The following is an 87801-nucleotide window of genomic DNA, read 5'->3' as shown; positions in this document are numbered from 1 at the left end:
GGCGAGCTCTACATCGCCGGCTCCGGCCTCGCCCGCGGCTACCTCAACCGCCCCGAACTCACCGCACACCGCTTCATCGCCGACCCGCACGGCACACCTGGCACCCGCATGTACCGCACCGGCGACCTCACCCGCTGGGGCCGAGACGGCCAGCTGGAATTCCTCGGCCGCGTCGATGACCAGATCAAGCTGCGCGGCTTCCGCGTCGAGCCCGCAGAGATCGAAGCCGTATTGGCCGCGCACCCCGCCATCACCCAGGCCGCCGTCATCCTCCGCGAAGACCAGCCCGGCGACAAACGACTCGTCGCCTACACCGTGACCGAGGAACCAGTCAGCCAGGAGGCACTCCGCGCCCACGTGGCACCGCAGCTTCCCGACTACATGGTCCCCGCGGCCTTCGTCGCCTTGGACACTCTCCCGCTGACCCTCAACGGAAAGCTGGACCGCAGGGCTCTACCCGCACCCGACTACGGCGACCGTACGACCGGCCGGTCTCCGCGCACTCCGCGCGAGGAAATCCTCTGCGGTCTCTACGCCGACATCCTCCACCTTCCCCAGGTCACCATCGACGACAACTTCTTCCAGTTGGGTGGCGACAGCATCATGTCCATCCAGCTGGTCGCCAGGGCACGGCGCGCGGGTCTGGAGCTGTCCGTGCGTGATGTGTTCCAGCACAAGACGGTCGCGGCACTCGCGACGGTGGTCACCGAGGCGGCCGAGACCCCGGTGGAGGCGGCCGGGACCGGGGTCGGGCCGATGCCGCTGACTCCGATCATGCGCCAGTTCCTGGAGCGGGGTGGGCCCGTCGACCAGTACAACCAGTCGCGGCTGGTGCAGGTGCCCGCCGGGCTCGACGGTCAGGCGCTCATTTCCGCCGTGCAGACGGTCCTTGACAGGCACGACGCGCTGCGGGCACGGCTGTCCTGGAATGGTCAGGAGCAGTTCCTGGACATCGCTCCTCGTGGTGCCGTGTCCGCGGACGCGTGCGTATCGCGGGTTGACGCGGCGCAGTTGGATGACGCGGCTCGCCGCGCGCTGCTTGCGGACGAGACGCGTGCCGCCCGGCAGCGGCTGGATGCGACGCGCGGCGAGCTGACGCAGTTCGTGTGGTTCGACCAGGGGGCGTCCGCGCCCGGGCTGCTGCTGGTGCTGATCCACCATCTGGCCGTTGACGGGGTGTCGTGGCGCATCCTGGTGCCGGATCTCGCCGAGTCGTACCGGGAGGCTCAGTCGGGCCGGGTGCCGGAGCTGCCGCCGGTCGGTACGTCCATGCGGGGCTGGGCTCTCGGGCTCGCGGAGGCGGCCGGTCAGCCGAAGTGGGCTGGGCAGACCGTCTTCTGGCGGGACATGCTGGGTGGCCCGGCCGCGCCGCTCGGCGGCCGACGGCTGGACGCTGAGCGGGACGTTCGTGACAACGCGGGGCACCTGAGTCTGCGGCTGCCGGTCGCTGTCACCGAGGCGGTGCTGACTCGGGTGCCGCAGGTGTTCCACTCCGAGGTCAACGATGTGCTCCTGGCGGCGTTCGCGCTGGCGTGGGCGCGGTGGCGTCGTAGCGGTAGCGGGGAGAGTGTGCTGCTGGATCTGGAGGGGCACGGCCGGGAGGAGTCGGTCTCGCCCGGTGCCGATCTGTCCCGCACGGTGGGCTGGTTCACCAGCCATCATCCGTTGCGGCTCGACACCGGTCTGGGTGACGAGCGGGAGATCGCGGAGGCCCTGGCCGGTGGTCCGGCGGCTGGGTCCTTGCTCAAGCACGTCAAGGAGCGGCTGCGGGAGGTGCCGGACAAGGGGATGGGCTACGGACTGGTCCGCTACATGAACCCGGAGGCCGCCGCCGAGTTCGCCGGGCTGCCGGTGCCTGAGGTCAGCTTCAACTATCTGGGCAGGTTCACCACAGCTGACGTCGAGGATGCCGGGACCTTCCGGGCTCCTGACTGGACGGAGCTGAACTCGGCCGGTGGGTTCGGTGCTTCCGACCCACGGATGCCGATGGCGTACAAGCTGGACCTGGTCGCCCGTACCCAGGACGGGCCCCGCGGACCGCGGTTGACCGCGTCCTGGAGCTGGCCTCGGGAGCTGCTCGACGAGGCGGATGTCCAGCAGCTGGCCCGGCTCTGGTTCGATGCTCTGGAGGGCCTGACGGAGCATGCGCGGCAGCCCGACGCGGGTGGGATGACACCGTCCGACGTCTCGCTGTCGCTGCTCGACCAGAGCGAGATCGAGCAGTTGGAGAGTGACTGGCGCGAGCTCTCCTAGAGCGTCCCCGGGCCGTCCCCAAGGCCGTCGTCGGGTCGGATATCGATCCGATATGACGTCCTGAAACTCTGCTTACGCTCATTCTCCGTCGTCGGACGCCTGTCAAGGAGGCATCAGTTCATGAGCACCAATCCTTTCGAGGACCCCGAGGGCACCTACCTGGTTCTGGTCAATGACGAAGGACAGTATTCGCTGTGGCCGACGTTCGTCGAGGTTCCGGCCGGGTGGCAGGTCGCGCTTGAGGAGTCCAGCCATGAGGCGGCGCTGAAGTTCGTGGAGGACAACTGGACGGACATGCGCCCGAAGAGTCTGGTCGCGGCGATGGAAGGCGAGGGTTCGGATACACCGGCGAACTGACCGGACGACCGAACGGCTCACGAGGGAGGAAAGGTTGCCCGTCCTATCGGTGAACGGGATTCGGCTCCACTACAAGGACACTGGTTCGGGTGAGCCGGTGGTGATGATCCAGGGCACGGGCGGTAGCCACAGCGTGTGGCACCTCCATCAGGTACCCGCACTGACCGCCGCGGGCTACCGGGTGATCACGTTCGACAACAGGGGTATACCGCCCAGTTCGGAGTGCCCCGAGGGGTTCAGCGTCGCGGACATGGTCGGCGACGTGGCCGGGCTGATCGAACGGCTCGACCTGGCGCCCTGCCGGGTGGTGGGCACGTCGCTCGGCGCTCATGTAGCTCAGGAGCTGGCGCTTTCCAGGCCGGACCTGCTGCGGCAGGTGGTGTTGATGGCCACCCGGGGCCGGGTGGACAGGGCACGCGCCGCGCTGACCCTCGCAGAGATCGAGCTGCACGACGCCGGGGTGGTCCTGCCACCCCGGTACCGGGCCGTGGTGCGTGCGCTGCGTAATCTCTCGCCGCGGACGCTGGAAGACGACCAGGCGATGCTGGACTGGCTGGACGTGTTCGAGTTCACGGCGCCCGGTGGTCCCGGCAACCGTGCGCAGCTCGAACTCAGCAAAATGGAGAACCGGCTGCGGGCGTATGCGGATATCGCGGTGCCCTGCCATGTCGTCGCCTTCTCCGATGACCTGATCACCCCTGCGCATCTGGGCCGCGAAGTCGCCGATGCCATACCCGGAGCGACGTTTGAAGTGGTCGCCGACTGTGGGCACTACGGCTATCTGGAGGATCCCTCCGCGGTGAACAAGTGCGTGATCGAGTTCTTTTCGCTACCCATCGGCCAGTAGTCCCTACTCACAATGGACCAGACAATGGCGGTATCCATGCCAGTGTTCCAGGAAATAACCGAGGCGCAGATGATGCCGCGGGTCGTGCGGCTCGGCAGGAATCTGTACGGTGCGGTCTTCACTCTGATGAAGCTGCTGCCTGCCCGTACGATTCTGCGCAATGCGCTGCAGCGCGGTGAATTGGGGCCCGACACCGTGGTGGTGGAGACGACATCGGGAACGTTCGGTCTCGGGCTGGCCATGCAGGCCGCGCTGCTCAAACGTGATCTCGTCCTGGTCAGCGATCCGGCGATCGACGTCCATCTGCACCGGCGGCTGAGCGATCTGGGCGCGCGGGTCGAGGTCTGCACCAGCCCGGCTCCGGTGGGCGGCTTCCAGGAAGCACGGCTGCGCAGACTCGCGGAGATTCGCGCGGAGCACCCTGACACCTTCTGCCCGGAGCAGTACAGCAATCCCGACAACCCGCGGTCGTATGCCGTCGTGGCCGAGCTGCTCGGCAAGGCGCTGGGACAGGTGGACGCGGTCGTGGGTCCCGTCGGTTCGGGCGGCTCCATGTGCGGAACGGTCGGGACACTGCGGGAGTCCACACCGCACACCCGGGCGATCGGGGTGGATACCCACAACAGTGTGCTGTTCGGCCAGTCCGACGGCCCACGGCCGCTGCGCGGTCTTGGCAACAGCCTGTGGCCGCGGAACCTGGACCACACGGCGTTCGACGAGGTGCACTGGTGCACAGCGGCCGAGGCGTTCCTGGCGACGCGTCAGCTGCACGCGCAGCACGCGCTGTTCCAGGGGCCGACGAGCGGTGCGGCCTATCTGGCCGCCCGGTGGTGGGCCGAGTCCCACCCCGACGAGCTGTGCGTGGTGATGCTGCCCGACGAGGGCTACCGCTATCAGACCACCGTCTACGACGACCGGTGGCTGGCCGACAACGGCTTCGTGCTGTCCGCGCTGCCCTCCGAGCCGCTGGAGGTCGCACGGCCCGGGTCCGCCGGTGACCGGTGGACCCGTATGGCGTGGCGGCGGCGAAGCTATCTGGAGGTCACAGGCTCTGCCCCCGGTGACCGGCTTCCGGTGGCCGAGGCGGTGTCATGACGGGCCCCGGGGCGGCAGCGGGAGACCAGGCGGACACCGGGCGGCTCACCGCCACGCTGGGTGCGCGCACCAGGAGCATGGTGTTCGGCACCGCCGAGCCGGCGGCGATCGACGGCGAGCTGGAGCTGCTGACCACCATCGATCTGGCCCATGTCGTCATGCTGGCCGAGCGGGAGCTGCTGCCGGTGCGGGATGCGGCCGAATTGCTGCGGCACGTCACCCGGCTGCGGGAGAACGGCTTCAAGGAGCTGCACCACCGTCCCATGCCGCGCGGCCTGTACATGATGTACGAGAACCACCTGGTGTCCGTGCTGGGCCCGGAGGCCGGGGGCAGACTGCACACCGGCCGGTCGCGCAACGACATCAAGGCCACCACGGCCGCGATACGGCTGCGGGAGGAGCTGGCGGAGCTGCTCGGCCAGACACTGCGGCTCCATGCCGTGCTGCTGTGCCGGGCGAGGGCGTACCGCGATGTGGTGATGCCCGTCTACACGCACTTCCAGCCCGCCATGCCGGTCACCTACGGCTACTACCTGGTGGGGGTCGCCACGGCGCTGGGGCGGGACATCGGCGCGCTGCGGCACACGCTCGCGGAGCTGGACCGCTGCCCGCTGGGGGCCGGAGCGGTCTCCGGTACGGATCTGCCCATCGACCCGGCTCGTACGGCGGAGTTGCTGGGTTTCGCCGTCCCGGCGGCGCACGCCATGGACGCGGTGGCGAGTCGTGACACGGCGCTGCGGGCGGTCGCGGGTGCGGCGGGCGTGGGGCTGACACTGAGTCGGCTGGCCACGGACCTGCAGTTGTGGAGCACGCAGGAGTTCGGCTTCGTCGAGTTCCCCGAGCGGCTGGTCGGCGGGAGTTCGGCGATGCCGCAGAAGCGGAACGCGTTCCTGCTGGAGCACGTCAAGGGCCGGGCCGGCGCGGCCATCGGCGCCTGGGCGGGCGCGGCCGCCTCGATGAAGTCCACGCCGTTCACCAACTCGATCGAGGTGGGCACGGAGGCGGTCAGCGACGTGTGGGACGCGCTGTCCGGGACCGTCGAGTCGGTGCTGCTCACCCAGGTCCTGGTGAGCGGCGGGCGCCCGGTGCCCGAGCGGATGGCCGCCCGTGCCGAGGAGGGCTTCGTGACAGCCACCGTGGTGGCGAACCGCCTGGTGCGGCAGGGCATGCCGTTCCGTACCGCGCACCACCTGGTGGGCACCGCGGTGCGCCGGGCTGTCGAGTCCGGCTCCACCCGTCTTTCGGATGCGGACCTGTCGGCCGGTGGCGTCCCGTCGCTGGATGAGGTGACGGCCGAGCACCGCTACGGAGGCGGCCCAGGTGTCTTCGACGCCTCCTTCGACGCGGAGCGCCGCACGCTCGTGGACCACGCGGAATGGATGCGCGGGCGGCGGGAGTCCTGGGCTGTGGCACGACGGAAGCTGGACGAGGCCGTGGTGGAGTTGCTGGCCGGGCCGAAAGGAAGCGAGAGACCATGAGCGCGGGTACAGCGAGCGCGGCGGGGACGGCGGGCCGGGCGGGCGAGTCCGGGCCGGTGCTGGTGCTGCTGGAGAGCAACACCACCGGGAGCGGGCGGGAGTTCTGCGCCGCCGCGCGGGCACGCGGGCTGCGCCCGGTCCTGCTGGCCAGGTCTCCGGATCGGTATCCGTACGCGGCGGCGGACGCGGTGGACACCGTCCGGATGGACACCGGCGATCTGGACGCGGTGCTGCGGGCCTGTACGGAGCTGGCGGCGCCGGGTGCCGGGCTGGCGGGGGTCACCAGCAGTTCCGAGTACTTCATAGCGTCGGCCGCGGCGGTGGCCGGGAAGCTGGGGCTGCCGGCGCCGGACGGCGACGCCGTCGCCGGGTGCCGCCGCAAGGACCGGCAGCGCGAACTGCTGGCCGCCGCCGGTGTGCCGGTGCCCGGGTTCCGGGCCGTGACGGAGACCGCTGAGGCGGTACGGGCGGCGGAGCAGCTCGGGTACCCGGTGGTGCTCAAGCCGGTCACCGGCTCGGGGTCGGTGGGGGTGCGGCTCTGTGCGGACCGTGCCGAGGTGGCCCGGTGGGCACGGTCCCTGCTGTCCCGCACCGTGGACGAGCGCGGGGCGCCGGTGCCGCGGGAGATTCTGGTCGAGTGTGCGGTGAGCGGCCCCGAGTTCTCGGTGGAGACGTTCGACCGTGAGGTGCTGGTCGTCGTCGGCAAGCGGCTCGGTGCCGAGCCGTTCTTCGTCGAGACCGGTCATGACGTGCCGGCTCCGGTCGCCTGCGGGGTTCAGGCGGAGCTGGGCCGTACCGCCCAGCGGGCGCTGGACGCGCTGGGGCTCGGCTGGGGTGCGGCCCATGTGGAACTGCGGCTTGGCCCGGCCGGGCCGGTGGTCATCGAGGTCAACCCGCGGCTGGCCGGGGGGATGATCCCGGCTGCGGTGCGGGCGGCCCGCGGCGTCGACCTGATCGACCGGGTGATCGCGCGGGCCAGCGGCCAGCAGGCCCAGGCGGCGGCCGGCGGGCCCGGGCACGCGGCGGTGCGCTTCGTGACGGTGCGGTGTGCGGGCGAGATCACGGCTGTACACGGGCTGGCCGAGGCGGAACGTAGCCCGGGGGTGGTGTACACCCACTGCACGGCTGTGCCCGGCCAGCGGGTGGAGATCACGCACAGCTTCCGGGACCGGCTGGGCTGTGTGGTGGCCACCGGTTCGGGGGCGGACGAGGCGAGCGAGCGTGCCGAGGCGGCCGCCAGGCTGATAAGGATCGAGTTGTCGGCGACCACGGAAAGCGATGCGGCCACGGACGGCGACGCGGCGGTGGACGGTGAGCGCGGGTGAGTTCCGAAGCGTTCACCCAGGCCCCCCGGTGGGGCGCGCCGGGCAGGCAGCGGTCGGGCGCCGGCGAGTGGGTGGCCCGGCTGCCCGCCGGGCCGGTGCGCGAGGTGGCCGACGGGTGCGGCGTGACCGTGGCGGACGCGTGGCTGACTCTTCAGATACGGGTGCTGGCCACGGTCACGGCGGAGCGCGAGCTGCTGCTGGGATACGCACCGGGCGGGGCAGGGGCCGCGGCGCGGGCCCTGCGGGTGAACGTGGAGAACTCCTCCTGGCGGGAGTTGGCCTCCCGGGTGGCGGCGGCACGGGAGGCCGCCACGGAAACGCGCACCCTCGGCGAGATCGTGCTCAACGCCCCGGGTACGGCGGGCGAGGGCGCTGAGCCGCTCCCGGCCGGTACCGTACTGCGGCTGGGCACCGGGGAGGACGAGTCGGGGCCGTTCCTGCGCATCGGGTACGACCGGGGCACCCTGGACGGGGAGTTCGCCGAGCGGCTGGCCGGATACCACCGTGCGGCGCTGCGCGCCCTGGCGACGGACCCCGACGGCCCGCACCACCGGGTGAGCCTGCTGTCCCGGCAGGAGGTGGCGGCGCAGCTGTACGGGCTGTCCGGCCGCCGGGCCGAACGGCCGGACGCCACGGTCACCGAGGTCTTCGAGCGCATCGCCGGGCAGAACCCGGACGTGGTCGCCGTACGCCACCGTGACCGTCTGTGGACCTACGGCGAACTGAACAGCCGTGCCAACGACCTCGCCCACGCACTGATCGACGCGGGCCTCGGCCCCGAGGCCACCGTGGCCGTCGCCGCACAGCGGGGCTTCGGCTGGGCCGCGGCCGTGTTGGGCGTCCTCAAGGCCGGGGGCGTCTACCTCCCGGTCGGCACCAACCTGCCCGACGGCCGGATCACGGCCTGCCTGGAGGCCGGCGGGTGCCGGTTCGTACTCGCCGACGAGCAGAGCGAGACGTGGGCGCGCCGGATCGCGGCCGACCGGACGGTGCTGCCCATCGGGGACGGCACCCCGGTCGGCCCGGCCACCAATCCGCTGGTGCCGGTGCGGCCGGGGCAGGCCGCGTATGTCTACTTCACCTCCGGGTCGACCGGGGAGCCCAAGGGCGCCGTGTGTGAGCACGCCGGGCTGCTCAACCACCTGTACGCCAAGATCGAGGACATGGGCCTGGCCGAGGAGGGCCCAGGGGCGGTGGTCGCACAGTCCGCCTCCCTGGGGTTCGACATCTCCCTGTGGCAGTTGGCGGCGCCGCTGCTGGTCGGCGGCAGCACCCGGATCGTGGACACCGAGGTGCTCCAGGACGTGGATGCCTTCGTGGCCGAGATCGTGGCGGGCCGGGTCACCGCCGCGCAGGTCGTGCCCTCCTATCTGGAGGTGCTGCTGGCCCGTCTTGAACAGGAGCCCCGGGCGCTGGGCGCGCTGCGGGCGCTGTCGGTGACCGGGGAGCCGCTGCGCAGGGAGCTGGTGCGGCGCTGGTTCGCGCTGTACCCGGACATCACGCTGATCAACGCCTACGGTGCCACCGAGGTGTCCGACGACACGATGCACGAGACGCTGACGCGGACCCCGGAGACCGGCTTCGTGCCGGTGGGCCGCCCGCTGCCCAACGTCCACGTCTACGTGCTGGACGAGCATCTGGCGCTTGTGCCGCTGGGCTCGCCCGGTGAGATCATCTTCTCCGGCGTCTGTGTCGGCCGGGGCTATGTCAACGACGAGGAACGCACCCGGCAGGCGTTCGTGCCCGATCCGTTCCGCCCGGGCGCCCGGATGTACCGCACCGGTGACTTCGGGCGGTGGCTGCCGGACGGGCGGCTTGAGTTCCTCGGCCGCCGCGACGAGCAGGTCAAACTGCGTGGTTACCGTGTCGAGCTCGGGGAGATCGAGACCCGGTTGCGGGCCGTCCCTGGCGTACGCGATGCCGCGGTGGTCATCGACCGGGTGGCCGGCGAACATCCCAGACTGGTCGCGTTCCACACCGGCGGGTCGCATGCCACCGTCCCGGAGAACGAGGAGCTGCGCGCGGAGCTGTCGGCCGAGGTGCCCGCCTACATGGTTCCGGCCTTCTTCCACCGGCTGGAGCGGCTGCCGCTCACCGGCAACGGCAAGGTCGACAAACGGCTGCTGACCCGCCTGGCCGGCACCCTGGGCCAGGGCGGGCTGGCCGTCTCTGCCCCCGCCACAACGGCCGAGCAGCGCCTGGCCACGCTGTGGGCGGAGGTACTGCACGTACCGCTGGAGCGGATCGGCCGGGAGGACAACTTCTTCGCGCTCGGCGGCACGTCGCTGGCGGCGGTACGGCTACAGATCCGGCTGAACCGCGCGCTGTCGATGAGCCGGCTCCTGCGCTACCCGGTCCTGCGCACCATGGCGGCGGCCCTGGAGAACGGGGGCGAGGGCCGGCGATCGAGGACCTCCACTCTGATGCAGCCGCTGTCCACGGTGCCCGGCGCCCACCACAGCCTGGTGTGCTTCCCCTACGCGGGCGGCAACGCGGTCAACTTCCGGACCCTGGCCAGAACACTGGAGGCAGACGGCATCGCGGTCCACGGCGTTGAGCTGCCCGGCCACGACCTGGTGCCGGACGGCGAGCCGCTGGCCGGGGTGCCCGCGGTCGCCGAGCGGGTCTGCGCGGAGATCCTCGACCGGATCGACACCCCCGTACTGCTGTGGGGGCACGGTTCGGGCGCGGCCCACGCACTGGAGACCACCCGGCTACTGGAGGCCGCCGGGCAGGCCGCGGAGCAGATCTTCGTCGGCGGGCTGCTGTTGCACGGCACGGGTCTTGGCCGCGACACGGTGGCCGCCCGGGCTGCGGACGACGAGAGCGTACTGGCCCAGCTGCGCGCCGAGAGCGCCTACATCGAGCTGGACGGCTACCAGCGGGAACGGGCCGAGGCGGTCGCGGCCGCCTACCGGCACGATGTGCTGACCTCCGACCGTCATCTGGCCGCGATGCGCCAGAGCAGGTCCGGGCAGCGCATCAGGACCCCGCTCGACGTGGTGGTCGCCGCGGACGATCCCACCACGGCCGGCCCCGGGCAGCGCTGGCGCGACTGGTTCCAGCTCGCCGAGCGCGTACGGTGCCGTCAGCTGCCCGACGGCGGGCACTACTTCGTCGGCACCCGGCCCGAGCCCTGTGCCGCGCTGGTACGGGCCGGATGCAGAGTTCCGCTGAAGGCCGGGGAGGGCCAGGTATGACGACCGGAGCCGAGCGGGACGTCCTGTGCGCGCCGCGGAGACCGCAGACGGGAGCCGTGGGCGTGAGCAGTACCTACGGCACGTTCGGTGAGCTGCTTCAGGGAGCGCTGCCCGACCGTCCCGACCATGCGGAAGGCGACTTCCTGGTGACCCTGCCGATCGCCCGCTGGGCCACGGCCACCTTCCGCACCAGCGACGACCCGGCGACCCTGGAGGTCGTGCCGCGGCACAAGAAGAAGGCGCTGCGGCTGGTGTCGATGATCCTGGCCGACCTGCCCTCGCCGGTCGGCGGCCGCCTGACTATTGACAGCACGCTGCCGGAGGGCAAGGGGCTCGCGAGTTCCTCGGCCGATCTGGTGGCCACCGCGCGGGCCGTGGGCAACGCGCTGGGGGTGGCGATGCCGCCGCGCCGGATCGAGGTCTATCTGTCGCGTATCGAGCCGACTGACGGCGTGCTGTACCCGGGGATCGTGGCCTTTCACCACCGCAGTGTGCGGCTGCTCGCACGTCTGGGTTCGTTGCCGCCGATGGCGGTGGTGGGCGTCGACGAGGGCGGGGCGGTGGACACGGTGGACTTCAACCGGATTCCCAAACCCTTCACCGCGGCCCACAAGCGCGAGTACGCCGACCTGCTGGAGCGGCTGAGCGACGCGGTCGCACGCCATGACCTGGCCGCGGTGGGGGCGGTCGCCACCCGCAGCGCACAGCTCAACCAGATGCTCCGGCACAAGTGGGCGCTGGCGCCGCTGCTCGGCGTCTGCCGTGACGTGGGCGGTCTGGGCATCGTCACCAGCCACAGCGGGACAACCCTGGGGATTCTGCTGGATCCGGCCGACCCTGCCTACCCGCACCGGCTGGCGGCCACCGCCCAGGCCTGCGAGGAGCTGACCGGCAGCGTCACGGTCTACCGCACCCTGAGCTTTCCCGAGATGGGCTGACCGGCGGGGAGATACGCGAAGGTGGGGCACCCCCTGGGGGGCGCCCCACCTTCCCGCCCGGCTCCACGGGCACGCGCCGCGGTGCCGTTACTTCACCAGCAGCTGGTGGGTGGCGAGCTGGTGGTAGAGCGGGCTGGTCTCGGTCAGTTCCTCGTGGCTGCCGGCCGCGACGACCCGGCCGCCTTCCAGAACGATGATCTGGTCACTGTCCACGACGGTGGCCAGCCGGTGTGCCACCACCAGCAGGGTCCGGTCGCTGGAGACGGTGTCGATGGCCGAGCGCATCGCCGCCTCGTTGCGGGCGTCGAGGTTGCTGGTGGCCTCGTCGAGCAGCAGGATCGACGGGGCGGACAGGAACGTACGGGCCAGGGCCAGGCGTTGGCGCTCACCACCGGACAGCAGCACTCCCGCCTCACCGACGGTGGCGTCCAGGCCGAGCGAGCCGCGCTCGACGACGTCGGTGAGGTTGACGCCCGCGAGGACCTTGAGCATGTCCTCCTCTGTGGCGTGCGGCGCCGCCAGCGCGAGGTTGTCGCGCAGAGTGCCGGCGAGCACGGGGGCTTCCTGCTCCACGTAGCCGAGCCTGCGGCGCAGTTCGGAGCGGGGAATGTCGCGCACGTCGTCGCCGTACACCCGCAGGCTTCCGCCGGTGATGTCGTAGAAGCGCTCCACGAGGGACAGCACGGTCGTCTTGCCCGCGCCGGAGGGCCCTACGAGCGCGCTTCTGGTGCCGCGGGGGACAGTGAAGCTGACCTCCCTGAGTACCGGTTCGCCGCCCGGGTAGCCGAAGCTGACCCCGGAGAACTCGATGGCCGGTGGTTCCTCCTCGGCCCCGGCCGCGGCCGGTTCGGCGCGTTCGCGCACGGTGAGCGTGGCGACCGGGTCCGTCCGGTCCGTGCCGCTCTCCTGCGGCAGGACCAGGACCTCCTCGATCCGGTGCAGAGCGGCCAGGCCGCTCTGCAGCCGGGTGTAGGCGCCCAGCGCCCGGCCGAGCGGAAACCAGAGGGTGAACAGGAACAGGATGAAGGCGACCAGGTCGCCGACGGTCATCGCACCGCTCGCGACCCGTGCGCCGCCCAGGCCGAGTACGACCAGGAAGGCGGCCTGGATCGTGGTGGACGTGAGCGGGCTGATCATCGCCTGGAGTCTGGCGATGCGCAGGCCCGCCGCGTAGGCGGACTTGGCGGTGCCGCCGATCGCCTGGGCCTCGCGCTCCTCGGCCCGGCTGGCGCGGATCGTACGCACCGCCGACACGGAGCGTTCCACGGCGGAGGTCATTTCCCCCACCCGGATCTGCACCACGGCGGAGGCGCCACGGACCCGCCGGGCCAGCCCCACTACCGCAGCGACGCCGGCGGCGATGCCCAGGGCGGTGGCGCCGAACAGCACCGGATCCAGCAGCAGCATGGCCACGGCGGAGCCGATCACCAGGACCACGCTGGTCGCGGCCTCGAAGATGCCGGAGGTGACGACGGCACGGAGCAGCGTGGTGTCCGCGCCCACCCGGGAGAGCAGATCACCGGTGCGGCGCTGGTCGAACTCGGCGATGGGCAGCCGCAGCAGCCGCCCGACGAGCCTGCGCCGGGCGGTGAGCACCATGCCCTCCGCCGTACGCTGCAAAAGGTAGTCCCGGAATCCGCCGACGACGGCCACACCCAGCAGGATGACCAGCAGACCGATGATGAGGCGGTTGATGCTGTCGCCATGGTCCATCCTCGCCAGCAGCTCCCGGGTGAGCAGCGGCTGTGCGAGTGTGCCCAGCGTCTCCAGGAGCGAGAGCATCGCCACGACCACCAGGGTGCCCCAGTAGGCCCGCAGGTAGGGCCCGAGCGACCGCAGCCCGACCGGGGCCGGCTCCTTGGCCGGTGGACCACCGGTCCCGCCACCGTCGCCCGGATCCGCTCCTGGCGGCGGGGTCGATACGGGCCGGCGGCCTTCGGACCGAGCGGACATCGACACTGTCACCTTGGTGTTCCTCCGTCGCTCAGACCTGGGTGTGCGTCACGGACGCTAGGCGGCACGGCTATCGGGGCGATATCGGTTCAGCATCCCGAGGGCACAAGGAGCGTTGAGGCCGCGGTCTCTCGTGCGTGCAGGCGCAGCAGTTCCTGGAGTCGGTAACGGCGGCCAAAGACACCGCCGCGGTCCGCGGCGACCTCCAGCAGGTGGGTGTCCAAGAGCCGTTCGATGGTGTCCTCCGCCTCGGCGAGCGGCAGCTCCAGCACGTTGGCGGCTTCCCGTACGTCGAAGTCCACGCTCTGCCCGGCGCCGAGCACCCGGTAGGCGCGCGCCGCCGCGGCGTCCAGGCTGCCGTAGCCGCACTCCAGCCGGGCGCGGACGGAGTACTCGCCGTGGCTGAGTTCGGCCAGCCGCCTGCGTGGGTTCTCCAGTCGGGCCACGAGGTCGGCGACCGTCCAGTGCGGCTTGTTCGCCAGACGGGCGCCGGCCGCGCGGAGGGCGAGCGGGTGGTGGTCGCACAGTTCGGCGAGCCTCGCGGTCGCCGGGTCGCGGTCGATCCGGCGCCCCCGCACAACGCCGCTCAGGAGTCTGACCGAGTCCGTCTGCCGCAACTGGCCAAGGCACAGCCGCAGTGGGCTGCCGCTGTGGATGAGCCCCTGGAGTTCGGTACGGCCGGTGACCAGGGCGCAGGACCTCCCGTTGCCCGGAAGCAGGGGGCGCAGTTGGGGGAAGGAGTGCACGTCGTTGAGGATCACCAGGGTCCGCCTGCCCCGCAGCACGGTGCGATAGAGGGCGGCGCACTCCTCAAGGCCGCCCGGTATGCGCTCGGGCTCCACGCCCAGACCGCGCAGGAAGCGCTGCAGCACCGCCTGGGGGGACAGAGGTTGACCGGCCTCCTGTAGGTCGGCGTAGAGCGTGCCGTCGGGGAAGTGTGCGGCTGCCCGGTGCGCCCAGTGGATCGCCAGGGCCGTCTTGCCGACCCCCGGGGCCCCGGTGACGAAGCCGATCCCCACGGGGTCGTCGTCGGAGCGTTCCGCGAGCAGGTCGTCCAGTTCGATCAGTTCGTCCTCGCGGCCGGCGAACGCCCCGATGTTCGACGGAAGTTGGGCCGGGCTGGGCCAGTTTCCGGACGGCTCGGCCGAGGTGGGCGCGGCGCTCGCCGGTCCGGCTGCCGGGCCCAGCGCGGCGGAGTCGTCGCGCAGGACGGCGTGATGCAGTTCCTGCAACTCCGTGCCCGGTTCCAGGCCGAGCTCCGCCACGAACTCGCGGCGCCCCTCGCGGAACGTACGAAGTGCTTCGACGCGCTGCCCCGAGCGGTACTGGGCCAGCATCAGCTGTGCCAGGAGGCGCTCCCTGAGGGGGTTCTCCCGTACCAGAGTGCTGAGTTCACTCAGCAACGTCTGGTGCTCGCCAGCTTTCAGGCGCAGCGCCATGTACTGCTCGATGGCGAGCAGGCGCTGCTCTTCCAAGCGCATCGCCTCCGTCTCGGCAGCCCGCGAGGAGACGCCATCCAGCGCCGGGCCTCGCCACAGGCGCAGTGCATCCCGTAGCAGGGCGATGGCCTGCTCCCGTCCGCCCTGCTCCGTGGCCCGCTGTGCGGACTCCACCCGGCGCGTGAACTCAACTGTGTCCATGATGTGTTCACCCGTGACCAGCTTGTATCCGGGCGCAGCTGTCACGATGACCTGCTGGTGAACGCCAACGGTACGGAAGACTTTGCGAAGCGCTGCCACGCAGATCGCGATCTGCGCCCGTCCGGTGCTGGGGGGATCGCCGTTCCAGACCTCCTCTATGAGGTAGTCGACGGAAACGACTCGCTCCGGGGCCAACATGAGGGTGGCCAGCACGGCGCGCTGGCGAGGGCCGCCGACAGGTACGGCGTGGCCGTTAAACCTGACTTCGAGTGGTCCCAGGAGCCCTAACTCAAGCCTTCGTTTCCGGGTGGGCAGCGCACTCTGGAGGGAATTGTCACTACATTCAGCAAGGGGAGAAGAGTGTACAGCGGACAACTATCCGGCTCCTCGTATCATATGGGAGGGATTTGACCATGAGTAGTGGAAACACATCGACTGCGGGTCGGTGCGGCGGTGGCGGCGATCGCGGCAGAGCGGCGAACGGCGAACGGCGAGCCGTGCGGTGGAACGGGGCTGCGAGCCGACCGAAGCTGAGCGAGGTCCTGTTCGCGGTGCTGGAGCAGAAGTTAGCCATGGGACCTGTCCCACACGGCGGACCGGACCGGAACGTGACCTGAAGCGGATCAAGACGCTCATCGGTGTCGGTTCCACCAAAGCATCGCCCTGTCCAGTATCGCCAGATGCCGCGGCGGCACGGCTGGAACCACCCGATACCGGCACGCCGCGCGGTAGAACGCAACGAGCAGGCGGTGGCCGGCTGGGTGAAGGAAACCTGGCCGACCGTGGAAAGCCGGTGCGAGTCATACGGAATTTCACGCGGCTACCCCGAGAACGTATGGTGGTGTTGGGGACAGGCTCGGCGGGTCGGGCCTCCGGGGCAACCTGAAGAGTTCCAGGGTGGCGGTCCAGTTCGCACCGGATGAACGGTCTTGCCGACAGGCGTCAGCCACACACCCCAGCACCCTGCGACAGCGTTGAGCAGCGGCAAGGCCGCTGCCGGGGGCTTCCCCCGAAGCGTGGACACCGTCTGCTATGCGGCAGCGGCCAGCGTTTCTTTCCTTGCAGAGTCTCTCTTCTCAAGGTCGCGTTGAAGCTCTCCGCGGCGGCGTTGTCCAGCTGGTACCGACCGCGCCGCGCGAGCGGGTCACGCCGAGTCGGCAGCACACCCTCGCGAACACCTTTGAAGTGTGCGGGCCCTCTCAACGGCGAGGCTTGATCAGGTCGAGTGCGTGAGCGTGGATCCGCCTGGGGAATCAAGTCGAGCAACTCCGAGGCCACCCTGAGCACCGCGTGGGGGATTCAAAGAGCGCCATCATCCACTACGTGGGTGCTCTGCCCACTGGCCTGCTCATCGGGCTCATGGTCGGCCTGGCTCTGGGTCTCGTGGGTGGGCTCGTGACGGAAGAGCCTGACCTGGCCACCGCCACCGGCCCTGCATCGTTGCTGAGATCGGACCGACACACGTTCCGGGTGTCCTCGCTCGCGGGCGGGCTCGCCTTTCGGACTGGGCTTCGGCATGTTGGCCACGCTGGCAACGGGACTCGTGGCCGGCTTTGGCTGGGCCCTGGCCGTCGGACTTGTGGTGGGGCCCGTCATCGGGCTGGCTGGCGGCATTGTGGCCGGGCTTAAGACAGCATGGAGCCACTTCGCAGTGACCAGCATCTATCTGGTGGCGCGTCGAGAAGTGCCGCCAGACCTGATGGCGTTCCTTGCCGATGCGCACGAGCACCGCGGAGTCCTGCGACAGGTCGGAGCGGTGTACCAGTTCCGGCACATCGACCTGCAACGCCACCTGACGACTGGCTCCCGGTGAGCGACGCCCCTCGTCCGGGCAGCCGGCCCCTGGGCCGACTGCCCGAGGGCTTACTCAGCCCCGGGGACGCGGCGGCCGGGGCGGACGGCCGAGCAGCACGGCCAGTGCCTTGAGAGCCGCTTGCCTGCGGCGGGCCGTCGGGGCGCATACGGCAGTCAGCGCGAGCCCTGCGACGGTCAGGGAGTGGGTGGTCAACAGGGCGGTGATGAAGGGGCTGTTGAGTATCTCGGGCAGGTGGTGGGACATGAGCGTGGCCTCCTTGGTTGCGGGGTCCGCCGGTGTGGCGGCCTGCGGTGGCCATTGGCGCCCGTCCGGTGGGTTTCCGGCGATGTCCCGGATGGCAGCGGGGAGGCGTCTACGCTGGTCATAGCCGGTTGAATGGGTTTTCCGGCGCAGAGGTGGGCGGACAGCTGAGGGCAGGGGTGCAGTGGAACAGGGCACGGCGCTGCAAGCCTTCGCGGCCATGCTGAAGAGCCTGTACGAGCGGGCGGGTTCGCCCACCTTGGCAGCGTTGGAGCGTGAGGGGCGGCGGCAGCGGCCGCCCGTCTCGCTGACGAAGTCGTCGTTGAGTGACTGGTTGGCGGGCCAGTCTGTGCCGTCGCGGGAGCGGGCGGTGCGGGCCTTGGTCGGGTACCTCGCCGAGCAGGCTCGTCTGGCGGGCCGTGCGGGTGCGCCCGCGGGGTGGGCGAAGTTGTGGGAGGGGGCTGTCCAGGAGCGGCGGCTGCGGCGTGGCGGGCGTCCCTCCCGGTCTGCCTCGGGTGTCGTACCTGAGGTACAGGTTCCTGTCCGTGGCCGGTTCGTGGCTGAGCTGCGTGATGAGGAGGCGTTCGGCGAGTGGGAGGTGCACCGGCCCGTCGACGTTGCGGGGCCGGTCTCGGGGGTTCTGCCGCTGTATGTGCGGCGCGCCCACGATGAGAGTTTGCGTTCGGCTGTGGAGCAGGCCGCTGGTGGCGCAAGCCGGATGGTGGTGCTGGTCGGTGAGTCGTCTGCGGGTAAGACGAGGGCGTGCTGGGAGGCGGTGGCCGAGCTGCCTGCCGGGTGGCGGCTGTGGCACCCGCTGGAACCGTCGCCGGCCCAGGCGCTGGCGAACGCCTTGCAGGAAGGTTTCGCGCCGTGCACCGCGATCTGGCTCAACGAGTTGCAGCAGTATCTCGGCGAGCAAGCCGGGGGGTGTGCCGAGCAAGTGGCCGCCGGGCTGCGGGAACTGTTGCACAGCGGCACCGGCGGTCCGGTGCTTGTCCTGGGGACCCTTTGGCCGGACCACTGGAGCGCCCTGACCGCTGCCCGTCTGCCGGGCAGAGCTGATCCGCATGCTCAGGCGCGGGCCCTGCTTGAGGGCAAGGCCGTGCATGTGCCGGCCGGATTCGCGGGGCGGGAGCTGGAGGACGCGCGGGTGGTTAGCGGCCACGATCCCCGGTTGGCGGACGCTCTGGCTCATACGGCGGACGGTCGGATCACTCAGTACATGGCCGGAGCTCCGGCCCTCCTGGAGCGCTACCGGGCTGCCTCGCCGGCGGCCCTTGCGGTGATCAGTGCGGCCATGGACGCGAGCCGGCTGGGCGGGGTGAGGCTGGTGGCGCGGGAGTTTCTTCAGGCTGCTGCCGAGGGCTATCTCAGCGATGACGCCTACGACGCGCTGGGCGAGGACTGGCTTGAGGACGCTCTCGCCTACACGCAGCAGCCGAGCAAGGGTGTGCGGGGGCTGCTCAGCCGGGTTCAGGCCCGCCCTGCGGTGGGGAGGCCGGGCGGGTGGCGGCTGGCCGACTACATGGACCACGTCGGCCGCACCGAGCGCCGGTTCGCCGCTCCCCCGGCGTCGTTCTGGCACGCGGCGCGGGAGCATCTTTCGGAGCCGCATCTTGTGCGGGCTCTGGGACAGGCTGCGGAGGCACGCTGGCGTGACGCGGAGGCTGCGGGCCTGTATCAGCGCGCACTGGACCTGGGTGACCTGCGCGCGGGCCAGTATCTGACCTGGCTGTGGCAGGAGCGTCAGCGGGCCGAGGAGGTCCGTCGGGTGCAGGAGCAGGCCGCGCTCGCCGGGGATGGCGAGGTCCTGGAGGAACTGCTGGAGGAGCTCCTGGAGCAGGAGCACGAACAGCAGGCCGAGCAGCTGCTGCGCAAGGCCGCCGACCACGGCAACCGCACGGCTCAACTCCACCTGGCCCGCGCTTTGATGCTGGAGGGAGAAACCGAGGAGGCGGCCCGCTGGTATGGAGAGGTCGCCCGGTGCGGTGATCCGGACATCCTGCGCGGCTACGCGGACGACCTGCGTGAGCAGGGCGACATGGGCGGCGCACGGGCAGCGCTGCGGGCCGCCGGCAATCACCACGCGCTGGGTGAGCTGGCCGCTGTGGTGGCCGCGTCCGGGTCGGCAGCCGAAGCGGAACAGGCCGCCCGGGAGGCCTTCGCCGTGGGCGCGGCCACCCCGCTCAAAGAGCTCGCCGAGCAGGCTGCGGCCGATGGGCGTAGTGCGGACGCTGCCCGTCTGTACCGGGATGCGATCGCCGTATTCGAGCGTCGGCGTCGGCTGCGGGCAGCAGGCGTGGACCTCATCGACTTCGAGACGAGCGCGCGGCCTTTGAGGGCGTTCATCTCCCCCGGGCTGCTCATGCCACCCGGAGAGACATGGGCGGCGCGCCAGCTGATTGCCCTGTTGGACGACACGCAGGGCCCAGCCGCAGGCGACGATGCACTCAGGGAACTCGGGGAGGCCGGGAACCCGTGGGCGCTGGAGCGGTTGCTGCGCCGTCTGCGTGAGCGCGGGCAGGTCCAGGATGCCGAGGCACTGCTGGAGAGCGAGGCGTCCCGGGACAATCCGTGGGCATTGTGGGTACAGGCCTACCGCGCGGTGCACGATGAGCGGGCTCCGGACGAGGTCTGCCACCGTCTGCTGGAGCGCGCCGCGGCCGCCCGTGTGGGCCAGGCCGTGAGGGCGCTGATGAACCGGGCCGAGCAGGCCGGTGTGACCGGCGAGGCCGACCAGTGGGCGCTGCATGCCGCAGCCCGCGGCTACACCACGCCCTTGTGGGACCTGGCCCACGGCCGAGAGCAGGCTGGCCGGCTGGAGGACGCCGAACTGCTGGCCTGGCGGGCACCGGTTGGGCAGCGCTCCTGGCTGCTGCGCCGCCTGGCGCAACGGCGCAGCACCGAGCAGGTCATGCCGTTGCTGCGGCGGGCCTACGACGAGGTCCTGGGGTGGGCGCCGCGTCTGCTCGCCGAGCACCTGGAGGCGGCGGGCGAGTTCGCGCAGGCCGAACGCTTCGCACGGCTCGCCGCCGACGCGGGAGACCGGCAGGCGTTGGAGGAACTGGCCGCAGGGCGCAGGGACGACGATCCCGATCGGCAGTGGCAGGCCATACTGGCGAACGGTCTGAGGGCCGACGGGGCTCCCGCAGTCCCGTGGTGACCGATTCAGGTCCTCCCGGGTCTTGCCGGACACGTCCCGCCAAGCAAGCTCTGCGCACGGCCGCGAATCTGCGGGCACCGGTCCATAGTCCGACTGCGGCGGTCGGGTGTTCTACCGCTTCGGCAGAGCACTCCACGGAACGGCGATCGAACCATCTGGTTGCCATCCGAACCGATACAAGCGGACCCCCTCCTGCGGCCGCCCTGCCTTTCGCAGCATCCAGACCGCCGCCGACAGAGCGCGCGGGGAACCGGCCTCGGCGGCGCGGAAGTACCAGCTCATGGCCTCCTCCACCCGCCCCACCTCCTCCAGCAGCCGAGCTGCCATCCACGGCCAATCGAAGTTGTCGTCGGTATCGGTGAGGGCCTGGTACTTCCTGATCGCCTGCTCCATCCGACCGAGCTTCTTCAACGCCGGGAGGAGGTCGTCCATGAGTTGCGCCGGGGTGGGGATGCGTGTGGCGTCCTGCTCGATCCAGACGAGTTCTTCGCCTGTCAGCTGCGCGCTCTGGATGTCGGGCGCGGAGACAGTAACGGCGTCGAAGCCGGCGGCGGTACGCAGCAGTCCGCGTTCGACGGCTGCGCGCTGGAGGGTGATGCGGTCGGTGGGAGGGGCGTGGTCGATCAAGGCGTGCCACAGGGCGGCCGGTGCGGGAGTGGCATGGCGCGTGGTGTGAGCGTGCTGTTCGAGGTAGTCGGCGAGGCGATATGAGGGCTGGGCAGGATGGGGATGGCCGGGGCGGGGACGGATGCGGGACAGTGGTCCGCGGGTGCCGTGCACGGGCGTGGCGGTGTAGGCAAGGGCCCGGTCGAGCCAGTCGTCCTCGAGAAGGTCGTACTGGGCGTCGGTAAGGTATCCCTCGGCGGCTGCTTCCAGCACCGCGCGGGGCAGGGCCGGACCGTGGCCCAGGCGCCGGGCGTCCATGGCAGCGGTGATCAGAGCCCGGGCGGGAGCGGGGGCGCTGCGGTAGCGGTCCAGCAGTGCGGGAGCGCCGGCCAGATACTGGGTGATCTGACCCTGCTCAGCCCGCGCGGCGGCCTGCTGCAGACGCGGATCGTCCTTGGATGCACGGGCCAGGAGTTGTCGTTCGGTGTCCGTGAACGTCTCGGGGACAGGCACGTCGTGTCCGGTGAGCAGCGCACGGGCCTGGGCATGCGGGTCAACCGCCGCGTCGGCGGGCGGGGTGGTCATGGTGGACCAATGACCGGGCCAGACGGTACCCAGCACCAACACCGGTCCTCGTCCCGGCTCACGCAGCAAGCTGCGCAGCCCCGCGGCGACCCGCTCACCCACCGTGCCGTCCGCCAGGTAGAACTGAGCCTCGTTCAGCCACACCACCGTGTACGGTGCGATGTCCTTCAGTTCGGCGAGGGCGGCCTCGGGCCGGGTGGGGTCGATGGGATGCCACAGCCGCCACGGGTCGTCCCGCTCGCGCAGCAGGTTGAGGGCCTCCCAGCAGGCGCGGGTCTTGCCGGTCGACGACCCGCCCACTAGCACCGCGATCTGGCTGGTACCGGCGGCCGCCCGCGCCACGACTTCGCCCAGCTCCCGGTCATGCGCGCGCCGCACATACGGCGGCAGCACGGGCAGGCCGGCGATCGGGGAGTCGATCGCGCGGTGCACCTCGAATTGCAGCGGGTCGGTCACCTCGCTCAGCGGCCAGCCCGGCCGCATCCGCTCCAGGACGGTCTGTCCCTGCTGGGCCTGCACCGCGACGCGCGTGGCCGACGCACGCCGATCAGCCTCGGCTTGGTAAGCACGCCGCCAGCGTTTAGGGTCCAGCAGCGCAGCCGCCGCCTGGTCATCGGCCAGTCCGGCGAGGTTGGCTTGGCCCCGCAGCGCCCGTAGAACGGCGAGCAGCGGACCGACTTGTTGCGGAAAGCGGTCCGCGCGCAGCCAGTCCCCGATCGTGGTTGGGCTGACTCCGGCAGCCCTGGCCAGGATCCGGTCCGAGGGCCGACGCAGTAGCTGGCCGTTGCGGAATGAGGCCAGTTCGGACATCAGGTCGGCGAAGGCGGGTTCCCGTGCCCCGGTCCCGTGCTCCGTCATCCCCGCTTCCCTCCGTCTCTGTGCACAGCGCTGGGGGTCTGGATCGAATCCTTGAACACGCGCCTTGCTTTCGCTCCGCCCTGTCCTGCACCCCCGGCGGCCAGCGGCCGGTTCACCCAGGACGTGTCCAATCCGCGCCAGACCCCTGCTGGACAGCCCACCTGGACGGCCAGCGTCGGACTTCATCCAGTCCGCACCCATTCACCCGGGGCGCCGGCCTCATCCAGGGGAGTGCACGCAATGAGTCTGCTCCAGATCCTGTCCCTGCTGCTCGCCTTGTCCGTGGCCCTCAACGTCGCGATCAGCGCGGGACTGCTCGCCCACCGATCCGGCGCCGGCATCCCCGACGCAATCCTCACCGGCGCGTTCGCCGCGGCCACCGGCCTCGGCATCTACTTCGCCGCCGTCGCTGCCTACCGCTGACCATGCCCGGACGGCACCATGCCAACCCTGACACCAGCTCCGAAGCCCCTTGGCTCACGCTGGAGACCATCACCACGTCGACGGGAGCGGAACAGAGCGCGCATGCGCGGCCGTCGATCGCCTCACCTCCGCCGTGCTGGCTACTCGCTGAAAGGGGGTTCCTGCAGTTCAATGTGGGTGCTTCGCCTCACGGCGTGCCCGGGAGTTGGCGACTCGTTCGTAGGCGTCGGTCCATGCGACCGGCTGCGTCATGGTGAGCACGGGCGATCGTGAAGTCCACGCTGACCAGTAATAGGTCTGTCTTGCCCGGGCGGGCAGCTTCGGCGATCAGGCACTCCAACAGGGCGGTGATGGCACCGTTTTCTCCAGGCCCGGAAGCATCTAGTACTCGAGTTGCAGTTCGCTATTCCTGCTGGTCAGGGGCGTGTTCGAGAGTGTACTTGACTGATGTGCCGTCAGGTGGCGGGAGTTCGTGACTTCGGGTGCTGCGGCGGTAGTGACAGCGGCGTGCGTTGCGGCCAGTTGCCAGGAGTCGCCGGATTTCCGCCACGGTGAGCGGGGCGAGATCGCCGGAACCGATTCTGCGGCCCCCCTTTCCGCCCCGGCGGCCATGGCGGCGAGGAAGGCGTGGGCGAGCATGGCCAGGGTGATGTGCCGGTACCAGCCCGGATACCGGCGGACCTCGTACTGATCCAGGCCGCACTCGTTCTTCGCGGCCTGGAAAGCCTCCTCGATCGCCCAGCGCGTCCCGGCGATCCGTACCAGTTCGGCGACGGGGGTACCGACCTGCGCATAGGCAAGGTAGTAGGCGATCTCGTCCGGGCGGGCCAGGCTGCGGCGGGCCGGCACCCACCGGTCGTGGGTGGGCGCATCGCCGTCGAAGTCGTCGATCGCGGGTAGCCTCGCTGCCGCCCAGTCGTAGACGCGCGGCCCCTTCGCGCCGGCCCCGCAGGAGTGGCGTTCCCAGGCGTCCTCGGGGGCCTGAGCGATGGCGAAGTCGATGCGGCCGACGGCGTGCACGTGCTGGGACTTCGGCACGGCCAGGACATAACTGACGCCGGTTTCCTCCAGCATGCGGCGCAGCCGCCACTCCTGGCCGTAGGCCGAGTCGGCGGTCACCCAGGCGATCGGCAGCGGCGAGGCCAGGGCCCGCATGATGACGGCCTTCGCAAGATCGCCCTTGGCGAACGCACGCTCGTCGGGAATCTTCGCCCCTGCGCAGCGGTCCGGATCCGAGGTCCAGGACTTGGGCAGATACAGCTCCCGGCGCATCCTGCAGGCCCTCAGCGACCGTAACCGACTCGGTCAAGGAGCGTTGACGTGCCAGGAGATGGCCGTCTGCTTCGGCCTGGACCCCCTACCGGGAAAGGTGGAGGCACTGCGATCGAAGGCCAAGCGGCTGACGGCGCGCGGCTGGCTGATCGAGCCGGCACCTGGCCGATTCACGCTCCCGAAGGACGTGGCCGGGCAACGCGGCGGGTCATGAGCATCGTCATCGACCAGTAGACCATCGCCTCCGCGCTGGCGATGGAACGCTCGAAGTCGCGCACGAGACGGCGACTTCGCATCAAGTGGGCGAAGAACCGCTCGACGATCCACCGCTTGGGCAGCACGAGGAAGCCGCGCATATCGTCGCTGCGTTTGACGATGGAGAGGACCAGGGCGAGGGCCGCGAGGCAGTACTCGACGAGGCTGCCGGTGTATCTGCCGTCGGCCCAGACCAGGGCCAGCAGGTGGTGCGCGGCAGTGACCTGGGTGAGCAGGACCTGGGCCGCGGCGCGGTCGCCCACATCCGCTGCGGTGACCATCACCGAGAGCAGCAGGCCAAGGGTGTCGGCCACGACGTGCCGCTTGCGCCCGTTGATCAGCTTGCCGCCGTCCAAGCCGCGGCTGTCAGAGCCGACGACCGCGTCCGCTTTGACCGACTGCGAGTCGATCACGCCCGCGCCCGGCTCCGAGTCCCGCCCGGCCCGCTCGCGGACCAGGCGGCGGAGCCGGTCGTGGAACTCGCGGACCAGATCGTGGTTGCGCCAGCGCCGGAAGAACGCGTAGACCCGGTCCCACGGTGGGAAGTCGGCAGGCATGGCCCGCCACTTCGTGCCGTTGTCGACCAGGTAGCGGATCGCGTCCAGCATCGCGCGGTGGCAATAAGCCTCCGGTTGCCCGCCCCGGCCCCGCAGCGAGCCCGGCACCGGCAGCAGCGGCCGGACCACCGCCCACTCGGCGTCCGACATGTCGGTGGGATACCGACGCTCGCGCACCCCGTGGTCTCTGGCGTTCCCGAACCTGTGAGCCAGACAGTCACACGCGAGAGTGGCCGAAGTGGACCCCAACTCCCGCGTTGCCGTAGAAATGCGACAACAGGGCCTCCTGGACCGCACGTTGGATTCGACACCCTTCGAGCTACCAAGAGGCCCTGCTCTCATGCACGGCAGCCGCCGCAGTCACCCGATCGACTGACTTCTCGACGAGATCGGGACGACGGCAGTCGCGTCGCTTCTCATGATCGCTGGGACGGACAAACTCGCACTGCCCCCCAGGTAGACGGTCGGCTTGGTGACGCCCCGAGGCCGCCTCGCGGGTTCGAGCCCGGTGCCGCGACTGACGAACCCGGCGAAGAATCGTGTCCTACCGGCTCGAGGCCCGGCCAACCGCCCCCGCTACGTCCTACTTCTCCTCCGGCTCCCAGGCGCGGAGCAGGTCGAGCAGCCCTGCATCTCCGTCAACGTGCAAGGAATCGGCCTGGATCCGGTCGTACAAGTAGAGGACCAACTCACTGGCCGTGCCATGGATGGAGGCGCCGGCTGCGTCCGAGTCCTCGCCGGTCGCGGCAGTGGGCGCGGGGATGCGGGTGGAGCGTGCGCCGTCGCCGTCGACCGTGAGGCGCCAGGAGCGGCCCTCGGCGGCGTGGAAGTCGAAGGCCGTGGGCTTGTGCGGCCAAGCACTCGGCGTTCCGCAGACGGTGAACAGGAACTCCTCCACACCGTCGAGTACCACCTCGACCGGCAGCGGCTGCGGGGCGCCCCAGGCGAGCTGGGCGTCGTACGTGTGCACCGCGGTCTCCTGGACCCGGTGCCGGGCGACACCGCCGGAGGTTGGCGGTGACTGCGACGCAGGCCACCACGTCCAGCAACCGCTCTCCGGTCCGGCCTCGCGCAGGGCGCTCAGCAGAAGCTGCGTCGACGCGGCCAGCCAGGCCAGCAGGGCCTCACGCTCCCGCGGCGCTACCAGAGCGGCACGCGCAGCGGCGGCCTCGGCCGGGGGAGCGTCGGCAGGCCCCGCACCGACGATGGCGGCCCAGAAACGGTCTCCCCCACCCAGGTGCTTCACCAGATCGAACAGCGTCCACCCGGGGCACGTGGGCACCTGTGCGTCAAGACTGGGCGCGGCGGCGACCGCGGCGCGGAATGCGGTCGACCGTTCGTCGATCAGTCGCAGCAGGCCAGGGAACTCAAGATTCTTTTCCACGCCGGATGTCTATCACCGTGCTCCGGTGATCGGACAGCGATTTCACAGTCGCCGCCGGTTGGCTACTGCGGACGTCCTCGCCTCCCACCGCTCGGGTGACAAGCTGCGCACTGCTGCGAGGACGCTGGTGGTGGCGGTACGCCAGGCGTCGTGCCTGTGGGTGCCCTGGCCTCGCCGCGCGGCCGGGCACCTCGGCGACGTGACGTCCACCCGGTGCGCGCGGTCGTACTGCCGCTCGATGTGATGTACCGGAGGTCACGACGGCGGAGGAGGACCGGTCGGGTCGGGAGTTCAGGTGACTCCCGTTCGACCAGCACTCCTCAAGTTCGGAACAACAACAGCCACTTACGGGGACTATGACCTACTGACCGCCGCCGAAGCCGATCTCAAGGTGAATGCAGGAGTCGCGGCCATCGTCCCAAGTTGCGTGACAGCCACCCTGGTCGGGCTATGGCGGCTCTTGTGTGCGGCCAATGACGGTGCTTGTCTATCGCGGCCTCGTGACTGCCCGGCAGGTCAACGACGTGCTAGTGCAAGCGATCGTCACCGAGGTGGTTAGATCTGCGAGAACACGGCCGTGATGTTGCGGGCACCTGCTGCTACGGTGTCGCCGGCTGACGTCAGGCCCGCGCGAACGGCATCACGGGCGGCATGGCACCCACGCATCAGGCCGGCCGCGCACCGTTCGCGGCGAACCCTCCCGCCTCCGCGGCAGAGGGCCTGCCCCTGCCGACCGTGGCCAACGAGGCGGAACCGCACCGGGCGCAGCGAGGACGAGCTGCGCGCACAGACGGAGGCTGCGTCCGCCGGGTGGCGCATCAACGCACGAGCACAGCGGCCGGCACTCCCCCGCCACAGTCCACTCGCTTTATGGGACGCCTCGCCCACAGATGGGCTCATTGGGCCGAAAAAGCCCAAATTTGTTGATGATGATAACGGCCCTGTCCAAATGTTCCGCACTCGAACGGAGAACGCCCCACATGCGCATCCGCAACCTCCTGACCGTAACCGCCATGGCTGCCGCAGCAGTCCTCGGCGCCCTTGGCCCAGCCACCGCCGAGGACGAAGAGAACAGCGGCATCATCGTTCAATCCGCTTCCGGGAACGACCAGCCAGACCAGGTCGGACATGAAATGCCGAGCTCGTCACCCAGGCACGGCGTGAACCGAATCGGAGGCATTCCCGACCGACCCGAGACTCCGGCCGCACAGAGTTCTGACCAAGACGCAGGCGAAGGCCTACTGAGCAGGCTGCTCAGCTGACCGAACGGCACGGAGCTCTGACCTGCGCCCAGCACACCCCTGATGTTTGTGGAGCACCGCCAGGGCCCGCGACGACGCATCGTCAGATGACCACCACGCCCAAGCCGACGCCGTCATCGCACACGGCCTGCGTTCGCCACGCGGGTTGCCGCAGAGCCAGCTTTCCGGCTCCGCTCCAAGCGCGGCAGTGCGTGGTGAGCAGGCGTGCGGCTTCGCGCAGGTCACGGTATGCGATGGCCAGCTGCTCGTAAGGTTCACTGTTGGGGCCAGTGTCGGCGAGATCGTCCAACAAATCCGCGACCAGAGCACTCCGATACTCCCAACCGCAGCGGGTCTTGTGTCGCTACGACCAGAACTCGTCGTACGCCTTCTGATCGGACCACAGGGCCCAACCCTCGGTGATCCTTCCGTCTCGGATGTGGAAGACGATCACGTAGTCCATGTCGAGCTCCTTGCCCTCACGCGAGGCCGTGACGTGGAGCAGGGCGACCGTGTGCTGGTCGTTGGCGAGCACATCATGGAGTTGTGGCCGATACGTACCCCCGGAGAGCTGGAACTCCTTCTGGAACGCAGCGAAGACGGCCTCACGACCGTGGTACTCGCCGGCCAACGAGCTCCGGCCGGGGTTGTGCCACACCACATCAGGGTGGAACACCTCCGCCAACGCTTCCATGTCGCCTGCCGCGAAGGCGGCCATGGCCCGCTGAAACACGGCAATGTTCGGGTGATCAGTCATCGCAGCCTCCTCTGACCTCTGGCCCCGCGAACGTAACCGGAAGCTGGATGGGCATCCGCAGGCACACCGGGCCGGCCGGCCCCGCCTACCCGATCGGGCGCAACCGGAGCCGTGGCGACCTGCGACACCTGCGCGCGGGCTCCCTCTGGACAAAGACGCTCCCGTTCGAGGCGTCGGTGGCGCGTCTCACTCGGGTGACCGCGAAACGCTCGCTGCGATCATCTTCGTGGCTACCTGGGGCTGTACCTGGCGGCAGTTGCCGTCGGTGTTCGGGCCGGACCGGTAAGAAGCCGTGCCACCGATCCTGTTGGCCTGTTCCGTGCCCGGCGGGGCTCGCGGCTCGTTGGCGGGCTCGGTCGTGGGAAGGAAGTCGGCGACCTTGCCGGGCATGTCGAGGGTGACCGGCAGTTCCGGGGCCATCCCAGGGCGAGGATGCGGCGGCGCTCGTTCGGGTCCTCGCGGCGGTGCGCGCCGAAGGACGCGCGGTAGATCTCCCCCGCCCGATAGGCGGGCCCGGACCGCACCTCGCGCAGGTGGGACATCAGCTCGTCGGGGTCGGCGTGCACGAGGAACTCGGCCTCCGTCACGACCACGTCGAGCACCTCGCCCCGTACTGCGTGGGCAGCCAGATACCGCCGGGTGTAGGGGTGGGCGCGGCTCCAGTCACGTCCGCCGTCGAGGGCGCGGGGGACGCGCGCGACGAGGGCGCGGGTGATGCGGGCGTGCGCCTCGGTGGCGTCCACGTCCGCCCTGAGGTGTTCGGCCAGGGCCTCGTGGTAGAGGCGGTAGGCGGAGTGACCGGATTCCGTGGCCTCGACCACGTACGCGCCTGCCGCGTGCCGCAGCCACATGATGTCGTCGTCGGTGTACGTCCGCCCCGACAACGCGCTCGCAAGTGGCGCCCACAGGTCCTCCCAGGGCAGGCCCTGGCCCTCCGCGAAGGCGAGCGGTCTCAGCAGGCCGACGGCGCGGACCGCGTCGGAGCCGAGCCGTTCGGCCATGTCGTGCCGCATGGCCTCGCTGGGCAGCCGGGGCAGAGCCGCGCGCCAGGCCGGGTTGTCAGGGTCGGGCAGCTCGGGCGTGGCAGCCAGGGTGCCCGCGGATATCCGGGCTACAGGAAGGACGCGCCCGCGGCGGCGAACGCAAGATCGCCGAGGCCCGTCTTCCGCAGGGTGCGGTGAACACCAAGCTGATCCGGAGCCTGATCACCGCCCAGTTCCTCGCAGGGGCGGCCACCGCCCGCGACGGGCAGGCCGTCATCCGCGCCGGGTACGACGCCCATCACAGCGGCTACGGCCCCTCGGCTCCGCCCGACCAGCGAGTCCTCGCCGCGCTGGATGACATCCTGACCGCCGCCTACCCCAGCACCGACGGCGCCCACTGAGGCTCGGTCGGCGAGCCGCTGGCGGCAGCCCTGCTCACCGAGGTCGAGACCGACAGCGGGCACGAATTCGTCGAGCAGTTCCTGCAGCACGAAACCCTCAAGCCCGCGCAGCGCACCCAGACCCTCCACGTCGTCGCCCGTGTCAGCACCGAGGATCCCGCGCTAGCCGAGGGCGCCCACCGTGCCGTGGCCGCCGCACCCGACGAGCTGCTGCCCCTTGCCGTCCGGGCCGCCCCCGAACTGGACACCGATGATGCCGCCCACTGGCTGGACGGAACCCGGCACGCGGTCAGCGTCCGCGCAGCCCAGCCCGGAGCGGACACCGCCGTCTATGAGCGGGCGGCCGACCTCGTGCAGCGCGCCCAGGACTGCGTGGCCGCCGGGACCAACCCCACCACACTCCTCGGCAACACCAACACCGGCACGGGGGACGCCGAGCCGTCGGACGGCGGCAGGTCACCGGACCGCCGGGACTACATCCTGGTCAAACCAGTCGTGAAGTGGCAGGTCCGGCGGCTGCTCACCACAGTCAGCATTCTCTACCTGCTGGCCATCACCGCCTCCACGGTCGGCGTCGCCTACTCCAACGGACTGGGCGAAGGGTGGGCCGGCTGGCTCTACATCCCCGCGCACGTCGGCTTCAGCATGATCTTTGCCGCGTACTGGGGCGGCGGCCGACTGGACTGGACAGCCGGGGCGACCCGGATCGGCCCGCCACTCGTCGTACTCATGGACGTGTGCATGGGCGCCCTGTTCCACGACGCCTGGCCCCTACCCAGCTACTTCCCTCCCACGTGGCTGGTGTGGCTCGCATTCTGCGTCCCGGGAATCACGTGCCTCCCCTTCACCTACCGCATCTGGTTCGGCCAGCTCCAACCCCGCACGCCCGCGAAAGGCGAGGCGCCCGTGCTCCGCAACGCCCCCTGGTAATGACCTCTCGCGCGTACCCGGCCGCAGCGCCGACGTGCGCGACGGTCGGGCGTGGAACCGCCCAAGCCACGCGGGCGGACACAGAACATGTCTGCACCTGGCAGATTCGGGAGAACGACCCGCCGTCCGCCCCGGCCTGCGACTTTTCCTCGCCTGTGGGCAGCGACAGGAAAGGATCAGACACTCGAATCTGGCGCAGGTGCCCGAACGCCGCGCCCCCTTCGGGCGGGCCTTGGCGCCCTCAGGTCAGCGCTCGGATCCGGGACGCTCATGACCCGTGCCAAGGGGATCCAGGAGCTCACCCAGCGGAATGCCGAAGGCGTAGGCGAGGGCGTGCCAGGTGCCCAGTGATCCGATGGTGCGCCCCTGCTCGACCTCGATGAGGGGGCGGCGCGAGAGACCGCTGCGGGCGGCGAGCTCGTCGTAGCTCCAGCCTCGCTCGGCACGGTGCCGGGCGAGGGCCTGCCAGAGTGCCGTCGGGTCGGGGTCCGGCGGCGGGAAGATCGTCATCCGACCATCGGACGGTGCAGACCCCTGCCCTGACAGCGCAGACCCCTTCCCTATTTGCGGCGGTACGGAGAGTCCCGCGAGGGCAGAGCGGGCCGACTACGCGCGGCGCCTGGAGGCGTTCGCCGACCGGCACCGCGAGCGACTGAAGAAGACGCTGCGCGCATACGGGCCGGGCAGCGTGCCCGCCTCACACGGCCGGTACGCACTGGTCGGCCAGCCCGAAAGCCTGGTGATCTGCGAGCCGTTCAAGACCTCCCCGCGCCTCCTGGGCGCGGTGTGGGACGACGAACTGGATGCCTGGGGGCAGCGACCGCCGCTACCGGTGAACCCCAGCAGAGAAGCCCCGGGTTCAGTACCCGGGGCTTCGTGCTGCTGTACTGGCCCTGCGGTCAGGCGCTCACCTCAGCGATGGTGTCCGTGATCAGGACGGGCAGGTGGTTGATGGCGCGTTCCAGAAGCCGTTCGATCGCTAGAGGACTCGAGGTACGGTCACAGGACGGGCTGTCGTACGTCTGCCGGCTTCTACCAGGCGGCGTCACCACAGGCCGAACCACCGGTCGTGTAATTCCACAGGCAGACGCGAGAGCCTGCGTTTGTTCCGTTCCAGTGGTATCCGGTCGCCTTCTTGGCGTTCAGGATCCAGTACGCGTTTGAGACGGCCTTCCAGTCGTAACCGCCGGATCCCACCCGCTTGCGCTGCAACACAAAGAGGCACTCATGGTTGTTCCACGACTGTCCGAGGGCCTGGACGTATCCGTCGGACGTCCTCTTGTTCAGCCACCCTTTGCACTGCCCGACCACTACATCCTTGCCAGGAATGTATCCCTGAACGGATATGTCCGACTGGCTGGTCTGTGCAGGGGCGGCCTGAACCGTGCCGCCGACGAACAGTGTTGTCGTCGCGGCAATGGCAACGCCAAGTGCCGCAGAGCGCGTGCGGGTGCGGGTACGCAGGAAAGGCATAATTGATGTTCCCCTCTGATTGTTGCGGCGTTTTGCGATTGGGGCCGTGTGTCCACGGGCTATTTGAACCGTGGCGGTTCAATCACCTGTTTCTCCGTCAGGACGGCCACTGGGGGCGTCCTGGATCGAGTTCACTGGGTTTTGGTTTGTTGCACAGCCGTGTCCCGGGCGTGAAACAAAGCAGGTCACAGACTTGGGTTGGCGAGATGGTGTCTTTCGCGGTGGTGGGGCGCGTGTTGGGATGAGACGCCGCTGCTGGTCACGGGGCGGCACGGGGAGGAAGCGGTATGGGGCGTCCGGAGGCGGACCTCGATCCGGGGCTGGGGCCGGTCCAGCGGTTTGCGTTCGAGTTGCGCAAGCTGCGTCAGGAAGCGGGCGGGATTACCTATCGGCAGATGGCCCGGCAGGTGGAGGTCTCGGTCACCACCCTGTCGAGAGCGGCCGCAGGAGAGCAACTGCCCTCCCTGCCGGTTGCCTTGGCATATGTGCGGGCGTGCGGCGGCGAGGAGCAGGCGTGGGAGCGACGCTGGCGTGAGGCGGTCACGGAGCAGGCACGGGCGGCTGACCTGGTGGCGGCCGAGACCGCCCCTGCTCCCTACCGTGGCCTGGCCCGGTTCGACGTGGGCGATGCGGAGCTCTTCTTCGGCCGGGACGAGGTGACCGACGCGCTGGTCCGCGCGGTGACACGGCATCGCGTGTTTGCGGTCTTCGGGCCATCCGGCAGCGGCAAGTCATCCCTGCTGCGGGCGGGGCTGATTCCCCGCCTGCGCAGCCTCGACGGACCGCACCGGCCGGCGGCGGTGCGGATCCTCACCCCGGGCGAGCACCCGCTGCGCACCCACGACACCGTGTGCGCACCAGCCCCGGGCGAGCAGGACACCTGGCTGATCGTGGACCAGTTCGAGGAGATCTTCACCCTCTGCCGCGACACCGGCGAGCGGGCCGACTTCCTTGCCCGCCTGCTCACCGCCGCCGAGCCCGCAAGCCGACTACGCGTCGTCCTCGGCGTACGCGCCGACTTCTACGGACGCTGCGCCGAGCACCGCGAGCTCGCCGACGCCCTGCGGGAAGCCAACCTGATGGTCGGGCCCATGAGCCCGGCCGAGCTTCGCCAGGCCGTCGTCAGGCCCGCGCAGTCGGCCGGACTGATCGTCGAACGCGAGCTGACCGCCCACCTCGTGACGGAGATCGGCGGCGAGCCGGGCGGCCTGCCGCTGCTCTCCCACGCACTGCGGGAGACCTGGCGACGGCGCCGCGGCCGGGTGCTCACCATGGAGGCATACGAGGCGGCGGGCGGCGTACACGGCGCGATCGCACAGACCGCCGAGGAGATCTACACCCGGCTCTCCCCCGACCACGCGGACCTGGCGCGGCTGATCTTGCTGCGGCTGATCGCCCCCGGCGAGGGCTCCCAGGACACCCGACGCCCAGTCGACCGGAGCGAACTCGACCTCGGCACCGCCTCCCAGGACGACATCGCCTTCGTCCTGGACCGGCTGGCCGGTGCCCGGCTGCTCACCCTCGACGAGGACACCGTCGATCTCGCCCACGAGGCCCTGATCTCCGCCTGGCCCCGGCTGCGCGGCTGGATCGAGGAGGACCGCGAACGCCTGCGCGCTCACCGCCGGCTCACCGAGGCGGCCCACGCCTGGGGCGACCTCGGACGCGACCCCGGCGCACTGTACCGCGGCACCCGTCTGGCCGCCGCCGAGGAGGCGTTCGCCTCGCCCGGACGCAGCGCTGCCCTCACCGTGCTGGAGGCGGACTTCCTCACCGCCAGTGCCGCGGCACGCGATCAGGAGCGGCAGGCGGCGACCCGGGCCGCACGCCGGCTGCGCATGCTTGTCGGCTCACTGTCCGCTGTGGTGGTGCTCGCTCTCCTGGCGGGCGTCATCGCCGGGCAGCAGAACCGCACCAGCGACCGGCGGCGCGTGGAGGCCGAGGCCCGCCGTATCGCCAACGTCGCTAACAGCATGCGTTTTTCCGACCCTGTTGAGGCGATGCGGCTGAGCGTGGCGGCGTGGCGCCTCGCGGACACCACCGAAACACGGTCCGCACTGCTCGCAGGCACGGTCCAGAAGGAACAGAGCGTCTTCACCGTCCCCGACACCGACTCCGAGGCCGCTGAGCGCCAACTCAGCGCGGATGGGAGGACGTTGGTATCTGTCACTGCCGACAAGATCCGGATGTGGGATATGCGGACACGTCGGGTGACGCACACGTACCCAGGCCCAGGCGCGCTGCTGGGGGATGACGCCGTCGTCATCAGCCCGGACGGACAACGGCTCGCTGTGCTCAAGGAGAACGACGTCCAGGTATGGGACATACCCGCCAGGCGCGTTATCGCACGGATTGCGAGTACGCCACTGGCCGCGGCGTTCAGCCTGAGCGGACACACCCTTGTGGTGACGGACGAGAGCGAGGACATGCCCGTCATACAGGTCTGGGATCTGCGCAGCCGTCGACAACTCGTCAGGATGAACCTGCGGTCGGACGAGTTGTTTCGATCCGAGACTGTCAGCCCGGACGACCGGTGGCTGGTGACATGTGTGGACAAGCGTCCGCTGAAGGTCCGGGACCTCGTCTCACGACAACCTTCGGTCATTCCCTGGGCGGACCGGATCGGGAATGTGTCCTGCAGTCAGAGCTGGTTCTCCCCTGATGGTCGGCAGCTTGCGCTTGCCACAGCCTCCGGAATCCGCAGATGGGATCTCCGCTCGGGCCAGGAACTTCCCCAACTGGAGCTGGACACACAGTCCTCGTACACCTTCACGCTCAGTACCGACGGCAGATTCGCCGTCACGACCAGCACCGAGGACGAGTTCCGGCTCTGGCGGCTCTCGGCCCCGGACGCCCCCGTGTTCCGTCATGAGCTGACCAACGAGTCACCCCGAGAGTACGTTCTTGATCTCGCCGGGAACGCCCTGCGCTACCTCAACAACAGCGAAACGGCCGTTCACACCCTGAGCCTTGGCCGAGCGGCCACTTCGCCGTGGAGCCAACGCCCCAACGAACAAGCACTGTTCGCCGCCGACGGGCGGACACTCGCTGTCCTGAACAGCAACACCACCCCGCAGTTCCGTCTGCTGGACACTTTCACCGGCCGAGTCATATCCACTCCGCCAGGCACACCATGCGCCGCCGGCGCGGGAAACTGCGAGGCCCCGATGGCGCTTAGCGCCGACGGCCGGTACTTCGCCTACGTCGAGGCATGGGGCGACGCCGAGCAGGGCTCTCCCCGCCCGCAGCGGATCACGGTGTGGGACGCGGCCGCTCACCGCAAGCACGCAGCCTTCACCGTCCCACGAGCCGAGGCCGACGCCGACGACATCAGCGGCCTCACCCTCACCTCAGACGGCCGCACCTTGCTGATCACCCGGTCCCCGGCACAGTGGACAAGGACTGAACTGTGGGACGTTGACCGGCAGAAGAAGATCGGAACGCTGCCGGGCACGTCCGGGACCGTCGGAGCCCTCCGCCATGACAGCCGCAAGCTGGTGTCCGGGGAGCACGTTGCCGACCTGCCGTCGGGGCCGGTGCGGAACCGGGTGCTCAGCAACGACGACGCCACCACGTGGGCCTTCAGCCCCGACGGGACCTATCTCGCGGTCGGCGACCTCGGAGGCCAGGTCACCCTGTGGGACGGCAACCTGCACAAACGCATCCGCGTTCTCCCAGGGCCCAGCGCCAACTCCGTCGGTGACCTGACCACGCTCGCTTTCTCCTCAGACAGCCGCATCCTCGCGGTCGGTGACAACACCGGCACCATCCAGCTCTGGGACGTGCCCTCCGCCCAACGCCTCGGCACCGCCCTCCTCACGCCGGGCGACGCGGTCCACGCCCTCGCCTTCGGCCCCGATGGAACCACGCTGTATGCCAGCGGACCACACGTCACGCTCCAACGCTATGACCTCGCGCCCGCGCAGCTTGCCCGCCGCCTGTGCGCCCGTGCGGGCTCAGGCCTCTCAAGGGAGGACTGGACGACGTATCTTCCAGATCTGCCCTACCGGCAGACGTGTTGACTGAGCGTTTGGTCCTGGGTTTCGTGTTTGGTCCGGGATTAGGTTTCGCGCCAGTTCGCGCTTTTTGCAGCCTTAGAGGTCGTTAAGTCCGTTTCTGGTAGCGATCTCGCCGGGTTGAGCGAGGAAGCCTTGGCGGGTGAGGCGTCGGAGGCGGCTGCGGGTGACGTTCATGGCGGGGGCGTCGGTGGGCATGCCGAGGAGTTCGTGCAGTTCGCGGACCCGGAACGCCTGGTCGGGGTGCTGGTTGAAGGCGTGCACGATCTGCTGGTAGGCGGTGGACATCTCCCGTACGGGTCCCGCCTCGGCCGGTAGGCGTTCGGCGATGACCTTGAGCGTGGTGGTCAGGTCCGCAACGCGAGCCTCGGTCTCGGCGAGGGCAGCGGTGAGGTGTTCGATCTGATCGCGTAGCTCGCAGGCCCGGGTTGCCGACTGGTCGCGATCCACCTCTTCGGTTGCGGGACGAAGCCCTTGCCGCGATCCTCGCGGTTGCGGCGGACAATCTCGACGGTGATGTCCTGCAGCGCACCGTGGATGACAACCTCGTCCTTGAACTCCTGGTCCACCAGGGCCTTTTCCAGGCGGTTGCCGCACCGCGTCGCCGCCTGGTCGAGCAGCGCGGTGCCGGCGGCGTTGTCGTGAGCCGAGGCGGCCAGCACGACCACGCCGGTGATCAATCCCAGGACGTCGACGGCCAGCCCTCGCTTACGGCCCAGCGTCTTCTTGTTCGCGACCGGTCCCGTCGTGGTCTTCGGTGCCGCGGCGGCCGCGCGCACGGACTGGGTGTCGATCACCACCAGGGACGGGTCCTCTAATCGGCGGGCACTCTCCCGCACCTGACAGCGCAGCAGTTCCTGAATGTGCTGGTGGAGTCTGTCCTCACGCCACAGCGTGAAGTAGTAGAACACCGCCGACCAGGCCGGCAGATCGTTAGGCAGGTAGCGCCACTGACAGCCCATCCGGTTCTGGTAGAAGATCGCGTTCACGACCTCCCGCAGATCACAGGACCTGGTGCTGCCGGTCGCCGACCGCTTCACCCGCTCTTGCTTCCAGGCCGTGATCACCGGCTCGATCAACGCCCACTGCTGGTCCGACAAGTCGCTCGGATACGCGCTCGCCCCATGCCCCGCATCCCAGCATGTCCATGCCTATCGGCGAGCCCACCCGGCGATCAGTACTACGAACGAGCGATCATCAACCGAGAGAGAAGAGGCATAACGACCCATTAGCGGACCGGAATCGGCACGGCCGAGGGCCGCCACTCTCGCCTGATCAACCCGAACACCCACGAGTCGGACACCTCGCCGTTCACGACGCAGTCCTCCCGCAACGTCCCTTCGCGCACGAATCCGATCTTCTCCAGGACCCGGGCAGACGCCACGTTGCGCGTATCGGTCTCGGCCTGAACTCGATTCAGGTCCAGTGTGTCGAATGCCCACTGCAGCAAGGCGTGCGCAGCCTCCGTCGCGTAGCCGTGGCCCCACATCGCATCGCCGAGGACGTAGCCCAACGACGCGCTGCGGTAGTCCGGGTTCCATCCTGTCAGACCGCACCAGCCGACGAAGGCCCCGTCAGAAGCACGGTCGATGGCCACCCGCGCCCCGGTGCCTTCCTCCGCCATCTTCCGGCACGTCGCGATGAAGCGGTCGGCTCGAGCCCGTTCGTTCCACGGCGGGGAGTCCCAGTAGCGCAGCACGTAGGCGCTGCTGTGCAGTGCAAAGAGGGGATCCACGTCGGTGTCGGTGAAGGGTCGCAGTCGCAGGCGAGCGGTGTGCAGTATGGGGGTGGTCAAAGTCATGCGCACCATGTTGCGTCCTCATGGGGCGGGCAGAACACCGAATATTCGATCCCGGTCCGGTCCCTTCAACCAGCACCCCGACCAGGCGTTCCGGGTCCGCGAACTGCACGAACTCCTCGGCATGCCCACCGACGACCCCGCCATGAACGTCAAGACCTTCGACTGCTCACGCTGCGGCTTTGAGGGCAAGCTTCTGGGCGGGCGACTGTGTGAACGCTGCACTCGCTCCGACGGCCTCACGGCGCTCTTGGACGGCGGCACCGGACACATCCACCCTGCGCTGGTTCCGCCGTTCGACCTGCTGGTGGCGATGGACCAGCCCAGGAGCGGGCTGGCCCGGCTGGAGATACGCCGCGGCCAGCCGGGAAACGCCTCGCAGTTGCTGCGCCGGCTCGGCCTCGGCGAGATCCCGCTGACGCACGACGCCTTCCAGGAGCTTCAGCCCTGGCGGGGCCGCCGCTCACCTGGAAGAACTCCGCATGACCTGCGGAGTCCTGCCCGCGGTCGACAAGTACCTGTGTTCCTTCCAACGCTGGCTTCCCGGGCATCTGGCCCGCATTGCCGACCCCGGGCACGACAAGACGATCAAGCTCTTCGCGACCTGGCGTGTCCTTCCTCGGCTGCGGGCCCGCGCCGAGCGAAGCCACATCACACCCAGCGTCCGACGGTTCGCCGCCGAGCAGATCAAGTACGCGACCGCATTCCTGCAATGGCTCGGCAAGCGCAACAGCACCCCCGCGTCCTGCGGGCAGAACGACATCGACGCCTGGTGGGCCGGAACACCGAGCACAGCCGCACCTGCCTGCGAGCCTTCCTCAGCTGGGCAATGCAGAGCCGCCGTTGTCGACGCACCCTCTCTACCAACCCTGCATCCTGCTGGCTCTTCCCCGGGCGCCGGGCGGGCCAGCCGTTTCGCCCCGACCACCTGTCTGCGCTCTTGAACGAGGTTTCGGGGTCCCAGCCGCCGCTGCCTGCGGTGCTGCCATCCGACAGCAACTCCTCGAACTGCCCGGCCCCGTCGTAGCGGACGCCCTCGGCTACCACGACAAGACCACCAGCCGCCTCATCAGAGAGACCGGCGGGACATGGAGCCGATACGCCCCAGGCGATCACACAAGGTCACCAACAGACTGGCTTCCTCGGGGACCGGCCACAGTTGAATAGTCGGTCACACCGGTAGACCGCCGGTTCGTACACTGCGAGGGTGGAAGACCATACGGCCACCAGGATCTATGCACGTCCGGCGCCCGCCTTACGGCGGTACGTCGGCTCGTATGTCGGTTTCGATCTTCGTGGGTTCCCGGCGGGGGTGCACTGCGGTCCGCCGGGCCGCGTGCTCACTGCGGTGATCAGTCTGTCCGGCCCTTTGGATGTGGCGGCAGGCGTCGACGACGGGTCACCGGTCACCCGATTCAGCAGCGTGGCCGGCGGTCTGATGCGCCGGTCCGTCGCGATCCACCACGACGGATGCCAGGAAGGCGTGAAGGTATCGCTGACACCGCTCGGGGCCCGGGCCGTCTACGACATGCCCGCCGCTGATCTCGCCCACCGGCTGGTCCCACTCGACGAGCTTCTCGGAGCGCTCGGCGTCGAGCTGGTCGACCGGCTCCGCGCGGCGACGACCTGGACCGCGCGGTTCGCCGCGCTGGACGAGTTGCTCCTGCGAGCCGTCGGCCGCAGCGCCGGCGGCGACCCCGTGTCCCGGGTGCGCCCCGAGGTGGCCGAGGCCTGGCGCCGCCTCTTGGCCGCGCGGGGCCGCGTCCAGGTTGGGAGGGTCGCCGCAGAGCTGGGCTGGAGCCGTCGGTACCTCACCGACCGGTTTCGCGGTGAGGTGGGCCTGTCGCCGAAGACCTTCGCCCGGGTTTTGCGCTTCGAGCACGCGCACGAACTGGCCACCAGGCACGACCCGCTTCCGTGGGCCGATGTGGCGACCGTCTCCGGTTACGCCGACCAGGCCCATCTCGTCCGGGACTGGAGCGAGTTCACGGGCCGATCGCCGACAGCATGGCGTCGCGGCGAAGTCCTGCTCGGGACCGGGTAGCCGCCGACCGGCCGCCCATCGCGTCGGCTTCCGTTCCCTTTCCTTCAAGACCACCCTATTGCTGTCCTGTGACGATCGTCTGCATGAGACTCGTCAATCACGAACCCAACGCCATCGACCTACGGACCACCCCCGTGCACCTCGGGCTGGGGTCGAGAGCGAAACCCGTCGAGGGCTTCGCCTGGGACCCGGAGGTGCTCCATGCCTACAGCGCCGCGGTCGCGGCGGACGGCGCCGAGGGCCGGATGGTGACGATCTTCGACGGCGACGGCCTCGGCGACCATTGGGAGCGCCACCCCGCCGGCGACGAACTGGTCGTCTGCCTCAGCGGGTCGGTGACGGTCACCCGCGATGTGGACGGAGTGCCCGACCGGGTTGTGCTCGGGCCGGGCGAGGCCACCGTCAACCCGGCCGGGACATGGCACGCGGTCGACATGGCAGGACCGGCGTCCATCCTGACCATCACCGCTGGCCTCGGCACCGACCACCGTCCCCGGACCGAAGCCCGCCCGACCGAGCACGCCGGCACGTCCGGCCCGCGAACACCGTGACGACCCGTGTCGCGTGCCTCGGGGACAGCCTCACCCGCGCGCAACTGAGCGTCGACTACCTGGACCTTCTCGAACGACGCCGCCCTCCCGGCGACGTACGGCTCGCCCGCTTCGGCGTCAACGGCGACTTCGCCCACAACCTCTCACGGCGCCTCGATGCCGTCGTCGCGGACCCACCCGACGTGATCACCGTGCTGATCGGGACCAACGACGCCCGAGCGAGCCTCGCCGGCTACCCCGTCGAGCGGGCCATGAAGCGCAAACAACTCCCCCACCGCCCGTCGGCCGGCTGGTTCCAGCAGTGCCTGGGAGCCGTCGTCGAACGGCTGCGAACGCAGACCGACGCGACGATCGCTCTGCTGTCCCTCCCGGTCCTCGGCCAACAACTCGACGGAGCCGCGGCGCGGGCATCACAGGCGTACAGCCGCATGATCGCCGAGGTCGCCACCACCAACAAGGCGACCTACCTCCCGCTCCACGAACGCCAGACCGAGGAACTACGCCAGGCGGACCCGCCGCCGATCCCCTACCGGGACCCGCCGCCCGCGGCGAGCGTCAGCGTCCTCGTCCGGCGCGCCTTGCTGCGCCGCAGCCTCGACACGATCTCGCAGCGCCGGGGTCTCGTGCTCACGACCGACCACATCCATCAGAACAGCCGCGGCGCCGCCCTTGTCGCCGAGGTCATCGACACCTGGCTGCCGACCCGGAGCGGGTAGCCGGTTCCGGCGGCGGCCAGCTCGATCACCAATCCCGGCGTGCCGCTGGAAAGTATTGGAGGTTTTGGTATTAATCTCCGATCACCATACGTAGTCGATCTCTCACAGATCGCATCCCCCTTCACTCCACCGGAGATGAACATGCACAAGCTTCGCAAGACTGCCGCCCTGGTTGTCATGCTCGGAAGTGCCGGACTCCTGAGCACCGGCACCGCCACCGCCCACGGCGACGACGGTCACGGCGGCAATGGCGGAGGTCACTACAGCGTCCTGCAGAGCTCGAACTGCAAGTCACATGACCTGAACCTCGACATCCTCGGCCAGGTCGGCATCCTCAACGGCCTGCTGGGCAGCGCGCTCAACGGCGAGGGCGACGCGGGTGCGCAGAAGTCCCACCTGGGCTCGACCATGGGCTGCAACAACAGCGCCTTCTAAGGCGTGCTTTGAAAGCTGCTGTGGTATTCGGTTGGCCGTTCAGAATGATCACGGGCGGCCAACCGAATAGTGCGTTCGTAGGCGACGCGTCCAGCACCAGATACGGGTTCGGCGCGGCGTCGAACAGCTCCTCGAAATCGATCTCCGCTGGCGTCACGCGCGCTGCCGATCTCTACAAGCGCGACCAGGGCCTAGCGGCCCGGATCACCGACCAGATGCCCGATGAGCGCCTCGACGAGCGGGCCGGAGCGCATCGTCCACCGGATCCAGTCGAGCCGTATCCACCACCGTGCTTCTCAGAGACAGCGCCCCCGGCAAGCTTCCCGAGGCCTTGTCTGGTCTTCACATCAGCCCCCGGTCTCAGCCGGCTGACACCGCTCTTCCTCGGGCCGTCTTCCTCGGGCCGCATGAGCCGGCTGATGGCACCAAGAACGAGGCACGACCCCTGGACCGCTCGCGGACACGGTCGTGGACGGTCGAAGTACGCGTCAGCTGCCCCGAAGACCGACCGCCAGCGTCAGTTCAAGGACCCGGTGTGGCGATGCGAGATCCGGAAACAGCTCCCGCAGCTGTGACATCCGGTACCGGACTGTCTGGGGATGGACGAACAACGCCGCCGCCACCTCCTCCCGCCTGCCCTGGTGCAGCAGCCATGCCCGCAACGTCTCCTCCAACCGCCGTGCGGTCGCGACAGGCAAGCTCCGCAGCGGTGCGAGGGCTCGGGCACGCAGGTCTGCGAACGCGTCCGCGTCGGCGCTCAGCACCAGCTCGGGCAGGTGGTCCTCGGTGTCGCGAATATCAGCGGAGAGGGAGCGCGCGCGTACCGCTCGTGCGTACGAGGCGGACGCACGAGTCCATGGCCGGGCCGGGCCGACCACGGCGGTGCGGTCGGTCAGCTGCCGCAAGAGATGTGATCGGTCGGCATCGGGGACGAGGAGCACACCGGTGGCGTCCGGCAGATCGTCGAGGACGAGGGTGCTCGGGTCGAGCGCGCGGTAGGCAGGCCGGGCCTGGGCGGCGGGCAGCAGGACCGCGGTCAGCGAAACCGGAGGCTGCCACCCGGCCCGTTGAACAGAGGCCCGCAGCACGTCCGGGCTCGCGCCGGCGAGGAGGTCGCGGGCCAGGTGTTCCAGGTGGCGCTCGTGGGCCCTGCCCTGGGCGGCCAGTTCGTCGGCGTGGCCCGCGGCGCTCGCGGCGGAGAGCTCGTCGATGTAGGCGAAGGTCAGCTCGGCGAACTTGGCGACCTCGGCGGCGGGCAGACCTGCGGGTACGGCACCCGCTGCCAGGCATCGCCAGGCCACGCGGGCGCCGACGCGGTAGGCGCTGAGCAGGGCGTCCATCGAACGGCCGTCGCGCACCTCGCCGCGGCCCAGCTCGTAGGCTGCGTCACCGGCGTCGCCGCCTGTGGCGTTCCCGCTCGCGAGGTCCAGGTAGTGCCCCAGCGCGGTGCGGACGGCTCTGCGGATGGTGCCGCCCATGCGGCCCGAAAGGGCGCCCGCGTAGGGAGGGACCTCGTCGATGATCGCCTGGACGACCTCGTCGGCGGTGGTCTTCAGCGCGGCCCGAAGTGCGGTGACCGTCGTCTCATCCAGGGCCAGTTCGCTGGCCCTCCGGATTGCATGGCTCACGTTTTGTTCCCTGCGAACAATTCTGCCGACCAGATTTACGTCCTGCGGTCAGGACTTTACGCCTTGAGGCGCAGCAAGCTGGAGTCATGACGAGTGCAGCCCTCCGCAGCAGGGCGTGGAAACTGCTGGAGATGGTCACGACGCCGTTGCTGCCGTCGGACTACCTCGACCTGGTCAGCCCGCTGCGTGCGGGCGCTGACCTGCGTGGGCGCATCGAGGCCGTGCACCCCGAGACGGGTGACGCCGCGACCATCGTGATCAGGCCGGGACGGGGCTGGCGCGGCCACACAGCCGGTCAGTACGTGCGGATCGGAGTCGACGTCGACGGGGTGCGCCTGTGGCGTGCCTACTCCATCACCTCACCGACAAACCGCCAGGACGGCCGCGTCACGATCACCGTGAAGGCGATCCCGGACGGCAAGGTCAGCAACCACCTGGTCCGCAGGGCGAAACCGGGCACGCTGATCCAGCTCGACCAGGCGACCGGTGACTTCGTGCTGCCGCAGGCCAAGCCCGCCAAGGTGCTCTACCTCACGGCCGGCAGCGGCATCACGCCCGTCATGGGCATGCTGCGCGACACCGAGTTCGACGACGTCGTCATGGTCCACTGCGCGCCACAGCCGCAGGACGTGATCTTCCGCAACGAACTGCACGACCTGGTCGCGGACAAGAAGCTGCGGCTCACCGAGGTGCACACCGCCACAGACGGCATGCTCGACATAGCCCGTCTCGACGAACTGGTACCCGACTGGGCCGAGCGCGAGACCTGGGCCTGCGGGCCCGCGGGCCTGCTCGACGCCGCCGAAGAGCACTGGAGCGAACACGGCGTCCAAGAGCGCCTGCACACCGAACGCTTCCGCCCCGGCATCCTCGCCGCCGGCGACGGCGGCGAGGTCACGTTCAGCGCCACCGGCAAGAGGGTCGACGCGGACGGCGCCACGCCGTTGCTGGACATCGGCGAGGAAGCCGGCGTGCTCATGCCCTCCGGGTGCCGCATGGGCATCTGCTTCGGCTGCGTCACGCCGCTCAAGGCGGGCGCCGTCCGCGACCTGCGCACCGGCGAGATCACCGAGGCCGAGCCGGGCGTCCTCATCCAGACCTGCGTGTCCGCCGCGGCGGGCCCCTGCGACATCGAACGGTAGGAGCACCTTGACCGCCATCGACCCCACCGCCCACCTGACCGCGGAGCAGATCGAGGAGCTCGGCCGCGAGCTGGACGCGATTCGCGACGAGGTGATCGCCGGCCGCGGCGAGAAGGACGCCGCCTACATCCGTAAGGTCATCTCGGCGCAGCGCAAGCTCGAGCTGGTCAGCAGGGGCGTGCTGCTGTTCTCGATCTTCCCGCCCGCGTGGCTGATCGGCACCGCCGGTCTGTCCGTGGCGAAGATCATGGACAACATGGAGATCGGCCACAACATCCTGCACGGCCAGTGGGACTGGATGCGGGACCCGAAGATCCACTCCACCACCTGGGAATGGGATCACGTCTCGCCGGCCGACCAGTGGAAGCACTCGCACAACGAGCTGCACCACACGTACACCAACGTGATCGGCAAGGACAACGACCTCGGCTACGGCATCATGCGCGTCGACGAGGACCAGAAGTGGCACCCGTTCCACCTCGGCCAGCCGCTGTGGAACTTCATCAACGCCTGCTTCTTCGAGTACGGCATCGCGGCGTACGACCTGGAGCTCGGCAAGAACCTGCACAAGCGCCACCGCAAGGACCCGGAGTTCCGCGCGCGGGCCAAGGCCGTGGGCCGCAAGATCCGCAAGCAGGTGCTCAAGGACTACGTGATCCACCCGCTGCTGTCGGGCCCCTCGTTCCTCACGACGCTCGCCGCCACGTTCACCGCGAACCTGGTCCGCAACATCTGGTCCCACTCGGTGATCATGTGCGGGCACTTCCCCGAGGGCGTACAGGTCTTCGAGCGCCGGTCGATCAAGGGTGAGACGCGCGGCCAGTGGTACCTGCGCCAGATGATGGGCTCGGCGAACATCAGCGGCAGCAGGGCCATGCACTTCATGACCGGCAACCTGTCGCACCAGATCGAGCACCACCTGTTCCCGGACCTGCCGAGCAACCGGTACGCCGAGGTCGCGGTGAAGGTGCGCGCGCTGTTCGAGAAGTACGAGCTGGAGTACGTCACCGGACCGCTGCCCAAGCAGGTGTTCTCCGCGTGGCGCAAGGTCTTCCGGCTCTCGCTGCCGAACAAGAAGCCCAAGGTCAAGACGCCGGACCGCGAGCACGAGCTCATCGCGGCCTGATTCCCGCTATAGGCTCAGATCTTTCGGCCGTACCGTCGGCACCGCCGGCACCGCCGGGTTCGCTGAGATCCGTTGCGGACGGTGGGCGACCGCGACATCAGACCGTCATCGGCCAGATCCGTGACCAGCTCCGCAAGCGCATCCGCCGCGCGATGGGCCGGCCCCCGGCGCGGTCGCCGCCGTCATCGACTCCCAGTCCGTCAAGGCTGCAGAAACCGTCGGCAAGGACTCGCGAAACCAATTCATCCGTGCGGTGGGAGCGGAGGTGGCGTGAGCGCGCGCCACTCGTCTTCCAGGATGCTGAACACTTCGGAGTCTCGCCAACCGTCCCGAATCAACGCGGTATGACGATGGCGCCCTTCCCACGTCATGCCGAGCTTGCTGAGTATCCGGGCTGACCCGAGGTTCCGCGGGTCACAGGTGGCATAGACGCGGTGGAGCCCGAGGTCCTCGAACCCTCGCTCCAGTAGTTCCTTCCCGATTGCCGTTCCGACGCCCTGACCCCAAACCCGAGGATCCACGGCATAGGTGATCTCACCTTGACGTTGTCCTCGGCTCCGAAGGTGGAGCTCACCCATGCCGACTACGTCGCCCTCGACACGCGCTACATAAGCGAACCGCTGCTGAGGTGAGTGTGACCAGGCTTCGACCGCAGCCACCACGAACGCGTGTGTTTCCTCTTCGGTGTTCGGCCCCCAGGTCTGGAAACGGCAGACCTGGGCGAGGGAAGCCCAGGAGTGGACGGCTCGCCAGTCTGCGAGCTCAATTCTCGTCAAGGTCACCGAATGTTGATCCACGGGTTGATCTTGTCAGGTGCAGTCGCGGCGATCTACGGGATCGAGAACAGGCACTCACCCCCGTTCCCGGCGTTCGGGCTGGACGGTACGGGCGCCGGTGTACAGCGGGGACGGCTATCGGCGAACTCCTCCCCTACGGAAGGCGGACCTGGTAGACGGTGGGTCACCGAACCCAGGCTGCCGACCAGGAACCTGCGGACCGTCAACGCCCTGACGGACCCGACGCTCCTCGAGCCGGTGACCGCCGGTGTGACCGCGGGCTCAAAGGGGCGGGCACAGTGTCGCCGGTCGGGGGCCAGGCCTCAAGCCGCTTCGGGGAAGGGGTAGTCGGTGTAGCCCTCGGCGCCCGGCCCGTAGAAAGTTCCGGCCGCAGCTCGTTCTCCGGGTGGCCACCCTGTCAGCGCTCGACCAGGTCGGGGTTGGCGATGAGGGCCCGGCCCACGACCGGAATGACCGCTCCCCTCCGCCTCGACGAGGCACATCGACAGGTCGTCGCATACCTCACCTCCCACCTCAAGGGGTGGCCGGCGAGCAGGCTGCGGAGGCACTGGAACGCGGGAAGATCACAGCACGTAACTGCGTAGGCCTTGCCCACCACTTCCAGCAGCATCAAGATGCCCTGCCGAATCCGGGCCCGACGCCTGCACAGAATCTGGTGAGGCTCGCCCATGCCCTGGCGGTTGCCGGGCACGGCCCGGTCACCCTGCCGACGGCGCCGGCTGCGGAAGGATCTCGCGCGAGCTCACGCATCGCCTCCCGACCGAACACTGCTGTTCGAGCTGCGCCTACCGGGTGCGGTCTCCGAAGACCTGCTCAGGCTGCGGCCGCCAGATAAGGCTCAACGGCAGCGGCCTGAACGGCCCGCTCTGCGGCACCTGGTATGGCAAGCACGTTGCCACCTCATGTGGCCAGTGCGGGCGAGTGTCGGCCACGCCGACCAGTTTCCGTGAACGCGCCGATCGGAAACGGAACTTGATCGGCGCGCCATGCACCACGGGCGGCGGGTATTAACCGAGGTGCCGGGAGAAGAACCTCAGGGTGCTGTCCAGCTCGAATGCCGGGATCTCCCCGTGCTTGCCGGGGTTGGCATGCAGCGTCTTCTCGGCCGAGGCCAAGGCGTCGAACAGCGCCAAGCTCTGGACTCGCGGCACCCGCTCGTCGTCCCACTGAACCAAGAACTCCACCGGGACGGTGATCGCCGCGGCGTCCTCGGCCGAGGCCAGTGCCCCGCCCAACCCCAGTACCGCCGCGCGGATTCGGGGTTCCGCAGCGACGAACGGAACGCCGAGTCCGCACCCCAAGCAGACCCCCCAGTATCCCACCGGACCGGCACCGACGTGTTTGAGTTGCTGAACCGCGTCCAGGACTGCTCGCCATTCCGGCACGGTCTGGCGGGCCACGAGCGCCTGGAAACCGGCGATCAGCGGAGCCAGCTCTTCACCGGCTTCCCAACGAGCCTGGTTCTCGGTCGCGATCCGGTCGTACTCCTCGACCTTCGGCCGGTCGCCGTGGGCGGGCACGTCGACCGCCACGACCGCGAAACCGAGCTCTGTCACGAAGCGGCGTGCACGCGACAGGATGTCGGGGGCCTTCTTGTGCTGACCGCCGCCGTGTCCCATCAGGACGAGTGGACGAGCGTCGACGGCACCTTCCGGCGTCCACAGCACGCCGGGAATCTCACCGATAGTAAAGAGCTGTTCGCGGACGCCGTCGGACGACGTCTCAGAGATGAAGCGCATAGCGTTTCAAGCCTTTCGGGATGCCTCTGCGGGCACTCCCTAGGCCATGCAGGGGAGGGAGGCCCGACCTGTCAAAGCGTTGATGGGTCTCACCTCCTTGGTTCGCAGCAGCGCACGGCGGCAGGAAACGTATCACGAAGGACTTCACCCTGGTCCGGATGGGGATGCCGACAGGGCGAAGCGAACCTTGCCTGATGCGGCACTAGCCATTTCCGATGAGGAGATCACCCCCCAACAGCTCGACGACCTCCCCAACACGCCGACCACTCGCTACCTCCGCGACCTCCTCGTCGTCGCGGCGGTGCTGCCGCCGCGGGACGAACGATTGGAGGCCCTGCCCCGCTGGGCGGACGCCCTCTTGGCCCAGGCGCCACTCCCCCAGCGGCAGCTCGTCCCCCCTTCACTCATTGGTATCCGCTCCAACGCATCCGCCGGGTCCACCGGCACCGCCCGCTACGCGCCAGCACACAGCACACAGCACACAGCACCAGATGCGCTGGCGACTGCGCCGGGCCCTGGAACTGCTCGACTGGCTCGACGAACATGGCACCGCTCTCGGGGAACTCACGCAGCCAGAACTCGAGATGTGGCTGGAGGAAGGGGCTGTAGAACGTCGTGAGGTGCGTGCCTTCGTTCACCTGGGCGCGAGTTCGGGGTCTTGTCGGCGAACTCGTAGTTCCGCGGGCACGCATCGCCGCTCCCAGCGTCTTCATGACGGACGAGGAGCAGGCCCAGCAGCTGCACCGGTGTCTCGGCAACGATTCTCTGCCTCTCGATGTTCGTACGGCTGGTTCCCTGACGCTCCTCTTCGGGCCGCAGCACACCAAACTGCTCGAACTCACCGTGCGCGACGCCATGGACGACAACGCGATGGTGGCGCTCAACCTCGCAGGCCATCATCTTCCGCTGCCGCCCGAAGTCGCCCGACTGGTCCGTGCGCAACGCGACCTGCTGCCACAGACCCCCCGGTTGCCGGAAGCGGTCGGCTTGACCAGCTCCAGGGTTCAGGTCGATGAACTGGAGAGCACCCATGACGAAGGTTTGGTCGTATCCGAGGTCAGGGCGACGGAGGTAGCGCTCAAGGTAGGCAGCGAGTAGATCAGCGTCGCACGCCGTTCCGAAACTGGCCAAAGCCACGCAATAGGCCAGCCCAGCGCAGCAGACCTCGCTGGCCAGCGGGAGTTCCACGTTCCTCGGGAAACCCCCTGAGGGACTTCACGCGGCCGTCCGCCCCGCTCGTCTGCCGTGTTGACCCTGGTAGCCGACCAGGCGCGGCTCCCGGCTTCTTCGATCATCGACCGACCGGCGGATCCGGCGTGTCCTTGATGTGTGTCCCAGCGGCAGGCTTCTCCGTGGAGTTAGTCGAGCCATAGCTCGCCGGTCACTTTGCCCCTCGCGCCCAGCTGGAGTCCTGCGTGCACCGCCCACTGCCCCTGGCCGCCACCGTCACCGGTGCCGTCCAGGTGGTCGTTCGTCTCGTCCTCCGACGAAGGCTCCGAGGATCGGGGAGATCGGCCGCCCATCACGGCGGTAGCCGACAGGGCCGTTATTCGGCAGGGGCCGGACCATGCGAGTCCTCCAGTGCGCGCCCCGCGCTGACGATCATGTAGCCGATCCGGGCGTACGCCGGCATGCGCCACCAGATCCAACAGAGCACTGGGGCCCGATGCCGGAAAGCCGAGTGGCGCCCCCGGCCGAAACCGTGGGGCGCCACAGACCGCTATTCCGTGTTGGCTGCGCTCAGCTGTGCACTGGCTGTCGCGTCGGGTCAGACGACCCGCGCACTCGACGGCGATGCGGACGACGGGCCGCGTACCTCGACCGCACACGCGACGGCGACGCACAGAGCGACGACGATCATGCCCGCCCCGATCACGGTGTCCGGACCGGGTGTCTGGCTGAGGACGTTGAGCAGCGCCTTGACCGCGATGGCGAGCTGGCCCATGGCGACGAGGGCGAGCCACACCGCGCGCACGACGCGGGGGCTGCGCGTGCGTGCCTTCTCCAGCCCCAGCAGCGCGGCTGCGCCCGCCAGAGCCACGATGATGCCGAGGGTGGCGACGGGAACGACTGCCCTTTCGAGCGCCGAGGCGTCCGGATGGTCGAGTTCCGCCGTGTCCGGCGGCAGGACCGTGAAGGCCACCGTCAGCAGGGCCACGTAGGCCACCTGGAGGAGGAGAAGGACCGGTGCACGCGCCGGCTGAGCATGTCGGTCATCGGTTGCTCCTGACGAGGCTGCCGCTCTTCATGATCCACAGGCTGCCATTCTTCTGGGCGTTGCGGCATGCGTCCCTGCTGCGGATGCCGGCGTTCGTCTTGCCCGTGTTCGAGCGTCCGATACCCCGGCCGATGGAGTTGTTGCGCAGGTCCATCTCCTTGTCGTTGCCCCTGGAGACGGACTCGTGACGCGTCCTTTGTGGAGAGGCGGATTTCCATCAGCGCGTTCCAGTAGCAGTGCCGGAAGGAGTCACCGGTGCCCTGGAACAGGGTGCTGTCCGGGTAGAGCTCCTGCGCCTTCTTGAACGCCGTGTCCGCCCTGTCCCAAGCGAGCGAGCAGTCGTACGGATTCCAGAAGCAGTAGTCCCACTCCGCGTCGGTGAGGTTTCCGTAGCCGTAGCCCGGGTCCAGCAGGACCGGGTAGGCGATGGACTGGCCTTCCGTCGGGGCGAGCGAGACGACGATGTCGTTGCCGGACAGCTTCATCGAGACGGGAACCGTGTTCCCCTTGGCGTCCAGAGCCAGCGGGGCGGTGACGAACGTCGTCAGGCCGCCGTCCGAACCCGAGATCATCATGGTGTTGTCCTCACCCACTGTGATGACCTCGCCGGGACGCAGCGTGGGTCGGTAGGTGAAGGAGCTCGGGGCGTTGCCGCTGCGCAGCAGGTGGAAGAGCTCCACCGCGTTGGGGCCCTTACGGACAGCGATGGTGTCGGCGTCCGTCTGTGTGTTGGGGTAGACGACCAGGCCAGTGCTGCTCAGCTCCGCGGGTGAGGCGGTGCCGGTGGGCAGGTTGACGACCGCCTGGGCGGACCCGTCGGAGCTGGTGCCCACAATGTCCTGGTCTGCACGCTCGGGCAGCTGGGCGGCCGGGACGGCCGTGGCGGAGTCCTCGGTCTCCACGACCTCGGGGTCGACCTGCTCGACGAAGTCGGCAGGTGTGTCGTCGACCTCCGGGTAGACCTCGTCCGCTGGGAGTTCCTCGATGGGGACGTCGTCGACCGGCGGGTGCAGCGTCTGCGAGAAGTGCGCCTCGGCGATGTCGTTGATGAACGAGGTGGAGAGGCTCCCCGCGATGACGCCCACGCGGAAGGTGTGGGTGGCCCAGTCGGACCAGACGCCGTTGGGGTTCTTCACGCGAGCAGTCAGGGTGTGGGTGCCGCGGGTCGTGGGGGCCAAGGAGAAGGAAGCCGTGCCGCCGGTGAGCGTGATGGCGGTGGTCGCACCCTCGTCGAGGGCGTACTCGGCGGAGACCGCCTTGCCCGCGGGGTCGGTGACCTTGAATGTGCCGGCCTGACCCGCGTCGCCGTGCCACAGACCGTCGGCGGGGTATGCGGTGGAGGACAGCGCGGGGGCGGCGGGCACCGTGGTGTCGAGGGTCAGGTTGCGCCAGACCGACCACGTGTCGTTCCAGTCGGTGCCGTCGTAACTGGCGGCGCGCCACTTGCAGGAGCCGGGGGCGAGGGCCGGGGCGGCCCAGGATCCGGTGGCTCCCGAGGCGGTGTACGAGGTCTGGCCCGAGGCGATCTTGGTGGTGCCGGCGGTGTTCCAGACCTCGATGGTGAAGCGGACTGTGTTGCCGTCCGCGTCGGTGGCCTTGGCCGACAGCGTCGGGGTGGTGTCGGCGGTGACGGTGCCGTCGGCGGGGCTCACCGGGGAGGCCACACCGGGCTTGGTGTTGTACGTCACCGACAGCGCCGGCTCGGTCGGGCCCTGCGAACCGTCCACGTAGTTGGCGGACCGGAAGCGGCGCCAGGTCGTGGAGTCGGTCTCGTCCACGCCCTTGATCTGTAGACCGTGGTTGGGCTGTCCGTCGGCCCAGGCCTGGGCGATCGAAGAAACGTTCCAGCGCATGAAGTTGGCAGGGCAGGCCGAGCTGTAGCCGTAGGACGCCTTCGACACGGCGGCACCGGTGGCGGTCGTGGCCGGCTGCGCGCCCCAGGTCACGGCGCTCGGGTCCCAGCTTCCGGTGATCCGCCGCGCCTCCACGCCCGCGCCTGTGGTGGAGCAGCTGGAGGACCAGTACGAGTGAAGCCGTAGCTCGGCGCCGAGGATGTGCTTGCCGGTGTACTTGGACACGTCGAACTTGACGTACGAGCGCGCCCTCGTGGTGCCGGCGTCGTACGTGCCTGCCTTCAGCTCGGTCGAACCGCGCTGGGAGTCCGGGTAGTTCGTGGCGACCCAGGTGTCGGTCGAAGCGGCGAGCGTGGTGGTCGGGTCGATGGTGACCGGGTACGTGACGCTCGGGTCGCTGAGGAACTCCTGGCTCGGGCGGAGGACCAGGACGGTGCCCTGTGGGGTCCTCTCCACCGTCGTGGTGATCTCGGCCGACCGGGTCGGCTCCCCGGACTTGGGGTCCGTGCCGCTGCCCCACATCCGGGGCGCCGGGGCACTGGCCACGAGGTCGCCGCTGTCGTTCTCCAGGCGGAGGTGACGCTCCTTCGTCTTCTCCAGGTCCATCCCGTCCAGCGTGACGGGCAGCCGGAGTTCGACCGGCTCGGTGGGACGCTTCTTGAGGATCAGCGACTCGGTGAACCCGTGCGGCAGCGCGGTGACATGCAGGTCACCGTTGGGGACGACCGATGGATTAGACGGCGGTGTCGCCGTCCACCTGAGGCGCCGGAAGGGCTGTTGCCCAGTCCAGCCCGAAGGTGAGCGCGCCCCGGCCGACCGAAGCGAAGTCCTCGGAACCGCCGTCGGACAGCGCCACGTCAGCGACAGCGGTCTTCGGCTCCAGCCGGCTGCCGGTGTCGACGAGTGTGGTGTCGATGCGCTTCCACTGCCCGTCCTCGCGTACCCGTATCGCACCGGACGCGGTCTCAGTGGTCAGGCTGCCGTCCGGGTTCGCCCAGGTTGTGGACTCGGCCGTGCGCTCCGACACGGCCTCCACGCGCTTGCCCCCAGGACTGCGGCGAGCCGGGCGGACTCGACGTCCGGGGCCTCGGTGACGCGCTTGGACGCAATGGCCTCTTCTGCCGTGTCCTGGCCCGCCGCCGCGGGGGCGCCGACCGTGTAGGTCGCGCCTGCCGCGTTGGCGGCGAATGTGAGACACAGGGCCAGTGATGTGGCCACTGTTGTGAACCGTCTGTTCACAAACCCCCCGATCATGCATTTCCTGTTATGACTGTGTGCCATCCGTGAAGATGGCCAGCCGAGTGATCATAGAGGTGACCTGCACGAATGCCATCCATGGCCGGATCACGCCCTGTTGGCCAAAAGTAGGTGAACCGCCCATACTCACTGTGACTTCTCTCACCCGGGCCACCGTGAGGAGCGGCGCACCGAGCAACCGGCTTCAAAGCCGACCCGATCACGACCACTCACGCCCACGCGAGCCAAGTCGACATCGTGCCCGGGCCGCATCCTCAGCGCCTCGACGCAGCACGTGCACAATCCCGCTGCCCGCAGGCACGCGAAGCGGGCTGCCGCCGCTTCAGGCCGACTTCCCCGCGCGAGATCGCCGAATGTGCCGAATGTCCTGCACAAGGGTGTAGACAGCGCCCAGGAGAATCAGAACTCCCGCCACGATCCAGAGAACCGATGCTCCGGCCCGATGCTCATGAATGGCAAGGGCACAAAGACCCGTACTAATGAGGAGCCCAAGGGCCGAGATCAGGGTGCTGACGCGGTTGGCCACCGAGACATCATCCACGAGACGCTCACCTCGCAGACCAGCGCGTGCTGCTGACCAGCGTCGCGCAGACCTGTCCACCGCAGGCCCGCACCGTCTCCCCCCGCCCGGCCGAGGGCGCCCCGCACTGACGGCTCGTCTCTGTCAGATTCTGGGCCGGACCAGGGAGCGGCGTCCCAGTGGGCCCGATTGGCCTTCGTCTGCGCGTACAGAAGCTCATCAACCCGTCGGCACGCGTTCCCTGAAGGGCGGATTCGATCAGGTCGTGCCAGGCCCAGGAGTACTACTCGGGCGTCAGGGCCTCGTGCGACTTGGCGGGACGCCACCGTGCCTGGACAACTTCGGGCTGGCTGCGTGACGTTCGTGACCCACGACGGCCCGGATCTCAGTGCCTCCTGGGAGATGACTCATCGGGTTCAGGACGGCGTGACGGCCAGTACGCGGTTGAGCGGGCCGTCGGGGCGAGCTGTGAGGTCGTCCCAGGTGCCCTGCTCCGCGATGCGGCCGGGTTCGAGGACGGCGATGTGGTCGGCGCGGCGGATGGTCGCGGGCCGGTGGGCGATGACGATGATGGTGCGGTTGCCCTGGGTCAGGGCGGTGGCGAGTTTGACGGCGGGGCGTTCGTGCAGCTCGAAGCCAAGGCCCATCAGCTCGCTCACATGGTGGCAGACCGCGGCATCGTCCGGCCCGGTCAAGACTCGATGGACGGGCAATCCCTCAGGCGGTGCGCTGTGTGCTCATGGACGACTGACTTCACGCAAGCCCCAGCTGGCCATGAGCACCCCCGCTCAATCGCTCCCAAGGTCGTTAGACCCGTGCCTCGGAGTCGGGCGCACGGTCGTAGGTGAGGAAGAAGGCGCCGCTCTCCAGCGTGGTGTGGTCGGTGAGTTGCCAGAGACGCGGGGCGAAGGCAGTTTTGCGGGAAAACAGGGGGATGCCGTCGCCGATGGTGAGGGGACTGAGCTTGACGATCAGCCGGTCGATCTCCGGATAGAGAGCGCCCACCAGTTCCGCTCCGCCGAGCAGCCAGATGTCCTTGCCTTCTTCCCGCTTGAGCTCACGGACCTTCGCCGCGGGGTCGTCGGCGACGAGTTCCACGGCGGGGGCAGGCAGTTCGGTGAGACTCCGCGAGAAGACGAGGTGACGCAGATGCGGCTAGGCGCCCGGGACACCGGCCGACAGGCCGATCTCGTAGCTCTTGCGGCCCTCGAGGACGGTGTCGAAATGGGTGCCCTCGGCTGTGACGCCCAGCGCCTCACGGGCCGCGGCGAGCAGGGTCTCGGGGTATGTGGCGGCCAGGTGCTGGACGTAGTCCGGAGCGATCGGCCAGAAGCCGTCGGGGCCGGTGGGGTCCGTGCCGTCCGGCCCGGCGATAAAGCCGTCGGCAGTGGAGGCGATGTAGTACACGAGCTTGCGTATGAGGGCCCTACGTGGAGTGGTCGTCTTGTCGGCGATGCCGGAGGTCACGCCGCGGAGGAGGCCCACTCCACGAACTGGACGACCACACCGTTGGGGTCGGTGATCTGGAAGAGGCGTTCACCCCACGGCTCTTCACGCAGCGGCATGGTGATTTCGACGCCCGCAGCCCGCAGCCTGTCCTCTTCGTCGGCGATGCCGCTGTCGAGGGTGAACGCGAGGATGAGCCCGCGGGCGCGCTGATCGCGCTGGTCGTCCGGCAGGATCTCCATGCCGCGGCGCAACAGGACTATGTCGGCCGCGGCATCGGGACGGCTCAGCGAGGAGAAGCCGTCGGCGGCCATGCGCTCCTCGTAGCCGAGGTGGGTGGTGAAGAAGGAGCGGGAGGCGGCCACGTCGTCGACGGTGAGGGCGACGGTGGAAGCGGTGATCTGCACGCGGGTTCCTTCGGTTCGGGTGTCAGGCAGCAGGCCGAGCGAGCGAAACCTTACATCGGACGTAAATTTAGAACAGGAGAATCATTGATGTCAATCAAACTTTGCCACCAGGGTAAGATTGCACCATGAGTATCGAGACCACAGGGCTACGCGAGTCCAAGAAGCGCGAGACCCGGCAGCTGATCTCCGACCACGCCACCCGCCTCTTCATGGCGCAGGGCTTCGAGTCGACGACCATCGCGGAGATCGCCACCGCCGCCCGCGTCGCCAAGAAGACCGTGACCAACTACTTCCCCCGCAAGGAGGACATGGCCCTCGACCACCAGGACGCGTTCGTCGCGGGCCTGGCCGAGGCCGTGGCCGCCCGCCCCGCCGGGGAGTCCGCCCTCGGGGCGCTGCGCCGTACCTTCGAGGCAGGCGTCGCCGCCCAGGACCCGGTGATCGGCTTCGCCGGCCCGGAGTTCTCCCGGATGATCCACGAGAGTCCGACCCTCTCGGCCTGCCTGCGCACGCTGCACGACCGGCGCCAGGAAGCACTCGCCGCCGCCCTCGTCGAAGCCACCGGTTCCTCCCCTGACGACATCACCGCGTGCACCGCCGCGGCCCTCTTGGCAGCGGTGCACCGCGTCCTGTTCCACCGCATCCAGGAGCTGACCCTCGCCGGCCGCACGAACGACGAGATCGCCACAATCGTCGCGGACGAGGCCGCCGACGCCTTCGGCCTCCTCGAACCGGCCCTCGGGCACTACGCCGTGGCATGAAGGCCGCCTCCAGTGGCCCGGACGGCAACCAGGAGCGGACGCTCGCCCTTCATGCCGTCCAGGACCGCATCCGCCACCGACAACGCGGCACGCACCCACGACCCGTCCGGCACACCGGTCCCGGTCAATCAGCACGTGTCCGGCGCAAGGACACGCAGCCCAAGAACACTCCCACCTGGCAGTTCTCATCTCCCCCGCCGCGCCCGTGCACTGCCGCTGAACACCCGCCGACCGGCTGCCCCTGTCCAAAACCCCCTCTCATCCAGGAGTCGCACCGCAGCCGCACCGCGTCGGGCCCCAGACGCTCGACCACCTGGGACAGCACCACACCGCGGACCCCGCCCGCACCCCAAGCGGGCGGCCCCCAGCAGCCGCTGCGTCGACCACGCACCGCGGCACCGCCCTGCTCAGCCAGCTGCCACCCCTCCTTGCCCGACACATCAGCCGGCAGCCCCCTCACACAGGCGGCCGCCGTCGCCAGCGGCTCCGCCCGCCCGAAACACCCGGCGACCCGCAGCTCCGGACCCCGCAGCCCCACCTGATCCCAAGTCACCACACAACGATCAGTGCAGGCAGGATGACCCTGCGGCGAGTGCCGCCACAGCACCAGGGAGAACCCGCATGACCGACCACTACCCGTATCAAATCGCGACCCGGAGAGGGAGCCTGACGCTGATCTGGCGGCCCGGAGAGGACAACGCCCCCGATGAGCTGGCCGTTGACGACCTCGGAAGACTCCTCGCCTTCCACGACTTCAAGACGCTGCAAGAATACTGCGATCGCAACGGCTGGGAGCTCATCCGGGACGGCGGCGCCACACTTGACCTGGACCTCATACGTCAGTGGGTCGAGCACCCTGGCCTCGACACCGTCCCGGCAGGACTACTGCTCGATGCGTGGAACTTCTTCGAAGACCTCTCCCACAGCCTGAAGACCGACCCGCCCATTCCCTCACAAGGACCGATCCACGACAGCGCCTACGAAAAGATCTTCGGCGGTGACACTCGGGAACCGGCCGCCGGCGAGGAAGCCTGGACGGACCAGGAGGCCACAGCCGTACGCGAACTCCTCCGCGCGGGACTGGACCTCTGGGAACAGGCCACGCACGGGCCACGCACCAGCTGATCGAATCTTCAGGCATCGCCGCCCATGAGAGACACAGCAGGCCACAACGTGTCCTTGGCCAACGTCTCGCGAACGCTGCACACTCATCGCCGCACCATGGCTCATCCCTCGGAGGCCCGCCGCGACAGGCACCCAGGGCCTCCCGCTTGGTTCAGACAAAGCGAGTCCCTGATCACCTGGGTCGTAAGACAATCGGGCAGTGACACGCCCCCTTCACCGTGACTGCTCCCTTGAAGAGCTTGAACGCGACCGCTGGCCGGCTCCGTCGGCCGACGCCACCCGGCTTCTCGCTACTGCACACTTCTTGCGTCGCCGGCCGATCGGCGAGCTGACAGTCGAGGACCTGCGTCTGCTGATAGGGCAGGACATAGCACTGCCCTATCTCCTGCCGCTGGCACTGGAGGTGCTGCGGGACAACCCGATGGCAGAGGGGGACATGTACGAAGGTGATCTGTTGTCCGCGGTCCTCACCAGGAACTCAGCGGTCTGGACCGAGTCTTCCGGACTCGGCCGAGAGCTTCGCCTGATCGTCGCGGAGTTGACCGACCTGCCCCCTGACTTGCAGCAGAAGGTTGAACGATTCCTGACTCCTTGAAGTGCTCTCCTCCCTTCGCGAGCTCAGGAAGGAGATTCCCGTCTACCTTGCGGTGACGGGCTTGACACCTCGTGGGCGCCTGACGACTGCCCTTCCGGCAGCCGGGATGAGCGCGTGGCCCATCCGGTACAGGTGCAAGATGTTCCGGGCGGCGTTGTGGTCGGCATTGCCCGACCATCCGCAGTCCGGGTTCTTGCATACGAACGTGGCCTGGTCCTCCCGGCTGCCTGGTGTGATGAAGCCGCACGCGGAGCAGCGCAGGGAGGTGTTCGAGGCGGGAACCTTGTGCAGGGTGCCACCCTGGCGGGCGGTTTTGTACGTCAGCATCGTCACGGTCCGTCCCCATGCTTCTTGGCTGATGGAGCGGTTCAGGCCGGACTTGGCTTTGACGTTCTTGCCTGGTTCCTCGACAGTTCCCTTGGCGGACTTGACCATGTTCGTGATGTTGAGCTGTTCGACCACGACGGTGCCGTACTGCTTGGCGATGGTGGTGGTGGTCTTGTGCTGCCAGTCGACGGCGCGGCGCGTGGCTTTGGCGCGGAGCTGTCGGATCTGGGTGTAGGTGGCGCGCAGTCGGTTCGAGGTGCGTTCCTTGGGCTTGCGGAAGCTCTTGCGGTGTGCGGCCTGCCGCTCCAGGCCAAGCAGCTTGGCCTTCTCGTCGGCGGTCAGCCACTTGTCCCGGTCAGCGCTGCCGTCCGGGAGGCGCGGCGGCCTGCCGTGGTCCTGGTGGTTGCCGTCAGAGAGGGCGAGGGGAAGGCTGACCCCGGCGTCGATACCGACCTCCGGCCCCTGGTGGAGCTCGGGCTTTGATTCAAGGGTCTGGACGCGGAAGGCGATGTGCCAGCCAAGGCCGTCTTTGATGAGGCGGGCTCCGGTGATCCGGTTGTCGCTGTTCGCCTTCTTCCCGCCCGGCAGGTCTTTGGTCCAGCGGAACCGGACGCGTCCGACCTTGGGAATGTTGACCATGCCCCAGCGGCGGTGTACCCGCTTGATCTGGAGGTCACGGCCCTGGGGAATGTCCACGGACATGACGGACCGGAACCGGGCCTTGAAGTTCGGCTCGTCTGCTCGGCCGTCCCAGCAGTTCTTCCACGCCTGGAAGTACGTCTTCAGCACGGCCTGTGCGGCCTGGGCCGGGAGGACGGCGAGGAAGTCGATGTCCTTGCGGGCCTGCCGTATCGCCGCGTCGGCGGCGGCCAGCGACCGCTTGTCCTTCGCCAGCCATGTCCACCAGGCGTGCAGGCAGTTCCACATGGTGCGGGCAGCGTGCGCCTGGTCGTCCATGAGCCGAACCTGCGCAGGGGTGAGTGCCAGTCGGGCACGATGCCCGAACTGCCGCTTCTCCCGCGCACGTTCCGTTGTCACACGATCACGATGCCATTTGGCTTATGTCACCGCGCTGGAATCCAAATCCCGACGTACGCACCGGCCGTCATGTCGTCTACAACCTTCACGTCCACTTGGTGTTTGTCACCAAGTACCGGCGCAAAGCCATGACCGACGCCATGCTGACGCGCTGCGAACAGATCATGCGGGAGGTCTGCGAGGACTTCGAGTCCGAGCTGAAGCAGTTCAACGGCGAGGAGGATCACGTCCACCTGCTCGTGCACTACCCGCCCAAGGTCCAGCTTTCCAAGCTGGTCAACTCCCTCAAGGGCGTCTCCGCCCGGCTCCTGCGCAAGGAGTACGACGCCCACGTACGCCGGCACCTGTGGGGCGGGCACTTCTGGTCCGGCTCGTACTTCGCCGGAAGCTGCGGCGGGGCGCCCTTGACCGTGGTCAAGCAGTACATCGAGAACCAGAAGCGCCCCGTGGCCTGAGCTGAACACTGCGGACCAGTGCTCACGTGCGGGTCAGAGCAGGCTTGAGATGGCCTTCACCTCCCCCGTAAACGGGGGAGCACTGGCCAAGATCAAAGGTAGAAGCACTGACGGGGACGTTGCCCAGGGATGGGCAGCCCGGCGTATCCAGGGAGACGCTCTGCGCAGGAGCCGCGAGCAGCGACCGGTGCCGACGGGCTGGGCACGAAGGGGGTAGCCGGCGTGCCGCCTCTGCCGGATGATCAGTCGATGCGTCCGCTGAAGTACGGCTACACCAACCGGACACTGAGCGACGGTGCCGTGGTCGAGAAAACCTATGAGGGTCCCGATGCCGAACTCAGGCTCCATCGCGAACACACACTGCTCCTCCAGCTCCAGAACCGGTTGCCCGTGCCGCCGGTACGTGCGGCGACATTGGCCACCCTCACGCTCGGCTTCGTGGCTGGTGTACCCGGTCAGGAACTCCTGGACGCCGGCCGGCCCGGGACGGTCCTGGCGAGCTGCGGGGAACTGCTGCGCCGTATCCACGCGACCACGCCGTTGACGACGGGTGCGCAGGAGGCGGGCAAGGTGCTCGTGCACGGTGACTTCGGCCCCAACAACGTGCTGCTCGATCCCGACACCTTCGAGGTCACCGCTGTGGTCGACTGGGAGTTCGCCCATATCGGGGATCCGGTCGAGGATCTGGCCTGGTGCGAGTGGGTCGTACGGACGCACCACCCCGAGCACCGCCCGGCACTCGGTGATTTCTTCCGGGCCTACGGCGGGGAGGTGCCGCCCTGGCCGGTCCGCAGGGCCGCCATGCTGACCCGTTGCGAGGCACTGCGGCAGTTCTGCGACCGGTGGGAACCGAACGGCCTGGGTGTGAGGCAGTGGCAGAAACGGGATGAATTGTATTTGATGCAACACTCCGCACGGTGCCCAAAGCGGCGTTTTGACTGCTCAGCGAGGCGGGATCCGAAGGAGGCTGTCTCGCTGACCAAGCCCTGAGCTGCACGCTAGCATATGGATTCATCAATGTTGCGTTTGATACAACAGGTGGGTGAGTACGCAAGCACCCGGTTCAGCGCACCTTGTCCTGGCCCGCAACGTCATCCATCTCGACCCGGCGCCAGCGGTGTTTGACGCGATGAAGGAGGGCTGGGCGAGGCAGCAGTCGGCCCGATTCCTGAGGTCCTCGACGATCGACCCACGGGTGCGTCTGATCGAGCGGTTGGAAGAGTTCACTGGTCAGTACCCCTGGCAGTGGACGCCGGCGGACGGCGAGGCGTTCATCGCCCACCTGAGAAGCGGCAGCAAGCCGATCCAGATGTCGACGGCTCGCACCTACGAGGTGACGATCGGCCTGTTCCTGGAGTACCTCCTCGACACCCGGTACGGCTGGGTACATGCCTGCTTGGAGCGGTTCGGCGAGGTTCCGCAGCAGGTCTGCCACGAGGGCAACTCGGTCCTGCACACCGTGGAGTACGAAGGCGACCCGCGCCGCCGACCGCTGGACTACGACGAGATCCAAGCCCTCTTCGACGCCGCCGATGCCCGGCCCGGCAAGATACGTGGCCAGGGACGCAAGGGAGCCCTGTGTGCTCTGCGCGACGCCGTCGTGCTCAAGGCGATCTACGCCTACGGGACGCGCCGCACCGAGTCCTCCCGGCTCGACCTGGTCGACCTGCGGCGCAACCGGAAGGCCCCGCAGTTCCGCGGTTACGGCAGCGCGATGGTGCGCTTCGGCAAGTCCCAGAAGGGCTCGCCGCCCAAGCGGCGGACCGTGCTGACCGTTCCGGAGATGGACTGGTGCGTCGACGTGCTGGACCAGTGGGTGACCGAGATACGCCCGCAGTTCTCGCCCGGGCGTCACCCTGCGCTCTGGGTGACGGAGCGGTGCGGGCGTCTGTCGCCCCGGTCGATCAACGAGGCGTTCGTCGCCGCCCGCAAGGCCGCTGGCCTCGACGAGGACCTCGACCTGCACTGCCTGCGGCACAGCTACATCACGCACCTGACCGAGTTCGGCTATCCGGCCCGGTTCGTCCAGGAACAAGTCGGACACTCGCACGCATCCACCACGGCGATCTATATGGGGGTCTCGAACGAGTACCGCAACAAGCTGTTGGAGGCTTCTCTCAAGAACCGGCTGGGCGACGACTGGGACGTGACGACATGATCAAGAAGATGGGCTACCAGTGGCGGCTGCGGCAGTTGATGGCTGAGAAGGAGATGTTCCAGACCTCGGACTTGGTGCCGCTGCTGGCCGAGCGAGGCGTCACTCTCTCGCGCGAACAGGTCTACCGGTTGGTAACTCAGCCGCCCCAGCGGATGAGCATGGACACCCTCGTTGCGCTCTGCGACATCCTGCAGTGCACCCCGAACGACCTGATCAAGCCGGAGGTCGTCAACACGCAGCTCCGCAAGGCCGTCGGCGACGCCGACCCGGCCCCGACTCCGATCACGCCGCGGCGAGCCGTTGTTCGCCGTCCCGGGAAGCCGTGAACCAGAAGCAGAGAAATCGGAGGGACCTCGCGGAGGCCAGGGCCAGCATCGTCGGTCACGTCCGGCAACGGATTCCAGAGCTGACCGAGCAGGCGGCCCAGGCCGTCGTGGAACGAGCAAGGGCATGGGGTCCGATACCCGCACGCGAACTGGCCCGGCACTTCGCCGAACACGGTGACGCGCTGGCCGCCCCGTCGCCCCACTGCCCGGCGGCACTGATCAGACTCCTGCGTCAGCTGAAGGCCGACGGGTTCGGTAAGGCGGTCACCCAGTTGTCCTGCGCCATCTGCGGCCGCAGCGACCGGGAGCTCCCCCGCCCGACTCCCCAGGGCCGCTGCTGCATGTGGTGTGTGTACCGAACCGAGCTGCGGAAGTGCGCCCGCTGCGGACAAGACGGCCTCATCGCCCGCCGACTCGAGGAGGGGCCGATCTGCAGACTCTGCTACACCAGGGACTCCTCCCTGTCCTGGGAGGAGTGTGCTGGCTGCGGGCAGCGCAAGTTGCCAAAGAGCCGGCGCGAGGACGGCAAAGCACTGTGCCAGTCCTGCGCTCCGAGGCCGGAGCGGAAGTGCATCCGATGCGGAAAACTTCGGCCGGCCCACGCCAACACCGAGGACGGACCGGTCTGCAACAGCTGCTATGCGCCCCCGCCCCGACGCTGCGGAGGCTGCGGCAACCTCCGGCGGATCAGAGTCCGTGCCGCCGACGGACAGCCCGAGCTCTGCCAGAACTGCAACACGGGGCCGCTTGGGGTGTGCAGCGTCTGCGACCGGCAGGCGCGTGTCTACCGCGTGAGGGAGCGAGGAGGCGCCCTCCACTGTGACCGCTGCCGGCCACGGACACTTGCGCAGTGCGCCGACTGCGGCCGCGAGCGTGAGGTGCGGGCCAACTGGCCCATCGGCCCGGTCTGCGATACCTGCTTCAATCGGCGCCGGCGGAACCCCGCGCCTTGCTCGCGATGCCAGACCACCCAGGTTCTGATCGGCCGCGCTGACGACGGAGGTGATCTCTGCGGGCCCTGCTGCGGCACGGACATCACCTACAGCTGCAGCCGCTGCGGCTTTCCCGGCGACATCTACGACGCCGGACTGTGCACCCGCTGCGCGGTCGGTGGCCGTGTGCGCCAACTCCTCACGCAAGGAGACGGCCCCGTCCCGCCGGCACTCCGTCCGCTGGCGGACGCGCTTGCCTCGGCCGATCACCCACGGTCTGTGCTGACCTGGCTTCGGACCAGCTCCGGCCCGAAGATCCTCGCCGAGCTCGTGTCCCAGGACACGGAGATCACTCACGCGTCTCTGGACGCCTTGTCCCAGGGCTACAACACGACCCATCACTTCCGGAAGCTCTTGGTGGCGACCGGCGTCCTGCCGGAGCGAAACGAGAACCTCGCCCGTCTGGAACTGTGGTCTGCCGATGTCCTGGCACGACTTCCGCAGCATCAGATGAAGGTCATCGGTCCCTTCGCCGAGTGGCACATCATCCGCGACGCACGACGCCGGTCATCCCGCGGCCGGTACACCACCAACGCCGCTACCAGCGATCGCAGGGACATCCGCGCCGCGATCGACTTCCTGGACTGGCTCGATGAGAACCAGCTCGACCTGGCAGCAGCCGGTCAAGAGGACCTGGACCTCTGGCTCACCACTCACCCCACACGCCGAAGGTCGATCGGAGCCTTCATCCGATGGGCCGGCGCCCGACGACTTAACAGCACGATGGCCCTCACGGCAGAGCGAACCGGTCTCCCAACCCAGTTCATCACCGAAACTGCGCTGAACGAGCAACTGAAACGCTGCCTGAACGACGACCAACTCCCCCTCGACGTCCGCATCGCGGGCGGACTGATCAGGCTCTACGGCCTGCCCGTCGTCCGCCTGGTCGAACTGACCACTGACCGGTTCGAACGCACTGGGGACGACGCCTACCTCACCATCGAACGCAACCCAGTCCTCCTGCCGCCCAAGCTGGCACTGCTCATCGAGGAACAGATCGCACGACCGACGGTCCGCTCCATGCTCCGGCCACCGCAAGACGGTCGCCCTACCTACTTGCTTCCGGGAGTGCCCGCCCACCGTCCGATCACGGCGCAGAGGATCGTGAACAAGCTGCGAAGTCACGGCTTGGAAGTCATCAGCGCCCGCAACACCGCCATGCTCGAAGCCGTTGCCGACCTTCCTCCCATCGTGATCAGTGACCTCTTCGGCGTCAGCGCAAGCAGCGCCCACAGGTGGGCTCGGTTCGCCCAGGACAGCTGGACGGACTACCTCGCTGCCTGCACGAACGACGAAGCGGGTCCGCCGGAGGGAGCTTGAAGGGGACTGAAGCGTCACGGTCGCGCGTCGCCGTGCGATCGCCTCGCATGCCGGTTCGGCAACGCAGGCGATGCCCCGGAACCGAGCGCCGATTACATCGCGGTCTTCACTCGTGCGGGCTAATAAACGATCTTGCGCCGGTTTTGGCCGTACGTGGTGCCTAGCCTTGTTGTGCCGGCGAGTGGTCAGCAGCAGGAGCGTGCCACCGTCTTCGGGCGCGGGGGTGTAGTGGAAGTTCGGGATGTGCGTCACGCATACGGTCGCCGTGAGGTCTTGCGGGGCCTCGACCTTGATCTACGGCCTGGAGTGCTGGCCGGGATTGTCGGGGAGAACGGTGCGGGCAAGTCGACGCTGTTGAAGATCTTGTCCGGTGAGCTGCGCCCGCTGGGTGGCACGGTCCGTCATGAGGGCCGTTTCGGGTACTGCCCGCAGGACGTGGTGGTCAACGATGCTCTGACCGTGCGCCAGCATCTGGAGTTCTTCCGCGTTGCGCGCGGGCTGTCGGATCTGCGGCACGCCGGGCAGGTGATGGACGCGTTGCGGTTGTCGGAGTACGTCGATGAACGTGCCGGACTGCTCAGCGGCGGAACCCGTCAGAAGCTGAACCTGACCCTGGCGCTGATGCATGACCCGCAGGTGGTGCTGCTGGACGAGCCTTACCAGGGTTTCGACTGGGAGACCTACCAGCGTTTCTGGGACTTGGCAGCCCGATTACGCGATGCGGGCCGCTCGGTGCTTGTCGTATCGCACCTGGCCTATGACGCTGAGCGCCTGGACGAGTTGTGGCGCCTTCAGGGTGGCGTGCTGCGCCCCGCTGAGGGGGTGACTGTGTGAGGCGGCACCTGAACCTGTTCGTCACAGCAGTCCGCTTCGACCTGGTCGAACACGCCCGGAACAGGCTCGCCATGGTCCTGGTCGCCGTGTTCATCCCCTGCTGGATCAGCCTGGCGTACGCCGTCATCCCCAGCAGGCACCTGACCTTCCGCCTGCGGGCGACCGGCCAGCTCCTGGCACCGGCCGGAAACCAGATCACGCAGATCACCGGCGCCATCAACGCCGTCACCCTGATCACCGGGTTCATGATGTTCGCCGTCACGTTCAACGGCGGGCGCTTCGACCGCCGCCTGGCCTTGGCCGGCTACCCCCGCATCCATCTCGTCCTGGCCAAGACCACCTCGCTGACCCTGGCCTCCGGCGCCATCGCCGCCTATGCCACCGCGGTGCTCTGCCTGGCCTGGAGCCCGCGCCAGCCCCTGCTGCTCGCCGCTGCCTTGTTCTGCGGAGCGATGACCTACGGGGTGCTCGGCGTCGTGTTCGGCTCGCTGCTGCGCCGGGAGGTGGAGGGCATGTTCGCCCTGGTCATGACCAGCCTCGTGGATGTCGGCTTGCAAAATCCGCTAGCCGGCGGCGGCACCGGAAGCCAGGTCGTGCGGTTCCTGCCTACCTACGGCACCATGCAGGCTGCCTCGGCCGCGGGTTTCACCCGCGAGTGGCTGCCCGGTGATCTGGCCGTTCAGTTCTTGTGGTTCGCCGGCGCCGCGTTCCTGGGCCTGCTCGCCTTCCACCGCCGCACCAAAGACGCCCTGACCGCAAAGCCGTCCTTCCGTCTGCCGTGGCTGCCCGCGCGCCGACAACCTGCGCACCCGGCCCGGGCCACGTCGACGCCCCGCTGAACGGCACCCCGTGCGACGGCCCACAAGGCCCCTACGAGGGACGTGGCGCGCCCTCATCGCAGAGCGACGTCCTGGCCCCGGAAGGGAGCCGGTTGAGCAGGAAGGGTTCACAGATGCTGGTAAGGCGATGGCTGGACGCGGCGGGTATCACCGATCCCGTGCTTCGGCACTGCTACACGGTGTGCGCGCGCGAGGTATCCGGTCTCGTCGAGGGAGGGCGCGGCCGCTGGGGGGCACTGCGCATCGCGCCCGCAGCGGCACGGCCTCACACGGCGGCGCTGGTGGCACACGGGTGCCGTGCCGATGCCTGTGCGGACAGCGGGCCGGTAGAGAGCCGGCAGCGTCGGCTCGCCGAATTCGCGGAGGCCACCTGGGCGGCATTCGCCGCCGGCGGCTCCCACGACGCCGTCCTGCATGCCACGGTGCACACCTACCGAACCTTCGGCATGCCGCTGTCACTGATCGAGAACATGTTCACCGGGGTGCAGCGCGACGTCGACTTCCGCGACTTCGCCACCTACGCGGAACTGTGCCAGTGGGCCACGCAGGTCGCCGGCTACCCGCTCTACGGGTTCATGTGGGCCGTGGCCGGCACCGAACTCACGGAAGCGCAGCCGCTGGTGCGTGAGTTCGCCGAACTTGGCCAGTTGACCGACGTGCTGTGTGACCTGTCGGAGGACCTCGACGAAGGCCGCCTCTACCTCCCTCTCGAAGACCTCCACCAGTTCGGGGTCCACCCCGAGGACGTCAAGGCCAAACGGTGGACACCGGCCATGGCCGACGTCATCGCGTTCGAGGCCGCGCGCGCCACGGACCGGTTGCCCGCCCTGGCCGCGGAACTGGAACACACCCCGGTCGGCCCCGTCATCCACGCATTTAGCGAGCATCACAGGCTGCTCCTGGCTGGCGTGCTGGCCGCAGGTCAGGACGTGCTCCACCAGCCGGTGCAGCCACCCATGGGCGCCTTCCTCAACACGTGGCGCCCCCACATGCGCGCCGTCATCCCCTGCTGACCATCGAAAGGACGTGTCATGTCCATCGCCGTGACCCCAGTCGGGGGCACACACATTCCGCTCCTGGAGGCTGAGCTGCTGCGCTGGGTGGGCAGCGGCGACAGCCTGCTGGAGGTGGCCTGCCTGGACGCCCTGTTCCCCCCGGGCAAGCTCCTGCGCCCCATCCTGTGCATGGAGTCGGCGAAAGCCGTCGGCGGCACTGCTGAGCAGGTGCTGGCGTTCGCGGCCGGCATCGAATGCCTGCACGTCGCGAGCCTCATCCACGACGACATCGTCGATCAGGACCCGGTACGCCGCGGGCGGGCCTCCACCGCCGAGCAGTACGGTCTCGCCGAGGCCCTGGTAGCAGGCGACGGTCTGTCGATGGCCGGAATTGCGGCCATGCTCAGCGGCGGTCCTGCCGAGCGCGTACTGCACGCAGCACGGGTCACGGTCGAGGCCCTGCGTCACATGTGCCAGGGCATCATGCGCGAAACCGAAATCCGCGGCGACCTGACCTGTGCAGTACCGACCGTCCTGAACGTCATCCACGACAAGACCGCCGCGCTGACCGGCGCCGCCTGCCAGGCTGGCGCCATCCTGGCCGGAGCAACCCCCGGGCAGACCCAGGCTTTGCACCAGTACGGAGAACAGCTCGGCATGGCCTTCCAGATCCGGGACGACCTGCTCCCCTACACCGCCGAGGACCAGATCACCGGCAAGAGCGCCATCAGCGACGTCGCCAACCTGCAGCCCACCCTGCCTGTCCTGCTCGCCTACGAAGTGGCCGACACAGCCGACCGCGACCGCCTGACCACTGCATTCCGTAGCGACACCGACCCCGTCACCGCACACCGGGACATCCTCGCCGTGCTGACACGCACCGGAGCTCTCACCAAGGCGGCCCAGATGGCATCCTCCTGCGCCGAACAAGCACGCGCCGCACTCACTGGCCTGCCGGACTCCACGCGGCTCGCCGAACTGGCCACATCAGCAGCCGACCGTCAGCACTGAGCAGGGCCGGGGACTGGCGCGGTGGCCGCTGCTCCGTTTCCAGTCCCCGACCCTGGTCTGCACCGGGCTGGCTGCTCAGCCCTTCAAGTACAGGAGGTCCGCACTCATGAACACCTCCCGCATCCTCAAGCGCTCCGCTCTGGCCGTGGCCGGGGCCGCCGGCATCCTGGCGGTGGCGGTGACTGTCATCCCTCAGGAGGAGACTCCGGCCGCCCGGAGTGTGAAGTCCTCTCCGCTCCTGGCCGCCGCCCTTACGCAAGCGGCTTCGCTGCCGTTCGCCTGCCAGGAAGCGATCTTCAAGGCCGGGGATCAGTTCGCCACCACCCGCTACGCCATCCCGGACGAATTCCGGAACGCCACTGTCGCCGCTCTGGGCAATCTGACCGAAACCGAGCGGGCCGAACTCACCCGGCCTGCCTGTGCGGCGTGGAACAACTGGGCCACCGCCAACAGCTCTGCCGTGACGGGCGAACTCGACAACCGCTACCTCAACGCCGCCCTGCCGGTGTGCAACAAGTTCACCGTCGCCACTGTGGGAACGGTCAGGAAGTTCTCTCCGAACGCCCCGGCGGCGGCCCGGGGCCTGGAAAAGGTGGTCAAGAAGGTGTGGACCGAGGCCATGACCGAGCTTTCCGCTACGGCCTCCGACGCCGCCTGCCGCACCTCCTACAGCACCGCCAAGACCGCCTGGTAGCCACCGCGACCCTGGCCCGACATGCGGGTGGCGACGCCAATGATGTCGGCCCGGATCTGAACCACGAACAAGGCCCGTCTTGGCCCTAGCAGCTCCGTACCTCGATGGGTCTTGCCGCTAGCTACTTGCCCCGGGCGCCCATGCGTTGCTTCACCTCGAATACTGCATGCTTGGAACACTGCCTCTTTCCCAGTCGAGCGCGCTACTGCGACAGCCCACTGGCAGGAGTAGCCCGCAACGAGGGCTACCGGTAGGCGAGGCGGGGACCGTGAGACCGTGTACGCCACCGAACAGAGCCACGCGCACCCGCGACGTAGCCAGCCGGCGTCAGCCAGTCAGCTGACTTGATCGATGTTTTCCTGCTGTCCGTCGATGACGGTATCCACGATGCCCTCGGTGGAGGACAGGCCGGAGGCGGAGCAGAACCGTTCCAGGCGGTGACGACGGTCGGGTGGCTGCGGGAAGTGCAGCCAGCGCATGCACTCGGCATCGTCCCGGAACGGCACGACGTACTGCCGTGCGTAGGCCACTTCATGCAGACGTTCCATGCACCGAAGTCGCCATGGCAGACAACGTCACCGGCGGCGGGGTTACTTCACGTGAACCAGCGCCACGGATGCGGGCACCTCGCTGCCGTCGTCGAGGGCTGCGGTGAACGCCAGCCGGTGGTCGGTCCGGCGGGGCACGGAACGGTCGGCGGTAACCGTGAAGCCGACGCCAGTACGTCCCTGGGCCGGCACACGGGTACGGGCCGCCCCCCGCGGCCAGACCGACCAGCCGGGCGCCGGGCGGGGAGTGAGCGTCACGTGCCGCGCCGAGCCGGTGAAGTTGTAGATGTCGACCGTCATACGCGTACGCCGGCTGAGACGGTAGCCCAGCGGGGGCGGGGCATCGCCGTTGTCCTTGCCGGGGGCGGCGTCGCGCGCCGAATAGCGCTGGCTGAGGACGATGTGCTCGGCGGGGGAAAGCAGGCGGCGCGGGGTCCTGTGGACGGCGGGTGCCGGTGACGCAGGGGCCGGCGCGACGACGTACACCGGGTCGGGTGAGGCGGTGCGCGTGACGATCCGGCGGCCCATGATGTCGTACGCGGTCCCCGGCAGGTCGAACCGCACCGGCCTCGGCGCCCACAGGACGGTGACCCGCTCGCCGCGCCCGCTGTCGAAGACGAACCCGGAGACGTCGGTGGGCAGTCGGGGCGCGGTGCCGACGAAGTGGGCCTCGCCGAGCAGCGAGGCGAGGGCCGCGAAGGCGGCGTACGCGGGCAGGGGCTGGAACTCCCGGTCGAACAGGCCGAAGTACACGCCGTCGTCGTGGAGCGGAGGCCCTGCGAACCAGAACTGCCGCGCGTTTCCGGCGGCCAGCCCCTCCACCATGGAACGGACGACGTACCGCGCCTGCACGACTTCCTGGGCGGGCGTCAGGTCGAGACGCGGGCGGGCGTCTAGGAAGGCACCGCACTCGGTCATCCACAGCGGCGTGCCGGACGCCCCGTACCGGCGGGCCAGTTCGTGCTGTTCGGCCGCCGCGCCCGGGAACTGCGGGTCGTCCTGCTCGGCGGGGTTCGGGTAGCCGTGGAAGGCCCAGGCGTCGGCGTACCGTACGACGTCGTTGTCGAGCATCAGGTCCTGGAAGGTGCCGCTCTGCGCGATGCCGGGCAGTACGACGAGCGTCGGCTGCCCTGCGGTGTCCTCGGCCATGTCCTCGGCCATGTCCTCGGCCGCGTCCCTGATGCCGAGCGCGGCGGCCTTGACGAACGCGGCGTGGGCGTCGCCGGTGCTGCGCGTGGTGTCGACGTCGGGTTCGTTGGACAGCTGGAGTGCGTCCGGGGCGGCTTGCGCCAGGCGGCGGGCGTAGTGGTAGGCGCGCCGCAGGTCCGCCGGGAGCGGCAGCGACGCCTCGGTCATCGCCCACTCCGGTGCGGGCGAGACCACGTCGAGGACCGCCAGTCCGTGCGCGCGCAGGGCGCGGGTCACGCGGTCGTGGCGCCCGGTGTCGTACACGCCGGGCTTCGGCTCGGCGGCGGGCCAGGACTGGCCGTCGCGCACCCAGCCCGCGCCCATCTGCCGTAGCGCGCGGGCGAATCCGTCGATCCGGGACGGCGGCACCAGGGAGGACACCCAGAGATTGATCCCGAACCGGCTCGCGGCGCCGATGACGGGAGGGCGCTGCGGAAGGCACGCGAACCGCCCACCGACCCCCTCGGCCTCGACCCGGTAGTGCCCGGGCGGCAGCCGGGGAAGCCGGACGGACGCCGTCGTCTCCCCCGCGCGCACGGTTGCCCGCCCGGCGGCGACACGCTGCCCGTGGTGGTCGGTGACCGTGTAGCGCACGTGGCGCGAGCGGATGGCGCGTCCGGCCAACCGCACGCTCAGCGTCGGGGCGGGGTCGCCGTGGCGGTGGACGGGCACCGACACCTCACGCGGGACGGGCTGCCCGGCCGGGCGTCGCCGCAGGGTGAGCGTGAAACGGTCGAGGGAGAGCACGTACGCCGTGGTGTCGTCGAGCACGGCCGGCTCGGTGACGCGAAAGGTGACGGTGTTCTCGCCGCGTCGCAACTCGACCTCACCGAGCTCCAGCACGGACAGGTCCCCCCAGGCGGGCTGCGACTCGTACCAGTACGGCTGCGACCGCGCGACCTCGGTGAACGGCCCGTCATTCACGCGCAGTTGCAGGTACGAGCCGACCGCCTCCGTGTGCGGCGTCTCGACGGGAGCCGTGGCGACGGCGGTCAGCGCGTACACCCCGCCCTCGGGCGCACGAACGCGGTACGCGGCGAACCAGCCGCTCCCGCCCGGCGCCTCCTTTGCCGTCAGCAGCGCCAGGTACCGACCCCGCGAGGCACGTCGGTCACGGGCCATCGGGATGTTCGTACGCATCGGGGACTCGCCCTGCACGGTGATGACCACCGGTGCCGCACCGCTTCCCACTCCCCCGGCCACCCGGCCCGCCCCCACCACGGACGCCCCCGCTGCCCCGAGTCCTGCCGCCATCGCCCTACGCCTGTCGAAGTCCATACGTCCAGCAGACGTGTTGAAGACCCGGCCGGGCGTCGTGCGTGAGGACCACCGGTCCCGGAGGTGCCTCTCGGGGCAGTCACCTAAGAGGTCGTTCTTCTCCAGGGTCATGCGAGGTCCTCGAGGAGAGGTATGGGTCCCGCCCGCCGGACCCCTGGCGGGCGATTGCGCGGTGTCGTACGTCATCACATGGCGGTAGCCCCTAGCTGGCGTGTCGAAGCGCTTCACATGATGATTCAAGTTAATGAGAATTCCCTGGCGAAACAAGAGGAATGACGGCAGCGCAGCCTGCTTCTCTCCAGGCATTGACACCACATCCGGGGCGATGGGAGCGTCGAAGCGCTTCACCAACCGGTGTCACTCCCTCCTCTTGAGGTGTGCTTCCCGGGGTGCAAGCGGTCCCGAAACATTCTGCGAAGACGTCGTACGACCTTGACCACAGCAACCACCGTGCCTGCCACTCCGGTTCGGCGGGCCGACCGGGAGCATCGCCCCAGCCGCGCCGGATTCCAGAAAGGACAGCGTCGTGTCCCGGAAGTCCAAGAAGAGAAGCGTCAGAGATGTACTGGTAGCCCTGCTGGCGGGGATCGCGCCGCTGATCGCGGCGCTCGTGCTGACCGGCGCCTCGGCCACCACCGCGAAAGCCGCGTCACTGACCGAAGTGACCAACTTCGGCAGCAATCCCGGAAACCTGCGGATGTACGTCTACAAGCCCGACAACGCTCCGGCACGCCCGGCGGTGGTGGTGGCATTGCACTACTGCACCGGCACGGGGCCCACCTTCTACTCCAACACGGAGTTCGCCCGCCTGGCCGACCAGCACGGGTTCATCGTCGTCTACCCGGACGCGAACGTCAGCGGGCAGTGCTTCGACGTCTCTTCGCCCCAGGCGCTCAAGCACGACGGGGGCAGTGACCCCACGAGCATCGCCTCGATGGTCCGATACACCGTGCAGAACCTGAACGCCGACGCCGACCGGGTCTACGTCACCGGCGCCTCGTCCGGCGCGATGACGACCAATGTCATGCTCGGCGCATACCCCGACCTGTTCAAGGCCGGTGCGGCGTTCATGGGCGTGCCGTTCGGCTGCTTCGCCACCACCGACGGCTCCGGCTGGAACAGCGCCTGCTCCACCGGCCAGATCACCAAGACCCCGCAGGAGTGGGGCGACCTCGTCCGGGGCGCCTACCCGGGGTACACCGGCCCCCGGCCGCGCATGCAGCTGTGGCACGGCACCGAGGACGAAGCGCTGGACTACGTGAACTTCGGTGAAGAGATCAAGCAGTGGACCAATGTGCTCGGGGTGAGCCAGACCCCGGTCTTCACCGACTCCCCGCAGTCCAACTGGACCCGCACCCGCTACGGCTCCACCGGCGCGCAGGCACCGGTCGAGGCGAACAGCTTCCAGGGTGTCGGGCACAGCCTGCCCGCCAGCGGTATGGCGGCCCGGGCCATCGCCTTCTTCGGACTCGACGGCTCCGGCGGGACCACCACAGGTCCGATCCGCGCCAGCGGTTCGGGCAAGTGCCTGGACGTGCCCGGCTTTTCGCAGACCAATGGCACCCAGACGCAGATCTGGGACTGCAACGGCCAGACGAACCAGACCTGGACCAGCACGTCGACCAAGCAGCTCACCGTCTACGGCGGTGCGAAGTGCCTCGACGCAGCCGGCACCGCGGCCGGCGCCAAGGTCGTGCTGTGGGACTGCAACGGCGGCACCAACCAGCAATGGAACGTCAACTCCAACGGCAGCATCACCAGCGTCCAGTCAGGCCTGTGCCTGGATGTGACCGGTGCCTCCACCGCCAACGGCGCAGCGGTCGCACTGTGGGACTGCAACGGCGGCAGCAACCAGCAGTGGCGCCTCGGCTGACACCACCGCCCAGGGCTGAGAGGGCTTCTCGTAACCCACACTCGGGTTTCGAGAAGCCCACCAAGCTCACAGCCCCGATACTGACCTCCTCCCCTGCCCGCGCCCCGCGGGCAGACGAGCGCCCCGTACCCAGACCTTTCGCGAACCGAATCCGCCGTGCCGCCGCCCCGGAGGCCGTTGGCCGTGTCACTCTCCGGGACGTCGTTTCGATGCGGCTTCGGGGGATCACCTGTCGACTGCCTGCATGAGTGATGTCGATGAGAAGTGGGCTCTGGCACAGATCTTGGGAAGCGGTCGCGGAGCGTCACCTGCGGCGGGCGATCGAGCGCGACGACGAGGCGATCGAGATGTGGAAGGCCGAAGTGTGGTCGCAGGTAGAAGGACTGCGGCGGATCTGGGCGCCCACATCTGCTTCGAGGACGAGGCAGGCCAGGGGTTGAGGCCGCCGAAGGGACACACCTGAACACCGCGCGGAGCCCGGCCGGTGGTGCGGGTACGCGGCCGCAACCGGGGACGGGTCAACATCGCCGGCGTGGCTGCTACCGCGCCGGACCGCCGCTCCCGGTTCTTCTTCAAGCTGCACATCCGGCACGGGCTCCGGGGCGAGCCGAAGGCGTTCTCCTGGCGGGACAACCTGAACGTGCATCCGGTGAAGGAGCTGGCCGACTTCGCCGCCGCCGACCTCCCGCACCTCACCCGCGTGATCAAGTGGAAGCTGAAGAAGATCCAGTCCCGACCCCACCTGCTCGACGGCTGTCTGCCGCCCACCGGTCTGACCTGAGCCGAAGCGCAGTAGATGTCACCACCGACAGCCGCCGACGTGCGGATCTGGAACCACAAGGCACGGCAGCTGTCACCGAATCGGCACGCTACTTGTCACCGACTGCGCAGGCGTGTCAGCGAGCGTCACCGTCACAGAACTCAGCCTCGACGGCTGCGTCCTCCAGTCGCTGCTCGCCCCAGTCACCGTTGCGGTTGATGGTCATGATGTGCCGGCCGTCCGCTGTGGCGAGTGTCCGGGTCGCGGACCCGGGGATCATGCCACCGTGGCCCCACGCCCAGCAGCCCTCCTTGAGCTGAAAACGCCTTATGCCGAGGCCGTAGACGTCGCTCGGACCGCCGTGCCCCTTGTCCCCGTCGACGGGGACCGCGTCCAGCAGCTGCCGTTGCTGGACGGGCTGCAGCAGCTCACCGGCCAGCAGCTCGGAGAGGAAGGTGTTCACGTCTCCGGTGGTCGAGATCATCTGCCCGGCGGAGAAGGCCACGGTGGGGCTGAACTCGGTGACGTCGCGCACCCGGGCCTGTGGCCCGTCCTCAAACAGGGTGGAGTAGTGCGTTGCGTGCGGTGAGGGCAGTTCGGGCGAGAGGCCAGGCACGCTCGTGCCAAGCAGGCCGAGCGGGTTGATGACGAGGCGCTCGACGGCTTGCCCGTAGGTACGGCCGGTGGCCCGTTCAATGACCATGCCGGCGAGGATGTAGTTGGTGTCGGAATAGTCCCACCGTCCGGGCTTGCCGGGCCTACTGCCCTGTTCGGGCTGGAACTTGGGCGGGTGGGCGAGCGCGATGTCCACCAGCTCTCGCGGGGACCACCTGACGTGGCGGTTCCGCTCGAACTCGTCCCCCGCATAGCGGGCGCGGAAGCCCTGGTCCATGTTGTAGTCGAAGATGCCGCTCGTGTGATTGAGCAGATGCCGCAGGGTGATGTTCTCTGGCCTGTAGCCCTTGCCGCGCACCACCCCGGGCAGCCAGTGCGCCACGCTGTCGTCCAACGACAGCTTCCCCTCGGCTTCCAGCTTGAGCAGCACTACGGCGGTGAAGGTCTTGGTCACGCTGGCGATACGGAACCTCTCATGAGCGCTCCGCGGCCGCCCGGAGGCCGTGTCCCCGGCACCGGCCCGGCCGTTCCACACCCCGTACGCGTCTCGCACCTGGACGATGACACCGGGGGTGCCCTGCGCGACGATCTCGTTCAGGACGGCCTGAGTCGGCGCGTGTGGGGCCTGGTGCGTCGGGTGTAATCGGGGCGCAGGTCGGTGGGGCGGGCCTGCCGGTGCGGCGGCAGCGGCGAGTGTTCCCAGGCCAACGGCGACAACGACGGCGACGGACAGACGTTGAGACGACTTCTGATGACTCATGGGAACAGCTCACCAATTGGTCGACCCTGACACCATCGGGAACCACCCGGAAACAGGTCAGGGACACGACCTAGGGGTGCGAGGTTTGCTGAATCAGAAGGCCGGACGGAGGGCGCTCCGGAACACAGCTCGTGCTTCCGGTGACAATAAGTGTGCAAGCGTGCCAGTGCGACATCTATCGTGCTTCGACTCATGACCATGGGTGATGACGCGATCAGACCGCCGGACTCCGCGAGTTCAACCCGAGTTACGGCAGGAACATCGTCGAGACCGGCACCGACTCCTTCCGCCTCGCCGAAACCCGAGCCCGCGATGAGCGGTACGACACGGAGATGACGTCCGCCGAGTGGTGTAGCCGGGCGAACGTCTGGAGAGCGCGGGTATCTGCTCCGGGCGTGCCCGCTTCGTCGGCCAGGGCTCGCGCCGCCTGCTGTCTGGTGTCTGCTGCCGTCCTGCTGTCAACGGCCGGACTGGGCTTGGCGACCGCGTCTCCGGCATCCGCCAACAGTTGCTATGTCAGGGCCGGTATAGGTGGCGACAAGGCCTGGGCGAAGGGCTTTTGCGGCGATTCCGACGACAAGATCTACCGCAAGTTGCAAGTTCGCCTGGAGCAACGCGCCGGACAGTTGGTGCCTGCCCTTTCATGGCGGACGGTCGTGGACCTCCAATCGACCCCCATTCGGCGTCCAGGTTCCAGGGCATGAAGGCCTGCTGACGGCCGCAACGAGGATGATCAACGCGCCGGGCGAGCAGACCGGGCGGAGCTTTGGTACTGCCCATGACTGGCCGACATTCCTCCGCCGGCCGATCACGAAGTGCCGTCGAAACTCACTTGCACGCGCTCTCGGCTCTCAGTTTGAGCTTCAAGCTCCGCGCCCGTGCGGAGGAGGCTGTCGTTGCGCCCTGGTGGACTGCCCGCCGTGGAAACCGAAGCGTTCTGGCGCACACTCGCCGCCGCCACGGGCAGTGACAAGCCGCTCGACGTCGCCGTCGTCGACCATCTGTCGGCCCTGCCCGCGGAAGAGATACCCGCCTTCGAATCCCGCATCTCCCGTCTGCTCCGGAAGGGGGAGCGATACCCCCGCAGCAGTCCGGAGAACTGCTCGACCGGCTGGTGAGCACATGCACACTGGGTCATGGCGGCAAAACCGGGAGACCGGCGGGGTGTTCTGGCAACTGCCCTGCCGCAGGCACTGCCACCTTCCGTCGTACCTGGCGGCCCGGGGCATAAGAATAGTGCGACTGTCTCAAGAGTGAGAGAACTTCACCTGGCAGGAACAACCAGTACTGTTTGTCCGTACCATCTGTACGCCGAGGTAACTTGCGGTACTGGCGGCGCCTCTGCCAGGCCGTTGATATCTCGCCCAGGAGGGACGTCACGTACATGTGGCACACCCCCGCAGGACGTTCATTCCCGAGGAAGGGACAGCCCCCGTGCCCGAGACAACAGCTCCCGCCACTGAACTGACATCGCAGTACATCGCCCAGGTGGCCAATGACCTCGAACGCAATGTGAAAGAGCAGGAACGCATCAGCGCAGAGATCGCGTCCTTGCAAGAGCAGCTTGCCGCGGTGCAGCACGATCACACCGTGCTGCTGAACGTGCAGCAGGCGCTCGGCGTCACCGCAGCACCGGCCCAGTCCATGGCAGAAGCCAAGAGCACCGCAGTACCCTCCCCCCGGCGGAAGACCGGCGCCGCGCGCGGCGGGAAGAGGGCCCAGAAGTCCACCACCGCACCGGAGAAGACAGCACCCACGAAGCCCGCGGTCAAGCCGGCGGATGCCGCAAAGGAAACCCAGCCCACGCTGGTCGAGCTCATTCGCCGCCATCTCCTGGAACTGAAGGAACCACGTTCGGCCGCGGAGATTTCTGCAGCTCTCGGCCAGGCCCACCCCGAGCGCCGGATCACGACCAAGGTCGTGCGGGTCACCCTTGAGGGGCTCGTGGCCAAGGCCCAGGCGGAGCGCACCAAGCAAGGAAGGTCCGTCTTCTACACCGCTCCCACCTCAAAACCGGCGGATGCACCTGAGGCCGAGGCGCAGTCCGCAGAGTCTGACGGCTAGAGCATCTGATCTAGGTAGTTGGTGTTCTGGGATGTTTTTGTGACTGCCGTCGTTGGCGGTCGTTGGATCAGGCGTGAGTGTTCGTCGCCCGTACCGCAGTGACGTGTCCGAGGCCCGCTGGGCCTTGATCGAACCGGTCCTCAACGCCTGGCGGGCGAGACGGACCGGCCCCGGCACAGCGGCCCGGGTGCACGACCTGCGAGAGATCGTCAACGCGATCTTCTATGTCAACCGCACCGGCATCCCGTGGGAGTACCTGCCGCACGACTTCCCTCCACACAAGACCGTCTACGACTACTACGCGAAGTGGGAAGCCGACGGCACCACCCAGCAGGTCCACGACCTGTTACGCGACAAGACCCGCCGATTACATGGCCGCCGTGCAGAGCCCACGGCGGCCGTGGTCGACGCGCAGAGCGTGAAGACCTCGGCAAACGTCGCCGAGAGCAGTCAGGGCATCGACACCGGCAAGAAGATCAAAGGACGTAAGCGGCACTTGATCACGGACACGCTGGGTCTGGTGCTGGCCGTCCTCGTCACCGCTGCGAACGTCCACGACACCACCGGCGGCAAGCTCCTGCTCGACGACCTGGCCGCGGCACATCCCAGCGTCACCAAGGTCTGGGCCGACGGCGGTTACCAGAACAGCATCTTCAACCACGGCGCCCGATTGGGCATCGACGTCGAGGTGGTGCAGCGACCGCGGACGAAGGGGTTCGAGCCGCTGCCAAAGCGGTGGGTGATCGAGCGGACCTTCGGCTGGCTGATGCAGCACCGCCGCCTGGCGCGGGACTACGAAGCCCTCCCGCAGAGATCCCGGACGATGATCCACTGGGCGATGGCTAACAAAATGTCCCGCGAGTTGACCGGGGAATCCGTACCAACCTGGCGAATCGAAACGGACATCCCACTCGCATCAGCGTGAACGCTGATCAGATGCTCTCTTAAGCCACAACCACGGGAAACGGTCTCGGGCGAAGCGGCGGGCACCGATGTCCTAGAAATGGGGCGCTGTAGTCAGGGGGTCTTCGTCGGCGCCCCAGACCGCTGAAACCGACAGCCCTGTGGGAGGAGCGTGAGCCCACGGTCGTCGCGGCGGGCATCACCGTGCACGGGTTGGACGTCGGCGTGTGGCCGGCCACGCAGAGACAGCACGACTCTGGCAGCGCCGCGTGGACGGTAGCGCGAGGAGCCACTGGGAGGCGATCCGCGTCATGCCGCTCCTGGCTGAGCAGGGAGACACCCGCGGAAGCCCCCGAGGCGGCTTCTGAGGCTACGCCGCGCCCGACGGGTGGGTGGTCGGCTTGGGCTTCCGACAGCCGGCGATGACCTGCCCGGGCTGCGCGAACGGCCAGCCAGTGGGCGGCAGCGGGAGCTACTGGCAGTGCGTGGCCGCGGCGACTCCGAGTCCAGGTGCGTGTGCTGCCTGCGCCAGGTGGAGCCTTCACAGGCCGAAGTGGGACGCCGGCGATGTGCCGTCGTTGAACAGCACGACCTCATACACCAGGCCCCGGGGACGTCTTGTCCCCGAGGCCCGTGGTGTGTCCGTAGGGTCACTGGCGCGCCCGCGGACCGCTGGAGCGGACTACGCGTAGAGCTTGATGCTGTTGATCGGCGTGATGTCGGCCACGCCGACGGTGTAGCTGTTGATGATCAGGCCGGTGCAGTTGGCACCGTTGTACCCGTAGCACAGCCGGGCCTTCGCGCCGGAGTGCTGGTTGTTGAAGACCCACTTCGTGCCGTACTGGTTGTTCAGGTTGTGAGCGCCGTACTGGTACCAGCGGTGGCTGGGCTGGCCGGCCTTCCAGTCGGCCTCATTCTGGTACATGCAGACATAGCCCAGCTTGCAGCCCGCGTAGTCCCCCTGCCGCACCCCCAGTTCACCGGCCTGTGCGGTCGCGGCGGTGGCGGCGAGAGTGCCCGTAGCCAGGGCCAGGGCCACGGCGGTCCGCTTGATCTTCTTGAGCATCGTTTCCCCCTTGATGGACGAGTGCGCGGCGGCGAGGTGTCGCTCTCCCGCGTCCCGGTTGCCTGTGCAGCATCCTCACAAGCGGTCCCATGTTGCGTGAACCTCGCATGTGCGAGGTTGACGCGTCCGCCCCGCGGCAGCCATTGCCGTCGCATGCGATACCGGTGATCGCCTCGCCATCTCTCGCCATGTAACGAGCTCGTGCATGGTCGACGGTGAGGCGTCGAGGACGTCGGCCGGGCCCGGTGGGTGTACCCGGGTGTCGGTAAGCACTGCTTTGGGCTCCACCACCCGGAACTGAAGTGGCTCCAGGCGTAAGAAGTTGATCTGGCTCCACTCTGCGCTCATGGCGCCGCATGGATCTTGGACGGCGGGATAGGGTCCGGTGGGAGGTGCGAGGGAAATGAGTTTCCGGTTGGCGGCGTACGCCGTGTGCATCGAGGGCGGGCGGGTACTGCTCGCCCATCACGCGTCGGACAACTGGACTCTTCCGGGCGGCAGGGTCGAGCACGCGGAGGATCCGTTTGACACGGTGGTCCGGGAGGTTGCTGAGGAGACCGGCTGCTCCGCGGTGGTCGAGCGCCTGCTGGGCGTGGATTCCAGGGTGATCCCCGCAGCCGTCGCGCGTGCGGGAATCGAGCACCAGAATGTCGGTGTCTTCTACCAGGTCCGTATCACTGGCGGCCGGCTCCGGCCGGAGCCGAACGGCGAAACCGTCGAGTCGGTCTGGACTCCGATTCCCGATGTCGTTCGTCTGCGCCGGTCATCGCTGGTTGATGTCGGCCTCGCCCTGGCTCAGACGCTTCCGGTGACCGGCCACGTCGCTGCCGTTCCGGTCGGCGGCCTGATCCAGCACTGAGGCGCGCCGGCTGCTCCGCAGGCGGTGCCGTTCGCCAGTGGATCAGTCGGCAGGTCCGCGACGTGCCCTCTTTGGAGTGAATGCACAGGTCCGCCCGGCGACGGCAGGGTTTGTGCGTCGATCACGGTCATGTCGGAGACCGTGGTGCTTGATCACGGTCGTGTCGGAGGCCGGGATGGGTTTGTCGCGGGCGGAGTCGAGGTCCTGCTACTGCACCGGCGGATGCCCGCGTGCACCGGCGGATACCCGCGGCCGCTGTCGAACAGGGGATGGCCGCCGCGGTCCGGGCGGGCGCCACCACCGCCGACGTGGTGGCTGTCGAGGCCCGCAGAGCCGCCGCGCCGGCCCCGCCACCACCTGAGGACCAGGACGACGAGGGCGAGCAACCGCCCTGGGCCGAACCCAGCGGCGTGGTGTCACTGACGGCCCGCCGGGCCCAGCTGCCCGAGGACAAACGGCCGCTGCCGACTGTTGCCCACTACGACCAGCTCGTGACACGTCAACCGCAAGGCACCGTATGAACACGACCGATACCACGGCCGCCCAGGTCCCTTCGCCCCGCCGGGACATGGGACCGGAGGAAGCCGTGGACACGGCCATCGACGAAGCCTGCCGGGCCTGCACCTGCCGACGATCCGCCGCCGGATCCAGGAGACGGCCGCCGACGCCATGCGCCAGCGGTCCAGCTACAAGGACTTCCTCGCCGACCTGCTGGAAACCGAGTGCGCCGAACGCGACGAACGGCGCAAGCAGCGGCTGGTCAGGGACGCCAACTTCCCCCTCGCCGTGGGCGACGGCCGCGCCGCGAAGTCCCACCTGCTGATCGGGATCGGCACGGCCATGGATGAGGCCGGACTCAAGGTCCGCCACACAACCACGGTCGACCTTGTCAACGCACTCGCGGAAGCGCCGACGAAAAGAAGCTCACCCGCCTCATCGCCCGCTACGGCCGCGTTGACCTGCTCTGTCTTGACGAGTTCGGCTGTCTCGACCTGTACAAGGCCGGCGCCAAACTGCTGTTCCAGATCTTCACCGTACTGCTGTTCCAGATCTTCACCGAGCGGGAAGAACGGCGGGCCATCGCGATCGTCTCGAACGCTCCGTTCTCGGAGTGGAAGCAGACCTTCACCGATCCCCGTCTCTGCACGGCGATCGTGGACCGGGTCACGTTCAACGCGCACATCGTCGAGACCGGCACCCAGTCCTACCGTTTCGCGCAGACCCAGCGGAAGCGCCGTCGCTGACCTGCACCGACAACTGCGGCCGGCGTCCCATGCGGGAGACCGGCCGCAGTCGTTTCGGGCCCCGGCCGTCAAGTCCCAGTGCCGGCCGCAGCACCGCCCGTTCTCGTCCAACCGCCGCGGCCACCGGGAGGTCCGCGGCTTGAGTCGAACCGGGTCGGCAACCCTCCACGCACCTGTCGGGGATGCGCTGACGGAGGTCCACCGAGGCTTCAAAACTACCGCCAACACCCCCTACCCGGGCCAGCGGAACCACCCGAACAAAGTGGGGCCAAATCACCTTGCTACAGGGGCGTGAATCACACCAATACACGCGCCCCCACTCCGGCAGTGGAGCCGAAACAACTCCGTGCACCGGAGCCGAAGCAAGTGCTTACAGACACCCGGGTGACGGACGACTCCTCAGCAGATGAAGTTCTTCCAGAAGGTGACGGATGCCTGCGGGTTCCAGGGAGTGCCTTCATCGACGTCCCGGAACTCGTGATCGATGTAGTCGGCCAAGTCGTGGCCGTAGCAGATGATGTCGGTGCCCCACACCGAGAGAACCGGGTGTCCGTAGGTGTCTCGTCCGGCAGGAACGAACCGGTGCGCGTACACGGGAACCAGTTGCGGAACCTCCGCAAGTTTCTGCTCGGCCACCTTCATGGCAGTTGGCTCGTCGCCCGGGCGCGGCCCCCAGGCCCGCTCCCACCATCCATTTTCTTTCGCGTTCAACACGCCCTGAACGGGCCACTCAAGGCGGTGACGAAGATCTTCGGGGTCACCGTTACGCCAGTCTGGCCACGGCTGGTCCCAGGTTGCGCCTTCTTCAGGCGGCGAAGCGACAGGCAGGCCGGCAGCCAGGAAGGCTCGGTGGTCGGCGGAGAACTCGAAGCCGAACGCGGCCTCTATGCGCGTGAACTCGGCATCGCTCAACCCTGGGGCTATCTCGCAGCAGTCAGCCAGCGCGAGGCGATGCGCTGCTTCAGTGCCCAGCCGAACCCCGTCACTGCCGATCACACCGACACCGTACACACCGTCTGCGATCCGGCCTTGATCTTTGCGGGGCAGTCCCTGGCGGTCGTCGGGTATCCAGTGCGAGTGATCTCGGGTCGCGCCGGCATGAGAGGGCTCCAGGGCTGCACCCGCCCTGTGTGCAGACGACGGGGATGAAGTCGGGTGCCTCGTCGGCTTTCACGGGGCGTGGATGATGCAGTGAGTAAGCGATGGCGTCGCAGACCAGGAGGAGCAGAAGCCGGCCGGCGCCCGCAGGGGGCGGAAGCCGTAGCCCACAGTCGTGTCCTGAAGGTGGCCCCAGAAACGGGCGTACCAGGGCAGCGCCCGGCGATGGCGGCGGAGTCTGGCCAGTTGGACGGTGCACGCGGCGCGGCCGTCGCCCACGGCGCGGTATGCGGCGGCCAGCTGTTCGTAGGCGAACGGGAGATGGCCGTCGGCCTCCCGCTCCAGCAGTGGCAGGGTTCTGTTCGGCGGGGAGACGTGGGGCGAGCGTGCCATGGCTGAGGCCGTCGATCCTGACGTGTGCGGGCCATACGTCGGGCCGGGCGTGCAGGAAGTCGAGCTGAGCGCCGTAGATCCACGGCGCCCTCGAGCGGGGCTGTCTCATGCAGTCACAGCTCGCCAACAGTGCAGTTGTCCGCGCTCAGGGCCCCTCCCTCGGGGGTGGGCACCAGGGCGTGGGCGGGGTTGAGATGGCGAGGGACTCTGGCCCCGCTCACGAAGATCTGGCCTTGGGCACGCAGCCGCACGGCGTTCAGGTCGGTGCCGACCGACAGCGGCTTCTTCCCTGTCGCCGGAGTCACCGGAGCGCGCATACTGCGAGGTGTGACGACTTATGACCGCATTGGTGCGTCCTACGCCGACACACGGCGGCCGGACCCCCGGATCGCTGCCAGGATCCGTCGGGCCCTCGGTGGTGCCGCCACCGTGATCAATGTGGGAGCCGGCAGCGGCTCTTACGAGCCGTCAGAGACCGTGTGGGCTGTGGAGCCCAGTGCGGTGATGATCGCTCAGCGTCCGGCTGGGGCTGCGCGGGTTCTTCAGGCGTCGGCGGAGTCGGTTCCCCTGGCCGATGACTCGGCCGATGCGGTGATGGCCCTGCTGACCGTGCACCACTGGGGCGACTTGGAGGCCGGCATCGGGGAGTTACGCCGCCTCGCCCGGCAGCGGGTTGTCATCTTCACGTTCGACCCCGACATCAATCACCGGTTCTGGCTGCTGGAGGAGTACCTTCCGCAGGCCGCCGTGTTCGACGGCACACGAGCAGTCGCGGTGGACCGGCTGGTGGGCCTGTTGGGAGGGGCCCGCGTCGAGACGGTCCCTGTCCCGCACGACTGCACCGACGGATTCCTGGCCGCGTTCTGGCGCCGGCCCGAGGCGTACCTCGATCCGCAGGTGCGGGCCGCTATCTCGTTGTTCGCCCAGATCGGCGACGACGTCGTCCGCCCTGGCCTGGCCAGGCTGGAGGAGGACCTGTCCTGCGGCCGGTGGCATGACCGTCACGCCGGCCTGCTTGAGCGCGACGTGCTCGATGTCGGTTACCGGCTTCTTGTCGCTGATCCGTAGAAGCGGGTGAGCCGATCGCCCGGTGCCCGCCCTTCCCTCCTCCTCACCGCAGCCTTCTGCGGGCACGCCACGGCACAACCCGGTGCGCGAGGCGGTGAAGCGGCCGGGCGGCGGGCACGGGCCGAACCGGGGAGCTGGGTAAAGTCGCTTCTCGCACAATCATCCGATCATGCGTTTTCCGTACGGGGGGCCGTCGCATGTCCGCACCGAAATTCTCGCTGAGCCGCAGAGCGGCCCTCACCGCTATCGCCGGCGCCGCGGCAGGCAGCGCCCTGCCGCCCGCCATGACGCCGGCCGCGGGCGCCACCGTCCCGGCCGAACTCCCGGCAGCAACGGCCGCGACGGTGTCGTCGACGTCGGCAGAGTCCGCCGCCCGGCCACCGGGTTTCCGGGTCCCCGTGCTGATCGACCCGGCCGACCCCTGGCACTACGCCCCGCACCCGGCCGGCCCGCTGACCACCCGTACGATCACCGGCGGCCTGGAGGTCTCGGACGGCACTGGCGTGATCGCGACGCTGACCACAGGAGCGCGGACGGTGACGCTGAGGGGAGCGCGGCGCTGGTTCACCGAACAGAAGAAGGCGGTCCACGACGCGTTCGTCCGGACCCCGCCCACCGGCGGCTGGGGTATGTCGCCCGGCGGCGGGACCTGGTCCCATCACAATGGCGCCGACGCGGACTACTTCGTCGAGAGCGGCAGGGCCGCCATCACGCTTTCCGCCGGCAAGAGCCGCTATTCCCTGCTTCCCGATCATGGCATCGGCGACATCTACGCCGCCGCCCGGTTCTCCTTCGACAAGCTGCCCGTCGGCGCGCCCGTCTCCCTCGGCCTCGTCTTCGGCGCCAGGGACGTCAACAACCACTACCGGGCGCGGCTCGTCGTCACCCCCGCGGGAGACGTCCAGCTCGTCCTCGAGAAGGAAATCGACGATGCGCCGACCACCTTGAGCGCGGCTGTCACGGTCGGCGCCGGCTTCAAGGCGTTCGACCACTGGTGGGTCCGGGTCGAGAAGGCAGGAGACATCCTGCGCGCCCGAGCCTGGAAACATCTCACGACAGGCACGGACGACGAGCCCACTGTGTGGCACCACAGTGTGCGCGACCCGGAGAAGGCCCCGGACGCTGTCTTCCGCTCGGGCACGGCCGGGGTCCGGGGCCTCGCCTCGACCGGCGCCACGGTCCTCCCGCAGGCTAGGGTCTACGACTTCAGCATTGAGGCGGCGACCTGGACCGACCCGCCGGTCGTCACCCATGACACATGGGTACGGGTCCTGCCGGAGCCCTTCGACGGCACGTGGACAGCCGCTGTGGAGCAGCGAATCCGCGCGTGGGCGGGCGACACGTCGCCCGACGCCCTCACCTACTCCTCGATGTACCGGCCGTACGCACCCGCCGTCACCTACCCCGCCCACCAGAACGCACAGGTACTCGGCGAATCCGGATACAGCAAACCGCTGCCTTCGGGACTGCGCGAGGTAGGCGCAGACTTCCACGAGTACATGGGACTCACCTGGGCATTCGACAGTGGCGAGAACGTCACCCAGGCCCCGGATCCGAAGTGGCTGAAGAACCTCGACTGCTCAGGCTTCGTCCGCATGGTCTACGGCTACCACCTCGGCGTCCCCATGAGCCTCGCGGAGGACTCGGTGGAGCGCAGGTACCTGCCGCGCAGATCGGAGTGGCAGGCCGCTTCCAGTCCTGGCATCGTCGTCGCCCAGGCCACCGACGCGCCGCCCAGCCTCGACACATTGCGGATCGGTGACGTGCTGTTCTGGAACGACCCCGACGACGGTGCCGTCTCCCACACCGGCATCTACATGGGCCTGGACCAGCACGGCAAACGCCGCTTCGTCTCCAGCCGCAAGACCCCCAACGGCCCCACCATGGCCGACCTCGGCGGCAAGTCGATCATCGACGGTACGGCAAGCGACCTCTACACGGACAAGCTGCGGGTGATCCGCCGCCTCTGACCACCCGCGAACCCGCTCCCCGCATACCCCCGACCGATGCCGGTCGCGCTGTTCGCGCCCCGGTCCGCGTGGTGACAGCCGGGCCAGGGGGTGCGCCTATGTGTTGCGCCGCTTCCGGCTGAGGCCGACATAGATGGCCTTGACCGTCGTATCGATGAAGCGGTCGTGTGCGGCCCATGCGGTGTCCTGCGCTGCGGTGAGCTCTTCGATGCTCGTTGCGGCATCGACCATGTTTTCGGTGGCGACAACCATCGTCTGGGCGGTGGCGTGGACCGTCGGGTCGGGCACGAGGAGCCGCAGCGCAGCCAGGGGGCGAGTCTGGTCATGTCGATGACGAGCTGTGGGCGGTGATCGAGCCGCTGTTGCCTCAGGTCGCGCGTCGGCCCCGGCATCCAGGGCGGAAGCGGCATCCGGACCGTCTGGTGTTCCGGGGCATCCTGTTCGTGCTGCATACCGGGATCGTCTGGGAACACCTGCCGCAGGAGCTCGGATTCGGCTCCGGGATGACGTGCTGGCGCCGCTTGGCCGAGTGGACCCGGGCCGGCGTGTGGCCCCGACTACATGAGGTTCTCCTCGCCAAGCTCCGCAGCGCGAATGCTCTGGACTTTTCCCGTGCGGCGGTCGACGGCTCCCACATCCGGGCGTTAAAAGGGGAGCCAGGACGGGACGAAGCCCTGTTGACCGGGGTAAGACGGGCAGCAAACACCACTTGATCACCGACGCCACCGGCATCCCGCTCGCCGCCACCCTGACCGGCGCGAACCGCAATGACGTCACCCAGCTCATCCCGCTTCTCGAAGCCGTGCCGCCCGTGCGGGGCAACCGCGGCCGGCCCCGGCGCCGTCCCGACGTCGTACTCGGCGACCGTGGCTACGATCACGACAAGTACCGCCGCCTCGTGTGGGACCGCGGCGCAAAACC

78 protein-coding genes and 7 pseudogenes are annotated in these 87801 nt (G+C 68.8%); 49 read left to right on the top strand and 36 right to left on the bottom strand.

Annotated features, from left to right (window positions below; all coding sequences use genetic code 11):
- The 8 genes from KUM44_RS34710 to KUM44_RS34675 all read left to right on the top strand — a co-directional run.
- Positions 1 to 2253: condensation domain-containing protein (locus KUM44_RS34710; protein WP_217213730.1), on the top strand; the 2253-nt coding region annotated here is incomplete at its 5' end.
- A 120-nt stretch (positions 2254 to 2373) separates the two neighbouring features.
- Positions 2374 to 2610 (top strand): MbtH family NRPS accessory protein, encoded by a 237-nt coding sequence (locus KUM44_RS34705; protein ID WP_217213729.1) that lies wholly within the window; start codon positions 2374 to 2376, stop codon positions 2608 to 2610.
- A 34-nt stretch (positions 2611 to 2644) separates the two neighbouring features.
- The gene (locus KUM44_RS34700; RefSeq protein ID WP_217213728.1) at positions 2645 to 3457 is read left to right on the top strand and encodes an alpha/beta fold hydrolase; all 813 of its coding nucleotides are present in this window, start codon (positions 2645 to 2647) and stop codon (positions 3455 to 3457) included.
- 36 nt (positions 3458 to 3493) lie between these two features.
- Positions 3494 to 4552 carry a cysteine synthase family protein gene (locus tag KUM44_RS34695; RefSeq protein ID WP_254390543.1) on the top strand — a complete coding sequence of 353 codons (1059 nt, stop codon included), beginning with the start codon at positions 3494 to 3496 and terminating at the stop codon, positions 4550 to 4552.
- Positions 4549 to 6030: an argininosuccinate lyase gene (gene argH / locus KUM44_RS34690; protein WP_217213727.1), complete on the top strand. Its 1482-nt coding sequence runs from the start codon at positions 4549 to 4551 to the stop codon at positions 6028 to 6030. The genes KUM44_RS34695 and argH overlap by 4 nt, the downstream gene beginning before the upstream one ends.
- Positions 6027 to 7355: an ATP-grasp domain-containing protein gene (locus KUM44_RS34685; RefSeq protein ID WP_217213726.1), complete on the top strand. Its 1329-nt coding sequence runs from the start codon at positions 6027 to 6029 to the stop codon at positions 7353 to 7355. The genes argH and KUM44_RS34685 overlap by 4 nt, the downstream gene beginning before the upstream one ends.
- Entirely contained in the window at positions 7352 to 10555 is a 3204-nt protein-coding gene (locus tag KUM44_RS34680; protein ID WP_217213725.1) for an amino acid adenylation domain-containing protein, read from the top strand. Before KUM44_RS34685 ends, KUM44_RS34680 begins: the two co-directional genes overlap by 4 nt.
- Positions 10552 to 11493 carry a kinase gene (locus KUM44_RS34675; protein ID WP_217213724.1) on the top strand — a complete coding sequence of 314 codons (942 nt, stop codon included), beginning with the start codon at positions 10552 to 10554 and terminating at the stop codon, positions 11491 to 11493. The genes KUM44_RS34680 and KUM44_RS34675 overlap by 4 nt, the downstream gene beginning before the upstream one ends.
- Before the next feature lie 87 nt (positions 11494 to 11580).
- Here KUM44_RS34675 and KUM44_RS34670 read toward each other — a convergent pair whose 3' ends face one another.
- The 3 genes and pseudogenes from KUM44_RS34670 to KUM44_RS34660 form a co-directional block, all read right to left on the bottom strand.
- Positions 11581 to 13446, bottom strand: coding sequence for an ABC transporter ATP-binding protein (locus KUM44_RS34670; protein ID WP_217213723.1), 1866 nt, complete (start codon positions 13444 to 13446; stop codon positions 11581 to 11583).
- An 89-nt stretch (positions 13447 to 13535) separates the two neighbouring features.
- Positions 13536 to 15461: an AfsR/SARP family transcriptional regulator gene (locus KUM44_RS34665; RefSeq protein ID WP_302186093.1), complete on the bottom strand. Its 1926-nt coding sequence runs from the start codon at positions 15459 to 15461 to the stop codon at positions 13536 to 13538.
- A gap of 669 nt (positions 15462 to 16130) precedes the next feature.
- A pseudogene (locus KUM44_RS34660) lies at positions 16131 to 16276 on the bottom strand (IS3 family transposase); the annotation flags it as partial.
- Between the two features lie 326 nt (positions 16277 to 16602).
- Here KUM44_RS34660 and KUM44_RS34655 point away from each other — a divergent pair.
- Positions 16603 to 16899 (top strand): hypothetical protein, encoded by a 297-nt coding sequence (locus tag KUM44_RS34655; protein WP_217213754.1) that lies wholly within the window; start codon positions 16603 to 16605, stop codon positions 16897 to 16899.
- Positions 16900 to 16953: 54 nt separating this feature from the next.
- Here the strand turns inward: KUM44_RS34655 and KUM44_RS34650 are convergent, their stop codons facing one another.
- Positions 16954 to 17145 carry a hypothetical protein gene (locus KUM44_RS34650; RefSeq protein ID WP_217213722.1) on the bottom strand — a complete coding sequence of 64 codons (192 nt, stop codon included), beginning with the start codon at positions 17143 to 17145 and terminating at the stop codon, positions 16954 to 16956.
- A 181-nt stretch (positions 17146 to 17326) separates the two neighbouring features.
- Here KUM44_RS34650 and KUM44_RS34645 point away from each other — a divergent pair, with 181 nt between their 5' ends.
- Complete coding sequence (locus tag KUM44_RS34645; RefSeq protein ID WP_217213721.1) at positions 17327 to 20305, top strand: hypothetical protein; 2979 nt, start codon at positions 17327 to 17329, stop codon at positions 20303 to 20305.
- Between the two features lie 111 nt (positions 20306 to 20416).
- Here KUM44_RS34645 and KUM44_RS34640 read toward each other — a convergent pair whose 3' ends face one another.
- The gene (locus KUM44_RS34640) at positions 20417 to 22354 is read right to left on the bottom strand and encodes a hypothetical protein (RefSeq protein WP_217213720.1); all 1938 of its coding nucleotides are present in this window, start codon (positions 22352 to 22354) and stop codon (positions 20417 to 20419) included.
- Positions 22355 to 22594: 240 nt separating this feature from the next.
- On the opposite strand from KUM44_RS34640, the gene KUM44_RS34635 reads away from it, so the two are divergent.
- Entirely contained in the window at positions 22595 to 22777 is a 183-nt protein-coding gene (locus KUM44_RS34635; RefSeq protein ID WP_217213719.1) for a hypothetical protein, read from the top strand.
- A 381-nt stretch (positions 22778 to 23158) separates the two neighbouring features.
- On the opposite strand, the gene KUM44_RS34625 is transcribed toward KUM44_RS34635, so the two are convergent.
- From KUM44_RS34625 to KUM44_RS34615, 3 genes are all read right to left on the bottom strand, one after another.
- Positions 23159 to 24049: an IS701 family transposase gene (locus KUM44_RS34625; RefSeq protein WP_254390542.1), complete on the bottom strand. Its 891-nt coding sequence runs from the start codon at positions 24047 to 24049 to the stop codon at positions 23159 to 23161.
- Positions 24050 to 24219: 170 nt separating this feature from the next.
- Positions 24220 to 25011 carry an IS5 family transposase gene (locus tag KUM44_RS34620; RefSeq protein WP_254390541.1) on the bottom strand — a complete coding sequence of 264 codons (792 nt, stop codon included), beginning with the start codon at positions 25009 to 25011 and terminating at the stop codon, positions 24220 to 24222.
- Between the two features lie 433 nt (positions 25012 to 25444).
- Complete coding sequence (locus KUM44_RS34615; RefSeq protein WP_217213718.1) at positions 25445 to 26245, bottom strand: maleylpyruvate isomerase family mycothiol-dependent enzyme; 801 nt, start codon at positions 26243 to 26245, stop codon at positions 25445 to 25447.
- Between the two features lie 58 nt (positions 26246 to 26303).
- Between KUM44_RS34615 and KUM44_RS34610 the strand changes: the two genes are divergently transcribed.
- Entirely contained in the window at positions 26304 to 26489 is a 186-nt protein-coding gene (locus KUM44_RS34610; protein WP_217213717.1) for a hypothetical protein, read from the top strand.
- Between the two features lie 652 nt (positions 26490 to 27141).
- On the opposite strand, the gene KUM44_RS34605 is transcribed toward KUM44_RS34610, so the two are convergent.
- Complete coding sequence (locus KUM44_RS34605) at positions 27142 to 27375, bottom strand: hypothetical protein (RefSeq protein WP_217213716.1); 234 nt, start codon at positions 27373 to 27375, stop codon at positions 27142 to 27144.
- A 475-nt stretch (positions 27376 to 27850) separates the two neighbouring features.
- Complete coding sequence (locus KUM44_RS34600; protein WP_217213715.1) at positions 27851 to 28243, bottom strand: nuclear transport factor 2 family protein; 393 nt, start codon at positions 28241 to 28243, stop codon at positions 27851 to 27853.
- Positions 28244 to 28400: 157 nt separating this feature from the next.
- Between KUM44_RS34600 and KUM44_RS34595 the strand changes: the two are divergent.
- A pseudogene (locus tag KUM44_RS34595) lies at positions 28401 to 28517 on the top strand (transposase); the annotation flags it as partial.
- Here KUM44_RS34595 and KUM44_RS47755 read toward each other — a convergent pair.
- Entirely contained in the window at positions 28474 to 29244 is a 771-nt protein-coding gene (locus tag KUM44_RS47755; RefSeq protein ID WP_374202102.1) for a hypothetical protein, read from the bottom strand. The pseudogene KUM44_RS34595 and the gene KUM44_RS47755 overlap by 44 nt on opposite strands.
- Positions 29245 to 29420: 176 nt before the next feature.
- On the opposite strand from KUM44_RS47755, the gene KUM44_RS34590 reads away from it, so the two are divergent.
- Complete coding sequence (locus KUM44_RS34590) at positions 29421 to 29627, top strand: hypothetical protein (protein WP_217213714.1); 207 nt, start codon at positions 29421 to 29423, stop codon at positions 29625 to 29627.
- Positions 29628 to 29813: 186 nt separating this feature from the next.
- Positions 29814 to 30557 carry a hypothetical protein gene (locus KUM44_RS34585; RefSeq protein WP_217213713.1) on the top strand — a complete coding sequence of 248 codons (744 nt, stop codon included), beginning with the start codon at positions 29814 to 29816 and terminating at the stop codon, positions 30555 to 30557.
- 246 nt (positions 30558 to 30803) lie between these two features.
- Here KUM44_RS34585 and KUM44_RS34580 read toward each other — a convergent pair whose 3' ends face one another.
- Both KUM44_RS34580 and KUM44_RS34575 read right to left on the bottom strand, forming a co-directional pair.
- Entirely contained in the window at positions 30804 to 31067 is a 264-nt protein-coding gene (locus KUM44_RS34580) for a helix-turn-helix transcriptional regulator (protein WP_217213712.1), read from the bottom strand.
- A gap of 522 nt (positions 31068 to 31589) precedes the next feature.
- On the bottom strand, positions 31590 to 32030 hold the full coding sequence (locus KUM44_RS34575; RefSeq protein WP_217213711.1) for a hypothetical protein: 441 nt from the start codon (positions 32028 to 32030) through the stop codon (positions 31590 to 31592).
- A 287-nt stretch (positions 32031 to 32317) separates the two neighbouring features.
- On the opposite strand from KUM44_RS34575, the gene KUM44_RS34570 reads away from it, so the two are divergent.
- On the top strand, positions 32318 to 36052 hold the full coding sequence (locus tag KUM44_RS34570) for a helix-turn-helix domain-containing protein (RefSeq protein WP_217213710.1): 3735 nt from the start codon (positions 32318 to 32320) through the stop codon (positions 36050 to 36052).
- A 72-nt stretch (positions 36053 to 36124) separates the two neighbouring features.
- Here KUM44_RS34570 and KUM44_RS46150 read toward each other — a convergent pair whose 3' ends face one another.
- The 4 genes and pseudogenes from KUM44_RS46150 to KUM44_RS34550 all read right to left on the bottom strand — a co-directional run bounded on the left by KUM44_RS46150 (position 36125) and on the right by KUM44_RS34550 (position 38268).
- Entirely contained in the window at positions 36125 to 36334 is a 210-nt protein-coding gene (locus KUM44_RS46150; RefSeq protein ID WP_254390540.1) for a hypothetical protein, read from the bottom strand.
- A 155-nt stretch (positions 36335 to 36489) separates the two neighbouring features.
- Positions 36490 to 37146, bottom strand: a pseudogene (locus tag KUM44_RS34560) (IS5 family transposase); the annotation flags it as partial.
- A 128-nt stretch (positions 37147 to 37274) separates the two neighbouring features.
- On the bottom strand, positions 37275 to 37847 hold the full coding sequence (locus KUM44_RS34555) for a GNAT family N-acetyltransferase (protein WP_217213709.1): 573 nt from the start codon (positions 37845 to 37847) through the stop codon (positions 37275 to 37277).
- Positions 37848 to 38013: 166 nt separating this feature from the next.
- Positions 38014 to 38268: a hypothetical protein gene (locus tag KUM44_RS34550; RefSeq protein ID WP_217213708.1), complete on the bottom strand. Its 255-nt coding sequence runs from the start codon at positions 38266 to 38268 to the stop codon at positions 38014 to 38016.
- 58 nt (positions 38269 to 38326) lie between these two features.
- On the opposite strand from KUM44_RS34550, the gene KUM44_RS34545 reads away from it, so the two are divergent.
- The 5 genes from KUM44_RS34545 to KUM44_RS34525 all read left to right on the top strand — a co-directional run bounded on the left by KUM44_RS34545 (position 38327) and on the right by KUM44_RS34525 (position 41590).
- On the top strand, positions 38327 to 38788 hold the full coding sequence (locus tag KUM44_RS34545; RefSeq protein ID WP_254390538.1) for a hypothetical protein: 462 nt from the start codon (positions 38327 to 38329) through the stop codon (positions 38786 to 38788).
- A 263-nt stretch (positions 38789 to 39051) separates the two neighbouring features.
- Entirely contained in the window at positions 39052 to 39888 is an 837-nt protein-coding gene (locus KUM44_RS34540; RefSeq protein ID WP_217213707.1) for an AraC family transcriptional regulator, read from the top strand.
- Positions 39889 to 39971: 83 nt separating this feature from the next.
- On the top strand, positions 39972 to 40439 hold the full coding sequence (locus KUM44_RS34535) for a cupin domain-containing protein (RefSeq protein ID WP_093725210.1): 468 nt from the start codon (positions 39972 to 39974) through the stop codon (positions 40437 to 40439).
- Positions 40436 to 41155 (top strand): GDSL-type esterase/lipase family protein, encoded by a 720-nt coding sequence (locus tag KUM44_RS34530; protein ID WP_217213706.1) that lies wholly within the window; start codon positions 40436 to 40438, stop codon positions 41153 to 41155. Before KUM44_RS34535 ends, KUM44_RS34530 begins: the two co-directional genes overlap by 4 nt.
- 141 nt (positions 41156 to 41296) lie before the next feature.
- Entirely contained in the window at positions 41297 to 41590 is a 294-nt protein-coding gene (locus KUM44_RS34525; protein ID WP_217213705.1) for a hypothetical protein, read from the top strand.
- A gap of 488 nt (positions 41591 to 42078) precedes the next feature.
- Here the strand turns inward: KUM44_RS34525 and KUM44_RS34520 are convergent, their stop codons facing one another.
- Positions 42079 to 43218 carry a CdaR family transcriptional regulator gene (locus KUM44_RS34520; protein WP_217213704.1) on the bottom strand — a complete coding sequence of 380 codons (1140 nt, stop codon included), beginning with the start codon at positions 43216 to 43218 and terminating at the stop codon, positions 42079 to 42081.
- A gap of 86 nt (positions 43219 to 43304) precedes the next feature.
- Here KUM44_RS34520 and KUM44_RS34515 point away from each other — a divergent pair, with 86 nt between their 5' ends.
- The 3 genes and pseudogenes from KUM44_RS34515 to KUM44_RS34505 all read left to right on the top strand — a co-directional run.
- A complete protein-coding gene (locus tag KUM44_RS34515; protein ID WP_217213703.1) occupies positions 43305 to 44360 on the top strand; it encodes a ferredoxin reductase in 1056 nt (351 codons plus the stop codon).
- Positions 44361 to 44367: 7 nt separating this feature from the next.
- Positions 44368 to 45486, top strand: a complete 1119-nt coding sequence (locus KUM44_RS34510; RefSeq protein ID WP_217213702.1) for an acyl-CoA desaturase — start codon at positions 44368 to 44370, stop codon at positions 45484 to 45486.
- Positions 45487 to 45590: 104 nt separating this feature from the next.
- Positions 45591 to 45721 (top strand): annotated as a pseudogene (locus KUM44_RS34505) (IS5/IS1182 family transposase); the annotation flags it as partial.
- A 7-nt stretch (positions 45722 to 45728) separates the two neighbouring features.
- On the opposite strand, the gene KUM44_RS34500 reads toward KUM44_RS34505, so the two are convergent.
- The 9 genes and pseudogenes from KUM44_RS34500 to KUM44_RS34460 all read right to left on the bottom strand — a co-directional run bounded on the left by KUM44_RS34500 (position 45729) and on the right by KUM44_RS34460 (position 55723).
- On the bottom strand, positions 45729 to 46268 hold the full coding sequence (locus KUM44_RS34500) for a GNAT family N-acetyltransferase (protein ID WP_217213748.1): 540 nt from the start codon (positions 46266 to 46268) through the stop codon (positions 45729 to 45731).
- Between the two features lie 1022 nt (positions 46269 to 47290).
- Positions 47291 to 48022 carry a dienelactone hydrolase family protein gene (locus tag KUM44_RS34495; protein ID WP_217213701.1) on the bottom strand — a complete coding sequence of 244 codons (732 nt, stop codon included), beginning with the start codon at positions 48020 to 48022 and terminating at the stop codon, positions 47291 to 47293.
- Between the two features lie 564 nt (positions 48023 to 48586).
- Positions 48587 to 49159, bottom strand: coding sequence for a DUF6000 family protein (locus tag KUM44_RS46145; RefSeq protein WP_308402796.1), 573 nt, complete (start codon positions 49157 to 49159; stop codon positions 48587 to 48589).
- A 631-nt stretch (positions 49160 to 49790) separates the two neighbouring features.
- The gene (locus KUM44_RS34485) at positions 49791 to 50180 is read right to left on the bottom strand and encodes a hypothetical protein (RefSeq protein WP_217213700.1); all 390 of its coding nucleotides are present in this window, start codon (positions 50178 to 50180) and stop codon (positions 49791 to 49793) included.
- A complete protein-coding gene (locus tag KUM44_RS46995; protein ID WP_217213699.1) occupies positions 50168 to 52699 on the bottom strand; it encodes a DNRLRE domain-containing protein in 2532 nt (843 codons plus the stop codon). The genes KUM44_RS34485 and KUM44_RS46995 overlap by 13 nt, the downstream gene beginning before the upstream one ends.
- Before the next feature lie 127 nt (positions 52700 to 52826).
- A complete protein-coding gene (locus KUM44_RS34475) occupies positions 52827 to 53120 on the bottom strand; it encodes a hypothetical protein (protein WP_217213698.1) in 294 nt (97 codons plus the stop codon).
- A 1166-nt stretch (positions 53121 to 54286) separates the two neighbouring features.
- Positions 54287 to 54565, bottom strand: a complete 279-nt coding sequence (locus tag KUM44_RS46990) for a DUF1737 domain-containing protein (protein ID WP_302186092.1) — start codon at positions 54563 to 54565, stop codon at positions 54287 to 54289.
- 112 nt (positions 54566 to 54677) lie between these two features.
- Positions 54678 to 55289, bottom strand: a pseudogene (locus KUM44_RS34465) (dihydrofolate reductase family protein).
- A 44-nt stretch (positions 55290 to 55333) separates the two neighbouring features.
- Entirely contained in the window at positions 55334 to 55723 is a 390-nt protein-coding gene (locus KUM44_RS34460; RefSeq protein WP_217213696.1) for a VOC family protein, read from the bottom strand.
- Positions 55724 to 55848: 125 nt separating this feature from the next.
- Between KUM44_RS34460 and KUM44_RS34455 the strand changes: the two genes are divergently transcribed.
- From KUM44_RS34455 to KUM44_RS34445, 3 genes are all read left to right on the top strand, one after another.
- Positions 55849 to 56484, top strand: a complete 636-nt coding sequence (locus tag KUM44_RS34455; protein ID WP_217213695.1) for a TetR/AcrR family transcriptional regulator — start codon at positions 55849 to 55851, stop codon at positions 56482 to 56484.
- A gap of 621 nt (positions 56485 to 57105) precedes the next feature.
- Positions 57106 to 57609, top strand: a complete 504-nt coding sequence (locus tag KUM44_RS34450; protein WP_217213694.1) for a hypothetical protein — start codon at positions 57106 to 57108, stop codon at positions 57607 to 57609.
- 199 nt (positions 57610 to 57808) lie between these two features.
- The gene (locus tag KUM44_RS34445) at positions 57809 to 58204 is read left to right on the top strand and encodes a contact-dependent growth inhibition system immunity protein (protein WP_217213693.1); all 396 of its coding nucleotides are present in this window, start codon (positions 57809 to 57811) and stop codon (positions 58202 to 58204) included.
- A gap of 42 nt (positions 58205 to 58246) precedes the next feature.
- On the opposite strand, the gene KUM44_RS34440 is transcribed toward KUM44_RS34445, so the two are convergent.
- The gene (locus KUM44_RS34440) at positions 58247 to 59569 is read right to left on the bottom strand and encodes an RNA-guided endonuclease TnpB family protein (RefSeq protein ID WP_217213692.1); all 1323 of its coding nucleotides are present in this window, start codon (positions 59567 to 59569) and stop codon (positions 58247 to 58249) included.
- Positions 59570 to 59592: 23 nt separating this feature from the next.
- Here KUM44_RS34440 and tnpA point away from each other — a divergent pair, with 23 nt between their 5' ends.
- From tnpA to KUM44_RS34390, 10 genes are all read left to right on the top strand, one after another.
- A complete protein-coding gene (tnpA, locus tag KUM44_RS34435; protein ID WP_217213691.1) occupies positions 59593 to 60024 on the top strand; it encodes an IS200/IS605 family transposase in 432 nt (143 codons plus the stop codon).
- Between the two features lie 249 nt (positions 60025 to 60273).
- Positions 60274 to 61014, top strand: a complete 741-nt coding sequence (locus tag KUM44_RS34430; protein ID WP_217213690.1) for a phosphotransferase family protein — start codon at positions 60274 to 60276, stop codon at positions 61012 to 61014.
- Positions 61015 to 61153: 139 nt separating this feature from the next.
- Positions 61154 to 62182, top strand: coding sequence for a tyrosine-type recombinase/integrase (locus tag KUM44_RS34425; RefSeq protein ID WP_217213747.1), 1029 nt, complete (start codon positions 61154 to 61156; stop codon positions 62180 to 62182).
- Positions 62179 to 62508: a helix-turn-helix transcriptional regulator gene (locus tag KUM44_RS34420; protein ID WP_217213689.1), complete on the top strand. Its 330-nt coding sequence runs from the start codon at positions 62179 to 62181 to the stop codon at positions 62506 to 62508. Before KUM44_RS34425 ends, KUM44_RS34420 begins: the two co-directional genes overlap by 4 nt.
- 878 nt (positions 62509 to 63386) lie before the next feature.
- Positions 63387 to 64820 carry a hypothetical protein gene (locus KUM44_RS46120; protein WP_254390537.1) on the top strand — a complete coding sequence of 478 codons (1434 nt, stop codon included), beginning with the start codon at positions 63387 to 63389 and terminating at the stop codon, positions 64818 to 64820.
- A gap of 228 nt (positions 64821 to 65048) precedes the next feature.
- Positions 65049 to 65654, top strand: coding sequence for an ABC transporter ATP-binding protein (locus KUM44_RS34410; RefSeq protein ID WP_217213688.1), 606 nt, complete (start codon positions 65049 to 65051; stop codon positions 65652 to 65654).
- Positions 65651 to 66493, top strand: a complete 843-nt coding sequence (locus KUM44_RS34405) for an ABC transporter permease (RefSeq protein ID WP_217213687.1) — start codon at positions 65651 to 65653, stop codon at positions 66491 to 66493. Before KUM44_RS34410 ends, KUM44_RS34405 begins: the two co-directional genes overlap by 4 nt.
- Positions 66494 to 66606: 113 nt before the next feature.
- Positions 66607 to 67506 (top strand): squalene/phytoene synthase family protein, encoded by a 900-nt coding sequence (locus KUM44_RS34400; RefSeq protein ID WP_217213686.1) that lies wholly within the window; start codon positions 66607 to 66609, stop codon positions 67504 to 67506.
- An 87-nt stretch (positions 67507 to 67593) separates the two neighbouring features.
- Positions 67594 to 68499 carry a polyprenyl synthetase family protein gene (locus tag KUM44_RS34395; RefSeq protein ID WP_308402791.1) on the top strand — a complete coding sequence of 302 codons (906 nt, stop codon included), beginning with the start codon at positions 67594 to 67596 and terminating at the stop codon, positions 68497 to 68499.
- 106 nt (positions 68500 to 68605) lie between these two features.
- Positions 68606 to 69193, top strand: a complete 588-nt coding sequence (locus KUM44_RS34390; protein ID WP_217213684.1) for a hypothetical protein — start codon at positions 68606 to 68608, stop codon at positions 69191 to 69193.
- A gap of 335 nt (positions 69194 to 69528) precedes the next feature.
- Here the strand turns inward: KUM44_RS34390 and KUM44_RS34385 are convergent, their stop codons facing one another.
- Together KUM44_RS34385 and KUM44_RS34380 are read right to left on the bottom strand one after the other, a co-directional pair.
- Complete coding sequence (locus tag KUM44_RS34385; protein ID WP_217213683.1) at positions 69529 to 69741, bottom strand: hypothetical protein; 213 nt, start codon at positions 69739 to 69741, stop codon at positions 69529 to 69531.
- Between the two features lie 42 nt (positions 69742 to 69783).
- Positions 69784 to 72207, bottom strand: coding sequence for a hypothetical protein (locus tag KUM44_RS34380; RefSeq protein WP_217213682.1), 2424 nt, complete (start codon positions 72205 to 72207; stop codon positions 69784 to 69786).
- Positions 72208 to 72733: 526 nt separating this feature from the next.
- Between KUM44_RS34380 and KUM44_RS34375 the strand changes: the two genes are divergently transcribed.
- Together KUM44_RS34375 and KUM44_RS34370 are read left to right on the top strand one after the other, a co-directional pair.
- Entirely contained in the window at positions 72734 to 74080 is a 1347-nt protein-coding gene (locus KUM44_RS34375) for a PHB depolymerase family esterase (protein ID WP_217213681.1), read from the top strand.
- 532 nt (positions 74081 to 74612) lie between these two features.
- The gene (locus KUM44_RS34370) at positions 74613 to 74861 is read left to right on the top strand and encodes a hypothetical protein (protein ID WP_308402790.1); all 249 of its coding nucleotides are present in this window, start codon (positions 74613 to 74615) and stop codon (positions 74859 to 74861) included.
- A 115-nt stretch (positions 74862 to 74976) separates the two neighbouring features.
- On the opposite strand, the gene KUM44_RS34365 is transcribed toward KUM44_RS34370, so the two are convergent.
- Positions 74977 to 76215: a serine hydrolase gene (locus KUM44_RS34365; protein WP_254390535.1), complete on the bottom strand. Its 1239-nt coding sequence runs from the start codon at positions 76213 to 76215 to the stop codon at positions 74977 to 74979.
- Between the two features lie 920 nt (positions 76216 to 77135).
- On the opposite strand from KUM44_RS34365, the gene KUM44_RS34360 reads away from it, so the two are divergent.
- The 3 genes from KUM44_RS34360 to KUM44_RS34350 all read left to right on the top strand — a co-directional run bounded on the left by KUM44_RS34360 (position 77136) and on the right by KUM44_RS34350 (position 79204).
- Positions 77136 to 77333 carry a DUF4240 domain-containing protein gene (locus KUM44_RS34360; RefSeq protein WP_217213679.1) on the top strand — a complete coding sequence of 66 codons (198 nt, stop codon included), beginning with the start codon at positions 77136 to 77138 and terminating at the stop codon, positions 77331 to 77333.
- Between the two features lie 316 nt (positions 77334 to 77649).
- On the top strand, positions 77650 to 78279 hold the full coding sequence (locus KUM44_RS34355) for a hypothetical protein (RefSeq protein ID WP_217213678.1): 630 nt from the start codon (positions 77650 to 77652) through the stop codon (positions 78277 to 78279).
- Positions 78280 to 78352: 73 nt separating this feature from the next.
- Positions 78353 to 79204 carry an IS5 family transposase gene (locus tag KUM44_RS34350; protein WP_217213677.1) on the top strand — a complete coding sequence of 284 codons (852 nt, stop codon included), beginning with the start codon at positions 78353 to 78355 and terminating at the stop codon, positions 79202 to 79204.
- Between the two features lie 660 nt (positions 79205 to 79864).
- Here KUM44_RS34350 and KUM44_RS34345 read toward each other — a convergent pair.
- Positions 79865 to 80248, bottom strand: a complete 384-nt coding sequence (locus KUM44_RS34345; protein WP_217213676.1) for a hypothetical protein — start codon at positions 80246 to 80248, stop codon at positions 79865 to 79867.
- Between the two features lie 403 nt (positions 80249 to 80651).
- On the opposite strand from KUM44_RS34345, the gene KUM44_RS34340 reads away from it, so the two are divergent.
- From KUM44_RS34340 to KUM44_RS47360, 4 genes and pseudogenes are all read left to right on the top strand, one after another.
- Positions 80652 to 81107, top strand: coding sequence for an NUDIX hydrolase (locus KUM44_RS34340; protein ID WP_217213675.1), 456 nt, complete (start codon positions 80652 to 80654; stop codon positions 81105 to 81107).
- 269 nt (positions 81108 to 81376) lie between these two features.
- Entirely contained in the window at positions 81377 to 81628 is a 252-nt protein-coding gene (locus KUM44_RS34335) for a hypothetical protein (RefSeq protein ID WP_217213674.1), read from the top strand.
- A 148-nt stretch (positions 81629 to 81776) separates the two neighbouring features.
- Positions 81777 to 81830 (top strand): annotated as a pseudogene (locus tag KUM44_RS47365) (hypothetical protein); the annotation flags it as partial.
- Between the two features lie 212 nt (positions 81831 to 82042).
- Positions 82043 to 82351 carry an ATP-binding protein gene (locus KUM44_RS47360; RefSeq protein ID WP_308402795.1) on the top strand — a complete coding sequence of 103 codons (309 nt, stop codon included), beginning with the start codon at positions 82043 to 82045 and terminating at the stop codon, positions 82349 to 82351.
- A 399-nt stretch (positions 82352 to 82750) separates the two neighbouring features.
- Here the strand turns inward: KUM44_RS47360 and KUM44_RS34325 are convergent, their stop codons facing one another.
- From KUM44_RS34325 to KUM44_RS34315, 3 genes are all read right to left on the bottom strand, one after another.
- Entirely contained in the window at positions 82751 to 83347 is a 597-nt protein-coding gene (locus KUM44_RS34325; RefSeq protein ID WP_217213673.1) for a hypothetical protein, read from the bottom strand.
- Between the two features lie 174 nt (positions 83348 to 83521).
- Positions 83522 to 83842 carry a hypothetical protein gene (locus tag KUM44_RS34320; protein WP_217213672.1) on the bottom strand — a complete coding sequence of 107 codons (321 nt, stop codon included), beginning with the start codon at positions 83840 to 83842 and terminating at the stop codon, positions 83522 to 83524.
- Between the two features lie 113 nt (positions 83843 to 83955).
- Complete coding sequence (locus KUM44_RS34315; protein WP_217213671.1) at positions 83956 to 84159, bottom strand: hypothetical protein; 204 nt, start codon at positions 84157 to 84159, stop codon at positions 83956 to 83958.
- A 10-nt stretch (positions 84160 to 84169) separates the two neighbouring features.
- Between KUM44_RS34315 and KUM44_RS34310 the strand changes: the two genes are divergently transcribed.
- Positions 84170 to 84910 carry a class I SAM-dependent methyltransferase gene (locus KUM44_RS34310; RefSeq protein ID WP_217213670.1) on the top strand — a complete coding sequence of 247 codons (741 nt, stop codon included), beginning with the start codon at positions 84170 to 84172 and terminating at the stop codon, positions 84908 to 84910.
- 197 nt (positions 84911 to 85107) lie between these two features.
- Positions 85108 to 86880 carry an NlpC/P60 family protein gene (locus KUM44_RS34305; protein WP_217213669.1) on the top strand — a complete coding sequence of 591 codons (1773 nt, stop codon included), beginning with the start codon at positions 85108 to 85110 and terminating at the stop codon, positions 86878 to 86880.
- A gap of 96 nt (positions 86881 to 86976) precedes the next feature.
- Here KUM44_RS34305 and KUM44_RS34300 read toward each other — a convergent pair whose 3' ends face one another.
- Positions 86977 to 87168 (bottom strand): hypothetical protein, encoded by a 192-nt coding sequence (locus tag KUM44_RS34300; RefSeq protein ID WP_254390563.1) that lies wholly within the window; start codon positions 87166 to 87168, stop codon positions 86977 to 86979.
- Between the two features lie 50 nt (positions 87169 to 87218).
- Here KUM44_RS34300 and KUM44_RS46115 point away from each other — a divergent pair.
- Positions 87219 to 87801: pseudogene (locus KUM44_RS46115) on the top strand (IS5 family transposase); the annotation flags it as partial.

Origin of the sequence: Streptomyces sp. AC550_RSS872 (assembly GCF_019049285.1) — a bacterium.
GTDB lineage: Bacteria > Actinomycetota > Actinomycetes > Streptomycetales > Streptomycetaceae > Streptomyces.
This window is presented reverse-complemented; position numbering and strand designations above follow the sequence as displayed.

Bases quoted from the DNA above. Each gene is read 5' to 3' on its own strand.
- KUM44_RS34705 (WP_217213729.1), top strand. From the start codon at position 2,374: ATGAGCACCAATCCTTTCGAGGACCCCGAGGGCACCTACCTGGTTCTG.
- KUM44_RS34695 (WP_254390543.1), top strand. From the start codon at position 3,494: ATGCCAGTGTTCCAGGAAATAACCGAGGCGCAGATGATGCCGCGGGTC.
- argH (WP_217213727.1), top strand. From the start codon at position 4,549: ATGACGGGCCCCGGGGCGGCAGCGGGAGACCAGGCGGACACCGGGCGG.
- KUM44_RS34685 (WP_217213726.1), top strand. From the start codon at position 6,027: ATGAGCGCGGGTACAGCGAGCGCGGCGGGGACGGCGGGCCGGGCGGGC.
- KUM44_RS34675 (WP_217213724.1), top strand. From the start codon at position 10,552: ATGACGACCGGAGCCGAGCGGGACGTCCTGTGCGCGCCGCGGAGACCG.
- KUM44_RS34670 (WP_217213723.1), bottom strand. From the start codon at position 13,446: ATGTCCGCTCGGTCCGAAGGCCGCCGGCCCGTATCGACCCCGCCGCCA.
- KUM44_RS34655 (WP_217213754.1), top strand. From the start codon at position 16,603: ATGTTGGCCACGCTGGCAACGGGACTCGTGGCCGGCTTTGGCTGGGCC.
- KUM44_RS34650 (WP_217213722.1), bottom strand. From the start codon at position 17,145: ATGTCCCACCACCTGCCCGAGATACTCAACAGCCCCTTCATCACCGCC.
- KUM44_RS34640 (WP_217213720.1), bottom strand. From the start codon at position 22,354: ATGACGGAGCACGGGACCGGGGCACGGGAACCCGCCTTCGCCGACCTG.
- KUM44_RS34635 (WP_217213719.1), top strand. From the start codon at position 22,595: ATGAGTCTGCTCCAGATCCTGTCCCTGCTGCTCGCCTTGTCCGTGGCC.
- KUM44_RS34625 (WP_254390542.1), bottom strand. From the start codon at position 24,049: ATGCGCCGGGAGCTGTATCTGCCCAAGTCCTGGACCTCGGATCCGGAC.
- KUM44_RS34620 (WP_254390541.1), bottom strand. From the start codon at position 25,011: ATGTCGGACGCCGAGTGGGCGGTGGTCCGGCCGCTGCTGCCGGTGCCG.
- KUM44_RS34605 (WP_217213716.1), bottom strand. From the start codon at position 27,375: ATGTCCGACCTGGTCTGGCTGGTCGTTCCCGGAAGCGGATTGAACGAT.
- KUM44_RS34600 (WP_217213715.1), bottom strand. From the start codon at position 28,243: ATGACTGATCACCCGAACATTGCCGTGTTTCAGCGGGCCATGGCCGCC.
- KUM44_RS47755 (WP_374202102.1), bottom strand. From the start codon at position 29,244: ATGGCCGAACGGCTCGGCTCCGACGCGGTCCGCGCCGTCGGCCTGCTG.
- KUM44_RS34580 (WP_217213712.1), bottom strand. From the start codon at position 31,067: ATGACGATCTTCCCGCCGCCGGACCCCGACCCGACGGCACTCTGGCAG.
- KUM44_RS34575 (WP_217213711.1), bottom strand. From the start codon at position 32,030: ATGCCTTTCCTGCGTACCCGCACCCGCACGCGCTCTGCGGCACTTGGC.
- KUM44_RS34570 (WP_217213710.1), top strand. From the start codon at position 32,318: ATGGGGCGTCCGGAGGCGGACCTCGATCCGGGGCTGGGGCCGGTCCAG.
- KUM44_RS46150 (WP_254390540.1), bottom strand. From the start codon at position 36,334: ATGTCCACCGCCTACCAGCAGATCGTGCACGCCTTCAACCAGCACCCC.
- KUM44_RS34555 (WP_217213709.1), bottom strand. From the start codon at position 37,847: ATGACTTTGACCACCCCCATACTGCACACCGCTCGCCTGCGACTGCGA.
- KUM44_RS34545 (WP_254390538.1), top strand. From the start codon at position 38,327: ATGACCTGCGGAGTCCTGCCCGCGGTCGACAAGTACCTGTGTTCCTTC.
- KUM44_RS34535 (WP_093725210.1), top strand. From the start codon at position 39,972: ATGAGACTCGTCAATCACGAACCCAACGCCATCGACCTACGGACCACC.
- KUM44_RS34525 (WP_217213705.1), top strand. From the start codon at position 41,297: ATGCACAAGCTTCGCAAGACTGCCGCCCTGGTTGTCATGCTCGGAAGT.
- KUM44_RS34515 (WP_217213703.1), top strand. From the start codon at position 43,305: ATGACGAGTGCAGCCCTCCGCAGCAGGGCGTGGAAACTGCTGGAGATG.
- KUM44_RS34495 (WP_217213701.1), bottom strand. From the start codon at position 48,022: ATGCGCTTCATCTCTGAGACGTCGTCCGACGGCGTCCGCGAACAGCTC.
- KUM44_RS46995 (WP_217213699.1), bottom strand. From the start codon at position 52,699: ATGGACCTGGAGAAGACGAAGGAGCGTCACCTCCGCCTGGAGAACGAC.
- KUM44_RS34455 (WP_217213695.1), top strand. From the start codon at position 55,849: ATGAGTATCGAGACCACAGGGCTACGCGAGTCCAAGAAGCGCGAGACC.
- KUM44_RS34450 (WP_217213694.1), top strand. From the start codon at position 57,106: ATGACCGACCACTACCCGTATCAAATCGCGACCCGGAGAGGGAGCCTG.
- tnpA (WP_217213691.1), top strand. From the start codon at position 59,593: ATGTCACCGCGCTGGAATCCAAATCCCGACGTACGCACCGGCCGTCAT.
- KUM44_RS34430 (WP_217213690.1), top strand. From the start codon at position 60,274: ATGCGTCCGCTGAAGTACGGCTACACCAACCGGACACTGAGCGACGGT.
- KUM44_RS34425 (WP_217213747.1), top strand. From the start codon at position 61,154: ATGAAGGAGGGCTGGGCGAGGCAGCAGTCGGCCCGATTCCTGAGGTCC.
- KUM44_RS34420 (WP_217213689.1), top strand. From the start codon at position 62,179: ATGATCAAGAAGATGGGCTACCAGTGGCGGCTGCGGCAGTTGATGGCT.
- KUM44_RS34400 (WP_217213686.1), top strand. From the start codon at position 66,607: ATGCTGGTAAGGCGATGGCTGGACGCGGCGGGTATCACCGATCCCGTG.
- KUM44_RS34390 (WP_217213684.1), top strand. From the start codon at position 68,606: ATGAACACCTCCCGCATCCTCAAGCGCTCCGCTCTGGCCGTGGCCGGG.
- KUM44_RS34385 (WP_217213683.1), bottom strand. From the start codon at position 69,741: ATGGAACGTCTGCATGAAGTGGCCTACGCACGGCAGTACGTCGTGCCG.
- KUM44_RS34380 (WP_217213682.1), bottom strand. From the start codon at position 72,207: ATGGACTTCGACAGGCGTAGGGCGATGGCGGCAGGACTCGGGGCAGCG.
- KUM44_RS34365 (WP_254390535.1), bottom strand. From the start codon at position 76,215: ATGAGTCATCAGAAGTCGTCTCAACGTCTGTCCGTCGCCGTCGTTGTC.
- KUM44_RS34345 (WP_217213676.1), bottom strand. From the start codon at position 80,248: ATGCTCAAGAAGATCAAGCGGACCGCCGTGGCCCTGGCCCTGGCTACG.
- KUM44_RS34340 (WP_217213675.1), top strand. From the start codon at position 80,652: ATGAGTTTCCGGTTGGCGGCGTACGCCGTGTGCATCGAGGGCGGGCGG.
- KUM44_RS34335 (WP_217213674.1), top strand. From the start codon at position 81,377: ATGGCCGCCGCGGTCCGGGCGGGCGCCACCACCGCCGACGTGGTGGCT.
- KUM44_RS34320 (WP_217213672.1), bottom strand. From the start codon at position 83,842: ATGGCACGCTCGCCCCACGTCTCCCCGCCGAACAGAACCCTGCCACTG.
- KUM44_RS34315 (WP_217213671.1), bottom strand. From the start codon at position 84,159: ATGCGCGCTCCGGTGACTCCGGCGACAGGGAAGAAGCCGCTGTCGGTC.
- KUM44_RS34305 (WP_217213669.1), top strand. From the start codon at position 85,108: ATGTCCGCACCGAAATTCTCGCTGAGCCGCAGAGCGGCCCTCACCGCT.